This window comes from Nocardia colli, assembly GCF_008704205.1.
GTDB lineage: Bacteria > Actinomycetota > Actinomycetes > Mycobacteriales > Mycobacteriaceae > Nocardia > Nocardia colli.
The window spans coordinates 345,471-460,813 of record NZ_VXLC01000015.1; the positions used below are offsets into that span (position 1 = coordinate 345,471).

General features: G+C 67.4%; 97 protein-coding genes, 1 pseudogene and 1 riboswitch (2 of these 99 cut by a window edge). Of the genes and pseudogenes, 61 read left to right on the forward strand and 37 right to left on the reverse strand.

The annotated features are described in order from the left end of the window. From F3087_RS28600 to F3087_RS28645, 10 genes are all read left to right on the forward strand, one after another. On the forward strand, positions 1-3,948 hold the 3' portion of the coding sequence (locus F3087_RS28600) for a type I polyketide synthase (RefSeq protein WP_223885414.1). It extends 1,401 nt beyond the left edge of the window; only the last 3,948 of its 5,349 coding nucleotides appear in the window; its start codon lies beyond the left edge, outside the window; its stop codon occupies positions 3,946-3,948. 303 nt (positions 3,949-4,251) lie between these two features. After that, positions 4,252-5,040 carry a 2OG-Fe dioxygenase family protein gene (locus tag F3087_RS28605; protein ID WP_150405153.1) on the forward strand — a complete coding sequence of 263 codons (789 nt, stop codon included), beginning with the start codon at positions 4,252-4,254 and terminating at the stop codon, positions 5,038-5,040. An 11-nt stretch (positions 5,041-5,051) separates the two neighbouring features. Beyond that, a complete protein-coding gene (locus F3087_RS28610) occupies positions 5,052-5,705 on the forward strand; it encodes a hypothetical protein (RefSeq protein WP_150405154.1) in 654 nt (217 codons plus the stop codon). Next, the gene (locus tag F3087_RS28615; protein WP_150405155.1) at positions 5,702-6,760 is read left to right on the forward strand and encodes a BtrH N-terminal domain-containing protein; all 1,059 of its coding nucleotides are present in this window, start codon (positions 5,702-5,704) and stop codon (positions 6,758-6,760) included. The genes F3087_RS28610 and F3087_RS28615 overlap by 4 nt, the downstream gene beginning before the upstream one ends. Beyond that, a complete protein-coding gene (lysX, locus tag F3087_RS46100) occupies positions 6,736-7,608 on the forward strand; it encodes a lysine biosynthesis protein LysX (protein ID WP_191094180.1) in 873 nt (290 codons plus the stop codon). The genes F3087_RS28615 and lysX overlap by 25 nt, the downstream gene beginning before the upstream one ends. Then, on the forward strand, positions 7,605-8,339 hold the full coding sequence (locus F3087_RS28625; protein WP_150405157.1) for a sulfotransferase-like domain-containing protein: 735 nt from the start codon (positions 7,605-7,607) through the stop codon (positions 8,337-8,339). Before lysX ends, F3087_RS28625 begins: the two co-directional genes overlap by 4 nt. Beyond that, complete coding sequence (locus F3087_RS28630) at positions 8,336-9,595, forward strand: cytochrome P450 (RefSeq protein WP_150405158.1); 1,260 nt, start codon at positions 8,336-8,338, stop codon at positions 9,593-9,595. The genes F3087_RS28625 and F3087_RS28630 overlap by 4 nt, the downstream gene beginning before the upstream one ends. After that, positions 9,592-10,368 (forward strand): thioesterase II family protein, encoded by a 777-nt coding sequence (locus tag F3087_RS28635; RefSeq protein ID WP_150405159.1) that lies wholly within the window; start codon positions 9,592-9,594, stop codon positions 10,366-10,368. Before F3087_RS28630 ends, F3087_RS28635 begins: the two co-directional genes overlap by 4 nt. Before the next feature lies 1 nt (position 10,369). Continuing rightward, positions 10,370-11,515 (forward strand): acyl-CoA dehydrogenase family protein, encoded by a 1,146-nt coding sequence (locus F3087_RS28640; protein WP_150405160.1) that lies wholly within the window; start codon positions 10,370-10,372, stop codon positions 11,513-11,515. A 5-nt stretch (positions 11,516-11,520) separates the two neighbouring features. Further along, positions 11,521-12,507 (forward strand): acyl-CoA dehydrogenase family protein, encoded by a 987-nt coding sequence (locus tag F3087_RS28645; RefSeq protein ID WP_150405161.1) that lies wholly within the window; start codon positions 11,521-11,523, stop codon positions 12,505-12,507. A 353-nt stretch (positions 12,508-12,860) separates the two neighbouring features. On the opposite strand, the gene F3087_RS28650 is transcribed toward F3087_RS28645, so the two are convergent. After that, positions 12,861-13,361, reverse strand: a complete 501-nt coding sequence (locus F3087_RS28650) for a hypothetical protein (protein WP_150405162.1) — start codon at positions 13,359-13,361, stop codon at positions 12,861-12,863. A 1,190-nt stretch (positions 13,362-14,551) separates the two neighbouring features. Between F3087_RS28650 and polA the strand changes: the two genes are divergently transcribed. Beyond that, positions 14,552-17,254 carry a DNA polymerase I gene (gene polA, locus F3087_RS28655; protein ID WP_150405163.1) on the forward strand — a complete coding sequence of 901 codons (2,703 nt, stop codon included), beginning with the start codon at positions 14,552-14,554 and terminating at the stop codon, positions 17,252-17,254. A 41-nt stretch (positions 17,255-17,295) separates the two neighbouring features. Beyond that, positions 17,296-18,891, forward strand: a complete 1,596-nt coding sequence (locus F3087_RS28660) for an ATP-dependent DNA ligase (protein ID WP_150405164.1) — start codon at positions 17,296-17,298, stop codon at positions 18,889-18,891. A gap of 85 nt (positions 18,892-18,976) precedes the next feature. Here the strand turns inward: F3087_RS28660 and F3087_RS28665 are convergent, their stop codons facing one another. Further along, positions 18,977-20,227 carry an MFS transporter gene (locus F3087_RS28665; RefSeq protein WP_223885415.1) on the reverse strand — a complete coding sequence of 417 codons (1,251 nt, stop codon included), beginning with the start codon at positions 20,225-20,227 and terminating at the stop codon, positions 18,977-18,979. A gap of 415 nt (positions 20,228-20,642) precedes the next feature. Continuing rightward, on the reverse strand, positions 20,643-21,035 hold the full coding sequence (locus F3087_RS28670) for a RidA family protein (RefSeq protein WP_150405165.1): 393 nt from the start codon (positions 21,033-21,035) through the stop codon (positions 20,643-20,645). Positions 21,036-21,174: 139 nt separating this feature from the next. On the opposite strand from F3087_RS28670, the gene F3087_RS28675 reads away from it, so the two are divergent. The 4 genes from F3087_RS28675 (at position 21,175) to efeB (ending at position 25,422) form a co-directional block, all read left to right on the forward strand. Beyond that, positions 21,175-21,990 carry a hypothetical protein gene (locus F3087_RS28675; protein ID WP_150405166.1) on the forward strand — a complete coding sequence of 272 codons (816 nt, stop codon included), beginning with the start codon at positions 21,175-21,177 and terminating at the stop codon, positions 21,988-21,990. A 117-nt stretch (positions 21,991-22,107) separates the two neighbouring features. Next, positions 22,108-23,010, forward strand: coding sequence for an iron uptake transporter permease EfeU (gene efeU, locus F3087_RS28680; RefSeq protein WP_150405167.1), 903 nt, complete (start codon positions 22,108-22,110; stop codon positions 23,008-23,010). Positions 23,011-23,042: 32 nt separating this feature from the next. After that, positions 23,043-24,164, forward strand: a complete 1,122-nt coding sequence (gene efeO, locus F3087_RS28685) for an iron uptake system protein EfeO (RefSeq protein WP_150405168.1) — start codon at positions 23,043-23,045, stop codon at positions 24,162-24,164. Further along, positions 24,145-25,422 carry an iron uptake transporter deferrochelatase/peroxidase subunit gene (gene efeB, locus F3087_RS28690; protein WP_150405169.1) on the forward strand — a complete coding sequence of 426 codons (1,278 nt, stop codon included), beginning with the start codon at positions 24,145-24,147 and terminating at the stop codon, positions 25,420-25,422. The genes efeO and efeB overlap by 20 nt, the downstream gene beginning before the upstream one ends. 120 nt (positions 25,423-25,542) lie before the next feature. Here the strand turns inward: efeB and F3087_RS28695 are convergent, their stop codons facing one another. Beyond that, on the reverse strand, positions 25,543-25,890 hold the full coding sequence (locus tag F3087_RS28695) for a hypothetical protein (protein ID WP_150405170.1): 348 nt from the start codon (positions 25,888-25,890) through the stop codon (positions 25,543-25,545). A gap of 249 nt (positions 25,891-26,139) precedes the next feature. Between F3087_RS28695 and F3087_RS28700 the strand changes: the two genes are divergently transcribed. Next, the gene (locus F3087_RS28700; RefSeq protein WP_150405171.1) at positions 26,140-26,946 is read left to right on the forward strand and encodes an SDR family NAD(P)-dependent oxidoreductase; all 807 of its coding nucleotides are present in this window, start codon (positions 26,140-26,142) and stop codon (positions 26,944-26,946) included. Positions 26,947-26,993: 47 nt separating this feature from the next. Next, positions 26,994-27,689 (forward strand): DUF2306 domain-containing protein, encoded by a 696-nt coding sequence (locus F3087_RS28705; protein ID WP_223885416.1) that lies wholly within the window; start codon positions 26,994-26,996, stop codon positions 27,687-27,689. 11 nt (positions 27,690-27,700) lie between these two features. Here the strand turns inward: F3087_RS28705 and F3087_RS28710 are convergent, their stop codons facing one another. Beyond that, on the reverse strand, positions 27,701-27,949 hold the full coding sequence (locus F3087_RS28710; protein WP_150405173.1) for a hypothetical protein: 249 nt from the start codon (positions 27,947-27,949) through the stop codon (positions 27,701-27,703). A 108-nt stretch (positions 27,950-28,057) separates the two neighbouring features. Then, a complete protein-coding gene (locus F3087_RS28715) occupies positions 28,058-29,272 on the reverse strand; it encodes a cytochrome P450 family protein (RefSeq protein WP_150405174.1) in 1,215 nt (404 codons plus the stop codon). A 202-nt stretch (positions 29,273-29,474) separates the two neighbouring features. Between F3087_RS28715 and F3087_RS47505 the strand changes: the two genes are divergently transcribed. Both F3087_RS47505 and F3087_RS28720 read left to right on the forward strand, forming a co-directional pair. Then, positions 29,475-29,552, forward strand: coding sequence for a tryptorubin family RiPP precursor (locus F3087_RS47505; RefSeq protein WP_375917211.1), 78 nt, complete (start codon positions 29,475-29,477; stop codon positions 29,550-29,552). A gap of 80 nt (positions 29,553-29,632) precedes the next feature. Continuing rightward, a complete protein-coding gene (locus F3087_RS28720) occupies positions 29,633-30,694 on the forward strand; it encodes a cytochrome P450 (RefSeq protein ID WP_150405175.1) in 1,062 nt (353 codons plus the stop codon). Between the two features lie 11 nt (positions 30,695-30,705). Here the strand turns inward: F3087_RS28720 and F3087_RS28725 are convergent, their stop codons facing one another. From F3087_RS28725 to F3087_RS28740, 4 genes are all read right to left on the reverse strand, one after another. Further along, positions 30,706-31,398: an aquaporin gene (locus F3087_RS28725; RefSeq protein ID WP_150405176.1), complete on the reverse strand. Its 693-nt coding sequence runs from the start codon at positions 31,396-31,398 to the stop codon at positions 30,706-30,708. Positions 31,399-31,429: 31 nt separating this feature from the next. Then, the gene (locus tag F3087_RS28730; protein ID WP_150405177.1) at positions 31,430-31,666 is read right to left on the reverse strand and encodes a hypothetical protein; all 237 of its coding nucleotides are present in this window, start codon (positions 31,664-31,666) and stop codon (positions 31,430-31,432) included. A gap of 143 nt (positions 31,667-31,809) precedes the next feature. After that, positions 31,810-32,397 carry a hypothetical protein gene (locus F3087_RS28735; protein WP_150405178.1) on the reverse strand — a complete coding sequence of 196 codons (588 nt, stop codon included), beginning with the start codon at positions 32,395-32,397 and terminating at the stop codon, positions 31,810-31,812. Between the two features lie 107 nt (positions 32,398-32,504). After that, positions 32,505-33,260 carry an ABC transporter permease gene (locus F3087_RS28740; protein WP_150405179.1) on the reverse strand — a complete coding sequence of 252 codons (756 nt, stop codon included), beginning with the start codon at positions 33,258-33,260 and terminating at the stop codon, positions 32,505-32,507. Positions 33,261-33,410: 150 nt separating this feature from the next. Here F3087_RS28740 and F3087_RS28745 point away from each other — a divergent pair, with 150 nt between their 5' ends. Next, positions 33,411-33,932, forward strand: coding sequence for a nuclear transport factor 2 family protein (locus F3087_RS28745; RefSeq protein WP_150405180.1), 522 nt, complete (start codon positions 33,411-33,413; stop codon positions 33,930-33,932). A 27-nt stretch (positions 33,933-33,959) separates the two neighbouring features. Here F3087_RS28745 and F3087_RS28750 read toward each other — a convergent pair whose 3' ends face one another. The 5 genes from F3087_RS28750 to F3087_RS28770 are packed head-to-tail and all read right to left on the reverse strand — an operon-like array spanning position 33,960 to position 39,092. After that, on the reverse strand, positions 33,960-34,850 hold the full coding sequence (locus F3087_RS28750) for an STM4011 family radical SAM protein (protein ID WP_150405181.1): 891 nt from the start codon (positions 34,848-34,850) through the stop codon (positions 33,960-33,962). Between the two features lie 2 nt (positions 34,851-34,852). After that, entirely contained in the window at positions 34,853-36,193 is a 1,341-nt protein-coding gene (locus F3087_RS28755; RefSeq protein WP_150405182.1) for an STM4012 family radical SAM protein, read from the reverse strand. After that, positions 36,190-36,996, reverse strand: a complete 807-nt coding sequence (locus tag F3087_RS28760) for an STM4013/SEN3800 family hydrolase (protein ID WP_150405183.1) — start codon at positions 36,994-36,996, stop codon at positions 36,190-36,192. The genes F3087_RS28755 and F3087_RS28760 overlap by 4 nt, the downstream gene beginning before the upstream one ends. Position 36,997: 1 nt before the next feature. Next, on the reverse strand, positions 36,998-38,122 hold the full coding sequence (locus tag F3087_RS28765) for an STM4014 family protein (protein WP_223885417.1): 1,125 nt from the start codon (positions 38,120-38,122) through the stop codon (positions 36,998-37,000). Next, complete coding sequence (locus tag F3087_RS28770; protein WP_150405185.1) at positions 38,115-39,092, reverse strand: STM4015 family protein; 978 nt, start codon at positions 39,090-39,092, stop codon at positions 38,115-38,117. Before F3087_RS28770 ends, F3087_RS28765 begins: the two co-directional genes overlap by 8 nt. Positions 39,093-39,244: 152 nt before the next feature. Between F3087_RS28770 and F3087_RS28775 the strand changes: the two genes are divergently transcribed. Together F3087_RS28775 and F3087_RS28780 are read left to right on the forward strand one after the other, a co-directional pair. Then, positions 39,245-39,571 (forward strand): hypothetical protein, encoded by a 327-nt coding sequence (locus F3087_RS28775; protein ID WP_150405186.1) that lies wholly within the window; start codon positions 39,245-39,247, stop codon positions 39,569-39,571. Between the two features lie 47 nt (positions 39,572-39,618). After that, positions 39,619-40,629, forward strand: a complete 1,011-nt coding sequence (locus tag F3087_RS28780; protein ID WP_150405187.1) for a DUF6745 domain-containing protein — start codon at positions 39,619-39,621, stop codon at positions 40,627-40,629. 12 nt (positions 40,630-40,641) lie between these two features. On the opposite strand, the gene F3087_RS28785 is transcribed toward F3087_RS28780, so the two are convergent. Continuing rightward, positions 40,642-41,418 carry an IclR family transcriptional regulator gene (locus F3087_RS28785; RefSeq protein ID WP_150405188.1) on the reverse strand — a complete coding sequence of 259 codons (777 nt, stop codon included), beginning with the start codon at positions 41,416-41,418 and terminating at the stop codon, positions 40,642-40,644. Positions 41,419-41,598: 180 nt separating this feature from the next. Between F3087_RS28785 and F3087_RS28790 the strand changes: the two genes are divergently transcribed. From F3087_RS28790 to F3087_RS28835, 10 genes are all read left to right on the forward strand, one after another. Continuing rightward, positions 41,599-42,126 carry a hypothetical protein gene (locus tag F3087_RS28790; RefSeq protein ID WP_150405189.1) on the forward strand — a complete coding sequence of 176 codons (528 nt, stop codon included), beginning with the start codon at positions 41,599-41,601 and terminating at the stop codon, positions 42,124-42,126. A gap of 212 nt (positions 42,127-42,338) precedes the next feature. Next, positions 42,339-43,544, forward strand: coding sequence for a glycoside hydrolase family 76 protein (locus F3087_RS28795; protein ID WP_150405190.1), 1,206 nt, complete (start codon positions 42,339-42,341; stop codon positions 43,542-43,544). A 325-nt stretch (positions 43,545-43,869) separates the two neighbouring features. Next, positions 43,870-46,995, forward strand: coding sequence for a type I polyketide synthase (locus F3087_RS28800; protein ID WP_150405191.1), 3,126 nt, complete (start codon positions 43,870-43,872; stop codon positions 46,993-46,995). Positions 46,996-47,018: 23 nt separating this feature from the next. Beyond that, positions 47,019-47,990, forward strand: a complete 972-nt coding sequence (locus tag F3087_RS28805) for an AfsA-related hotdog domain-containing protein (RefSeq protein WP_150405192.1) — start codon at positions 47,019-47,021, stop codon at positions 47,988-47,990. A 129-nt stretch (positions 47,991-48,119) separates the two neighbouring features. Then, positions 48,120-54,596: a type I polyketide synthase gene (locus F3087_RS28810; protein WP_150405193.1), complete on the forward strand. Its 6,477-nt coding sequence runs from the start codon at positions 48,120-48,122 to the stop codon at positions 54,594-54,596. Between the two features lie 99 nt (positions 54,597-54,695). Continuing rightward, complete coding sequence (locus tag F3087_RS28815) at positions 54,696-56,699, forward strand: AMP-binding protein (RefSeq protein ID WP_191094182.1); 2,004 nt, start codon at positions 54,696-54,698, stop codon at positions 56,697-56,699. Continuing rightward, positions 56,696-63,115 (forward strand): type I polyketide synthase, encoded by a 6,420-nt coding sequence (locus F3087_RS28820; RefSeq protein WP_150405195.1) that lies wholly within the window; start codon positions 56,696-56,698, stop codon positions 63,113-63,115. Before F3087_RS28815 ends, F3087_RS28820 begins: the two co-directional genes overlap by 4 nt. 62 nt (positions 63,116-63,177) lie before the next feature. Beyond that, positions 63,178-64,065 carry an alpha/beta hydrolase family protein gene (locus tag F3087_RS28825; protein WP_150405196.1) on the forward strand — a complete coding sequence of 296 codons (888 nt, stop codon included), beginning with the start codon at positions 63,178-63,180 and terminating at the stop codon, positions 64,063-64,065. Then, positions 64,065-65,372, forward strand: a complete 1,308-nt coding sequence (locus F3087_RS28830; RefSeq protein WP_150405197.1) for an NAD(P)/FAD-dependent oxidoreductase — start codon at positions 64,065-64,067, stop codon at positions 65,370-65,372. Before F3087_RS28825 ends, F3087_RS28830 begins: the two co-directional genes overlap by 1 nt. Positions 65,373-65,457: 85 nt before the next feature. Next, positions 65,458-66,042, forward strand: a complete 585-nt coding sequence (locus F3087_RS28835) for a GNAT family N-acetyltransferase (protein WP_223885438.1) — start codon at positions 65,458-65,460, stop codon at positions 66,040-66,042. Here the strand turns inward: F3087_RS28835 and F3087_RS28840 are convergent, their stop codons facing one another. Both F3087_RS28840 and F3087_RS28845 read right to left on the reverse strand, forming a co-directional pair. After that, positions 66,043-66,891, reverse strand: coding sequence for an MBL fold metallo-hydrolase (locus F3087_RS28840; RefSeq protein ID WP_150405199.1), 849 nt, complete (start codon positions 66,889-66,891; stop codon positions 66,043-66,045). 6 nt (positions 66,892-66,897) lie between these two features. Beyond that, positions 66,898-67,461 carry an ester cyclase gene (locus F3087_RS28845; RefSeq protein WP_150405200.1) on the reverse strand — a complete coding sequence of 188 codons (564 nt, stop codon included), beginning with the start codon at positions 67,459-67,461 and terminating at the stop codon, positions 66,898-66,900. 110 nt (positions 67,462-67,571) lie between these two features. Here F3087_RS28845 and F3087_RS28850 point away from each other — a divergent pair, with 110 nt between their 5' ends. The 4 genes from F3087_RS28850 (at position 67,572) to F3087_RS28865 (ending at position 70,408) form a co-directional block, all read left to right on the forward strand. Then, positions 67,572-68,249, forward strand: coding sequence for a TetR/AcrR family transcriptional regulator (locus tag F3087_RS28850; protein ID WP_150405201.1), 678 nt, complete (start codon positions 67,572-67,574; stop codon positions 68,247-68,249). 132 nt (positions 68,250-68,381) lie between these two features. Further along, a complete protein-coding gene (locus F3087_RS28855) occupies positions 68,382-68,603 on the forward strand; it encodes a hypothetical protein (RefSeq protein WP_150405202.1) in 222 nt (73 codons plus the stop codon). 68 nt (positions 68,604-68,671) lie between these two features. Further along, a complete protein-coding gene (locus tag F3087_RS28860) occupies positions 68,672-69,292 on the forward strand; it encodes an HhH-GDP family DNA glycosylase (protein ID WP_191094183.1) in 621 nt (206 codons plus the stop codon). A gap of 144 nt (positions 69,293-69,436) precedes the next feature. Then, complete coding sequence (locus F3087_RS28865) at positions 69,437-70,408, forward strand: LLM class flavin-dependent oxidoreductase (protein WP_150405204.1); 972 nt, start codon at positions 69,437-69,439, stop codon at positions 70,406-70,408. Here F3087_RS28865 and F3087_RS28870 read toward each other — a convergent pair. From F3087_RS28870 to F3087_RS28885, 4 genes are read right to left on the reverse strand one after another with little or no spacing between them, the layout of a single operon-like run. Continuing rightward, positions 70,368-71,756 (reverse strand): ABC transporter ATP-binding protein, encoded by a 1,389-nt coding sequence (locus F3087_RS28870; protein ID WP_150405205.1) that lies wholly within the window; start codon positions 71,754-71,756, stop codon positions 70,368-70,370. The genes F3087_RS28865 and F3087_RS28870 overlap by 41 nt on opposite strands. Further along, on the reverse strand, positions 71,753-72,574 hold the full coding sequence (locus tag F3087_RS28875) for an ABC transporter permease (RefSeq protein WP_150405206.1): 822 nt from the start codon (positions 72,572-72,574) through the stop codon (positions 71,753-71,755). Before F3087_RS28875 ends, F3087_RS28870 begins: the two co-directional genes overlap by 4 nt. Beyond that, positions 72,571-73,512, reverse strand: a complete 942-nt coding sequence (locus F3087_RS28880; protein ID WP_150405207.1) for an ABC transporter permease — start codon at positions 73,510-73,512, stop codon at positions 72,571-72,573. The genes F3087_RS28875 and F3087_RS28880 overlap by 4 nt, the downstream gene beginning before the upstream one ends. A gap of 9 nt (positions 73,513-73,521) precedes the next feature. Beyond that, a complete protein-coding gene (locus F3087_RS28885; protein WP_191094184.1) occupies positions 73,522-75,162 on the reverse strand; it encodes an ABC transporter substrate-binding protein in 1,641 nt (546 codons plus the stop codon). A gap of 36 nt (positions 75,163-75,198) precedes the next feature. After that, positions 75,199-75,326: riboswitch (cobalamin riboswitch) on the reverse strand. Between the two features lie 240 nt (positions 75,327-75,566). Here F3087_RS28885 and F3087_RS28890 point away from each other — a divergent pair. The 3 genes from F3087_RS28890 to F3087_RS28900 are packed head-to-tail and all read left to right on the forward strand — an operon-like array spanning position 75,567 to position 79,906. Beyond that, positions 75,567-76,286, forward strand: a complete 720-nt coding sequence (locus F3087_RS28890) for a GNAT family N-acetyltransferase (protein ID WP_150405209.1) — start codon at positions 75,567-75,569, stop codon at positions 76,284-76,286. A gap of 33 nt (positions 76,287-76,319) precedes the next feature. After that, positions 76,320-78,104 carry an ABC transporter ATP-binding protein gene (locus F3087_RS28895; RefSeq protein ID WP_150405210.1) on the forward strand — a complete coding sequence of 595 codons (1,785 nt, stop codon included), beginning with the start codon at positions 76,320-76,322 and terminating at the stop codon, positions 78,102-78,104. Further along, positions 78,101-79,906, forward strand: a complete 1,806-nt coding sequence (locus F3087_RS28900) for an ABC transporter ATP-binding protein (RefSeq protein ID WP_150405211.1) — start codon at positions 78,101-78,103, stop codon at positions 79,904-79,906. Before F3087_RS28895 ends, F3087_RS28900 begins: the two co-directional genes overlap by 4 nt. A 14-nt stretch (positions 79,907-79,920) precedes the next feature. On the opposite strand, the gene F3087_RS28905 is transcribed toward F3087_RS28900, so the two are convergent. Beyond that, complete coding sequence (locus F3087_RS28905; protein WP_150405212.1) at positions 79,921-80,409, reverse strand: winged helix-turn-helix transcriptional regulator; 489 nt, start codon at positions 80,407-80,409, stop codon at positions 79,921-79,923. A 125-nt stretch (positions 80,410-80,534) separates the two neighbouring features. Between F3087_RS28905 and F3087_RS28910 the strand changes: the two genes are divergently transcribed. Continuing rightward, complete coding sequence (locus tag F3087_RS28910; protein WP_150405213.1) at positions 80,535-81,242, forward strand: SDR family oxidoreductase; 708 nt, start codon at positions 80,535-80,537, stop codon at positions 81,240-81,242. Between the two features lie 55 nt (positions 81,243-81,297). Here the strand turns inward: F3087_RS28910 and F3087_RS28915 are convergent. Beyond that, positions 81,298-81,528 (reverse strand): annotated as a pseudogene (locus tag F3087_RS28915) (thiamine pyrophosphate-binding protein); the annotation flags it as partial. A 180-nt stretch (positions 81,529-81,708) separates the two neighbouring features. On the opposite strand from F3087_RS28915, the gene F3087_RS28920 reads away from it, so the two are divergent. From F3087_RS28920 to F3087_RS28935, 4 genes are all read left to right on the forward strand, one after another. Beyond that, positions 81,709-82,491, forward strand: a complete 783-nt coding sequence (locus tag F3087_RS28920) for an HpcH/HpaI aldolase family protein (protein WP_150405214.1) — start codon at positions 81,709-81,711, stop codon at positions 82,489-82,491. Between the two features lie 433 nt (positions 82,492-82,924). Then, on the forward strand, positions 82,925-83,719 hold the full coding sequence (locus F3087_RS28925) for a class I SAM-dependent methyltransferase (protein WP_150405215.1): 795 nt from the start codon (positions 82,925-82,927) through the stop codon (positions 83,717-83,719). Beyond that, positions 83,716-84,414: a tRNA-dependent cyclodipeptide synthase gene (locus tag F3087_RS28930; protein ID WP_150405216.1), complete on the forward strand. Its 699-nt coding sequence runs from the start codon at positions 83,716-83,718 to the stop codon at positions 84,412-84,414. The genes F3087_RS28925 and F3087_RS28930 overlap by 4 nt, the downstream gene beginning before the upstream one ends. Continuing rightward, complete coding sequence (locus F3087_RS28935; protein ID WP_150405217.1) at positions 84,411-85,649, forward strand: cytochrome P450; 1,239 nt, start codon at positions 84,411-84,413, stop codon at positions 85,647-85,649. The genes F3087_RS28930 and F3087_RS28935 overlap by 4 nt, the downstream gene beginning before the upstream one ends. A 20-nt stretch (positions 85,650-85,669) precedes the next feature. Here F3087_RS28935 and F3087_RS28940 read toward each other — a convergent pair whose 3' ends face one another. The 4 genes from F3087_RS28940 to F3087_RS28955 all read right to left on the reverse strand — a co-directional run bounded on the left by F3087_RS28940 (position 85,670) and on the right by F3087_RS28955 (position 90,575). Further along, complete coding sequence (locus F3087_RS28940) at positions 85,670-87,763, reverse strand: xanthine dehydrogenase family protein molybdopterin-binding subunit (RefSeq protein WP_150405218.1); 2,094 nt, start codon at positions 87,761-87,763, stop codon at positions 85,670-85,672. Continuing rightward, complete coding sequence (locus F3087_RS28945; RefSeq protein ID WP_150405219.1) at positions 87,760-88,770, reverse strand: FAD binding domain-containing protein; 1,011 nt, start codon at positions 88,768-88,770, stop codon at positions 87,760-87,762. The genes F3087_RS28940 and F3087_RS28945 overlap by 4 nt, the downstream gene beginning before the upstream one ends. Then, positions 88,767-89,285, reverse strand: coding sequence for a 2Fe-2S iron-sulfur cluster-binding protein (locus F3087_RS28950; protein ID WP_150405220.1), 519 nt, complete (start codon positions 89,283-89,285; stop codon positions 88,767-88,769). Before F3087_RS28950 ends, F3087_RS28945 begins: the two co-directional genes overlap by 4 nt. Positions 89,286-89,393: 108 nt before the next feature. Then, positions 89,394-90,575, reverse strand: a complete 1,182-nt coding sequence (locus F3087_RS28955; RefSeq protein ID WP_150405221.1) for an AI-2E family transporter — start codon at positions 90,573-90,575, stop codon at positions 89,394-89,396. 222 nt (positions 90,576-90,797) lie between these two features. Here F3087_RS28955 and F3087_RS28960 point away from each other — a divergent pair, with 222 nt between their 5' ends. Together F3087_RS28960 and F3087_RS28965 are read left to right on the forward strand one after the other, a co-directional pair. After that, entirely contained in the window at positions 90,798-91,331 is a 534-nt protein-coding gene (locus F3087_RS28960; RefSeq protein WP_150405222.1) for a GNAT family N-acetyltransferase, read from the forward strand. An 87-nt stretch (positions 91,332-91,418) separates the two neighbouring features. Beyond that, positions 91,419-92,645, forward strand: a complete 1,227-nt coding sequence (locus tag F3087_RS28965) for an NAD(P)/FAD-dependent oxidoreductase (RefSeq protein ID WP_150405223.1) — start codon at positions 91,419-91,421, stop codon at positions 92,643-92,645. 144 nt (positions 92,646-92,789) lie between these two features. On the opposite strand, the gene F3087_RS28970 is transcribed toward F3087_RS28965, so the two are convergent. Next, positions 92,790-93,692: an aldo/keto reductase gene (locus tag F3087_RS28970; protein ID WP_150405224.1), complete on the reverse strand. Its 903-nt coding sequence runs from the start codon at positions 93,690-93,692 to the stop codon at positions 92,790-92,792. 124 nt (positions 93,693-93,816) lie between these two features. Next, the gene (locus F3087_RS28975; protein WP_191094185.1) at positions 93,817-95,013 is read right to left on the reverse strand and encodes an FAD-dependent oxidoreductase; all 1,197 of its coding nucleotides are present in this window, start codon (positions 95,011-95,013) and stop codon (positions 93,817-93,819) included. A gap of 133 nt (positions 95,014-95,146) precedes the next feature. Here F3087_RS28975 and F3087_RS28980 point away from each other — a divergent pair, with 133 nt between their 5' ends. Continuing rightward, positions 95,147-96,052 carry a LysR family transcriptional regulator gene (locus F3087_RS28980; RefSeq protein WP_150405226.1) on the forward strand — a complete coding sequence of 302 codons (906 nt, stop codon included), beginning with the start codon at positions 95,147-95,149 and terminating at the stop codon, positions 96,050-96,052. Between the two features lie 83 nt (positions 96,053-96,135). Continuing rightward, positions 96,136-97,158 carry a methyltransferase gene (locus F3087_RS28985; RefSeq protein WP_150405227.1) on the forward strand — a complete coding sequence of 341 codons (1,023 nt, stop codon included), beginning with the start codon at positions 96,136-96,138 and terminating at the stop codon, positions 97,156-97,158. A 4-nt stretch (positions 97,159-97,162) separates the two neighbouring features. On the opposite strand, the gene F3087_RS28990 is transcribed toward F3087_RS28985, so the two are convergent. Beyond that, positions 97,163-97,672 (reverse strand): TetR/AcrR family transcriptional regulator C-terminal domain-containing protein, encoded by a 510-nt coding sequence (locus F3087_RS28990; RefSeq protein WP_150405228.1) that lies wholly within the window; start codon positions 97,670-97,672, stop codon positions 97,163-97,165. Between F3087_RS28990 and F3087_RS28995 the strand changes: the two genes are divergently transcribed. Beyond that, a complete protein-coding gene (locus F3087_RS28995) occupies positions 97,671-98,084 on the forward strand; it encodes a hypothetical protein (RefSeq protein ID WP_150405229.1) in 414 nt (137 codons plus the stop codon). The two genes, F3087_RS28990 and F3087_RS28995, sit on opposite strands and share 2 nt — an antisense overlap. A gap of 19 nt (positions 98,085-98,103) precedes the next feature. Here the strand turns inward: F3087_RS28995 and F3087_RS29000 are convergent, their stop codons facing one another. Continuing rightward, complete coding sequence (locus F3087_RS29000) at positions 98,104-99,498, reverse strand: HAMP domain-containing sensor histidine kinase (protein WP_150405230.1); 1,395 nt, start codon at positions 99,496-99,498, stop codon at positions 98,104-98,106. A 126-nt stretch (positions 99,499-99,624) separates the two neighbouring features. Next, a complete protein-coding gene (locus tag F3087_RS29005; protein WP_150405231.1) occupies positions 99,625-100,482 on the reverse strand; it encodes a phosphatase PAP2 family protein in 858 nt (285 codons plus the stop codon). A 107-nt stretch (positions 100,483-100,589) separates the two neighbouring features. Here F3087_RS29005 and F3087_RS29010 point away from each other — a divergent pair, with 107 nt between their 5' ends. Continuing rightward, positions 100,590-101,264 carry a response regulator transcription factor gene (locus tag F3087_RS29010; protein WP_150405339.1) on the forward strand — a complete coding sequence of 225 codons (675 nt, stop codon included), beginning with the start codon at positions 100,590-100,592 and terminating at the stop codon, positions 101,262-101,264. Positions 101,265-101,295: 31 nt separating this feature from the next. Here F3087_RS29010 and F3087_RS29015 read toward each other — a convergent pair whose 3' ends face one another. After that, positions 101,296-102,210 carry an NmrA/HSCARG family protein gene (locus F3087_RS29015; protein WP_150405232.1) on the reverse strand — a complete coding sequence of 305 codons (915 nt, stop codon included), beginning with the start codon at positions 102,208-102,210 and terminating at the stop codon, positions 101,296-101,298. A gap of 104 nt (positions 102,211-102,314) precedes the next feature. Between F3087_RS29015 and F3087_RS29020 the strand changes: the two genes are divergently transcribed. Then, positions 102,315-102,887 (forward strand): TetR/AcrR family transcriptional regulator, encoded by a 573-nt coding sequence (locus tag F3087_RS29020; protein WP_150405233.1) that lies wholly within the window; start codon positions 102,315-102,317, stop codon positions 102,885-102,887. Positions 102,888-103,014: 127 nt separating this feature from the next. On the opposite strand, the gene F3087_RS29025 is transcribed toward F3087_RS29020, so the two are convergent. Beyond that, positions 103,015-103,587, reverse strand: a complete 573-nt coding sequence (locus tag F3087_RS29025; protein ID WP_191094186.1) for an alpha/beta hydrolase — start codon at positions 103,585-103,587, stop codon at positions 103,015-103,017. A 159-nt stretch (positions 103,588-103,746) separates the two neighbouring features. On the opposite strand from F3087_RS29025, the gene F3087_RS29030 reads away from it, so the two are divergent. Together F3087_RS29030 and F3087_RS29035 are read left to right on the forward strand one after the other, a co-directional pair. Continuing rightward, positions 103,747-104,790 (forward strand): fused (3R)-hydroxyacyl-ACP dehydratase subunits HadA/HadB, encoded by a 1,044-nt coding sequence (locus F3087_RS29030; protein WP_150405235.1) that lies wholly within the window; start codon positions 103,747-103,749, stop codon positions 104,788-104,790. A gap of 245 nt (positions 104,791-105,035) precedes the next feature. After that, entirely contained in the window at positions 105,036-106,625 is a 1,590-nt protein-coding gene (locus tag F3087_RS29035) for a threonine/serine exporter family protein (RefSeq protein ID WP_150405236.1), read from the forward strand. Between the two features lie 10 nt (positions 106,626-106,635). On the opposite strand, the gene F3087_RS29040 is transcribed toward F3087_RS29035, so the two are convergent. Continuing rightward, positions 106,636-107,073, reverse strand: coding sequence for a response regulator (locus F3087_RS29040; RefSeq protein WP_150405237.1), 438 nt, complete (start codon positions 107,071-107,073; stop codon positions 106,636-106,638). Continuing rightward, positions 107,073-108,674 carry a sensor histidine kinase gene (locus F3087_RS29045; protein ID WP_223885418.1) on the reverse strand — a complete coding sequence of 534 codons (1,602 nt, stop codon included), beginning with the start codon at positions 108,672-108,674 and terminating at the stop codon, positions 107,073-107,075. The genes F3087_RS29040 and F3087_RS29045 overlap by 1 nt, the downstream gene beginning before the upstream one ends. Positions 108,675-109,063: 389 nt before the next feature. Between F3087_RS29045 and F3087_RS29050 the strand changes: the two genes are divergently transcribed. The 7 genes from F3087_RS29050 to F3087_RS29080 all read left to right on the forward strand — a co-directional run. After that, entirely contained in the window at positions 109,064-109,885 is an 822-nt protein-coding gene (locus F3087_RS29050; protein WP_223885419.1) for an endo alpha-1,4 polygalactosaminidase, read from the forward strand. Next, complete coding sequence (locus F3087_RS29055; protein ID WP_223885420.1) at positions 109,882-111,180, forward strand: extracellular solute-binding protein; 1,299 nt, start codon at positions 109,882-109,884, stop codon at positions 111,178-111,180. Before F3087_RS29050 ends, F3087_RS29055 begins: the two co-directional genes overlap by 4 nt. Positions 111,181-111,383: 203 nt before the next feature. Beyond that, positions 111,384-112,112, forward strand: a complete 729-nt coding sequence (locus F3087_RS29060; RefSeq protein ID WP_223885440.1) for a carbohydrate ABC transporter permease — start codon at positions 111,384-111,386, stop codon at positions 112,110-112,112. Further along, entirely contained in the window at positions 112,109-112,978 is an 870-nt protein-coding gene (locus tag F3087_RS29065; RefSeq protein WP_150405240.1) for a carbohydrate ABC transporter permease, read from the forward strand. Before F3087_RS29060 ends, F3087_RS29065 begins: the two co-directional genes overlap by 4 nt. Further along, on the forward strand, positions 112,975-113,913 hold the full coding sequence (locus F3087_RS29070; protein ID WP_150405241.1) for a carbohydrate kinase family protein: 939 nt from the start codon (positions 112,975-112,977) through the stop codon (positions 113,911-113,913). Before F3087_RS29065 ends, F3087_RS29070 begins: the two co-directional genes overlap by 4 nt. Continuing rightward, entirely contained in the window at positions 113,906-115,210 is a 1,305-nt protein-coding gene (gene melA, locus F3087_RS29075) for an alpha-glucosidase/alpha-galactosidase (RefSeq protein ID WP_150405242.1), read from the forward strand. Before F3087_RS29070 ends, melA begins: the two co-directional genes overlap by 8 nt. A gap of 21 nt (positions 115,211-115,231) precedes the next feature. Further along, positions 115,232-115,343, forward strand: the start of a protein-coding gene (locus F3087_RS29080; RefSeq protein ID WP_150405243.1) for an endo alpha-1,4 polygalactosaminidase. The gene runs 758 nt beyond the window's last position; only the first 112 of its 870 coding nucleotides appear in the window; its start codon is at positions 115,232-115,234; its stop codon lies beyond the right edge, outside the window.

The window sequence follows — 115,343 nt, forward strand, 5'->3', positions numbered from 1 at the left end:
GTGATGGCCGAATGGGTGCGCGCGAACCCCGACGTGGATCTGGATTCGTTGGCGCACACGCTGTCCGACCGCCGCTCGCATCTGGCTCGTCGCGCCGCGGTGGTGGCCGCCGGCGCCGAGGAACTCATCGCCGGCCTGGATTCGCTGGCCGATGCCGAGGGCACGCCGACCATGTCCACTTGGGCGGCAAACACTTTCGGCGACAGCGGGGCCGCCGGACCGGTATGGATATTCTCCGGGCACGGCTCGCAATGGTCCGGGATGGGGCAGGAGCTGCTCGACACCGAGTCGGCGTTCGCCCGCGTCATCGACGAACTCGCGCCCATCTTCAAGGAAGAACTGGGCTGGACCCCGCGCGAGGCCATCGAAGCGGGCGGTCCGTGGACGGTAACCCGCACGCAGGCAATGACCTTCGCGATGCAGGTCGCCCTGGCCGAGTTGTGGTCGGAGCTCGGCCTGCGTCCGGGCGCGGTGATCGGGCACTCGGTCGGTGAGATCGCGGCCGCCACGGTGGCCGGGAGTCTGGATCGCACGGAGGCGGCACGATTCGCCTGCCGCCGGGCCCGCGCTCTGGAGCAGATCGCCGGACGCGGGGCAATGGCAATGGTGCCCATGGCTTTCGGCGACGTCGAACAGCGGGTCACCGGTCGCGACGGCGTGGTCGCCGCGATCGCCGCCAGCCCGCTGTCCACGGTGGTCTCCGGCGACATCGACGCGGTCGACGCGCTGGTCGCCGAATTGGCGGCCGAGGGCATCCAGGCCCGCCGAGTGAATACCGATGTCGCCTTCCACAGTCCACACGTGCGCGAGGTGCTGGACCAGGTCGGCGCGGCCGCCGACGAACTGCACGCCGACGCCGCGCGGGTGTCGCTGTACAGCACCGCGCTGGCCGACCCGCGTTCCGACGCGCTCCGCGAGGGCAAGTACTGGGTCACCAACCTGTCCGATCCGGTGCGCTTCCACCAGGCGGTCCGCGCCGCGCTGGACGACGGCGCGCGGGTGTTCGTCGAGGTCTCCTCGCATCCGGTGGTGGCGCACTCGATCACCGAAACCGCTTTGGACGCCGGTGTTTCCGAGGTTCAGGTGGCGATCACGCTGCGCAAGGACCAGCCGGAGCAACGCACCGTGCTGGCCAACCTGGCCCGGCTGCACAGCGTCGGCTGCCCGGTGAATTGGTCGTACACCGGCGATCTGGTGGACGTTCCCGGCGTGCGCTGGCAGCACCGGCCGTTCTGGATCTTCCCGGACACCCCGCCGGAGCGCGGTGCGGGCCGCGGCCACGATCCGGACACGCACACGCTGGTCGGCGGGCACACCACCGTCGCGAGCGCACCGGTGCAGCGGGTCTGGCAGACCGAGCTGGACATGTCCAACCGGCCATACGTGCAGTCGCACAAGGTGGTCGGCGTGGAGACGGTGCCCGCGTCGGTCGTGCTGAACTCGTTCATCGGCGCTGCCACCGCCGAGGGCGAACCGGCTTGCGGGTTGCGCGACATCGTGTTCCGCACACCGCTGGCCGCGCATCCGCCGCGGGTCGTGCAGGTGGTTCTGGAACAGGACAAGGTCCGCCTGGCCAGCCGGATCAAACGCGACGAGGACAGCATCGGTCACGACGACGAATGGCTGACCCACACCACCGCGACGGTGGTCCGCGCACCGGTGGTCGGCGAGACCCGGCTGGAAGACCCGGACGCGATCCGGGCCCGCTGCCCGGTCTCCTGGACCTGGTCCAAGGTGGACGGGATCTTCCGGGCGATGGGCGTGGACGGCTACACCTTCCCGTGGGTGGTCGAGGAATTGGTCCGCGGCGACGAGGAACAACTCGCCACCGTGACCGTCGACCACACGCCGAAGCTGCATCCGTCCAGCTGGACCGCGGTGATCGACGCGGCGCTCACCGCGAGCGGCGTGCTGGTGATGGCCGAGGACTCGTCCGTGCTGCGCACCTCGTCGCACCTCGAGTCGCTCGCCTTCCGCGGCGACCCGCCGGGCCGCATCTACGTGCACACCACCCGCGATCCGCGTACGCCGGACACCATCAACATGGTGGTCGCCGACGAGAGCGGCGAGGTGGTATGTGAGGCAAAGGGATTGCGCTACGTCAAGGTGCAGGACATCGGCTCCGGCGCCGTCGGCCCGCGTCAACTCGTGCACGAAATGGCCTGGGAGCCGGTGGAAGTACGCGCCGACGCCCGAATTCCGCAGCAGGCACTGCTGATCGGAAGATCGACCGGTTGGCCGGCGCTGACCGAGGCGCTCGCCGTGCGCGGCGTGACAGCTCGGGCGGTGGCAGATCCGGCCGCGATCGATGAGGGCCTGCTCGCCGCGGGCGACGTCGTTATCGTTGCGCCGCAAGCGCTTCTGCCGGGGGAGACGCCCGAACTGGCGGCTCGCCGATGCGCGGAGACGCTCGTAGATGCGGTGCAGCGGGTGGCCGCGATCTCGGACGCACAGCGCTGGCCGACCGTCTGGGTCCTCACCGAGGGTGTGCGCGACGGCGGTGCCGAGGCCGCGCTGTCGCACGCGCCGCTGTGGGGCGCAGGCCGGATCGTCGCGGGCGAGCGTCCGGATGTGTGGGGTGGCGTCATCGACATCGCCGAGGACACCGCACCCGAGTCGGTGGCCGCATTGATCGGCGCACTGCCGCCCACCGAGGACGTGCTGTCGGTAACCCCCGAGGGCGTGTTCGCGGCCAGGCTGCGCAAGATCGAACGGCCGGCCGAGCACGAGGCGATGGACTGCCGGCCGAACGGGACCTACCTGATCACCGGTGGTCTCGGGGCACTCGGCCTGGAGGCCGCACGGCATCTGGTCGAACGGGGCGCTCGCCGGCTGGTGCTGATCGGCCGCCGCGGGCTGCCGCCGCGGTCGGAATGGGACTCGGTGTCGGACCCGGCGGTCGCCGCGCAGGTCGCGGAGGTCGTCGCCCTCGAGGCGGCCGGAGCCACGGTAAGGGTTCTGCGCCTTGACATCTCGGATGCCGGGGCGACGGCCGCTGCCCTAGATCCCGGCACCTTGGACATGCCGCCGGTGCGCGGCATCGTGCACTGCGCCGGTGTGGTGTCCGACGCGCTGGTGGAGAAGACCCGTCCGACGAACCTGGACACCACCATGGGCCCGAAGGTCGACGGCGCGATGGTCCTGCATCGCCTGTTCCCCGCGGGCACGCTGGACTTCTTCACCATGTTCTCCTCCTGCGGGCAACTGGCCCGGCTCACCGGCCAGGTCAGTTACGCGGCCGCCAACTCGTTCCTGGACGGGTTGGCCGCGCTGCGGCGCGCGCAGGGCGAGTTCGGCGCGAACAGCATCGCGTGGGCCCAGTGGATCGGCCGTGGCATGGGCGAAACCACCGGCAAGACAACGATTCTGGAGGCCGAGTCGCGCGGGCTCGGCGGCATCACGGTGACCGAGGCGCTGCGCAGCTGGAGCTACGCGGACCGGTTCGGCCTGCCGTATGTCGCGGTCATGCGGGTGATGCCCGATCACACCCTGCCGATCTTCGCCCACCTCTCGGCCACCGAGACGGGCGCGGAAAGCACCGGCGGCGGCGCGGTGGACTGGACCACCGTGCCCGCCGACGAACTGGCAGGGCTGGTGCTGGCGGAGACACACGAGCAGGTCGCCGCCGAGCTCAATCTCGCGCCGGACGACATCGCGATCGACCGGCCGTTGCTCGAGCTCGGCGTCGACTCGGTGCTCACGGTCGCCCTGCGGGTGCGGCTGCACCGGTGCTTCGGGGTGGACCTGCCGCCGACGATCCTCTGGAGCAACCCGACCGTCCGTGCGCTGGCCGAGCTGCTGGCCACCGAGGTCGGGGGAGCGCCGGAGGACGAGGAGACGGTCGTCGAGGGCGAACCCACGCCCGCGGCGGACGCCAACGGTATCTCGGTGCCGGCCGAGGTGCTGGAGGTACCGGTACAGGCCCCGGTGACCGAACCGGTCGGCTGAGGCTGATCGCGGCGGCGGCAACCTCGCCGCCGCGATCCGACCGGGCCTGGGACGGTGCGATACGCCCGCCCCGGGCCCGGCCATGGCCGCTGTACAGACTCTGCAAATACCGCAGTGTCTACATTCAAATAGAGAAACACTTCAATTCGTCAAAGTCCCTGTTAGGGAGCCAAACTGCCGCAGCAGGCAGGGCGTAACTCGACAAGGCATCGATAGTTTGTAGTATCTTGCTTAGAAAGACTGTGGGGTCGACCGGCCTTAGTGCACGTTGAATCCACGTTGAATCGCCGAGGGGAACCACTGATGGACGACTCCGACCGGGCATTCGAGCATGCGGTCGTTGCCGACGGAACGGCGCTCGGCAGTCCGCGCACGGACGATTTCACCCGGCACGGCTGGGCGCACGGCCGCCTGCGCGTGCGCACCGAGGGACCCGGCTGGAAACAGTTCGCATCCGCCTGGGACGACCTGGTCCCGGACGCCTATCTCGACTCCGCCCGGTGTCGCCGCAATCGCCGATACGGCCGGGTGCTCGCGCATCGCGACGGCACCCTGGAGCCGTTGCACGGCTCGCAGTTCTTCCAGAGCAAGGCGGTCAATCCCGTGTTCGGCGGGCAGCTGCGGGTGTTCGAGCCGCTGTCCGAGGCGGCGTTCGCCAGCCTCGAGTTCGCCGAGATCCTGCGCGAGTCGGTGGTTTTCGTCAACCGGGTGGCCGGGACGCACGACTGGGAGCTCGGCATCCACTTCATCCGGGTGATCGCCGAACCGCACCAGGGCGCGGACCCCGCGCCGGAGGGCAGGCACTCCGATGGCCACGCGTACGTGTCGATCCATCTGATCGGCAGGCACCAATGCGTCGGCGGCGAGAACCAGGTGTTCCGGCGCGGACTGCCGGACTCGGAGTACGCGGTGACCATGACCGAACCGCTGGAAGTACTGATGCTGTCCGACACGACGATGGAGCACGGGGTCAGCGAGATCCGGGCCATGGATCCGAGTCTGTCGGGCTGGCGCGACACCTTGATCGTCGATTTCAACATCGTGCTCGACCCCGCGGAAGTGCCGGGACGCACGCACAGCTCGATGCACTGACCGGAGGTTCCATGAGCCAGCTGTCCACGACCGACACCACGGTCGACCGCCTCGTGCGCCGACTACCCGCCGGTCCCGCGCGACCGGAATTCTGCCTGATCGACCTCGACGATCTGCTCAACAACCGGGCCACCACCGGCACCGCCGACCTCGACCAGGGGCGGCTCAATGCCTGGGGGAATTCCTTTCCCGCCGAGGAACTTCCGCAGCCGGGTACGCAGATCGACGTGGCCGGCATCCCGTTCGTCTGGGCGAACGCGCACGCCCACGGCGACAACGTGCGTTGCGAGGGCCAGCTGATCGATCTGCCACCGGGACAGTACGACTGGATCTACCTGCTCGCCGCGTCCGAACGGCGCAGCGAGGACACGCTCTGGGCGTACTACGACGACGGCCACGCCGACCCGCTGCCCGTGGGCATCTCCGATTTCCTCGACGGCACACCGGCATTCGGCGAGCTGTCCGCGTTCCGCACCACGCGCATGCACTACCCGCACCACGTTCAGCACGGGCTGCCCACCACCGTGTGGCTGACCCGGGTCGGCCTGCCCCGGCGCGGCAACGCGCACGCGATACGGTTCCCGCGGCTGGTCGCCATGCATATCTTCGCGCTCACGCTGCTCACCGGTAGCGATGGGCAGTCCATGAACGGCACGGCGAAATGACCGGCCCGGCAGAGGAAATCGAGCTCTGGACGCGTGACCTGGGCAGCTGTCTGCACGCCACGTTCGCGACCGTGCTGTTGCACGACGGTCATGATCCGGTCACCGTGCTCGGTGCGCCCTGGGAGTTCCGCCGCCGTCCCGGCGCCTGGACATTCGAGGAGTACTACTTTCTCGCCGAGCCCGATTCCCTGGCCAAACGGCTCGCGCTGTTCCACCCGTTCGAATCGTCGTGGCACCGTAGCGAAGACGACACTCTCGACGAATTGCGCGCGGCCCTCGCCGCCGGTGTACTGCCCATCGCCGCGGTGGACAACTACTGGCTGCCGTTCCGCCCGGCCTTTCACGACGTGCACGCCGCACACCTGCTGGTCGTCTACGACATCACCGACACCGAGGTATTCGTCTCCGACGCACAGCCACCCGCGTTCCAGGGGCCGATCCCGATCGCCGACTTCCTGGCGAGCTGGGGCTCGCTCAACCCGCCCGACGACTCCGACGTGTTCTTCAGCGCCAGTCCCAGCGACCGGCGGTGGCTGCGCGCCGTGATGCAGGGCCCGGTTCCGGAACCCGATCTCGACTGGCTCGCAAATGTGCTCCGGGCCAACGTAACCCGGTATCGGCAGGATGCCACCGGCGAGATCCAGTCCGGACTCCCGGGCTTGCGTCGCTACCTGGACGAGCTGTGCGCACTCACGCCGGGCTCCGAAGCCGCTGCCGAGGCGCTGAGCGAGCTGTACGTGATCAGCTGGAACATCCAGGCCCAGTCCGGCCTGCACGCGGAATTCCTGCGCCGCCAAGCGATCCGGTGGCGGATCCACGAACTGGCCGAGGCCGCGGCCGGCGTCGACGCGGTCGCGCACGGCTGGACCGGCGTGCGGATGACCGGCGCGCACTCCCGGGTCTGGGATCGCCACCGCTTCGACGAACTGCGCAGGCACAGCACCGAACTCGTCCGCCGGCTGGCGCGAGCGCTCGATCAGCTCGAGCTCGCGGCGGACGTGGTGTCGGTCCGGAATCGAGAGGGGCACCCGTGGACACCACCGACCTGCCGATAGCCGTTGTCGCGTCGCGTATTCGCCGGGAGGAGAAACTCATCCTCGAATCGATGCGGCGGCGCGGTCTGCGCTACGAACACGTCGATCCGCGCAAGCTGACCGTGCTGCTGGCCGACGGCAGGCCGCCGTATCGGGCGGCGCTGATGCGCGAGGTGGGCCACGGCCGTGCGGCATCGGTCGCCTCGACGCTCACCATGCTCGGCGTGCCCACGTTCAACCGCCCGGCCACCCTGGAAGTCTGCGGGGACAAGCTCCGCACCGCGCTCGCGTTTCATGCTGTGGGACTGCCGATTCCGCAAGCGGCCGTCGCCTGGGGCACCGAATCCGCCTTGGCCGCAATGCCGAAGCTCGGTTATCCCGTGGTCGCCAAGCCGGTCACCGGATCGTGGGGGCACCTCACCGCGCGGATCCACGACGACGAGCACGGCCGGGCGATCCTGGAACACCGTGCGGCCCTGCCGAATCCGCAGCAGCACGTGTTCTTCCTGCAAGAGCATATCGACAAACCCGGCCGCGACATCAAGTCCTACGTGGCCGGTGATCGAGTGGTCTGCGCCATCTACAAGAACGCGGTCGACGATTGGCGGACCAACACCGCCATCGGCGGCATCGCGACACCCTGCCCGATCACCCCGGAACTGACCGAGCTGGCGGTAGCGGCCGCGCACGCGGTCGGTGGCGGCTTCCTCGGCGTCGATCTGCTGATCGACCGGGACGAGCGGCTGTACGCGAACGAGGTGAACCACACGCCGGAATTCCACGGCGCCATCGACGCGACCGGCGTCGACGTCGCGGGCTTCATCGTCGAGTGGTTGCTCGCCGAGATCGAGGCGGTGGAGGCGCGATGAGCGGCCCGATCCTCGCGCTGTGGAGCGCACCCCGCTCCCGCTCGACCGTGTTCTTCCGGATGCTGCTGGAACGCGACGACCTGCATCTGCTGCACGAACCGTTCTGCAACATCGCCAATGACGGCAACACCGAGGTCGGCGATGTCGTGGTGCGGTCCACCGCCGATCTGATCGACGCCATGCTCGACCTGTCCGGGCAGCGGAAGGTGTTCTTCAAGGACACCACCGACTGCCGATACGACCTCATCTTCGACCGGCAGGATTTCCTGAAGAGCGTGCGGCATACCTTCCTGCTGCGCGATCCGGCGGAGATCATTCCGTCCTACGCGGCGTTGCGACCGCAGATGGAGCTGCACGAAGTCGGCGTCGAGTATCTGCATCGAATCTACGAGGCGGCCGTCGCCGCCGGTGACGATCCGGTGGTCCTGGACTCCGAGGACTTCGTCGACCGGCCGGAGCAGACCGCGCGCGCCTACTGCGCCGCGGTCGGCCTGCCCTTCCACGCCGACATGCTGAACTGGCAGCCGGGGGAGCGACCGGAGTGGCGGCAGTCCGCGCGCTGGCACAGCGGCGTCAGCGCCAGCTCGACGGTGCAACGCAAGCAGACGCACTACGACCGGACCATCGACACCGATCCCGTGCTGCGCCGCTACTACGAGCATCATCTGCCGTTCTACGAATACCTGTGGGAGCGGCGAGTTCGCGTCGAATCTGAGAGGCCCGGCCGATGATCATCTCCACGCCGCCGTTCTGCCCGGTGCAGTTCCAGGATCCGGATCTGCTCGATTCCGCCTTCCACGCCGCTACCGACATGCACGCGGTGTGGGCGCACCTGCGTGACCACCAACCGGTCTACCGCGCCGAGCCCGGCCGCGGCCGGGAACCGTTCTGGGTGGTGACCCGGCACGAGGACGTCAGCCGGGTGTTGCGCAGCCATGCCGAGTTCTCCTCCCGGCGCGGCACCATCCTCTGTGTGCTCGACCTCAACACCCCGGACGTCGCCACCGACGACATGCTGGCGGACACCGATCCGCCGCGGCACGGCGAGCTGCGGGTGCCGCTGAACAAGGCGTTCAGCCCGAGTGTCGTTGCCGGACAGGAGAAGCTGCTCCGCGACCTGGCCCGGGAGACGATCCTCGCCGGGCTGGACGCGGACGTCCACGACATGGCCAAGCCGGCCATGATGTTCCCGATGGCCGTCACCGGCACGCTCATGGGACTGCACCCCGATTCGTGGGAGCGGCTGGCCGAGCTGGTCATGATGACGATCGCCTACGACGATCCGGCCTATTCGACCGGCACCGCGCAGTCCACGGTGCGCCAGGCGCGGCACGAGCTGTTCGAGTTCTTCCGCGACGAGTTCGCCCGCCGCAGCCGCGACGACGACGATCCCGACGTCATCGGCACGCTGCGGGCGATGAACCTGACCGAGGGCCCGCTCTCGGAGCGGCAGGCGGTGCTGAACTGCTTCGTGCTGCTGATCGGCGCGAATGTCACGACACCGCACGCGCTCGGCACCCTGTTCACGCTGATGGCCGAGCATCCGGCGAAGTTCCAAGCGGTGCGGGAGAATCCGAAGCTGCGCGCGACCTGCCTGCAGGAGCTGCTGCGCTGGTCGTCGCCGGTCACCGCGCTGATGCGTTATGCCACAAAGGATGTGGAGATGCACGGGCAGACGATCAAGGCCGGCGAACCGGTCAGCGCCTGGCTCGGCTCGGCGAACCGGGATGAGCGAGTCTTCCGTGATCCCTACACCTTTGATCCCGGCCGCCGGCCGAACCGGCACGTCGCGTTCGGTGTCGGACCGCACTATTGCATCGGCGCGGGCCTGGCCAAGGTGGGCCTGGAGATCTTCATCGACGAGCTGCTCGACCTGGTCGAAACGGTCGAAATCGCCGGTGAGGTACAGCATGTCGCCTCGCACTTCGTGCCCGGCTACAAGAGCATGCCGGTGCGCCTGACCCCGCGGAAAGTGACCGCACAGTGAACGGCCGCAGCGCCGCCCGGCTGTGGTTCGACAACCGATTCCGTTCCGCCAGTGCGAGTCACAGCCTGTACTGCTTCCCGTTCGCGGGCGGCTCCTCGGCCTACTACGCCGACTGGGTGCCCGGGTTCACCGGGTCGGTCGAGCTGGTGCCGGTGCTGCTGCCCGGTCGCGGCGTGCGGATGAGCGAGCCGCCGGCCACCGACCTGGGCCTGCTCGCCGACGAGATCGCCGAGGTGATCGCGGCCGAGCCCACCGAGGTGCTGTTGTTCGGGCACAGCATGGGCGCCATCCTCGCGTTCGAGGTGAGCAGGCGGCTCAGCGGTCGCGTGCGTCCGGTGCGGCATCTGTTCGTCACCGGCCGTCCCGCGCCGACCATCGTGCGCCCGCTGAGTCCGGTCAGCGACCTGCCGCGGCCCGAATTCATCCAGATGCTGCGCGAATACGGCGCCGCGGAGCCCGCGATCTTCGAACACCAGGACCTGCTGGATGTGCTGATGCCCATGATGCGGGCGGATTTCGGCATGATCGAGCGCTACCGGTGCCGGCCGGGATCGCCGCTGGCTTGCCCGATCTCCGCCTGGTGCGGGGACAGCGACCCCGAGGTGCCGCCGGCCACGATGCGGCCCTGGGCGGATCAAACCGCCGGGGAATTCCGGCTTTCCGTGCTGGCGGGCGGGCATTTCTTCCTCAACGAGAACCACGCCGAGGTGATCCGGGCCGTGCACGCGGCGAGCCGGCAACCGCGCCCCCAGCTACCGACGAGGAGCTCCTGAGATGGATTTCGATGTGCCACCGGAGACCGTCGAGTTCGCCGCCGAGGTCGACGAGGTCCTGCACGCGCCGCAGACCGCGCGATTGCTGGCGGAGATCTTCGAACGGCGGGACGGGATGGACGGCGATCCTCGCGAGCTGTATCGGCATCTCGGTCGTGCGGGCATTCTCGCGCCCGCGTGGCCGGTCGAGTACGGCGGCCGCGCAGCGGATTTCACCGCGACCGTGGCGTTGCTGGAAAAGCTGGTCGCCCACCGGATTCCGCAGAACCTGTACTGCATCTCGGTGCTGAACGTCGGATCGCTGATCCTCGCCGCGGGCAGCGAGCAGCAGCGCAAGACACTGTTGCCCGCGATGGCGAGCACGGACCTGACCGCGTGCATCCTGTTCACCGAACCCGACCACGGCTCCGACCTGGCCGGCATCGCCACCACCGCGGTGCGCGACGACACCGGCTGGATCATCAACGGGCGCAAGACCTACAACCTCAAAAGCGCCTACGCCGACTTCGCGCTCTGCGCGGTGCGCACGGACCTGCAAGGCAGTCCGTATGAGGCGATCAGCCTGTTCCTGGTGCCGCTGGACGCGCCGGGCGTGGTGGTTCGTCCGCTGCCCAGCCTGGCCAACGAGCAGTTCCATGACATCTGGTTCACCGATGTGCATGTGGACGAGGACGCGCTGTTCGGCGCGGTCGGCGCGGGGTGGTCGCTGATCACCCAGATGTTCGCCGCGGAACGCACCGGGCTGGATTACTATGCGCGCGGCAAACATTGGCTGGACGTGGTCACCGAGCGGCTCGCCGAAGACGGCGCGCAGACCGGTCTCGTCGGCGCCGATCTGGCCCGGCACCGGACGCGGATCGAGGCCAGCGGGCTGCTGAGTTGCCAAGTGATGCAGAACCTTCAGGACGGCAATGCCGACATCGCGGAGTCGTCGTTCGCGAAGTGGCACTGTAGCGAGACCGCCCAGCGCATCGCGTGGTGGGCGTTCGACACCCTCGGCCTCGATCTGCTCGAGCCGGGCAACCCGGTGCTGGAGGCGGCCTTCCGCGAGGCGCCCGGCATGACCATCTCCGGCGGTGCGTCCGAGGTCATGCTCGACATCGTCAGCAGCGCACGCGTATTCGACCACGGCCGCACAGGGGGCTGACCGCTATGGACCTGCGACTCGATCCGCTGCAAGAGCGACTGCGCGACGCGGTGGACACCGTACTGACCCGCACCGGCGAACCGTCGGCCCAGCTGGCGACGATCGGCGTGCCGACCCTCAACGCGCCGGAGCGGTTCGGTGGGCTGGCGCTGGGGCTCACCGCCGACATCGTGGTGAACGAACGCCTAGGGTTCGGGCTGGAACCGCTCGGCTGTTACCGCGCGACCGCGTTCGCGCTGGACCTGCTCGACAGCGATGACATACGGACGGAACACCTTTCGGAGATCGTCGCCGACCTGCACAAGGGGCTGCGGCATGCCGCAGTGATCGGCGCGAACGGCCCGGCGCGGGTGCGGGTGACGCCGGACGGGAAGCTGTGGGGCGAGTCGGAACCCTTGCCGCGCAGCACCATCGGGCTGTGCGTGGTGCGCGCCGGCGACGGTTCGTGGCACCTCGTGCTGCCGGAAACCGATACCTGCACTGTCGAATCCATCGAGCACTTCGGGCTGCCTGCCTCGCGGGTGCGGTTCGACGGCGCCGCCGCCGAGCGCTTGCCGATATCGGCGGCGCGGTGGGAGCGGGCCCTGGGTGCGGCGCGAATCCGTCAGGCGGCGCTGCTGCTCGGCATCGCCTACCGGATCGTCGATGTGGCGCGGACCCACGTCAACGGCCGCATCCAGTCCGGAAAGCCACTCGCGCAACGGCAAACGGTGGCGCATCGGCTGTCGGCGCTGCTGGGCGAGGCGGACGGCTGGCGGCTGGTGCTGCACAAGGCCGCCTGGGAGTTCGATCGCGGGGAACGGCGCGATACGGCGGCAGTACTGGCGGTCGCGGCCGAGCATGCGCGCCTGGCCAGCCGTACCGCGTTGCAGCTGCACGGGGTCCGCGGCATGCTGGCGCACTCGACCGCGGCCAATGTGTACCGGATAGCCGCGGTGGAGTCTGTTCGCCTCGGCACGCCGGCCGCGCTCTGGCTCGAAGCCGCTCGCTGACCGGCAGACCCGTGGCACCCGTTCAGCGCACATCTGCGCGCACGAATCCGGTTGGGGTAGAGCACCTCCGCCGGACCTCGGCGCGACCCGGTGGCGGGGCCGTGGGCCGTGCCTACCGGCCGTCTCGCGAAGCGGGGAGGTGGCCACGAGTCTGTGTGGTCTGTGTGGTGTTCAGCGACGCACACCCATCGCTGAGCAGAGACGACAACCGACCAAAAAGGCCACGTAAAGGCGTGCGCGTGACATCAAGTTCCACTTGACAGCACGCGCACGACACTAAATACTATGTGTGGTTAGTCGCGGTAGGTAGTGAGAGGAGTCATTGTAAAGCACAGACTCTTGTCACCGGGACACTAGCTGGCGACCGGGGGTTCCAACACTCCTGAACGTCGCAGCCGGTCGACCCAAGACTGTGCGGTATACCGAGGGACATCGAAATGTTTGGCTAGTTTGCCGACACTCCCGGTCTCCAGAAACACTGCCTGGACTTCATCCACGGCCGGCATCTTGCGATATGGACGGTTGTTGGCGTCGTTGCTGCTGGTGCTGCCATTTCCACTGCTACGCCGTGGTTGAACCGGCTTGTCGTTTCGTGGTGCGGCCGGCTGCGCGTCGGTGAGCAGCGCGGACGCCGCCACCGTGCTCAACAGCGCCTTCGCCAACTGCTCGAAGTTGATGTCGCGCACGGCATGTGGCAGGGTCGCGCCCTGTTCGGAGGCGTGCACAGTCAGTTCGACGATGTGTGGTTCGGACTCATCGTTCGATCTGATGACTGCGCTGATTCGGGGGTCGGGCGCGTGATCCTTGTCGCGCGTCATCACGGTGATCATGTAGTCTCGCGATTCGCTGCTCATCTGCACACCCCAGTCGGAGTCCAAAGGTCGCTCAGCTTCCTGTGTATCGGTCGGAAATCTTCAGCTACTTCCGAGCGGTCATCCGGGTCGATCGGACCCACGAGTGACACGGACGACATTTTCTATATGTGCTCACACGTTACACCGGGTGTGGGATACTTACGACACCCTGCGTTGATTCTGTTATCTTAAACACTGCTGATCGTAATGTACATATACGCGGGTGCCTACTCGGGCGAATGAATGATGTGTCTCCAAGTAGACGAGTCCGCCCTGCCGCAGTGTCGTCGCTTTGACGACACGACTCTGCATTGTCGCTGGTCGCAGGCTTACGCTGGCTGCTCCGATGTTAATCGATGACAGCGGCGCCGGACAGCATCGCAGTGGATGTGGCCTGCGCACGAGTGCGGTTTTCTCCCAGCATATTCGGAGTCTCACGAGGTAGACGGCGGTCCCGCGGACCAGGGCGGTGCCTCGGACATCTCGGTCCCCGGACGTGCGGCAGCCACTGGGGACCTGGTTGTGCACCCGGATCACCGGCCGCGCCCGAGTCTTGTTCCGCTGCACAGAAACGGCTGTGGCGGCGAGGTTGCCGATACTTGTAGACGACGCGTCGGATACGTTGTAAAGTCGGCGATTCCACCGACACAGATCTCTTCTGGAGGCACAAAGCCGTCACCAGGATCAGCGGCGAGAGATTCCCGCAGTCGAACTATGCCGCGACGTCAGGCAAGATCGTGGCCTGCGCAGAGGCCATTGGCTGACCATTGCCCGTGCCGCCCGGATGACGCCTTTGCGACACCGGAAATGGAAAACGGGAACCGTTCACTTAGTGCGTTCGGTGGCTCCGCCGTGGCCGAGACCAGCCGCGGCGCTGCATGATTGCCCGAAATAAGGTCTTTACGCTGCCGCAACGATCGGTGGCCGCCGGGATTCGCCGACGTTTACCGTGCGGTCTATTCGGCGAGTTGCCGCGCCATACCCGGGATTTGCTCAGCGCGAGCCACCATCGGTTCTTTCGAGTTTGTTTCGAACACCCTTCGTGTGGACGTAACGAAGACCGTTGGACGACATGTCATTCGGCTATCAACCAGCCGGCACCGGACGGGCAAATCATCAGGCTGGCAACCGCCAGCGACGTCCCGGCAAAGACACTCACCCGGTACCGCTTGTTACCTAGACTCGGACAGGTGACCCCAGGCATCGCCGACCAGCGTCCGAGCACCGATTCCACCCCGAGTGCCGACTCCGCCGCGCAGCCGACGCTGTTGCTATTGGACGGACACTCCCTCGCCTTCCGTGCGTTCTTCGCCCTGCCCGCCGCGAACTTCAAGACTGTCACCGGACAGACGACGAACGCGGTATACGGATTCACCGCCATGCTCATCAACCTGCTGCGCGACGAACAGCCCACCCATGTCGCCGCGGCCTTCGACGTCAAAGGCAAGACCTTCCGCACCGAGGCGTACCCGGAGTACAAGGCCAACCGGATGCGCACGCCGGAGGAGTTCCGCGGCCAGTTCGAGATCATCTGGGAGATGCTGGCCGCCCTCGGGATCCCGGTGCTGACCATCGAAGGCTACGAAGCCGACGACGTCCTCGCCACGCTGGCCACGCAGGCCGGTGGACAGGGGTTCCACGTTCTGATCGTCACCGGTGATCGGGATGCCATCCAGCTGGTCAACGACAACGTCACGGTGCTGTTGACGCGCAAGGGCGTCTCGGAGCTGACCAGGTTCACCCCCGCGGCGGTGCAGGAGAAATACGGACTCACGCCGATCCAGTACCCGGACTTCGCGGCGCTGCGCGGCGACCCGAGCGACAACCTGCCCGGCATCGCGGGCGTGGGGGAGAAGACCGCCGCCAAATGGGTGCGCGAATACGGCGATCTGGCCACGCTGGTCGAGCGGGTCGACGAGGTGCCGGGCAAGGTCGGGGACGCGTTGCGCGCCCACCTGTCCAGCGTGGTGCTCAACCGCAGGCTCACCGAGATGGTCCGCGACGTCGAACTGCCTTACACCCCTGAGCAACTGGCCAGGCAGCCGTGGGACCGCGAGCAGATCCACCGGCTCTTCGACCGGCTCGAGTTCCGGGTGCTGCGCGATCGGCTGTTCGAGACCCTCGCGCCGGCCGAGCCGGAGGCCGAGTCCGGCTTCGAGATCAGCGGTGGCGCGGTGGCGCCGGGCACGGTCGCGGACTGGCTGGCCGAGCATGCGAAAGCGGGTGCACGCTACGGCGTTTCGGTGATCGAGGCGGCGGCCGACGATCTGACCGGGATCGCCGTCTCGACCGATGCGGGCGCGGGCGGCTACTTCGACGTCGTCGGGCTGACCCCGGAAGACGAACAGGCGCTGGGCGATTGGCTCGCGGATACGGCGACGTCGAAGGCGATGCACGAGGCCAAGCCCGCGATCCGGGCGCTGCGCCGGCGCGGCTGGCGGCTCGGCGGACTCACCAGCGACACCGCCCTCGCGGCCTACCTGGTCAAGCCCGGCCAGCGCGTGTTCGACCTCGGCGACCTGTCGCTGCGTTACCTATCCCGGGAGCTACGCGCGGACACGGCCGCCGAACAGGGGGACGCCGCGCTCGCGCAGGCCGCGATCCTGCGGGCCTGCGCCATCTGCGATCTCGCCGAGGTCTTCGACGCCGAACTCGCGGGCATCGAATCCACCCGGCTGCTCACCGAGATGGAATTGCCGCTGCTGGAGGTGCTTTCGGGACTGGAGGACGCTGGCATCGCGGTCGACGTCGACGAGCTGACGCAGTTGCAGTCCGAGTTCGCTGCCCGGGTCGCCGATGCCGCCGATGCCGCCTACGAGGTGATCGGCAAGCAGATCAACCTCGGCTCGCCGAAACAGTTACAGGTGGTGCTGTTCGACGAGCTGGGCATGCCGAAGACCAAGCGTACCAAGACCGGGTACACCACCGATGCCGACGCGCTCGAGTCGCTGTTCGAGAAGACCCAGCATCCGTTCCTGGAACACCTGCTCGCGCACCGGGATGCGACGCGGTTGAAGGTGACCGTCGACGGGCTGCTGAAATCGGTCGGCGACGACGGGCGCATCCACACGACGTTCAACCAGACCATCGCCGCTACCGGCCGGCTGTCCTCGACCGAACCCAATCTGCAGAACATCCCGATCCGGACCGACACCGGCCGGCGCATTCGCGACACATTCGTGGTCGGCGCGGGCTACGAGTCGCTGATGACCGCGGACTACAGCCAGATCGAGATGCGCATCATGGCGCACCTGTCGAAGGACGCGGGTCTGATCGAGGCGTTCAACTCCGGCGAGGACCTGCACACCTTCGTCGCCTCCAAGGCCTTCGACCTGCCGATCGCTGAGGTCACGCCGGAGCTGCGCCGCCGGGTCAAGGCCATGTCCTACGGGTTGTCGTACGGCCTCGGGCCCAATAGCCTGGCCCAGCAACTGAAGATCACACCGGCCGAGGCCAAGGCGCAGATGGACGTCTACTTCGAGCGCTTCGGCAACATTCGCGACTACCTGCGGCACGCGGTGGACGAGGCGCGCAAGGTCGGCTACACCTCGACGCTGTTCGGTCGCCGCCGCTATCTGCCCGACCTGGACTCCACCAACCGGCAGCGCCGCGAGTCCGCCGAACGGATGGCGCTCAACGCGCCGATCCAGGGCACCGCCGCCGACATCATCAAGGTCGCGATGATCAACGTGCACAAGGCGATCCAGGACGCGGGGCTGCGTTCGCGCATGCTGTTGCAGATCCACGACGAACTCGTCTTCGAGGTCGCCGCGGACGAACGCGACGCGCTGGAAGCCATTGCCCGCGAACACATGTCGAACGCGATCGAGCTGTCGGTGCCGCTGGAGGTCTCGGTGGGCGCCGGGCGCAGCTGGGACGCCGCCGCGCACTGAATTCCCGGCGATTCGCGGCCGCGCAGGATACCGTCGAACCCGTGCTGCTGTCGCAAGTCGTCGAGGCCTCCGGCGCCGTGCGGGCGACCTCCTCCCGCAAGAGCAAGATCGCCACGTTCGCCGCGCTGCTGGCGCAGGCCGAGCCGGACGAACGCGCGCCGGTGGTGGCGTGGGCGTCCGGCGAGTTGTTGCAGGGCCGGATCGGTACCGGGTGGCGCACGCTGCTGGCGCTCGAGGTCGAGCCGGCCACCGAACCGAGCCTGACCGTCGCGGCGGTGGACGAGACGTTCACCGAGTTGGCCGGCACGAGCGGTTCCGGGTCTACGGCTCGGCGGCGGGAGCTGCTGGTGACGCTGTTGTCCGCGGCGACCGATGCGGAGCGCGAATTCCTGCTGCGGTTGCTGACCGGTGAGCTGCGGCAAGGAGCGCTGACCGCGGTTGTCGCGGAGGCGGTCGCGGTGGCCGCCGAGGTGCCGGTCGAGTTGGTTCGCCGGGCACACATGCTGTCGGGGCAGTTGCCGGTGACCGCGGTGGCCGCCATGACGGGCGGCGCGGCGGCGTTGTCGGAGTTCCGGCTGGAGGTGGGGCGGCCGATTCAGCCGATGCTGGCCTCGCCCGGCGGCACGCTGGACGACACCTTCGCCGAGTTCGACGGCGACGTCAGCGTGGAGCAGAAGCTCGATGGTGCGCGTATTCAAGTGCACCGCAAGGGAACTCAGGTATGGATCTTCACCCGTACACTGCGCGACATCACCGCCAAGGTGCCGGAGCTGGTGGAGTTGGTCAGGGGATTGGACTGCGACAGTGTGGTGCTCGACGGGGAGACCCTGGCGCTCACGGACACCGGACGGCCGCGGCCCTTTCAGGAGACGATGAGCCGGTTCGCGCTGACGCCGGACGCCGAATCGACGGTCAGCGAGGCGACCGCGCTCGGTCAGGCGGTGCCCGAGGCCACCTCGACTCGCGATCTGCTGTTGCGTCCCTACTTCTTCGACTGCCTGCACCTCGACGGTGTCGATCTGCTCGACGCGCCGCTGTCCGAGCGCCGCGGGGCGATGGCGAAAGTGGTTGGTGAGCACAGTATTCCGGCGTTGGACCGGCCGGATGCGGAGGCGGTGGCGGAGTACTTCGATGCCGCGTTGACCGCCGGGCACGAAGGCGTCGTGATCAAGCTGCTGTCCGCGCCGTATGCGGCCGGACGCCGGGGTCGCGCCTGGCAGAAGATCAAACCGACGCACACCCTCGATCTGATCGTGCTCGGCGCGGAGTGGGGTTACGGCCGGCGCACTGGGTATCTGTCGAATCTGCACCTCGGTGCGCGGGATCCGGACGGTGGCGAGCCGGTGATGGTCGGCAAGACGTTCAAGGGGCTCACGGATGAGTTGTTGCGTTGGCAGACAGCCGAATTCCCGCTGCACGAACGCTCGCGCGACGACCATGTCGTGTACCTGAAGCCGAGCCTGGTGGTCGAGATCGCGCTGGACGGCGTGCAGGTGAGCCCGCGCTATCCGGGTGGTGTGGCGCTGCGTTTCGCGCGGGTCGTGCGGTATCGCCCGGACAAGGAACCGGCCGACTCCGACACCATCGACGCGGTGCGTGCCCTGCTGCCCGCCGGGTCCGCCTCCGCGACACAGTGATCCGAGTCGGCCGCACGGCAAACGCGTGACGCGCCATGCGTCACGCGCTCGCCCTCCATGACGATCTTTCCTCTGCGCGGCGGGATTACACCTTGGCGCGGTACTCCTCCGGCACCTCGTTGCGGATGAGGTGCACGCCGCCGATGTAGATCACCACCACCGCGAGCAAGGCCAGCGCGGCGGACAGGAAGAAGACGTTCTGCGTTCCGATCCACACCGCTACGGCGCCGCCGAGGATCGGGCCGACCGCGTTGGCGCCCCAGACGAACGGCAGCGATACGCCGGCCACCCGGCCCATCGCTTCCGGCGGCGTCGCCATCTGAATCATCGTCATGCCGCCGACGTTCGCGACCGGCGTGGTCGCCGCCGAGAGGCCCTGCGAGATCGCGATGATGACGAACGCGAACGTCTTGTTGCCCAGCGTGGCCAGCGGCAGCAGCAGGAACGCGACGGCGAGCAGGGAGTGGGTGAGGACCACGGTCCGGCCCATGCCCAGCTTGGCGTTGATCTTCCTGGACAGCAGCGCGCCGGCGATCACCGCGACGCTGCCGATGCCGAGCGCGAGACCCAGTTGCGAGGCGGACAGCCCGAGGTTCTTGTAGGCGTAGACGATGATCATGGTCAGCGTCAGCGACACCGCCATGTTGCCGAACGTCGCCATCAGCGCCAGCGAGCGCAACAACCGGTTGCCGAATGTGATCACCGCGCCGGCCTTCAGTTCCCGCAGCGTGGCGGCCAGGCCGCGATCGGCCGGCTTCGGCGCGGGTTCCTTGTGCTTGATCAGCCCGAGGGTGATCGCCGCGACGAGGTAGGACGCCGCGTCGATGCCGATCGCCTTCGCGGCGCCGACCAGCCCGACCAGCCCACCACCGATCGACCGACCGGCGACCTGGGCGATCGAGCGGCTCATCTGGGTCGCGGCGTTGCCCTCCGCCAGATCCTCACGCGCCAGGATTTGCAGCATGTAGGCCTGGTAGGCGAGTTGGAAGACCACATCGAAGATGCCCTTGAGCAGCGCGACGATGTACACCTGGGTGATCGTGAGGTGCCCGAGCACCGCGGCCAGCGGTAGCGAGCCCAGGATGATCACCCGGGCGACGTTCGCGATCATCATCAGCGGCAGCCTGCGCCACCGGTCGGTGAAAACGCCCATGATCGGCGCGAGCAGCACGAACGGGATCCATTGCAGGGCCACCAGCGAGCCGACGCTGAGTGTGCCCGCCCCGAACGCGAGTACCGCCAGCGAAGGCAACGCGATTGTGCTGACTTCGCTGCCTAGCAGGCTGATCGATTCGCCGCCCCAGAGTAGGCCGAAGTTACGGTTGCGAATCAACACCGACCGGCGTCGTGTCCCCGTGTCTTGTGATTCTTTGCCAGTTGTCGAAGCTGCACTCATAGGTGTCGTCTTCCAGAAAGAGGGTTAGTGTAGTCGTCACTCCTGGCACACCGTAGCAGTACGCGAAAGTTGTTGCCTCACTTCACATAATTTGGTCATTTAATGTTTGCCCAGCGGCGCTCTGCAGGCGGCGGTGTCACCCCACGTCTGCGGGGCTTGCAGAGTCCTGATCAGGCATGCAGTGCGCAAAAGGCGATGTCGACTTGGGGATGCTTACCGTTCGTCGCCGACGCATGACACTTCACCTATTTGCGCGGTCGGACGCGACGCACCGAGGTTGACGTCAGTAGGGCTTGACGTGTCCTGCCTGTCTCGCCGAAGCCGGCCCGCGGCGCGGCCTCGGCGAGGACGCAGGCTATTCGGGGATGAGCGCGATCGCGTCGATCTCGATGAGCGCGCCGGGGCGGCCGTGCTCGGCGGTGGAGATCACCGTGATAGCGGTGCGGTGATTCCCCCAGATCGATTGCGACGCTTCGTATCCCGCCCGCGCATCGTGCCCGTTGACCAGGTAGATATTCAGTTTGACGACATGTTCCGGCCCGGTGCCCGCTGCCGTGAGTACCGATAGCACGTTGCGCATCGCCTGTTCGGTCTGCGCCTCGATGCCGTCGAGCAGCTTTCCGCTGCTGTCGGTACCCAGTTGGCCGCCGACATAGAGCGTCTGACCGGCCGGCGCGACCACACCCTGCGTGAACGCCGGGCTGTAGGGCAGCTCTTCGGGGTCGAGGTGTGTCGTCTTCAAGGTCATGGATGATCCTCCCTGCGATGCTGAATTTCCCACCCGATAGCAGTCTGGCAGCAGGGTCCGACAAGTGCCGGGTCTTCGGGCGGCGAACTCGAGTAGTCGTACGGTGTCGCCGCTGTCGGCCGGTCGCGATGCTGGACCGATGAAGAAATATTGGGGATTGTTCTGGGCCGCTGCGGTTCTGGTGATCGTGGTTGCCGCACTGGCGATTTGGGCAGATCTGGCGGCGTCGACGGTGATCGGGGCGGGACTGGGGTTCGTCGCGTTCTTCTGGTTCGGCGCAGTGTTGACCGTGCCGTGGAATCTGTACTTCGCCGCGCGGCAGGCCGGGCACCGGCTCGACGCGGCCCGCCGGCGGGAGATCGCGGTGCCTGCGGAGCGGGCGCGCGAAGTCGGCACGTTGGCCAAGCGGCTGTTGCTGGTGGCTGTTGCGTCGCATGTGGTCTCGGCGGTGGTCGCCGCGGTGGTCGCACTGGTCACCGGGTACGAGATCGGCTACTACGTTGCCGGGTTCTTCCTCGTGGGCGTGCTGATTCGGCCGGCGGCAGCGTATTTCGCCTACCTGCGCGCGCGGATCGCGGCCATCTCCCGCGAGGTGGGCTTCCCGCCCGACGACGTGCGCACCCTGCGCGAACAGGTGCGGTTCCTGACCGAGCGGCTCGACGCCGGCGAGTCGAGCGCCGCCGCCCGCGCCGAGTCCGACGCGCGGCAGCTGGACGAACTGCGCGACGAGGTGCGTCGACTGGATCAGCGGGCTCGGGAGGACCAGCGGAGCATCCGCGACGGGGTGGCGCGCGATCACGCCGAACTGGTCCAGCGGGTCGGCGCGGTCGATCAGCGGGTCACCATCATGGCCGCCCGCTTCGACGCCGCGCTCGACGGAATCACCGATCAACAGGAGATCCTCGCGGGCCTGCGTGCTTTCGCGCGATTGATGCGTGCAGAGCCTGCGGCTTGATCGTTGCCCGCGGTAGTCCTTTCCGGTCCGGGTTTCTAAACTGGCTATCTGCGTGTAAGACTAGGTTTGCCTTGCCGAACTGTGGTTAGGCTCGGTTTGGTTCGACTGGGAGTGGATTTGAGAGAGCAGGCGTTCGCTTCCGACGCACCTTCGGTCGCCGCACAATTGTTCGGCAGCGGTTTGATCGGACTGCGCGAGGGACTCGAAACCGGCATCGTGGTCATGATTTTGGTCGCGTTCCTGGTGAAATCACAACGTCGCGAGGCGTTGAAATGGGTCGCGCTCGGAGTCGGCGCTGCCATTGTGATGGTCGCCGCGATCTTCGTCGGCATTCGCTACGGCACCTCGACGGTGACCGGCCTGGCCGCGGAACTGATCGCCGGCCTCGCCTCGCTGGCCGCGGTGGTGATCGTGACCTGGATGGTGCTGTGGATGCGGACCGCGTCCCGGACCATCTCGGGGGAGTTGAAGGCCGGGATGTCACGGGCCCTGGACGTCGGTCCGGTGGCGATCGTGGCGCTGGCGTTTCTCGCGGTCGGGCGCGAGGGCGTGGAGACCGCACTGCTCATGGTCGGTTACGCCGAGAACACCACTGGCAGCTCGTGGCCGCTGATCGGGTTGCTGCTGGGCATCGTGGTCGCCGCGGTGCTGACCGTGCTGATGTATCTGGGCGCCGTGCAGATCAATTTCGCCACCTTCTTCAAATACACGGGTGCGCTGCTGGTCGTGGTCGCCGCCGGGATTCTCGCCTACGGGATCCGGGCGCTGCAGACCGTGGACTGGCTGCCGGGATTGGCCCAGAACGCCTTCGACATTTCCTCGTGGTTTTCCATGTCGAGCTGGTACGGCACCGTCGCGCAGGGCATCTTCAACTTCCGCGCCGACCCGACCGTGCTGCAAGTCGTCGCGTGGGTTCTCTACGTGGTCGTGGTGCTGTTCCTCTTCCTGCGCCCGGTCTCCGCCGCCAGCCTCAACCGGGGAAATCCCCGGACCCCGACAGACACCGCGGCCACGCCGTGACGACGAAAGGTCCACTCTCCGTGCGTTTCCCCATGATTCCCGTAGCGGTCGCGGTGACGGTGCCCGCACTGCTCGTTTCGTGCACCAGTAAGACCGACAACGCATCGGCAAGCGATATCGCGGTCACCGCGAACGACACCAGCTGCGCGGTGGCCAAGGACACGGCCGAAACCGGACAGGTCACCTTCCGGATCGCCAACAACGGCACCAAGGTCACCGAGTTCTACGTGTACGGCGCCGGCGAGCGCGTTATCGGCGAAATCGAGAACATCGGTCCCGGTCTCACCCGCCAATTGATCGTTTCCGTGCCCGATCCCGGCAAATATCAGACGGCGTGCAAGCCCGGCATGGTCGGCGACGGAATTCGGCACGATTTCACCGTCACCGGGCAGGCGCAGAAACGGGATGAATCGGGCAAACTGGCCGAGGCGGCCGACGGTTACAAGCGCTACATCCTGAGCCAGGTGAGTGCGCTGCAGGAAACCACGAAGTCGTTTGTGGCAGCGGTGAAGGCCGGGGATATCGAGTCCGCCAAGAAGCAGTACCCGATCACCCGCACCTACTACGAACGCATCGAGCCGGTCGCCGAGAGCTTCCCGAACGATCTCGATCCGCGCATCGATCTGCGCGAGGCCGATGTCGCCGCTGGCGACAAGTGGACCGGATTCCACCGGCTGGAGAAGGATCTGTGGGCCCAGGGCCTGCAACCCGACACCAACCAGATCGCCGACCAGCTCCTCGCCGACATGGGTGAACTGGCGGCCGGCGTGAGCGCGGCCGGCTACACCGTCGATCCGGTGCAGGTCGCGGGCGGTGCGCAGGGCCTGCTCGATGAGATCGCGCGGACCAAGATCACCGGCGAGGAGGACACCTTCTCGCACACCGATCTGTGGGACTTCCAGGCCAACGTCGACGGTTCCCAGGCGGCGATCGCCAGCCTGCGGCCGATCCTCGACGAGCGCAACCCCGACCTCGGCACCCAGATCGACCGGCGCTTCGCCGAACTCGACAGCGAACTGGCCAAGTATCGGCAGGGCGACGGACACGTCAGTTACGAGACGGTCAACAGCGATCAGCGCGCGGCGCTCGCGCGGCAGATCGACGCGTTGTCCGCCGTGGTGAGTCAGGTGCAGGGTGTCGTCGCGGGATCGTGACCCCGGGCGGGGCGGAATCTCCCGGCGCGGACTGATCGGGTCCGCGGGGATCGGCGTCGCCGCGGCCGGTGCGGGTGTGCTGGCCGGGCGGATGTCGAGTCCGGCCGCCGCGGCCACCGCCTCGGGCATCGTGCCGTTCCGTGGCGCCTACCAGGCGGGCATCGTCACGCCGACCCAGGATCGGCTGCATTTCGCGGTATTCGACGTGCATACTCGTTCGCGCGACGAACTCATCGGTCTGCTCAAGACCTGGACGTTGATGGCGGAGCGGATGACCTCGGGGCGCGAGGCCGAGCCCGACGGTGCCGTCGGGGCGGGCGCGTACAAGCCGCCGACCGACACCGGTGAGGCGCTCGACCTGTCGTCGTCTCGGCTCACCCTGACGATCGGTTTCGGTCCGTCGCTGTTCGTCGGCGCGGACGGTGCCGACCGTTTCGGTATCGCGTCGCGGAAACCGAACGCGCTCGTCGATCTGCCGAAGTTCACCAAGGACGCGCTCGAACCCGCGCGCAGCGGTGGCGACATCGCCATCCAGGCCTGCGCCGACGACCCGCAGGTCGCCGTGCATGCCATCCGCAACCTCGCCCGGGCCGGCTTCGGCGCGGTCTCGGTGCGCTGGTCGCAGCTCGGCTTCGGTCGCACCTCCTCGACCTCGACCAGTCAGACGACCGCCCGGAACCTGCTCGGTTTCAAGGACGGCACCCGCAACATCAAGGCCGAAGACCACGACACGGTCAACAAGTTCGTCTGGGTCGACCGCGCCGACGACCAGGCCTGGATGGCCGGTGGCTCCTACCTCGTCACCCGCCGCATCCGCATGCTGATCGAGCCGTGGGACCGCACCACCCTGCACGAGCAGGAACGAGTCATCGGACGTACCAAGGGATCTGGCGCACCGCTGGGTGCCCGCGACGAGTTCGACGAACTCGACCTCCAGTCCGCCGGCCCCTCCGGCCCCCTCGTCGACACCGACGCCCACGTCCGCCTGGCCTCCGCCGAAGAACTCGGCGGCATCCAAATCCTGCGCCGCGGCTACAACTTCACCGACGGCTCCGACGGTTTCGGCCACCTCGACGCCGGCCTCTTCTTCATCGCCTACTGCCGCAACCCCCAAACCCAATTCGTCCCCATGCAAAACAACCTGGCCCGCAACGACGCCCTCAACGAATACATCAAGCACGTAGGCTCCGCAGTCTTCGCCGTCCCCCCAGGCCTGGGCCCCAACGACTACTGGGGCTCAACCCTTTTCACCGCCTGATCTCTGCGGCAGCGCCAGATGCGCTGCCCCACAACACCTTCGGCGTACCGATGGTTCGCGTGCGGATACCAGCATGATCGGGCCCCTGGGCCGGTGATGAACCGGCCCAGCGGTATTCGATCAGCTGTTCCGGCGACGCAGCGCTTCTAGATCCCGACGGCGAACGCAAACCCAGTCGTCCGGGTGCTCCCGATTCGGCGGTGCGTCCGGGGATTCGATCGTTTCCGCGCGCAGTATGACGTCACTACCGCGGGGATTGTCCCAGCGATCTTGACCGTGCATCGACTCCACGACCAGACGGTGATGTTTCGATGCGAACTTGATCACCGGGTCTTTGCGGTGTTCGTAGATCAGTACGTACATGCCATTCGGCAGCAGCACGCGCTGCTTCGGGTAATCCGGATTGGTTCCCATTGCTGAACCCTGCTTCCCGTGGTGTTCTCCCGCCGCCCGGTGCTGGGCGGACATGCGGCAGGTTCGGACCTGCACGGACAGGCTAGGGCCTGTCCGCTCCGAGATCCGCGTGTTCGTTCTCGTCGGCACGGCTCGCACGGCTGGCACGGTGAGGGAGGGCGCGACTGGTGCCCTCTGCCTCCTCGACTTCGATTCCGTCACCTTGCGGTCCAAAACTTACAGGTGTTACCTCTTGCGCTCGGTGAGCTTACGGTCGTAGCCTTACGGTGTTAGTTCAGCGGATCGGACGAGTGAGGTAGGCGGATGGGCAAGGTTTGGTTTATTACCGGGGTGTCGCGGGGGTTTGGGCGAGAGTGGGCTTCGGCGGCGTTGGGGCGGGGGGATCGGGTTGCGGGGACGGCTCGGGATTTGGGGGCGGTGGCGGATCTGGTGGGGGAGTTTCCGGAGACGTTTTTGCCGGTGCGGCTGGATGTGACGGATCGGGCCGGGGACTTCGCGGCGGTCGAGCGGGCGGCGGGGCATTTCGGGCGGCTCGATGTGGTGGTGAACAATGCGGGGTTCGCGCAGTTCGGCATGGTCGAGGAGCTCGGCGAGCGGGAGATCCGGGCTGAGTTGGAGACCAATTTCTTTGGAGCGCTGTGGATTACGCAGGCGGCGCTGCCGATTCTGCGGGCGCAGGGGAGCGGGCACATCATTCAGGTGTCGAGTCTCTGGGGGATCGCGGCGTCGCCGAGTGTGGGTGCGTACAACGCGTCGAAGTGGGCGTTGGAGGGGTTGTCCGAGGCGTTGGCCGCCGAGGTCGCCGATTTCGGCATTCATGTCACGGTGCTCGAACCGGGCACCTATGACACCGGGTTCACGTTGAGCCGATTCGCTACCGAGAACCCAGCGTACGACCAGGTGCGCACCACCGCCGCCGACTCGGGGCAGAGCTTCGGCAAACCCAGCGCGACCCGTTCCGCTCTGTTGACTCTGGTCGACTCGGACAAGCCGCCGTTGCGTCTGCTGCTGGGCGATACGGCCCTGCGGATCGTCACGGAGGAGTACGAATCCCGGCTCGCGCTGTGGCGTGAATGGGAATCGGTTTCCGCAGCGGCACAAGGCAATTGACCTCGGCAATCCCAGCTAAGTATCGGAGTCCGCTTATGTCCGTCGCCATGTCATCGACCGTTCGCCGGCGTTGGTGGTGGTTCCTGTGGGGCCTGCTGGTCGTGTTCGCGATCGGTATCGCGGCCTTCTTCGTGACCCCGTACCTGATGGGCAGTTCGACCGTGCCCATCGACCGGAGCATCGTGGGGTACTACCTGAGCCTGGTGGTGCACGCGGTGCCCGCCGGCCTGGCGTTGATCATCGGGCCGTGGCAGTTCGTGCCACAGCTGCGGGCGCGCTTTCCGAAGTGGCACCGGATGGCCGGCCGGGTGTACCTGATCTCGGTCGTGGCGGCCGCTGCCGCAGCGTCGTATGCCGCCGCGGTGACGCCGAGTGGTTTCGCGTTGCAGGTCGCGTTCTACATGCTGGTGGTGGCATGGTTGTATACGGCCACGCAGGGCTATCGAACGATTCGGCGCGGTCAGGTGCAGCTGCACCGGATCTGGATGATCCGCAACTACGCGTTGACCTTTGCCGCCGTCACGCTGCGGTTGTATCTGCTGGCCGGCACACAACTGGCGAAAGTCATTCCGTCACTGGAGTATCGGGATATCTATACCGCGAGCGCGTGGGCGTCCCTACTGGGCAACGTGTTGGTCGCGGAGTACTTCATCATCCACGCCACCCTGGACCCTCTGGTCCGCCGGAAGCGGGCCAGCACCGCGGTCGCCGGCGCGCCGCAGTCACTGAGCCGAGCCCGCTGATCGCCGGACAGCTACTGCCCGTCCACAGCGAGCGTTCCGAACCGACTGACGTTCGCGTGATTGTGCCCGTCCGCGCTGGTGATCACGACCTCGGTCGGATTGGTCAGGGCGATGCAACAGAAATTATCCCCGTCTCGCTGAACGGTTACCGACAGCAGACGCCGATGCTTGCTCTGCTGCCACTCCTCCATTGCGTCGTACAGCCCTCGCATAGAAGGATTTTCGAAGTAGACGAGATTGTGCTTGTTGATATCCGACATGAGCCCGGTCTCCATTCGTGCCGACGGGAGCTTTGCGACACCACTCCGGTATCCATCGTAGGCCGTCGCAAAAAGCTCTCTACCGCAAGATGTTTCGTTCGGCAGTGCTCAGATCCCCAGCCGCACCGGAAGTCCGGTGAGGGTGGGGAAGCCGAATTTGTGGTGCCAATCCAGGTCGGCATAGGGGCGGGCGAGTCGCAGGTGGGGGAAGCGCTGGAGGAGGGCGGAGAAGGCGACCGTTGCCTCCATGCGTGCGAGGGGTGCGCCGACGCAGAAGTGGGCGCCGTGGCCGAAACTCAGGTGTTGAGCGGCGTCGCGGCCGATGTCGAGGCGATCCGGGTCGGTGAACTGCGACGGGTCGTGGTTGGCGGCGGCGACGGCGATGTGCACGAATTCGCCTGCGGGGATTTCTGTATCGCCGATCTGCACCGGTTCGGCGGTGTAGCGGATGGTGGAGAAATGGATCGGGCCGTCGAAGCGCAAGAATTCTTCCACGGCCGCCGGTAGCGCTGAAGGGTTGGCGCGCAAGGTTTGGGACAGTGCATCGTCGCGCAATAGTGCGAGCGTTCCGGTGGTCAAGAGATCGACCGTTGTTCCGTGTCCGGAGACCAGCAACATGACCGCCATGTCCATAAGTTCCACTTCGGTGAGAGAATCACCGTCGTCCTGGGCGTGGATCAGCCGGGACAGCAGATCGACACCTGGCCGCGCCCGCTTTCGTGCCACCAATCCGCGTAGATAGGAACGCAATTCACGGAATGCCGCGGCGCGCTCGTCGCCGACCACTTGGAACAGGTTCTGCGCCCACTGTTGAAATCCCGGCACCTCGTCGCGTGGCACGCCGAGCATCTCGCAAATCATTCGGACCGGCAGCGGGAAAACGAAAGCCGTGAGCAGGTCGACCTCGTCGTTTTCGGCCATCTCGTCGAGTAGTGAGCGGGTGGTTTGCTCGATGTGCGGGCGCAGGTCGGCGATGGCTCTGCGGGTGAACGCCTGGTTGACCAGCTTGCGCAGCCGGACGTGTTCGGGCGAGTCGCTGTTGGTCATGTTGCGGTCGAGGTTGGCGAGTGGTGCGTTCGCCGGGGCGTCCGGATGTTGTTGGCGGAACAGCTTTTCGATGCCGTCGGCGCTCTTGCGCAACCGTGGATCCCGGAGCGCGGAGCGCGCCTCGGCGTAGCCGACGACCAGCCAGCTGACCACCCCGGAGGGCGCGTGTATGCGCAGCACCGGCCCCTGTCCGCGCCACCGGTGGTAGTGCCCGTGCGGGTCGGCGTGGAAATCGTTGTCCAGCGTTTCGATTCGGGTCGAGGCCGCGATATTCATAGTGCGCCTTCACTATTCGCTGCGCGTGCAAAATAGACCGACTCAACGGTACGTAGGATGCGTAATTTGTGCGTCACCGGTGCATCATTTGACGATAACTTATCCGAAAAATACCTGCCGCCCAACACGTTTCGCATACGCTCTTCGGGTGCCTGCGATCCAGGCACACTCACCGAACACACTCACAACCGGAGGTGGAGTCATGACTCTCGTACGTATGGTCAAACGGATTAAGCAAGAGAAGAGTCTGAAGAAGTACGCCTGGTACGGCTGGATCTGACTCTTCCAGTACGTTGTCGCACTCGCGTCCGCTGGTTACACTACCGGGCGCGAGTCCCGCCTGCCATCCGGGAGTTCGTCATGTCCACACGGCACATTGCCGGAAATTCGCGGACCATTGTCTTCGCCCCGCGGATCGCCGAACTTTTCGAAAAGTATTGTGGTGAAGACCTCTTTCGCCTGGAGCCGGACACCATCGGAATTGCCGGCGCCGAGCTGATGGACGCGGTGCTGGGCGCCCGGCCCGCACAGCCCGACGAGCGACCGACCTTCAAACCCGTGCATCGGCGGCTGGTCGACCGGGCCGATGCCTCCGCGTTCATGCAGGCCGTCGGCGCCGACGTGCGCACGGCGTTGAAGGCTCCGCTCGATGCCGATGGCCCGCTCGTCGGCGTGTGGCCGCAGCGCGCCCACGACTACGTGCGCGATCTCGTCTTCGGCGGGGAAGACATCCGCTTCCGCGTGCTGGTCGACCGCAGGCTCGAACTGACCCCGAAGCTGACCTGGTCGGTGGTCACCTCGGGAGCCGCGCTGATCGGCCGAACGGGCGCGGAGCGTCCGCTGTCCAAGCTGGCGACACAAGTCTTCCAGGCCAACAGTTTTCGCGATCGCCGGTACGCCATGTATCTGTATCGCAGAGTCGCGGCACCGGTCTGTTTCACGGTGGCCGCCCTGGTCACCAGCGCGCTGTGGCTGGCGTCGCCGCTGGATCCCCAAACCTCGAACCGCAATATCCTGCTCGAGACCCTGCGTTTGCTCCCGCCATCCTGGAATCTCTTGCGTCTCAAAGGTTCCGAGTTCCCGGCCGTCGACGCACGCATCGGCACGGGCGACGACCTCCTCTTGCTGCCCCTGCTCAGTCAGCGTGACCCGCGACTCTGGGCGGCCCCGAACGAATTCCGCCCCGAGCGCTGGGATCGCCTCGACCCCGAGACCCACCCCGGCTACCTCCCGTTCGGCCACGCCTCGGAACGATGCTGGGGCCGCCACATGGTCATGCCCTTAGCCGAACGCATCCTCGACCTCGCCCGCCGCGACGGTCTTCGCGTCGACCCGAACCAGACCGTCGGAAAGGTCGAACTCGACGGCCTGCTGGAACTGGCGTCGGTCCGAGTGCGCTCGGGATCGACTGCGGCACAGTAGAAGACGGTCCGCTACACGTCCGCGCGATTCAGCAGCCGGAACGCCAGGCCTGCCGCGGCGCCGCCCAGCAGTTCGACAATCAGATAGAGCAGCGTCCACGGGCCGAAGAGGCCCAGTACCTGCCCGCCGAAGAGCACGGCCGGATTGAATACCGCGCCGGAGACGCCGCCCACCGCGATGGCGCCGGCCGCGACGGTGAATCCGATGGCCAATCCGTAGAACGAGTTGTTCGGATGGTCGGCGCTGGTGGCCACGTTGAGCACCACGTAGGCGAGGGCGAAGGTGAACAGGAGTTCGGCGACGAGAGCATCGGCCAGCAGGTGACCTGTCGGGTTCACGGCCGATCCGCGTGCCCCGCCGACGAGGAGGCGTACGACCACCGCCGCCACCAGCCCGGCCACCACCTGGGCCGACCAGTAACCGGCGGCCGCTGCGGCGCCGATTCGGCCGCGGATCAGCGCTGCCAGCGTCACCGCGGGGTTGTAATGCCCGCCGGAGATGTGGCCGCCGGCATAGACCATGACCATGAGCGCCGCTCCGATCGCCAGCGGCGCAAGCGAACTTCCGCTGTGCACCGCCGATCCGACGGTGAAGACGAGAAAGAATGTGCCGATCGCTTCGACCGCCAGCTTGCGGGCGATGTCCCGGCCAGGGGTGTCGAGGATGGTGTGTGCGGCTGTCGCGGTTGGGGCTGAGGTAGCCATTGTCCGATCTCCACTTTCCACTTGCGATGTGCTATTTCTCGGCCGGCGTTCGCAGTTCGTACTCCCGCAGCAGCGCGGCTGCGCCGTCATGTCGGCGCAGCTGGCCATCGGGATCCAGGCAGACCTCGCCGCAGAAGTGCGAGGCTCTGCGGGTGAGGTCCGGCAACGAATGTCCGCATACCCAGAAGGCCGCTGCCGCAGCGTCGTACGCCACGGGAAATCGGCAGATGCCGACGTCGGCAACGGGGGTCGCGGATCGCTCGTTCATTCCTGACTCCTCGCGTCTTCCAGCCGCGCAGGCAATCCGTGAGCGTCGTCGCAGAAGCCTGCTGTCAGGTGAAACGTATTGCCCGCCTGGATGGTTCAGTAGAGGAGTCAGACCCCTTTACTGATGATGGACGCGGGGTATGCCTATTGCGTTGGCGGCGACCAGGTTTCGAGGTCGGTGAAATCGGGTGGCGGCTCGGTGGTGCGTTGCTCGGTCAATGCGGCGGCGTCCCGGCGGACTGCTCGACGGGCCCACCAGCCGAAGAAGCGGCTGTCGGCGCGCATTGCTCGTACGCAGATCGCCAATTCTGGTTTGATCTCGTATCGGATGGGGAGTGTGATCGCCATCTGTGCGTCGGCGGACACGAGTGGCTGGTGCCATGCCCATTTCCGGTAGACGCGGCCGAAGATCCGGGATCGCTCCCAGAGTGCGCGGTAAGCGGCTGCGGTGGTGGGGGATTCGAGCTCGAGCCAGCCGAGGTGAAAGCCGACGGCGCTCATGATCTCGCCGTGCTGGGTGTCGAGTTTCGTGCGGGTCGCCGCGGTCGAGTCGGTTCGCCGGGCGACCCGGTACGGGATCTCCTGGTACTGGCGGATCGTGCGCAGCGCTTCGGCGTAAGTTTTGATCCGCTGCTCGCGCCGAGCCGCGAGCTGATTGATCACATACCCGGCGAGTGCCGCGGAGGCGGCGATGATGGCGGTGATTATCCCGACGATCGCTGCGGCGTTCATGCTTCCCCCGGTCGGAGCCGAAGATATGGTTCACCCGATTGTCGCGCGGGCGTGACCCGCTCAGCTTCGAATTGATCGGATAGTGACACAGGGTCGTCGAGCCCGGCTCATCGATGCCTGCTGACCTGCCGGTGCACGCGCCCGGTGGCGACCAGTTCGATCGTCACGGCGACCGCGCATGATTGAGCCAGCAGCAAGCCCAGTAGCACGAGGACCTGTACGGCGGCTGCGTGGGCGGCGGAACCGCTGGCGACGAGTACGCCGACGAATGCTCCTGGGAGCGTTACCAATCCGACGGTTCGGGTTTGGTCGACGCCGGGCAGTAGGGCGTCGGTCGCGGTTGTCCGGATGATCTCCATCCGGGCGTCGCGTTCGAGGAAGCCCAGGCTCAGTGCGGCCTCCACCTCGCCGAAGCGTTCGGTCAGTGTGTCCAAGGCGCGGCGGGCGGCCAGCGAGGTCGCGGTCATCGTGCCGCCGAGGATGATCCCGCCGATCGGAACGATAGCGACACCTTGCAGTGGAACGACCCCGCTGACGAGCATCGGCAGCAGTGTCGCCACCGACCCGGCACCGATCGAAACCGTAAGCCACGCCGCCGATCGCCCCGCCTGCGCTCGCTGCGCGGCAGTGAACACCGCCGCGCCGAACATCAGCACCAGCACCAGTATCGACGACCACAGCGCCGCCAACGCCGCTGCCAAGATCAACGCGACCGCCGCCAGCTGAATCACCGCACGGGCGGCCGCCAGCGGCGCAACGCGCACCGGCCCCAGCTGCGCAACCCAATACACCGCCGCGGCCGCGCCGACCAGAACCACGCACAGCACCGCCAGCCCGACCCCTGGCGTCGCCATCGAATTCATCCCGCGGACCTCCGTCGACTCGTGCGTGCTGACGGCACCATCATTGGCGAGCGGTCACGGCGGTGTTCGACCGACCGGGTCGGTGACCTGCAACACCGACCGATACGGTGACGGATTCGCGGAGAGGGAAGCGTCCCTAGCGTTCTCGTCATGAGCAACAACACCGCATCCTCCGCCCCCGTGGACACCGATCAAACACCTCTCACCGCCTTGGACAGATTCGAGATCTTCGAGCAGTTGGTGCTGCACCAGCGCTACATCGACAACGATCCGAGCCGCGAATCGGCCGACAAGTATGTGGGTCTGTACTGGCCGGAGGCGACCTTCACGGTGCACGATCTGCGGTCGCAGACGTTCACCGGGCCGGAAGGACTGAAGAGCCTGTACGACTTCGCGCACAGTGTGTTTCCGCTGGAGAAGTGGTTCCACGACGTCGGCTGGTTCGAGATCGAGGGTGCGGGCGACACCGCGCTCGTGTCGTGGCGCTGGCGCGTGAACTGGAAGGAAAGCAACGAGGGTGTGGTCTCGACCGGCACCTACCAGGACCGGTTCGAGCGGCGGGGCGGTGTGTGGAAGGTGATCGATCGCGTATCGAACATTGATCCGAACTGGCCTGCGGCACTGTTCCAGCCGTACGTCGACCGGCAGGCGGAGTTGTTCAAGGCCTCCTGATCAGCCGATTGCCAGGGCCGCCGCCGGTCAGGCTGACCGATCACCCCGTCGGGACAGAGTGACGAGGGGTAATGACTCGGCAGCGGGGATGCGTTCGAGGACGCCGCCGGCGAAAACGTCGTACAGCGGAAGAGTTTCGAGGTGGACATAGCCGATGTGACAGTCGCACACGGTGAGTGGGCAGGCGCGCGGGGCCAGTGCGCTGCGGAACGAATTGTCGTAGAGATTGCCCAGCGGGTCTCGGACGAAATGGCAGCGGCGGACGGTCCCGTCACCGTCTACCGAGATGACCGAAGAGCCGGTTCGGCAAGCTTGGCCGGCGGAGTCGTGCGGGTGGCGGCTGAAGGGGAACAGCGGGTCGAGGGAGGTCCAGTCTTCGGCTTGGGCGTCGGTGTAGGTGTGCCCTTCGGCGGCGTTCACCCAGAGGTAGATGTGGTCGGGGAGGTCGGCGCGTAGCTGCTGTGCGTGTTCGAGATGCTCTGGGAGGCCGACTATTCCGACGCTGAAGCGGATGCCGGCGGTGGCCAGCTTGGTGGTCTTGTCGAGGAAGCGTTGGTAGGGAGTTTGCCCGGGGTGATAGGTGCACCAGAGGGCGAGGGTGTCGGGGTCGGCGTCGGATAGCCAGTCGGTGCGACAGCTGAGGTTGGTCTGGATGGCGACGCGGTCGATGTGCGGTGCGTGGGACAGTTCGACCATTGCTCGCCGATACCAGGAACGCACCAATCCCTCGCCCCATGGGGTGAACAGGACGGAGAGCCGGTCGTCGGTCTGCTGGAGCGCCCAGGTGGTGAAGCGTTCGAGGGCGGCGCGATCCGCGCGCAGTTGCGCGGTGCTGTCCCGGCGTTTGGCGAACGGGCAGTAGGGGCAGTCGTAGTCGCAGGAGGCGAGCGGTCCGCGGTAGAGGATGGTCAGGTCCACGATTACCGCAGCTCGTAGGCGGCCATCGCGGCTTGCACCGCGGGGGAGAAGAATTCGGGGCCGATCGCGTCGGAGTAGGCGAGACCCGTGCCGGTGAGGCGCAGTCGACCGGGTTCGGTGTCGGAGAGCCAGCCGCGTTCGCCGAGCGTATGTAGCTGAGTGGGGAAGTCCTGCCAGGGATCGTTGCCGAACTGCGCCAGGTAGTCCGCGATGGCGAAGCCGTCCGCCTGTAACAGCGACTGGAGCAGATATCTGCGTTTCGCCTCGTCCCGATCCATCACCCTGCCGTGCACCGCGCTACTGAAATCGGTAGTGGCGGTGTAGGTATCGATGATGGTTCGCACCTCACGCATCGAGACCGCGTAGTCGAACGAGTAGTGCAGTCCGGAGGTGTAAGAGCGGGCGCCGCAACCGAGTCCGATCATGCCGTCGGTCTGGCACGCGTAATCGTCCGGTCCCTGCGGTGGAGCGTCGCTACGCCGGAACATGCGCATGGAGACCTGCTCGTAGCCGTGCGCGAGCAGATGATCACGGCCCTCGGTGTATCTGCGCAACCGCTGTTCGTCCCAATCGAGGTCCGCGACAGCGGGATCGGCGTGCCGGCCTAGTCCGGTCAGCGGTCGCACATAGAGGGGGTAGAGGTAGATCTCCTCCGGCCGCCAGGCCAGCGCCGCGTCGAGGGACACTCGCCAGCTCGACTCGGTCTGACCGTCGATGCCGTAGATCAGGTCGATATTGAGGACAGGGATGTCGGTGTCGCGAATATACCCGAGCGCCGCCTCGACATCCGCGCGCCGCTGCGGTCGCACAGCTGCGCGGGCTTCTTCGTCGATGAAGCTCTGCACGCCGATGCTCAGCCGGGTGGTCCCGCGCTCGGCGAGTACGGCGAGTCGATCGGCGGTGGCGGTACTCGGCGAAGTCTCGACCGACAGCGGAATCGACCGCAGATCAGCGCCCATCACCACCTCGGCGATATCGCACAGCCGCGACAACTCGGCGGCCTCGAGATAAGTCGGCGTGCCGCCACCGAACGCGGCATTCGCGAAATGCACCGGGTCTTCGTCGCCGAGGGCCGCCCGCATGGCCTGCCCTTGCCGCGTGAGCGCGTCGAGGTAGCGACCGGTCAGACCGTCCGGTGCGCCGACGCGAGTGAACAGATTGCAGAAGCCACACCGCACTTCACAGAACGGGATGTGCAGATACAGCGAAAGCGCTTGCCGCGGTTGACCTGCCCACAGATCGGCGAGCGCGGGCCGCGGCGTCAGCGGCCGATAGGCGGTCTTGTGCGGATACGCGTACACGTAGTTCTGATACGGCCGGGGTAGCGCGATGGTGTCGATCATGCGGAGCACTCCAAGAAGAAATGGCCGTAGGGGACGGTCCATACGGACTCGTGGCCCAGCCGATGGCCGGTGTAACCGTCGTCGCCGTAGGCGGTGCCGTGGTCGGAACACACGATCGCGAAACACTGCCGCCGGGAACGCATCGCGTCGAACAGCCGGCCTACATGGGCGTCGATGTATTGCAGAGCGGCTGCGTGCGTCTCGCGGCAGTCGCCGGTTTCGCGGGTGGTTCCCGGCAGATGGAACCAGTTGGGTTGATGGAGCGCGGAAGCGTTGAGGAACAAGAAGAGTCGCTGCTCGGCGGGCAGGCCGGCGGCCACTTGCTCGGCGCAGGCCACCTGGGCTTCGAACGAGGTAGGCGAAGCGACGGAAAAGTCCGGCTCCCAATGACTTTCGGCGAACAATCCGGGCAGCACGCTGCCGAGCGCGCCCCGTTTGTTGAAGAACCCGACACCGCCGATGCAGACCGTGTGATAGCCGTGCGCTGCGAGCGCGGTCACGAGATCGGGCGAGTCGAAGACGTAGGTGCCGTCCGCGGTGGTCTCGCTGCCGGCGAAGCGCGCGGCGAACAGTCGTGGGTGCGGACCCGGCGTCGCGGGCGTCGGCAGGAATCCGGCGAAGATCGCCTGATGTGAGGCGTAGGTGAAACTGCCTGGAGCGTGCCGCTTTTCCCAGTTGCCGTCGGGAAGATAGGCGGACAGGTTGGGCAGTTTGCCCGCTGCCGCGAGCTCGACCGCGACGTCGTAGCGGAGCGTGTCGAGGGTGAGGAGCAAAAGATCGTCGCGGCCGACAACCTCGTTCATATCAGGCCGGTGCATACGTCACCTCGGGTGTATCTGGTTGCGGAGCAACGAAATAGGGCGCGGCGCGAAGCTGCGCGGTGTACGTGTCGACGCCCGCGGCGGGACCTTCCGGCAACCCGGTGAGTCGCGGCAGCAGGTCGCCGAACGCGTTGACCTCGCCGACCGTGAACCGGCGCCAGCCGATCGAAGGCAGCAGATCGACTCCGACACAGAGCGTTCCGGGAAAGCATTCGGCCGCACGTTCGCAGATCGCCAACGCCTCGTTCCAGCGCTCACCCGCCGCCATGCGAACGGTGGCGAGATCGCCACGGGTACCGCCCAGATGCAGGTTGGTCATCGGCGCCCGGCTCGTCCGCGCCACCGCATGGGTGGCCCGCCCCGCGACGACGAGCACCCGCAAATCGGCGGTCCGCCCGGCCAACGACGCCTTCGGTACCCACTGTTCGATGTGCAATCCGTCGGGTGCGAGCCGGTCGACGATCGCGGCGATCTCCGACTCGCTGGTATAGCGACGAACCTTGAGCGAGTTGTGCAGCGCGCCGCCGGCCGCGACCTCCACCGACGTCGTCGCCCGCCACCGCGCCGTGCTGGTCGACTCGATCGCGAGCACCCCCGACGCGGAGGATCCGTGCGCGAGCTTCACGAAGACACGGCGAAGACCGTTGTCGCGCATCCGGTCTCGCACATCGGACCAGCCGCGCACAGGTGCCGCGGCACCGGATGTCGGCGAGGCGGGCACCGGAACGCCGGCGGCATCGAGGCGGGCATGACACAGCCGTTTGTCGAACAGCACAGCGAGTTCCGAAGGATCGTCGAGCCGGCGACCGCCGCGCAGCGATCCGGCCGCATCGAGGAACCGCGCGTACCACCGCGCCGAACCTTCCACGCGGGTCGGATCTTGCACGCCGCGCAGCAGCTCCTCCACCGCGGGGTTCTCCCCGGGCGAATCCAGTCGGACGATCTCGTCCTCGGCGAAGTCGTGACCGCCGTCGCGCAGCACGGCACGCCATTCGACCACCCGCGGCGCGGCCACACCGACCGCCCGCGCGGCGTCGAGGAACAACCCGACCCGGCGATTCTCCCGGTTGCCGACGACTACCCAGCGCGTCGACGGCGGCTCATTCACTGACCGCGACGAAGCGCCAGACGGTGCCCTCGTCCTCATCTTCGTCTTCGTCGGCGTCGTCGGGGTCGAGATTCAGTCGCACGCCGGCCGGTTCGAGCGTTTGGGTCAGCCGCTCGCCCATCGCCGTGGACAGATAGTTGTGGTGCAGGTCGAGGAAGGACAGATGGCTGAGCGGTTGTCCGCTGAGCAGGGCGGCCGCGCCGTCGTCGGTGAGCACGCCCATGGAAACGTCGAGGACCTCGAGGCGAGCCACCACCGGCGCCGATGCCAGCGCGACGCAGATGTCGTCCTGGATCTCGCTGTTGCGCAACGCCAGATGCGTCAGCTTCGGCAGCCGGGTCCCGGCCAGGATCGGCGCGAGGTCGGCGACATCGGCGTCACCACCGTATTCCGAGGTGCCGAGCCACAGGTCGAGATGGGTCAGTGCGGGCAGGTCGCTCGCGGCGATCCCGCGCACGACCTCGGCCCCCAGGCCACCGGTCTCCACGATCAACTTGTGCAGGCGCTCGTGCCGGATAGCCGGAAACTCCAGTTCCTGGCCGCCGCGCACGCGGAATTCGGTCAACTCGGGGAAGGCCTCCAGCAGCACCGTCACCTGCCCCTGATTGATCCAGGAGATCTCGCATTCCTCGCCGACGATATCGCCGACGAACAACGCACGCAGGTTCGGCAACCGATCCTTGGCGGCGAGCAACGCCTCGAATACCTCCTCCGGGCCCCTGTCGTACGCGTCGGTCCAGCAGCCGACGATGAACGCCCGGACCTCGGTGAGGTCGACGGCGTCGGCGAATTCGGCGAACGCCGCCGCCCACGACTCCGAAGGGTCATAGGAGGAAATGCCGATGCGCCAGGCCACCGAGCCGGCCGCGGGCAGCGTGTCCGCCGACCGCGCCGGGCCGCCGGAATCGGCAGTCGGGAAGTCGAACGCGGGCAAACCCCCGAGCTCGTGCAAGTGGTCCCCAACGGTCATGTGTCCCCGCCCCTTTCGGCCGGTTTCGAGAATGATCAGCTGCTTTCTACCAAGCCCCTCCGACAACTCGGGAACCGGGCGGTCTTTGTCGGTGCCTGCCGCTACGGTCCTCGGCATGGCACCGATTCCGGGCCGCGGTGGGAGGAGAAATCATGTATCGGCAAGGCGACGTCCTGATCGTTCCGTTGGCGGAGACCGCCGTGCCCGAAACGGCCGTGCACGCCGCCTCGGAGCCGCGTGACGCCCGAGGGCGATTGGTCCTCGCGCTCGGTGAGGTCACCGGCCACGCCCACGCGATCCCGAGTCCCGGCAGGTTGATTCGCGAGGCGAGCGCGTTCGGGCCGATGCTGCTGCACCTACCCGAGGGCGGGCGCGTCGTGCACGAGGAACACGCCGCCATCACGCTGCCGCAGGGCTGGTATCGGGTGGTGCGCCAGCGCGAGTACGTGCCGGGCTCGGTGCGGATCGTGGCCGACTGAACAACCCGGTGTCAGGAATCTCGAACGAGCACAGGAAGAGCGAAGACGTGACGGAACATGATGTGTGGCGGTCGATTTCGGCGCAGACCGGTGCCGGCGACCGGGCGGCGGCGGAAGCCGGCGTACGTGCGGCCTACCGGCTGGCGGGATTGCGTGAGCCCGCGCGAATCGTGTGGGCCGGTTCGCCGTTGGCCGCGGTGCGGATGTTGTCGGACGGGGAGTTGGGGGAGCGTGGCGCCAGTGTCCGGGAGGCGCTGCGCAGCGGGCCGTGGGCAGCCGAACGTGCCCGCGTACACGCGGAATTGGGCTCGAAGGCCTTCAACGACCATTGGCAGCGCACCGGCGCGGACCTGTGGGAGCTGACCCGGACCGTCGTCGACCGAATCCGCGAGGGTGTCATCGAGGCCGCGGCGAGCACGCCCAAGGAACGCACCGGCGTCCGCCTGCTGCTGCTGGACGCCGTACTCGGCCAGCACGATGCCGCCTGGCTGTGCGCATTCGACACCACCGCCGAGTCGCCGCTCGGCGGATTGGCCACGGTCGCACGGGAAGCCGGCTGGTGGTGGCCGTACGAGAACGTCGCCCTGATCAGCGAACGCCCCACCGAACTGCACCGCGACGAGGCCGGTCGCCTCGACCGCGGCGACGGTCCCGCGCTGGCCTACACCGACGGATTCGAACTGCACGCCTGGCGCGGCATGTCCGTCAGTGCCGAATTCCTGGACAGCCTGCGGGCATTGACGCCCGAGCAGATCCGCGCGGAGGAGAACGCCGAACTGCGCCGGATCATGCTCGAGTACTACGGCTACGACCGCTATCTCGACGAATCCGGCGCGCGCCCGATGCATCGCGACGAGACCGGGGTGCTGTGGCGGATCGCGCTCGACGGCGACGAGGACGTGGTGATGGTCGAGGTGGTCAACTCGACGCCGGAACCCGACGGCACCCACCGCACCTACTGGCTTCGCGTGCCGCCGGCGACGACCACCGCCCGCGAAGGCGTGGCCTGGACTTTCGGGCTCGGCGCGGACGTCTACGAACCGGTGAAGCAGACCTGACCCACCGCTCGGTCACGCGCTGCGGGAGTTCAGCATCTCGGCCAGGTCGCGCTCGAGGGATTCGGCGAGTGCGACGGTGGCGCGGCGGATCGCGGGGGTCGTGGTCGCACTGCCGCGACCGGCCAGGCCCAACGCGCCGATGAGCGTGCCCGCGGTGTCGTGCAGCGCGACCGCCGTGCAGCCCCAGCCCAGGCGCGACTGTTCCTGTTCGACAGCGATTCCGGTCTCCCTGGCATCGGTGAGGAGGGCGCGGAGGCGACCAGGGTGCGCGGGGGAGTACGGCGTGAGCGGCGGGCAGCCGGTCGTCAGGATGCGTTCGGCTTGTTCGGCGTGATGGGCGAATTGCAGCCTGCCGGTTGCGGTCAGCACGACACTGCGACCGAGCGAGGCCAGCGACGGCCACGCTGTCTCCTTCATCGAATGACGATGTGCCGCGCCGAAAACGGACCCGACATTGACCAGCTCACCGTTGTGCAACCCGCAGTAGAAGGCGATCTCGCCGGGCGCTCGGGCATAGAGGTCTTGCAGGTACGGCTGCGCCGTGTGCGCGGTGAGCTGATGCCAGGTGGAACGCAAACCCTGATGGATCAACCGGTCGCCGGCCCAATAACCCTGCGGCGTCCGGATCAGCATGCCGCGCTGGACGAGTGCGTTGGCGATCCGGCGGACGGTCGGCTTGGGAATGCCGGTGTTCTTGGTCAGCGATGCGAGGGTGATCGGCGCCGGCGCGCTGGCCACCTCGTCCAGGATGGTGACGGTGCGACCGACGACTGTGCGGTCATCCTCCATGGGAACCCCCCGTTCCGGTGTCGGCGGACACCGGCTCCCGAGGGTGTCCGCTTGCTATATCGCAGAGTTCACCTCGATCGTGTCACTCACCGACACGGTGATGGTGCGATCGCCGGTACTCGCATCGCATCCTGATGCCGTGCCGCAGACCAATCGAGCGGCAGGCAGAGAGGGTGGACCGTGTCGTTCTTCATCGAGCGTGGAAAACACCGAGCCGGGTTGCGCGTCGCCGGTGCGCTGGCCGCGGCCGTCGCGGCGAGCATGTTCGTGCCGACCAGCGCGGCGGCCGCGCCGACCGACGTGACCGCGACGGTCACCACGCTGGGCTGGCGCATCACCGCCACCGTAACCAACAACTCCCGGTACAACGTGGACTGTCTATTCACCGGATACCACGATCCGGGCGGCCCGGGCACCGCGGACCCGCTCTTCGCCATCACCCTCCAACCGCAGGCTTGGACGACGGCCTCGAACAGCGTTTCCGGCGACGTCGGCGTGGTCCCGCCGGGCGGCTACCACACCTGGTGGAAATGCGAAAAGCCTTACGTCGCACCACCGCCGGGCGTGTTCTACCTCCCGCCGGCGCCATGGGGGACCGCACCGATGGTGACCAGGCCGACGGCCGAACCCAGCCCGATCACCTTGCCGAACTGTCCGCCGCCCGGCCCCGTCACCCCCTGCGTGCCGCGGTTCCATCCACCTCGCTGATCGCGGCACTCGAAAAGTGCATGCTCTAACGTAGATATGCGCATCTATCGATGCGACCCGCCATTCGACGATCCACCCGCCACGCTTACCTCCCGACCAGAACCGGCAAGGACGGGAAACCGCCGCCGCGCCCGAACAGTGGTTGCGGGATAGGATCCACCTGCACGGTTTCTGTCTCTGATGATCATGCTCAGTAAAGGGAGTCCGAGCGGATGGATCGCCGGGACAAGGGGATAAGCCGGCGCAATGTGCTGGTGGCAGCGGGAGCCTCGGTCGTACTGACCGCGCTGGCGGAGCCCGCGCAGGCCCTGACGATCACGCGGAAAGTGTCTCCCGGCCCGGACGATCCGGGACAGCGGGCGGCCCTGGCGGAACAGGCGATCGTGCAGCGGCACGTGCGCACGCTCTGGGGCCGGCCGCAGATGCGGCTGGGCACGCTGTACTGGCCGGGGACCTGGCTGGATCAGTCGTTCGTGAAATGGTGCTACTGGTGGCAGGCGCACCTGCTCGACTGCGCGGTGGACGCCGCGCACCGGGCCCGCACTCCCGAACGGATCGAGCGAGTCGTCGCCCTCGCCCGCGGTATCCGGGTCCGCAACCTCACCGGCTGGACCAACCGGTACTACGACGACATGTCTTGGCTGGTGCTGGCATTGGAGCGGGCCGACCGGCTGCTCGGTGTCCGGTTCAGTGAGGCGGTCGACGACTTGGGGGCCGACTTGGTCGGCGGCTGGAACCCGGAGATCGGCGCGGTGCCCTGGCGGATCGACGACGAGTACTACAGCACCTCCGCGATCGGCCCGGCCGGCATCGCCATGGCCCGGTTGGGCAATCTGTCCCGGGCCAGGGAACTCGCCGATTTCCTGGAGACCCGGTTGCGGGACAACGACACCGGCTTGATCTTCGACGGCATCCACGAGCCCGGCGGCCGGGTGGATCGCACCGCCCTCACTTACTGCCAGGGCGTGGCCATCGGTCTCCAGACCGAGTTGGCAATACGCACCGGCGAATCGGCGCATCGCCGGCGCGCGGCTGCCCTCGTCGCCGCGGTCGGGGACCGCATGACGGACAGGGGAGTGATCGCCGCGGCCTCGGGGGACGACTCCGGATTGTTCATGGGCATCCTGGCCCGGTATCTCGCGGAAGCCGCGCTGGCCCTTGGCGATACCACCGCCGCGAACATCGTGCACGCGTCCGCACGGGCCGCGTGGCAGCATCGCGCGGAGGTCGACGGGCTACCGCTGTTCGGCATGGACTGGCGGCGCCCGGTCACGGTGCCCGCGCCGCCGGGAACCTTTCCTCAGCTCATGTACTCCTCCGCCGCGTCGTCGGGGAACCTGAGCCGCGATCTGTCGGTACAGCTGAGCGGATGGATGCTGCTCGAAGCGGATTACCAGCTGGTCGCTGCCGGTCGCTGAGCCCTCGGTTCGAAATCGCCGAGCATATCGGGCCTTTCGGATACCGGCCGGTTGCCTTTTTTGCCCGAATACCCCCGGATGGGGGGTATTGCCGCGCCCGCCAATTATGGACGAATTATCTATACATTACGCAAAGGTGGAGTTCTATAATTTGCATGTAAGTTGTTCCGGTTGACAACTTTTCGCACCGCGGTAATGCTGTCAGCGGAGGTCGAAGATGAACTTTACGCCCTTGATCGACGCTTCGAATAATCACGTACAAATCGATTCCGTCGACCGGTGGCGGCCGTTGATCTCGGCCCTGGTGGGGAATCGAGGATGACCGATGGCCGATGAGGCTGAACTACGCAGGTATCTGAAGAAGGCCGCCCGCGAGCTGTATGAGACGCAGCAGCGGCTGCGCGAGCTGGAAGCGAAATCCAGTGAGCCGGTTGCGATTATCGGCATGTCGTGCCGGTTTGCGGGCGGGGTGCGGTCACCGGAAGACCTGTGGGACTGCGTGATAGCGGGCCGCGACCTGGTCGCCGAGTTTCCGGCCGATCGGGGCTGGGACCTGGATTCGATATTCGCGGCGGACCCGGACACGTTCGCCGAATCCGCCGCCGGTCGCGGCGCTTTCCTCGAGCGCCCGGGGGAATTCGATGCCGGGTTCTTCGGTATCAGTCCGCGCGAGGCGCTGGCGATAGACCCGCAGCAACGGCAGGTGCTGGAAGTTGCCTGGGAGACAGTCGAACGGGCCAGAATCGATCCGGCCGAGTTGCGGGGCAGCGACACCGGGGTATTCGTCGGCATGACGGGCCAGGGCTATGGATTCGGTGCGCCGACCGGGATGGGTGACGCGGAATCCTATTTGGTGACCGGAAATATCTCGGCGATGGCGTCCGGGCGGCTCGCCTATTTCCTCGGCCTGCACGGGCCCGCGGTCACGCTGGACACCACGTGCTCGTCGTCGTTGGTGGCGCTGCACCAGGCCGTCCAGTCGCTGCGGTCGGGGCAGACCTCGATGGCCCTGGTCGGCGGCGTCACGGTGATGGCGACGCACCTGACCTTCGCGATGTTCGCCCGGCAGCGCGCGCTCGCCGCGGACGGCCGGTGCAAGGCCTTCGCGGCCGGGGCCGACGGCACCGCCTGGGGTGAGGGCATCGGCATGGTTCTGGTCGAACGGCTCTCGGACGCAGAGCGTCTGGGCCACCCGGTGCTGGCGGTGGTGCGCGGCGCGGCGGTGAACTCCGACGGCGCGTCGAACGGGCTGACGGCGCCCAACGGGCTGGCCCAGCAGCGGGTGATCGCGGCGGCGCTGGCCGACGCCCGGCTGCGGCCGGACCAGATCGACCTGGTGGAGGGGCACGGCACCGGCACGGTGCTCGGCGACCCGATCGAGGTGCAGGCGCTGCATGCCACCTACGGCAAGCAGCGTCCCGCCGATCGGCCGCTCTGGCTCGGATCGGTGAAATCGAATGTGGCGCACACCCAATCCGCCGCCGGAGTGGCCGGTCTGATCAAGGCGGTCGAGGCGATCCGGCACGGTGTGGTGCCGCCGACCTTGCACGTCGACGAGCCGACTCGGCACGCGGACTGGTCGCCGGGCACGATCCGGCTGGCCACCCGAGCCTGTCCGTGGCCAGAACACGAGGGGCCACGCCGGGCGGGGGTGTCGTCGTTCGGCATGAGCGGCACCAACGCCCACGTCATCCTCGAGCAGCATGTGCGGCCCGAGCCGGAACCCGACGCCGGCACAGCGGAGCCGGCCGCGCCTGTCGCCTGGGTGTTGTCCGGGAAGAGCGCGGGCGCGCTGGCCGGCCAGGCGACCCGGCTGCACGCCGCGCTGACGGCCGATCCGGACCTGAGCCCTACCGCTGTCGGCTATTCGCTGGCCACCACCCGAACTGTCTTCGACCATCGTGCGGTGGTGGTCGGCCGCACCCGCATCGAACTCGTCGATCCGTTGACCGACCTGTCGGCTTCGAGCTCCGTCATCCGCACGCACACGCGTGGCGCGGGCAAGACCGCGATGATGCTGCCCGGCCAGGGTAGTCAGTGGATCGGTATGGGTAGCCAGCTGTATCGCGAGTTCCCGGTCTACGCCGCGGCTTTCGACGACGTGTGCGCGAGTTTCGCGCCGCTGCTGGACCGTCCGTTGCGGCAGGTCGTGTTCGTACCTGGCGAGGAGCATCTGCTCGATCGCACCGACTACACCCAGCCCGCGTTGTTCGCCGTCGAGGTCGCCCTCTTCCGGCTGCTCGAATCCTGGGGACTGCGACCGGATTTCGTCATCGGGCACTCGATCGGTGAGCTGGCCGCCGCTCACGTGGCAGGTGTCTTCGCGCTGCCGGACGCCGCGACGGTGGTCGCGGCGCGCGGCCGGCTGATGCAGCAGCTGCCGCCGGGTGTCATGGTGTCGCTGCGCGCCCGCCACGACGAGGTGCTGGAGTCGCTGGCGGGGCTGGAATCCGACGTCGCGGTCGCGGCGTGCAACGGGCCGAACGCCACGGTGATCTCCGGTGACGAAGCCGCGGTGCTGACCGTCGCGCGCCAGTGGCGCGACCGTGGCCGCCGGGTCAAGCGGCTGCGCGCCGACCGGGCCTTCCATTCCCCGCACCTCGACGGCGTGCTGGCCGAATTCGGGCAGGTCGTCGCGAGTGTGCCGCGGGGCGCCGCGTCGATTCCGGTGATCTCCAACGTGACCGGTGCGCCGGTGTCGGCCGACGACCTGAGGTCGGTCGACTATTGGCTGCGGCAGGCGCGTGAACCGGTCCGCTTCGTCGACGGGCTGCGGCAGCTGCTCACGGCGGGCGTCACCACCTTGATCGAGGTGGGTCCGGGCACCGTGTTGTCGGACATGAGCTACGAGTGCATCGATGATGCCCGGTGCGTCGCGATTCCGGCGCTGCGGTCGGCGACCGGCGAGGCCGACGGACTCGTGAAAGCGGTTGCGGGCGTGTGGGTTCGCGGCATACCGGTGAACTGGGGCGCGATGTTCGCGGACACCAGGACCGTGGACCTGCCCACCTACGCCTTTCAGCGTCGGAACTATTGGATCGACACCACTTTGGCACGCGAATCGGCAGCTGCGACAGCGGCTTTCGGTACAGCGCCGATACCGGACAGCAGCGATCCGTCCACTGTCTCGATGTCGCCTGTGCAAGAGCGGCTTTCGGCCCTGCCGGCCGGGGAATGGCCGGACGTCCTGCTCGACGTGGTCACCGCGCAGTTGCGCGAGATCGTGGTGGACCTGCTCGACGCCGAAATCGACCTCGACGCGTCCGTCCTCGACCTGGGCCTGACCTCGCTGTCTGTCTTGGAGTTCCGCAGCCGACTGAATGTGGCTGCCGGAATCACGGTCTCGGTCGAGGACCTGCTCCGTAATCCGACCCCCCGCGCCGTTGCCGCATTGCTGGCCGCCGCCGTCCGACTGCCGGATCGGCCCGAATCAACCGTGCTCGCGGTGTGAACGCGCACCGAGAAGGAACGCCGATGACGAAGAATCTGCTGGAAACCGGGCCGCCGCGGCGCGACGGCCTCACCTTCGATCAAACCGTGCCGCGCACGCTCGCCCATCGCCGCGCCCTCGGCGAGGTGTACGTCGCGGACACCGTGCAGGCCGGGCCTGCGGAGTTCCTGGCCGCGATCCAGCTGCCGCGCGCGCACTCGCTGTGGTTCGACCGGACGGTGGACTACCACGATCCGCTGTCCACCATCGAAGCGATCCGGCAGGCGATGCTCGTGGTCGGCCAGCGCTACGGGCAGGTGCCGGCCGATAACCCACTCAGCCTGCAGCGCATGGCATTCAGCGTGGAGGACCTGAGCGCATTCCGGGACGACCGGCGCTCGCCGCTCGAGGGCATCGTCCGGATCCACTCGGACCAGGGCCGCCCGGGCGACTACTTCGTCGACACCGCGTTCGAGGCGACCTTGACCATCGACTCCGCGCTGGCGTTGACCGTGCGCGGCAGCGGGATCGTGTTCACCCGCGACGCCTACGACGGCATGCGCCTGGTCCAGCGGGCCGAACGCGCCACGGGGGTGACCGGCGCCGGACCCGTCGTCACCCTGGTCGAACCGGTGCGGGTGGGGCGCCGCGATCACCGCAATGTGGTGTTGGCGACGGTGTCGCACGACGACGGGGTGGTGCTGGTCGTCGATCAGAGCCACCCCTCGTTCTTCGATCACCCGTATGACCACGTCCCCGGGCCGCTGCTGCTGGAGGCGTTCCGCCAGGCGGCGATACTGGCGAGCGGCAGTCCGGATACCCCGGTGGTCACCGCGGCCGAGATCGAGTTCGCCGGATTCGCGGAGTTGGACGCGATCGTCGAATGCACCACCGAGACCGACGCCGAATCCGCCCTGGGCGGAACCGAAGTCGTCGTCGGCTTCCACCAATTCGGCAAGCAGGTCGCGCACGGCCGGATCGAGTTGTCGCCCTATCCGGCCGGCAGTTACCGATAATCCCCCATCGATCTCCCCGGCCGAACACGCGCAGAACCGTTCGGCCGCAATTCAACTCGTGAAATCGGGACGTCCGTCGCACCAGCTCGCGTCAGGACCGGACTCGTGCATGCAGGAAGGCGAACAACGATGGCAACCGAATCCGATCTCCGCAAGTACCTCAAGCGGGCCGCGATCGATCTACAGGACACGCGACAGCGACTCCAGGACGTGGAATCCCGGGTGCACGAACCGATTGCCATCGTGGGCATGGGGTGCCGGTTCCCCGGCGACATCCAGAATCCGGGCGACCTGTTCCAGGCGACGCTCGAAGGCCGGGATCTGATCTCCGAGTTCCCGGCCGATCGCGGCTGGGATATCGAGTCGGCGTATCACCCGGACCGGGACCATCGAGGCACGTTCTATGTCCGCCGCGGCGGATTCCTCACCCGTCCCGGCGATTTCGATCCCGGCTTCTTCGGCATCTCGCCGCGCGAGGCGCTGGCGATGGATCCGCAGCAGCGCCAGCTGCTCGAAGTCGCCTGGGAGGCAATCGAGAACTCGAGCATCGATCCGACCACACTGGCCGGCACCGAGACCGGCGTGTTCGCGGGAGTCATCACGCCGACCTTCCGGCCGGACCCCGACGATATGGGCTCGTTCCACGGGATGATGTTGACCGGCAACACCGGCAGCATCGCCACCGGTCGCATCGCCTACACGCTGGGTTTGGAAGGTCCTGCGGTGACGGTGGATACGGCGTGCGCGTCGTCACTGGTCGCGGTGCATCAGGCGGTGCGGTCGCTGCGCGGCGGCGAGATCTCGATGGCGCTGGCGGGCGGCTCGACCATGATCTCCGGTATCGCCGATTGCGTGGAGTTCTGTGCGATGGGTGCGCTCGCGTCGGACGGGCGGTGTAAATCGTTCGCGGACAACGCCGATGGGTTCAGCGTCGCCGAGGGGGTCGGCGTCCTGGTGCTCGAGCGGCTCTCCGACGCGCGCCGCAACGGCCGTCGCGTGCTGGCGGTGATCCGTGGTTCCGCGGTGAATCAGGACGGCGCGAGTAATGGCCTGACCGCGCCGAACGGCCCGGCGCAGCAGCGGGTGATCAAGCTGGCGCTCTCGGACGCCCAGTTGGCCGCGCGGGAGGTCGACGTGATGGAGGCCCACGGCACCGGTACCGCGCTGGGCGACCCCATCGAGGCGACCGCTCTACTGGCCACCTACGGCCGCGAACGGGTGCACGAGCCCTTACTGCTGGGGTCGGTGAAGTCGAACATCGGGCACAGCATGGCGGCGGCCGGGGTGGCCGGTGTGATCAAGATGGTCGAGGCATTGCGGCGCGGCATCGTTCCGCCCACCCTGCACGCGGATACTCCGAGCACGCAGATCGATTGGGACAGTGGGCAGGTGGCGTTGGTCACCGAGCCGCGGGACTGGCCGGCGAACGGGCATCCGCGCCGTGCCGCGGTGTCGTCGTTCGGTATCAGTGGGACGAACGCGCATCTGATCCTGGAGCAGGCGCCGGTGGAGGCGACCGTGCCGGTGCCGGAACGAGTTGTGCCGCCGTTGATCCCGTGGGTGGTCTCGGCGAAGAGCCGGGACGCCCTGATCGGGCAGGCGCGGCGCCTGGCGCAGCAGGTTGAGCGAGAACCGGAGCTCGATCCCACCGATATCGGTCTGTCGCTGGTGAATTCGCGGACTCGTTATCCGCATCGTGCGGTGGTGCTCGGGCACAGTCGCGACGAGCTGGTGGCCGGGCTGGCGAATCTGGTGGCAGGTCAGGATGTTCCCGGTGTGGTGGTGGGCGCCGGTGCGGTCAAGGGCAAGACCGTCTTCGTGTTCTCGGGGCAGGGATCGCAGCGGCCGGAGATGGGACGCGAGCTCTACGACGCCTTCCCGGTGTATCGGGCGAAGTTCGACGAGATCTGTGCGCTGTTCGAGCCGTGGCTGGAGCGGTCGCTGCGCGCGGTGGTCTTCGCCGCCGCCGACAGTGACGATGCGGCGCTGCTCGATCGGACCGATTTCACGCAGGCCGGGCTGTTCGCCGTCGAGCTGGCGCTGTTCGAGCTGCTGCGCTCCTGGGGCGTGAAACCCGATGTAGTGCTGGGGCATTCGATCGGTGAGCTCGCCGCGGCCTGTGCGGCCGGTGTGTGGTCGTTGCCCGACGCGGTGCGGCTGGTGGCCGCGCGGGGCACGTTGATGGCGGCGCTACCCCCGGGTGGTGCGATGATCTCGCTCGCCGCCGGCGAGGAGGTCGTCGCGCCGTTGCTGTCCGGACGGGACGGCCAGGTGGGTATCGCGGCGGTGAATTCTCCTGATTCCGTGGTGATTTCCGGGGTCGAGGCGGTTGTCGAGGAGGTCGCCGCGGGGTTGGTGGCCGACGGGGTCAAGGCCACGCGGCTGCGCGTGAGTCATGCGTTCCACTCGCCGTTGATGGCGCCGATGCTCGCTGAATTCGATGCTGTTTGCGCCGAACTGACTTATGACGAGGCGACGTTGCCGTTGGTGTCGAATGTGACCGGCCGTTTCGCGACGCCCGCTGAATTGCGCGATCCCGAGTACTGGGTTCGACACGTCAGTGCCCCGGTTCGTTTCGCCGATGGTGTCGCGAGCGCTGCTGAATACGCCAGGGCCGGTGCGACTTTGCTCGAAATCGGACCGTCCGCTGGGTTGACCGGCTTGGTCACCGAAAGTCTGGCCGAGGACGACGAGGCGGACTTCGTCGCCGTCCCGGTCTTGCGTGCCCAGCGTCCGGAGCCTGTCGCGCTGCTGAGCGCGGTCGCCGTGGCGCACGGCCGCGGCACGTCCGTCGATTGGGCCGAGTTGTTCGCCGGAACTGGTGCGCAGATCATCGAATTGCCCACGTACGCCTTCGATCACAAGAACTACTGGGTCACCAGCGGAACCGGTTCGAGCGATCCGCGGCAGCTCGGTTTAGGGGCGGTGGAGCATCCGTTGCTGGGTGCGATGGTCGGTGTGGCCGACGGTGGCGGGGCATTGCTGTCGGGGCGGCTGTCGTTGTCGTCGCACGCATGGCTGGCCGATCACACGGTCGGCGGGCAGGTTCTGTTGCCGGGGGCGGTGTTTGTCGAGTTGGCCTTGTTCGCGGCGAGGGTCGTGGAGGCGTCGCGGGTCGCTGAGCTGGTGTTGTCCTCGCCGCTGGTGCTGGCTGAGCGGGACGCGGTTCAGATACAGGTCCGGGTGACCGAGGGCGAGCTGCTGGGGGAGTGGCGGATCGGGGTCTACGCTCGGGCCGAGGGTTCGGGAGACGCGGAGTGGACGAATCACGCGTCGGGGGTGCTGGACTCGGCCGCGGTGCCGTCCGACGTCGGCGCGGACATGCGCGTGTGGCCGCCGGTCGGCGCGGTGCCGATCGAGGCGGGGGATGTGTATGCGTCGTTCGCCGCGGGCGGGTACGAGTACGGACCGGCGTTCCAGGGGGTGAAGTCGGTGTGGCGGCACGGGGCGGAATTGTTCGGCGAGGTGGTGCTGCCGGAGAGCGCGGCCGGCGACGCCGGACGGTTCGGGTTGCATCCGGCGCTGTTGGATGCGGCACTGCAGGTGTCGCTGGTGGGGGACTTGGCGCTGGGTGGCGTGGGGCCGCTGCGGTTGCCGTTCGTGTGGGAGGGGGTGTCGTTGGCGGCGGTGGGCGCGTCGGTCGTGCGGGTGCGGTTGGCGTACACGGGCGATCGGATGGAGGTGGTGCTGGTCGATCCGGCCGGCGGTCTCGTCGCGCATGTCGAATCGCTGGCCCTGCGCGATGTTTCGGCCGATGCGCTGGTCGGCTCCGCCGCGTCGAGCACCGACGCGCTGTTCGAATTGCACTGGGACGCCGCACCGCAGGCCGAGATCGCGGCCGGCGGTGAATGGAGTGCGCTCGCGGATCCGGCGGCGAGCGACGGTCGACCGTGGGAGTTGGAGCGCTGGAGCGATTCCGGCCGCGATGCCATCGTGCTCACCTGTCCCCCCGGCGACCCGGCCGCCGATCCGCAGGCGGGCGTGATCGGTGTGCTGGAACGCGTGCAGTCACTGTTGGCCGAACCTGACTTCGCGGCAGCAACTCTGGTGGTCGTCACTCACGGTGGTGTCGCGGTCGACGGTGGCGCAGACATCGATCCGGGCCAGGCCGCGATCTGGGGTCTGCTGCGAAGCGCGCAGAGCGAGCACGAGGATCGAATCATCTTGCTGGACCTGGATTCTCGCGCCGAGCCGGCGATCGAAGAACGACGGTCGGCGGTAGCGGCGGTACTGGCGGCGGGCGAAGCGCAGGCGGCGGTGCGCCGCGGTGCGATCTTCGTGCCGTTGCTGGCGCGGGCGGGCGCGGATACGACGACGGGGGCTTACCTCGCCGATACGGGGTCCGCGTGGCAGTTGGGTGTATTGGATAAGGGCACGCTCAACGGCGACAATATGGTGCTCGCGCCTGCCGACGACACGACGGAATTGGCCCCGGGGCAGGTGCGCGTCGCGGTACGCGCGGCCGGAATGAACTTCCGCGATGTGCTGATCACGCTGGGCATGTATCCCATCGAAGGCGCGCCGGTCGGCGGCGAAGGCGCCGGCGTCGTGTCGGCTGTCGGTCCCGGCGTCACGCGATTCGAACCCGGCGATCGGGTGATGGGTTTGTTCGCCGGTGTCGGATCGAGCGTCGTCGCCGATCAGTCGGGGGTCGTGCCGATCCCGCCGGGCTGGAGTTTCGAGCAGGCCGCGGCGGTGCCGATCGTATTCGCGACGGCGTATCACGCGCTGGTCGATCTGGCGGGGCTGCAATCCGGCGAGCGCGTGCTGATTCATGCGGGGACCGGTGGTGTCGGCCTGGCGGCGATTCAATTGGCGCGGCATTTGGGGGCCGAATTGTTCGTGACGGCCTCGGAGCCGAAATGGCCGGTATTGCGTGAGCTCGGCTTCGGCGAAGAGCGGATCGGGAATTCGCGGACCCTGGACTTCGAGCAGAAGTTCTTGGCCCAGACCGGGGACCAAGGCGTGGACGTGGTGCTGGATTCACTGGCCGGTGAGTTCGTGGACGCGTCCCTGCGATTGCTACCGCGCGGTGGCCGATTCCTGGAGATGGGCCTGACCGACCTGCGTGATCCGGCACAGATCGCGGCGGCCTATCCAGGCGTGCGTTATGCGGCGTTCCAGCTGATGGAGCTGCCCGCGCAGCACTTGCAGAAGATCCTGAGCGAACTGTTCGACCTGTTCGAAGCCGGAGTGCTGCAACCACTTCCGGTGACGCAATGGGACGTACGGCGCGCGCCGGAGGCGTTCCGGTATCTGTCGCAGGCGCGGCACATCGGCAAGAACGTGCTGACGGTGCCGCGGCAACCGGACCGCACCGGCACCGTATTGATCACCGGCGGCACCGGCGGATTGGGCGCGGTGGTGGCGCGGCACCTGGTCGCTCGCCATGGGGTCGAACATCTGGTGCTCGCCTCACGGCGTGGTCCAGCCGCTGAGGGCGCGACAGAGTTGGTCGCTGAACTGCGCGAAGCCGGTGCGAGCGCGGAAGTGGTTGCGTGCGATGTATCCGACGGTGATGCAGTGCGCGCGTTGGTATCCGGTATCGATCCGCGTCATCCGTTGACCGGAATCGTGCATGCGGCAGGCGTGCTCGACGACGGTCTGTTCACCGACCTGAATCCCGAGCGAGTAGGAAAAGTGTTCGCGCCCAAGGCGAATGCCGCCTGGAACCTGCATGCGGCGGCGAAAGACCTTCCGCTGTCGATGTTCGTGCTGTTCTCCTCGATCGCCGGGACGGTCGGTTCACCGGGACAGTCGAATTACGCTGCGGCGAACGCGTTCTTGGATGCGCTCGCGCTCTACCGGCAGCGGCGCGGTCTGGCGGCAACCTCCATCGCCTGGGGACTGTGGGAGCAGGCGACCGGGATGACCGCGTCGTTGACCGACATCGATCGCGGGCGATTGCGCGCCGGTGGATACCTGCCGATCGCCACCGACGACGGCATGGCAATGCTGGATGCGGCGCTGAGCACCGGACAGCGATCGGTCGTCGCGTCGCGGATCGATATCTCTGCCTTGCAGAAGGCGGAAACGGTGCCGCCGATGCTGCGCGGTGTGGTGCGGCGGATGCGCAAGGCCGCGGATGCGGGGCAGGCCTCGGGCCTGGTCGCCAGCCTGGTCGGATTGGGCGCGGCCGAACAGAGCCGGATTCTGTTGGATCTGGTGCGCTCGCACGCCGCCGCGGTGCTGGGCCATGCCTCCGCGGAGGCGGTCGGTGCCGATGACGTGTTCAAGGACCTGGGTTTCGATTCGCTGGGCGCGGTGGAGTTCCGGAACCGATTGAAGAACGCGACCGGGTTGAAGTTGCCGACGACGGTGGTGTTCGACTACCCGACCGCAGCGGCGCTGGCCGGGTATATCGCCGCCGAGATCGTTCCGGTCGAGAACGTCGTGGACCGGATCGTTGCCCAGGTGGATGCGCTGTCGGGGGTGTGCGACGGGATCGAGCTGGATCGGTCGGATGTCGCCGCCGTCACCGAGCGGCTGACCGAGATCATCCGAAGTTTGCAGGGCAGTGGTGGTTCGGGTCTCGACCTGGACGCGGCCGACGACGACGAGATCTTCGACTTCATCGACCAGGCGCGTCCCACCGGCTACGTGTGACGCACCGCAGGGACGGCTCGGCGCTGACGCCGTCCCGATTTCGGCAAGACACTATCGATATCGAGGGATCTCATGCTACGAACCGATCTCATCCGTCCAGTGCCGGACATACTGCGGGACAACGCGATCCGATTCGGCGACAAGGCCGCCTTCACCGATCTCCGGCGGTCGGTCGGCTACGCGGAGCTGGAGCAGCGCACCCGTCGGCTCGCGGGCAATCTCGGCTGCCGGCGCGGCGACCGGGTCGTGCTGATGCTCGGCAACAGCGTCGAGATGGCCGAGGGATATCTGGGTGTCGCGCGAGCGGCGGCGATAGGTGTGCCGGTGAACCCCTACTGCTCCGATGCCGAGCTCGACCACATCCTGCTCGACAGCGGAGCGAATGTGCTGATGGCGCAGGCGAGTTCGGTAGCCAGGCGGCGTGAGTTGCTGGCCCGGCATCCCGATCTGCGCCTTGTGGTCGCGGGTGACCCGGGCGGAACCGAGCGTGCCTTCGAAGAGTTGGCAACTACGGAACCGGCTATTGCCGCACGGGACGACCTCGGTGTCGACGACGTCGGCTGGATCCTCTACACCTCCGGAACCACCGGGCAGCCCAAGGGCGTGGTCACCACGCTGACCAAGGCGCTGTGGGGCACGGTCGCCGGTTACGTACCCGGTTTCGGGATGAGCGCCGACGATCGGCTGCTGTGGCCGATGCCGTTGTCGCACTGCCTCGGTCATCATCTCGGCGTGCTCGGCGTGGCCGCCGTCGGCGCCGGCACGCTGCTGATCGACGGTTTCGCCGCCGGGCCGCTGCTGGCCGCGCTCGGCGGCATGCGGCCGACCGTGCTGGTCGGCGTGCCCACGCTGTTCCAGCAGCTGGTCCGGGTGGACGCCGAGGCGATCCCCACGCATACGTTGCGGGCGTGCTGGTTCGGCGGCGCACCGGGCTCCGGCGAGCTCGGCCGGGCGGTCGAAGCGACGCTGGGTGTGCCGCTGCTGAATACCTATGGTGCGAGCGAGGCGACCGGGGCGATCACCGTCAATCCGCCGTCCGACCGCAACACCCCGGCCTCGGCCGGACCGCCGATCCTGGGGGTGAACACCCGGATCGTGGATCCCGGAACGGGTTTCGATGTGCCGGCCGGTGCCGAGGGCGAACTGTGGGTGGCCGGTCCCGGTGTGATGGTCGGCTACTACAACCGGCCCGATCTGACCGCCGAGGTGCTGCGCGGGGAGTGGTTGCGCACCGGTGATCTCGCGCGCCGCGACGCACTGGGATTCCTCGACATCACCGGCCGGATCAAGGAACTCATCATCCGGGGCGGCGAGAACATCCACCCGGTCGAGATCGAGAACGTGGTCAAACGTGTTGCGGGCGTGCAGGATGCGGCGGTCTGTGGAAAGCCGCACGACACGCTCGGTGAGGTGCCGATCGCCCTCGTGGTGCCCGATCCCGGCGGGTTCGAGGTCGCGGCGTTGTTCGCCGAATGCCGAAAGAGCCTCGAGCACAGCAAGGTTCCGTTCGAGGTGTACGAGATCGACGCGGTGCCACGGACCATGTCGGGGAAGATCCTCCGGCGTGAGCTGCCGGTGCTGGCGAGCCGGCTGCTGGGCAGCATCGAGGCCGAGTCCGCGGGCCAGGCCGGTGAGTGGGCGCAGCCCGATGCCGCCATCCGCGCCGAGCTGGCCGCCCGGCTCGCGACCCTGTCACCCGCCGACGGTGTTGCCCTGCTGTGTGACCGGATCTTCGAATCGGTGGCGTCGATCATCGGTGACACCCATCGAGAGGTCGACGGCACCTTCACCGACTGGGGGATCACCTCGGTGGGTGCGGTGGGATTGCGCAACCACCTCGTCACCGGCACGGGGTTGGATATAACGGCCACAGCCGTATTCGACTACCCCACACCGGAAATACTCGCTGGGCATCTGCGTTCCTGGCTACTCGGCGAGTATCAGCCCGCGCCGCTGCCGACCGCCCAGCCCGCCGAGGACTTCGCCCGGCGCATCGCGGAGATCGAGTCCATGGATCCGGCCGAGCTGGTCCGGCTGGCTTCGGTCGGCGCGCAGGCGGTTCCCGAGGCGGGCGACGACGGCGAGAGTGACGGCGAACAGTGACGACAACCGAGAAGCTGGTCGAGGCGCTGCGCAGTTCGCTGCTGGAGCAGGAACGACTACGGCAGGTAAACGCCGAAACCACGGCCGCACTGACGGAACCGATCGCCATCATCGCGATGGGCTGCCGCTATCCGGCCGATGTCCGCACGCCCGAACAGCTTTGGGACCTGGTGGCGGCGGGCGTGGACGCGACGTCGGAGTTTCCGGTCGACCGGGGCTGGGATCTGGCGACCCTGTTCGACAGCGAACCAGGGCAACCGGGAAAGAGTTACGTACGCCGGGGTGGATTCCTGCATGACGCGGCCGAATTCGACGCCGCGTTCTTCGGAATCTCGCCGCGCGAGGCGGCGATCTTGGATCCGCAGCAGCGGTTGCTGCTCGAGGTGTCGTGGGAGACCGTCGAGCGCGCGGGCATCGACCCGATGTCGTTGCGGGGCAGCGATACCGGTGTCTTCGCCGGGGTGATGTATCACGAGTACGGCACGGACGTGGTGGGCTCGGCGGGATCGATCGTCTCGGGCCGGCTCGCCTATACCCTCGGCCTGGAGGGGCCAGCGATCACGGTGGACACCGCGTGCTCGTCCTCGCTGGTGGCGGTGCATCTGGCCGCGCATTCGCTGCGGATGCGGGAATGCGGGCTGGCGGTCGCCGGCGGGGTGGCGGTGATGACCGCGCCGACGTCGTTCGTGGAGTTCTCCAAGCAGCGCGGGCTGGCCCCGGACGGGCGCTGCAAGGCGTTCGCCGCCGCGGCGGACGGGGTGGGGTGGTCCGAGGGTGTCGGCGTGCTGCTGCTGGAACGGCTCTCCGACGCCCGGCGCAATGGGCATACCGTGCTCGCGCTGGTGCGCGGCTCGGCGGTCAATCAGGACGGGGCGAGCAACGGGCTGACCGCGCCCAACGGGCCGGCGCAGCAGCGGGTCATCCGGCAGGCGTTGGCGAATGCGCGGGTGGGAGCCGATGAGGTCGACGTCGTCGAGGCGCACGGGACCGGGACGACACTGGGTGACCCGATCGAGGCGTCGGCGCTGCTGGCGACCTACGGATCGGCGCGGGCGGCCGGGGAACCGCTGTGGCTGGGGTCGGTGAAATCGAATATCGGCCATACCCAGGCGGCCGCAGGGGTGGCGGGCGTGATCAAAATGGTGGAGGCGATGCGTCGGGGGACGATACCGCCGACCCTGCACGTCGATGCGCCGAGTCCGCATGTGAACTGGTCAACCGGTGGAGTGGAACTGGCAACGCGGACGCGTGCGTGGCCGCACCACGATCGTCCGTGCCGGGCCGCGGTGTCGTCGTTCGGTATCAGCGGGACGAACGCGCACGTGATCTTGGAGCAGGCACCGGTCACCGAGTCCGTGGGAGTGCTTGAACGGGTTGCGCCGCCGGTCATTCCGTGGGTTCTCTCGGCCAAGTCGGTTGAATCCCTCGCGGGGCAGGCGCAACGGTTGCAGGAGCTGGTGCAAGCGGAGCCGAGCCCGGATCCGGTCGATATCGGGTTCTCGCTGGTGACCTCGCGATCGTCGTTCGCGCAGCGTGCCGTGGTGCTCGGGGATACCCGGGAATCGCTGGCCGCCGGGATCGCCGAGATCGCCGCCTGGGAAGCCCCGAATATCGTGCGGGGTCGCGCGGATGTGCGCGGCAAGGCGGTCTTTCTCTTTCCGGGGCAGGGGTCGCAGTGGGCCGGGATGGCGGCCGAGCTGCTCGAAACGTCGCCGGTCTTTGCCGAGCAGATCGGCCGGTGCTCCGCGGCATTGGCGGAATTCACCGACTGGTCGCTGCTGGATCTGTTGCGCAGCAACGGTATCGAGGACAGTCCGGATGTGGTGCAGCCGGCGCTGTTCGCGGTCATGGTCGCGCTGGCCCAGCTGTGGCGCTCGATGGGGGTCGAGCCGGATGCCGTGATCGGGCATTCGCAGGGGGAGATTGCCGCCGCGTATGTCGCCGGGGTGCTGTCGCTGCGGGAGGCGACGCGGATCGTGGTGATCCGCAGCCGCGCGGTGTGCGCGATCGCCGGTCGCGGCGGGATGGTTTCGGTGCTTCGTCCGTTCGCCGAGGTCGAAGCGGCGGTGGCAGCCCGTTGGGCGGGGAAGCTCTCCATCGCGGTGGTCAACGGGCCGACCTCGACGGTGGTGTCCGGGAGTAATGCCGCGCTGGACGAACTGCTGGCGCACTGCGCGGCGACGGGGATCGGTGCGCGGCGGGTGGCGGTCGACTATGCGGCGCATTCCGTGCAGATCGAGCCGTTGCGGGCGGAGATCCTGCGTGAGCTGGGTGCGGTGGCCTCGCGCTCCGGTGACATCGCCGTCATCTCCTCCGTTACCGGTGAGGTGCTCGACGGTGCGGCGATGGATGCCGAGTACTGGTACCGGAATCTCTCCGACACAGTGCATTTCGCGAGCGCCGTGCACACTGCCTACGAACTGCGGGGGCGCGGCTTCGTGGAGTGCAGTCCGCATCCGGTGCTAGGTGTCGATGTGCAGGAGTTTCTCGACGATACCGAGGATGCGGAGCGCAGCGTGGTGGTCGAATCGCTGCGGCGCGGCGACGGTGGGCTCGGACGATTCCTGACTTCCGTTGCGGCGGCGCATGTTCGGGGTATTCCGGTTGATTGGGCGCGGGTCTTCGCCGGTTCCGGAGCGGTGCGGGTCGACTTGCCGACGTATGCGTTCGAGCGCAAGCGCTACTGGCTGGAGACGACATCGGCGGTCGCCGTTTCCGGGCTCGGATTGGGGGCGGTGGAGCATCCGCTGCTGGGTGTGATGGTGGGGGTGGCCGATGGCGGTGGTGTTCTGCTGTCCGGTCGGTGGTCGTTGTCGTCGCACGCGTGGCTGGCCGACCATTCGGTGGACGGGCGGATTCTGGTGCCGGGGGCGGTGTTCGTGGAGTTGGCGTTGTTCGCCGCGGATGTGGTGGGCGCTTCGCGGGTGGGGGAGCTGGTGCTGTCTTCGCCGTTGGTGCTCGAGGAACAGGGTGGGGTTCAGATCCAGGTTCGGGTGACCGAGGGTGAGTCGTTGGGGGAGTGGCGGATCGGAGTGTTCTCCCGGGCCGAGGGGCTGGTGGAGGAATGGACTTGTCATGCGACGGGGGTTCTGGATTCGGTTGCTGTGCAATCGGATCAGGGCGCCGATCTGCGGGTGTGGCCGCCGGCGGGCGCGGTGCCGGTCGAGGTGGGAGACGTGTATGCGGCGTTGGCCGGTGCCGGATATGAGTACGGGCCGGTTTTCCGCGGGGTGAAGTCGGTGTGGCGGCGTGGGGGTGAGCTGTTCGGCGAAGTCGTGTTGCCGGAGGGTGGTGCCGGGGACGCGGGGCGGTTCGGGTTGCATCCGGCGTTGTTGGATGCGGCCCTGCATGTTTCGTTGGTGGGGGAGTTGGCATCCGGCGGTGTCGAGGTGCGGTTGCCGTTCGTGTGGGAGGGGGTGTCGTTGGCGGCGGTGGGTGCGTCGGTCGCGCGGGTGCGCGTGCTGCGCTCCGGTGACCGGATGGAGGTTGTATTGGTCGATCCAGCTGGGGAACTCGTCGCGCACGTCGAGTCGCTGGCCTTGCGCCCGCTCGCCGACGATGGCGTCGTCAGCCGGTCGCGCGGTCTCGCCGACCTGTACGGCATGACCTGGATTCCGCTGACCGGCAGCGTGATTCCAGAATCCGGCGACCCCTGGGACGCCATCGACACCGGCGTCGGCTGGCTGCTCGAGCGGTCTGTCGGTAATCCCGGGATCCTTGCCTTGACCTGTCCAGCGGGTGGCGGGCCCGATCGGCGAGGTCATGTGGTTCGAGCGGGAATCGTAGATCGGACGCACCGGCTGGTGCGTGAAGCCTTCGAGCTTGTCGGGAAGATGCTCTCGGACAGGCAATTCAGTTCTGCGACCGTGGTCGTCGTCACGCGCGATGCGGTGGCGATCGACGGCGGCGCGGATATCGATCCGGCGAGCGCTGCCGTCTGGGGTCTATTGCGTAGCGCGCAGAACGAGAATCCCGGTCACATAGCGCTGCTCGATCTCGATGCGGTGTCCGACTATCGCGCGGCTGCTCTCGCATTGGCCGAGTCCGGCGAGCAGCAGGCCGTTGTACGCCGGGGAATTCTCCAAGTTCCGCGGCTGTCCCGCGTCGGCGCGGATACCGTCGGCAACGGGGACCTGGCGACATCCGGAGAATCGTGGAAGCTGACCATGTTGGGTACCGGCGCTCTGCACGGTGACAACCTGGTGCTCGAATCGGCCGATCCGGATATCGAATTGGCCGCCGACGAGGTGCGGGTGACGGTGCGCGCGGTCGGGATGAACTTCCGGGACGTGATCATCGCCTTGAATATGTATCCGCGGGCGGGCGTCGCGGTCGGTGGCGAAGGCGCCGGAGTTGTCTCGGCTGTGGGTGCGGGGGTGACGCGGTTTGCGCCCGGCGATCGAGTGATGGGTCTGATCCCTGGGGCGGCGTCGTCCGTGATCGCTGATCAGTCGGCGTTGGTCGGGATTCCGTCGGGCTGGAGTTTCGAGCAGGCCGCTGCGGTGCCGGTGGTGTTCGCGACGGCGTATTACGCGCTGGTCGATCTGGCGGGGTTGCAATCGGGCGAGCGGCTGTTGGTTCATACGGCGACCGGTGGGGTGGGTTTGGCGGCTATTCAGTTGGCGCGGCATTTGGGCGCTGAGTTGTTTGTGACGGCGTCGGAGCCGAAATGGCCGGTCTTGCGTGAACTCGGCTTCGAGGAAGCGCGGATCGGGAATTCGCGGACGCTGGATTTCGAGGCGAAGTTCCTGGCTCAGACCGAGGGCGAGGGTGTCGATGTGGTGCTGGACTCGCTGGCCGGTGAGTTCGTCGACGCATCGCTTCGACTGTTGCCGCGGGGTGGTCATTTCCTGGAGATGGGCGCGAACAACCTCCGTGATCCGGAGGAGACCGCGGCCGCGTATCCGGGAGTGCGGTATCAGGCCTTCGATTTGGCCGATCTGTCCGCGCAACATTTGCAGAGGATCCTGAGTGAGCTGTTCGCGCTGTTCGAAGCGGGTGTGCTGCAACCACTTCCGGTGACGCAGTGGGATGTGCGGCGGACGCCCGAAGTGCTTCGGTTCCTGTCGCAGGCGCGGCATATCGGCAAGAACGTGCTGACGATTCCGCGGTCGCTGGACCGTGCCGGGACCGTGCTGATCACCGGTGGCGCCGGTGGTTTGGGCGCGGTGGTGGCACGGCATCTGGTTGCTCGTCATGGTGTCGGGCAGCTGGTGCTTGCCTCGCGCCGTGGCCCTTCTGCCGAAGGTGCCGCGGAGTTGGTGGCAGAACTGCGCGAAGCCGGGGCCTCGGTCGAGGTGGTGGCCTGTGACGTGACCGACGGGGATGCGGTGCGCGCGTTGGTGTCCGGTATCGATCCAGGCCATCCGCTGACCGGAGTCGTGCATGCGGCGGGGGCACTCGACGACGGCTTGTTCACCGACCTCACCGCCGATCGAATCGGGAAAGTGCTGGCGCCGAAGGTGGATGCGGCGTGGCATCTGCACGAAGCGGTGAAAGACCTTCCGCTGTCGATGTTTGTGCTGTTCTCCTCGGTCGCGGGGGTGCTCGGCTCGCTCGGGCAATCGAATTACGCTGCGGCGAACGCGTTCTTGGACGCGTTGGCGGTGGATCGACGTCGGCAGGGGATGGCGGCGACGTCGATCGCGTGGGGACTGTGGGCGCAGGCGACCGAGATGACGGCGTCGTTGACGAATGCGGATCGGGGGCGGTTGGCAGCGGGCGGGTTTGTGCCGATCGCGACCGGCGACGGTATGGCGATGCTGGATGCCGCGGTGGGGTCCGGTCAGGGGTGTGTCGTGGCTTCGCGGATCGATATGGCCGTGTTGCAGAAGGTGGACACGGTGTCGCCGATGTTGCGCGGCATGGTGCGGCGGGTTCGCAAAGCGGCGGACACGGGGAGGGGGCAGGCCTCGGGATTGGTAGCGAGTTTGACCGGTCTGAGTCCCGCTGAGCAGGGCCGGATCGTGCTGGATGTGGTGCGCTCGCATGCGGCGGCCGTATTGGGCCATGCCTCGGTCGAGGCGGTGGGTGCCGATGATGTGTTCAAGGACTTGGGTTTCGACTCGCTGGGGGCGGTGGAGTTCCGGAACCGGTTGAAGCACGCCACCGGTGTGAAGCTGCCGACGACGGTGGTGTTCGACTATCCGTCGCCGGCGTCGCTGGCGGGGTTCATCGCCGCCGAGATCGTTCCCGCCGAGGATGTCGTGGGGCGGATCGTGGCTCAGGTCGATGCGTTGTCGGGGGCCTGCGACGGCGCGGAGTTGGATCGGTCCGACGTCGCCGCCGTCACCGAGCGGCTCACCGAGATCATTCGAAGTTTGCAGGGCCGCAATGGTTCTGGCATCGACCTGGAGGCGGCCGAGGACGACGAGATCTTCGACTTCATCGACAGCGCGCCGACGGCGCACAAGTGACCGCATCTCAACGGGCCGGCGCGCCGAGCGTTCCGGTCCGACGAACGGAAAGGTACCGAAGCGTGATTTCGACCCGGACGCTGCGACCCACGTCCGATACGACGTTGTCGATGTTGATCTCGGCGCCGGCGAAACCCGTTGCCGTGGTGGTGGTTTTGCCCGCGATGGGTGTCGCCGCGAACTACTACAAGGACTTCACCGCGCAACTATCCGGGCACGATATCGCGGCGATCGTCGTGGATCTGCGCGGTCAGGGCGACAGCGTGCCCAAGAGCAGCCGCAGCGCGAACTGGGTGCACGCCGATCTGGTCGACGTGGATCTGCCCGCCGCGCTCGAACTGGGCGGACAGGAGTTCGCGGGGCTGCCGATCTTCCTCGTCGGGCACAGTTTTGGTGGGCATCTGGCGCTGCAACGTGCGGCGCGGGCACCGGAAGGTCTCACCGGTGTCGTGCTGATCGCCAGTGGTTCGGTGTGGTATCGGACCTACGACGGCCTGATCCGTACGCGAAACCTGGTGTTCGGGCAGTGGTTCGGGCTCATCGCCCGGACGCTGGGCTATTTCCCCGGTGACCGTTTGGGCTTCGGCGGCCGGCAAGCGGCGGGTGTGATGACCACCTGGGCGCGCCAGGTCCGCAGCGGCATCATGACCGACGACGGGATCGCCACGGGCAATGGTGTTTTCGGCTTCGCGCTACCCCTGCTGACGGTGCGCATCGAGCGCGACGATCTGGCGACCGAGGCCGGTGTGCGCAGCTTGGCCGAGGCCGCACCGGATGCGCCACACACGGACTGGATCTACACCTCGGCCGAGGCGGGTGGCCGGCTGGACCACTTCCGCTGGACCAAGCACAGCGGTCCGCTGGCCGCACGGCTGCGGTCGTGGATGAACACCATCGTTCCCGGCATCGAATCCGCTCCGGGGACAACGCTATCGGAAAGGAACTCTTGATGAGCGCCGAAATCGGACCGCGGACGGCGCTTGTCGTCGGCGGCGGCTGGTCGGGTATCGCCGCCGCCTGGTACCTGCACCGCAGTGGAGCGGCCGTCACCCTGCTCGACGAACAGGCAACGCTCGGTGGCAGGTCCAGCACGGTGCACCTCGGTGATCGCCGGATCACCCTGGGCGGCAAGAACATCGGCAGTAAGTACGAGGAGTTCAGGACCTTCGTCGCGGAGATGAAGGGTGGGGAGTTCGAACACTTCGGGATCAATTCCTCGCGCGTGGTGAACGGGCGCGTGGTCACCCTCGACGGCAAATCGCCGGTCGCGGGGATGCTCGAGGTCGCGCGGCGGGCCGGTCCGTTCGACATCTACCGGTTCCTGCGGTTGGTCGGCTACGTGCGCGGCGACGACGCCAACCGGTTCGTGCGTGGCCCGCAGTTCGTCCAGCTCAGCAAACGGCGGGGTGATCCGGCCCTGGACGGCTACTTCGGCCGCAACCTGCTGGACGCGCTCATCCGGCCGATGACGGTGCGGATGAACGGCGCCGAACCCGACGAGATCCATCTCGCGGACTTCGGCGCCAATCTCGGCATGCTGCTGGACCGGTTCGATCAGCTCACCGACGGGATGGAACCGACGTACCGCCGGTTCAGCTCGACGGTCACCGTCGAAAACGGAACCAAGGCAATCGGATTGCTGACCGAAGACGGTCGGGTCACCGGAGTGGACGCGATCGACGCGGCCGGACAGCCGCAGTCCTACGCGGCCGACCTCGTGGTGATCGCGATCCCGGCACCTGCGGCCGCGGAATTGCTTCGCGCCGAATTATCCGCTGTCGCTGACGAACTGGCGTGCATCCGATACAACCCGGCGACTGTGGTGGTCACCGCATATGACCGCCCGGTGTTCGGCCCGGTCGCCCGATCGCTGGTCTTCGAGCCCGACAGCGCCGTCAGCAATGCCGGCGCGTACGGCGTCGACGACCGGCACATCGTCCGCTACACGTTCAGCGGCCGCGCCGCCCGCCCATATCTGACCGAGGACTTCGACAAGCTGCGTATGCGAGCGGAAGCCCAACTGTCGCCGCACTTCCCGGCGTTCGACGAGTCGAAAGCGGTCGCACAGGTGGGCAGGCATTGGGAGCACGCGTTCTGCGCCTACAGCCACCGGCATGCCGACCGAGTCGCCCGCATCGACGCCGCGGCGGGTGCGGCCGGGTTGGTTCTTGTCGGTGACTATCGCCGGGGTACCTCGATCGAGGCATGTTTCCGGGGTGCCAAGGAACAGGTGGAGGCCGTCACCGGGACTAGGTGACTCCCGGAAAAGAGTTGGACTGCGGGGCTGGTTCTGGTCAGGATGCGGGGGAGGTCCGTATCCGGCGGGAGGAATGTTGGCAGAGGTGTTTCTGGAGACCGAGCGGCTCGTGCTGCGCAGATTCACCGAAGCCGACGTCGACAACCTGGTCTGGTTGGACAGCGATCCAGCGGTGATGCGCTATTTGACCGGTGAACCCACACCCCGCGCGGAGATCGAGCGTGAGGTGCTGCCGAGGATTCTTCGCGGCTATGGCCAAGGGCCGGTGGGCCGATGGGCCGCCATCGACCGGGCTACCGGAAAGTTCGTGGGCTGGTTCGGTCTTCAGCCTGCGGAGGACGGCAGCGCCCGGGACGTGGAACTCGGGTATCGATTGGCGGCGTCGACTTGGGGCCGGGGATACGCGACCGAAGGCGCAAAGGCGCTGATCGCCAAGGGATTCACCGAGCTCGGTGTCGAGCGAGTGTGGGCTCAGACCATGGCGGTCAATCTCGCCTCCCGCCGGGTGATGGTGAAAGCCGGCCTGCGTTATGTCCGAACCTTCCGCCTTCAGTTCGACGACCCGCTACCCGGAACCGAGCGGGGTGAAGTCGAATATGAACTGCGACAGGCGGATTGGCGTGATCAGCGACAGCGCGATGGAGGTGGATCCGGCCTAATTGCCGGATGATCACGCTGTGGGGTCGTTGAACGGCCCGCCGGCCACTCCTTCGGCGTCGTCGGTCGCGTTGGATTGCCGGGCGCGGTGCAGGAGGGCGGGATCGTGGGCGTTGACGAGCAGCAGGTCGGAGGTCGGGGCGGCCCAGAGTTCGGCGAGGCGTCCGTGATTGGCGCGGACGGCTGTCATGTTGTGGGCGACCAGGCGTTCCATTGCGGTGAGTGCCCGGGGTACGTGGGTGGTGCCGTCGAGCTGCCCGTGGTGGTAGAAGGCGTCGCCGGCGTGCAGGATCCATCGGTTGCCCGCGTCGACGGCGTAGGCGGCGTGACCGCGGCTGTGTCCGGGTAGGGCGATCATGACCAGGCCGGGGGCGATATCGGTGAGTTCCTTTGCGGCGGTGAAGCCGCGCCAGGGTTCGCCGTCGCCGGGTGTGTGCAGAACGAAGGCCGGGTCGTGGTCGCGCTGTGTCGGCAGGTAGCGGCCCTTCTCGACGAAACCACTCGGATGGATCGCGGCTTCGGCCTCGTCGGCGGTGAGATGGACTCTGGCCCAGGGGAAGTCGGCGAGTCCGCCGCTGTGGTCGGCGTCGAAGTGGGTGAGCACGATGTCGCGGACGTCGCGCGGGTCGAAGCCGAGGCGTTCGATCTGCCGGATAGCGGTTTCGTTCTCGTCGAACAGGGGGCGGACGAAGAAGCGGCTCGGCCCGAACCGTGGTCCCGGGGCGGCGACGTCGCGCAAGCCTAATCCGCTGTCTACCAACGCAAGTCCGGTGTCGGTTTCCAGCAGCAGGACGTGGCAGACCAGCCCCTCGGGGGTGCCCAGCGGGCGCATGGTGCCGCAGTTGAGGTGATGAATCTTCATCCGGGGTCACTCATCGAGGTTCGGCGGAGTGGTGGTGAGCAGGCGCGGATCCGGTGCGGTGCCGGTGGTGGCGACGGCTCCGGCGAGGGCCCGGGCGAGGGTGAGCAGGTCGCGGGGGTTGCGCTTGTCCAGCCCGCCGAGCAGCTGCTTCAGCACGGTGAGCTGGTCGAAGTAGATGCGTTCGACCGCCAGGTTCTCCTGCTCGTCGAACACGAAGTAGGCCGTCATCCTGGTCCGGTGCGCCGAGCCGGTCGGCGGGATCTTTCCCAGTGGACCCGAATGCGTTCCGAGGAGCCAGAACTCGACGATCACCGCGTCGTGGCTGTGGCGCAGCGCGATGATCTCGTGGTCCTGGTCGGGGAAGGCGCGGCGGGTGTCGTGATAGTAGCCGCGGACCTCGTCGTTGCCGTCGTGCACGACCATCGGGGCGATCAGCTCGTAATGCGGGTGCGGGAACGTGGACAGCGTCGCGTCCCAGTCCTGGCGGACCTCGTCGTGGAAGTGGTCGAGGACGAGCTTCTCTCGTGCGCGCAGGACGTCTTCGGGCGGCAGGGTGAATCGTGTGGACATCGGTGTCTCCTGGAAACGCGTGGACTCAATATCCACAGCGTGGGTTTTACGTGCCGCCACCATATACCCACGATGTGGATTTAATCAACGGTTTGCGGCAGGATGACCCCATGACCAGCAACGTCCCCGCCGCGCGCCGCGGACGACCCCCGAAAGGCGCCGGCCAGCTGACCCGGGCGGGGATCGTCGACGCAACCCTCGCGGTCATCGACGGCGAGGGTGTCGGCGCGGTGGGCATGCGTGCCGTTGCTCGGGTGCTCGGAGTCGATCCGAAGAGCCTGTACAACCACGTCGACGGCAAGGACGGCCTACTCGACGCCGTCGCCGAGCACCTCTTGGGCTCCATCGAATTACCTACGCGCAGTGGCGATCTCCGCGCCGACCTACGAGCCATCGCGGACGCCTTCCGCCAACGCGCCCTGCTACACCCGGCCGCCGCCGCACTGGTGCTCACCCGCCAACTGGGATCGGTCGAGGGCCTGGCGCCGACACAAGCCGTACTGGAAGTACTCCGCGCCGCAGGCTGCAACCCAGAACAAGCCGTCCACCTACTGCGCACCCTCCTCGCAACCCTCGTCGGCACCCTCCTCCGCGAAGTCAACGCTACCCCCACTTACGGAACCACCGATCTCTCCGGAATCGCCGCCCGCCGAACAACATTGGAACAATCCGCCTTACCCGCCGTCATCGAGGCCGCCCCCTACCTCGCGCGCTTCGACAGCCAGGCGGAATTCGACTACGCGATGGACCTGGCACTCGACGCGCTCGTCGCACGGATCGAGCGCTGACGAGACCGGGGCCTGTCGGCCCTACGAGATCGGCACCAAGTCGGTCGAATAGACGACACCCGAACTGCGCCGGGAAGGGTTGTATCGGTGGCACCGTGTGCTGTTCAGCCACGCGACCCGAGGAGGCTTCCGATGTCGAGTTTCCAAGCCCAAACCGCTGCCGGCGAACTCAGCGATGTTGTGCCGGTGCTCGAGCGACAGGGAATCGCAATGGGGGCGCTCAGGCAGGGCATGCGCGCAGGCTTCCGCTCGCGGCCGATGGCGATCGGTGACGATCCCGCATCGGCGGTTGCTGTTGAGCTCGGGACGTTCCCGATATGCCTGCGGGGCAAAGAGTTCCCGGACATTCGGTGACAAGGGGCAGGGTTGTGAACTCCATGAATTCAGTGCCACAGCGAGCTGTTCACCGGGACGATGTCGATATGGTGCTACGGCATTTTGCGGCGCTCGGCCTCGAGTGTCGCGAGGTTGAGCGTCGATGGGACCACATCGGCGGATTGATCGTCGACGCAGCGCTCCAACCTCGGACGAAGTACCAGAAGATTGTGCTTCCGCGGGTTCGGCGAGTGATCGCCGATTGGCCTGATGCTGATGCGTTGGAGGGCTTCATCCGCCGCTTGGACGCGCATGATCTCGCGGACTTCCTGTCCTGGAAGCGGACGTCACGGAAGCTCACCGTGATACGCGACCTCACCGCGACGTTGTCCGCGCTCGAGCTCCACACAGTGAGCGAACTCGGCGCTGCCTACGACGGGGCGGATCGTGAACGAGACACGCGCTGCGCTTTGCGGCAGATAAGGTTCGTCGGCCCGAAAACTGTTGACTACATAGCGATCCTGGCTGGGTCGTCCAATCATGTCGCGGTGGACACGCACATCATCGGATTCGTCCGCGATGCAGGTGTGCGCGCCGGTGACTACCAGGCTGTCGGTGGACTGATAAGGCAGGTTGCTGACGAACTGGGTTGCAGTGTGGGCGCACTCGACGCTGCGATCTGGAATCACATGAGCAAGCGGGGTATTCCCGGTAAGCTTCGCCGATGAGCTGGATGTGCCATCCTGCTGGCTAGAGCGGCGCATCGACGTCGGCAATGCCTTCTTCGCGGCGATGGCGGCCCTGGCAGTCCTGTGACGCAGCCACCCGCCCACTACGGTAGAGCCCGGTTACGACGACGGGATGGGTGGGTAATGCGGTTCGGGTTCATCTCGCATGTGGTCGGTGACGGCGACTCGGCGGGGGAGTTGCGGCGGGCCGTCGAGCTGGCGGTGTGCGCGGAGGAGTGCGGGTTCGACTCGTTCTGGGTGGCACAGCATCACTTCGGGGCGCAGCGGGCGCATTGCCCGTCGCCGCTGGTGTTGCTGGCGGCGATCGCGCAGCGGACGAGCCGGATCCGGCTGGGGACGGCGGTGGTGATCGGGTCCCTGGAGGATCCGATCCGACTGGCCGAGGACGCGGCGACCGTGGACGCGCTCAGCGGTGGGCGGCTCGAGCTCGGGCTCGGTGCGGGGGCGGACGCGCCGACTGCCGAACGGTTCGGCCGGGCACATGAGCAGCGGCACGAGCGGTTCCTCGACCACCTGCATCGGCTGCGCGAATTGCTCGGTCCGGCCAGCGATCTGGTGCCTGCGGCGCCCGGACTGCGGGAGCGGCTCTGGATCGGCACCGCGTCCGAATCGGGGTTCGACCTCGCCGCCGAACTAGACCTCGGCGTGCTCACCGGCCGGACCTCGTCCGCACAGGGACCGCGGGACGAGATCGCGGCCGAGCGAGTGGCGAAATACCGTGCGGCGCAACATGCTGCCGGTCGCACGCCACGCGTCGGGGTGTCCCGATCGGTGCTGTGCGCCGACACCGCCGCGGCCGCGTTCGAGCACATGCGACCGGGCATCGAACGCTGGGTCGCGACCGCGATCGACGCGGGCCGGTTCCCGCCCGGCTTCACCGCACGCGACTACGTCGACACCGGCCACGGCTATCTCGGCACCGGCGCCGAGGTCGAGGACGCGATCCGGCGCGACCTCGTGGTGCCCGGCGCGACTGAATTCCTGTGCAACGTACAACCTTCCGGACCTGCACCGGCAGCCATCAGCACGAGTCTGCGGCTGTTCGCCGACACGGTCATCGCGCGCTGGGCAGATCCGGTATCGGATCGATCCTGACCACCGTGTCGGCGAGGTCACCCAGCAGGCGTTCGGAGTGCGAGACAACGACGATGGCCATGCCGTCGTCGGCGAGTTCGCGCAGTATCTCGACGATCCGCGCGGACGAGGCCTCGTCGAGCGAGGCGGTCGGCTCGTCCGCCAGCAGCAGTCGGACGTCGCCCACCAGCGCCCGGGCGAGCGCCACGCGCTGGGCCTGACCGCCGGACAGCTCGCGCGGGTATCGCCCGGGATCGATATCGCCCAAACCCACTCGCGCCAAGGCGGTTCGGGCGACGGCCAGCGCGTCGGCCCGCCGCAGGCGGCTGCGCAGGCGCGGCTGCAACGGCTCGGTGATGCTGCGGTAGATCGGCCGACGCGGATCGAGACTGCCGACGGCGTTCTGGAACACGACGCCGACTTTTCCCGGTGGGGGCTTTCCGTCTTGGCCGTCCCAGACCAGGCGTCCGTCGGTGGGCTTTTCGACTCCGGCGAGCATCCGCAGCAGCGTGCTCTTTCCCGCCCCGGACGGTCCGGCGAGGCCGACGATCTCACCGCATCGAACGTCCAGATCGGTTGCCGCCAAACCTCCGCCGGACGGATACCGCTTTGCTACACCGTGCGCGCGCAGGATCGGCGCGGCGTCGGGCACCGGCTTACGCACCGGAACATGTTGCACGACAACCGGACTCGCCACACTCGATTCGACAACAGTGCCGTCCTCGACCAGATACACCCGGTCGGCGTACTTCTCGACCAGCCGCCGGTCGTGGCTGACGATCAGCAGCGCCGAATCGCCGGCGGTCAACGCGGCCATGACCCGGTGCGCATTGGCGTCGTCCAGCGCCGAGGTCGGTTCATCGGCCAGCACCAGCGCCGGGTCGAGCGCCCGCGCGGTGGTCACCGAACCGCGCTGCAACATGCCGCCGGACCACATGAACGGACGCTGGCGGATCCGAGTTTCCGGATCGGGCAGGTCGACGGCCGCCAGATCGGCGACGATCCGCCCGTCGGGCACCGGCCGCCGCACGTTGCGCCACGCCTGCGCGATGTTGGTGCGCACCGACATCAGCGGGTCCATCGCGGCGAACGGATCCTGGCTGACATAGCCGAGCACCGTCCCGCGCAACGCGCGAAAGTCGTTCCCAGACAGAGCGACACCGTCGACTAGCACCGTGCCGTCGACCCGCGCCGTGTGCCCGAGCATGCCGAGCAGCGCGCGGATGATGGTGGTCTTCCCGCTACCGCTCGGCCCGACCACCGCCACCGTCTCACCGCGCCGCACCGTGAGCGAGACGTCGCGCAGCACGGGAGCAGACCCGGCATAGGCGACGGTCAGCCCGCGGATCTCCGCGATCGGCGCGCTCATCGATGCCACTCCTTGTCGCTGCGGTCCCGCAATCCCTCGGCGAGCAGGTTCGCCGCGGCAGCCATCGCCAGAATCGCCACCGACGGCGCGATCAGCAACCACGGTGCGGCAGTGAGGAATCGGCGCGCGTCACCCATGATCGCGCCCAGTTCCGCCTCGGGCATCTGCACGCCGAGACCGAGAAACGACAACCCGGCCAGCGCGACCACGATGCCACCGAGCCGCAGCGTGGCCACGATCAGGAACGGCCCGAGCACCGCGGGCAGCAGGTGCCGCACCCCGATCGCGGGCCTGCTCACCCCGGCCACCCGCGCGGCGACCACATAGGGCCTCGTGCGCGCGGCCAAGGTCAGTGCGCGTGCGACCCTGGCGTCGGCCGCCCAGCTCGCGATCACCAGTGCCAGAAGAAGATTCACGTACCCGGGGCCGAGCAGACCGACCACCGCCAGCGCCAGCACCAGTCCTGGGATGGCCAGCACGACATCGATCACCCGGGAAACGGCCCGATCGAGCCGGCCACCGTAGAGCCCGGCACCCAGCCCGACGAGCAGACTGATCGTCGCCGAACCCGCCAGAACGAGGAACGCCGACAGCAGCGACAACCGCAATCCGTGCATCACCCGGGAGAACTGATCCCGGCCGTATTGGTCTGTGCCGAACCAGTATTCGGCATTCGGCGCGATCAGCTTGTCCGCGTAGTGCGGCTCGTTCGGCGGATACTGCGCCACCAACGGCCCGACCACCACCAGCAAGAGCAGCACACCGAGCAGCAGCGCTCCGGCGCGCACCGATCCGGGGAAACGAAGCCGGGAGATCATGCGTCCACCGCGATTCTGCGATCGATCACCGCGGACAACAGATCGGCGACGAGACTGGTGACCACGTAACTCGCCGTCGCGAACACGGTGAACGCCTGAATCACCGGGAGGTCCCGGGTTTTCACGGACTCCACCACATACGAACCGAGCCCCGGCCAGGTGAATACCGTCTCGACGACCGTCGCACCGCCGATCAGCACCGCGGTACCCACGGCGAGCGCATGCAGCGACGGCACCGCGCTGTTGGGCAGCCCGTGCCGCCACAGGATCCGCCACCGAGTAGCGCCACGCGCGCGCAGCACCTCGGCGGTCGGCGAATCCAGGAACGCAAGCAGATTCGCCCGCAACAGCCGCGACCAGGTATCGGATAACCCGACCGCCAGGCAGATGGCGGGCAGCCACACCTGCCGCCAGGTGCCGTCCAGTGCGGCCTTACCGAAACCCAGCCCGACGACGAACACCTGAATCAGCAACAGCGCCACCACGAATCCCGGCACCGCCGCGAATACCAAGGCCAGCCAACGGGTCCCGTGATCGGGCCAGCGCCGCGGATACCGGGCAGCGATCACCCCGAGCGCGACCGAGAACCCCAGCGCGAGCACCAGCGCCGCCGACGCCAAGGTCAGCGTCGCCGGTAACCGGTCGGCGAACTCACCGGACACCGGCCGCCCCGACGCGAACGACAACCCGAAATCACCGCGCAACACACCCCATATCCAGTGCGCGTACTGCGCGAGCACCGGCTGGTCCAGATGCAGGGTCTGCTCGAGCGCGCGGATCTGTTCGGGCGGCGGCTCCGGAACCCCTTGCGCGACCAGGATCATCCGGGCCGGATCACCCGGCGCCAACGGCATCAGGGCCCAGATCAGCACGCTGGCGCCCAGCAGCGTGAGCAGTGCCTCGACGACCCGGCGCCGGGCCAGGACGAGTACTCGCATCGGCCCGGGTTATCGGCCGGTCTGGCTGGTGAGGTGCCTGCGCACGCTCGACACCCGGTAATCGGCCCACTTCGGGCCGGTCACGACGGTGAAGTACTTGAACGTCCCCGCCACCACATACGCCTGATCCCGCACCAGGATCTGCTGCGCCCGCGCGAGCAAGGCGTCGCGGCGCGCGGTGTCGAACTCGCCGCGCAGCTGCGCGCCGATCGCGTCGATCTCCGGGTTCGCCACGCCCTGCGCGTTCGACGAACCGTCGGTGGTCCAGCGCACCAGGTACGGCTGGATCGGGTCGGCGGTGCCGGACAGCGAACCGCTCAGCGCCACCGACGATTCCCACGCGTTCGGATCCTTCTTCACCGCGGCGGAATCCTCGGCGTTGTCGATGCGCAGGTCGAAACCGGCGCGCGCGACCTGGTCCTGCATCGCGATCGCGACGTCGTTGGTCTCCGGGCCCTGGGCTTGAGTCACGAACCGCACCACCAGTTTCCGGCCGTCCTTGGCCCGGATGCCGTCGCTGCCCGGGGTCCAGCCCGCCGCGTCGAGCAGTCGCTTCGCCTGGTCCAGGTCGTGCACCTGATTGTCCGCCGCGAACGGCATCGTCGGCGGGTACAGGCCGGTGGCGGCGGCGAACTGGCCGTTGCCGACATCGGCGGCGATGCCGCGATAATCGATCGCCGCGGTGAACGCCTTGCGCACGGCGGTATCGGTGAAAATGCCTGCCTTCAGGTTCATCTCGACCAGCAGCGACTGCAACGCCAGCGCCGAGGACAGCACGTGCATGTCCTTCTCACCCTGCAAGACCAGCTTGGCCGAGGTGGACGGGTAGAAGGCCATATCGGCCTCGCCGCTGCGCACACCCGCGATCCGGGCCTGCTCGTCGGGCACCACCCGCACGGTCACGCCTTTGAGCGGCGGCGTTCCCTCCCAATGGTTCTGGTACGGCGCGAGCACGAGATTGTCCGGCGTCCAGGCGGTGATCGCGTACGGACCGGAGTACGCGCCCGCGCCGACGATCTTCGCCGAGTCGCCGCCGGCCGCGTCCATCGCGGCGACGTCGTAGATCTGCAACGAGTTGTCGCGCGCCGCGAGCGCGGCGGGAACCATCGCGTTCGGGGTCGGCGTGGTGAGCACGACGCGTTCGCCGTCGGCGGTCACCTTCGTCGCCGGGTCGAGATACACCCTGGCCGCCGCGGAACGGGCGATCTGCCTGGTCAGCGCCGCGGCCACCGCGCCGGCGTCGACCGGCTTTCCGTTCTGGAAGGTGACGCCCTTGCGTAAGGTCGCGATCCAGCGGGTGTCCCCGTCACGGGTGACCGACTCGGCCAGCCACGGCGCGACCTCGCCGGTCTCGGTGATCTGCAGCAGATTCTCCGCGACACCCCAGTCGAACAGCCAGTTCGTGCCGGTGCCGATCGGGTCGAGGCCGGCGATCTTGTAGGAGTTGTAGATCGTCAACGAGCCGTCGCCGGACGCTCGCAATGCGCGCGCCGATGCGGCGCCGTCGTCGCTCGACGCGCAACCGGTGAACACCATGGCGACGGTGAGCAGTCCCGCCAGCACCACGGCGAACCGGGAGCGGCGATGTCGCCCGGGGGCATGGTCGGGTAGCCGCACGGCGCTGGGCCGGCGGCGAGTGTGCACGCGCATTCTCATCCTCGTGAAACTCGATCCTGAAAAGGGCGCAGGTATCCTGGCTCCCGGATCAACGCTCGCCTTCGGCCTTCCAACCCAGGAAGGTCGTGGCCGTGAGATGAAGGTTTGCTACTCGGTCACAGTTGCGGGACAGCCCCGGATTCGCACCGGTGTTCCCTGCGGAAAAGAACCTAGCAGTACGTGACGGTACGTCCTGCCACGCGCCGGGTCCGAAGTTCGCACTCTGCGCCCAAATCACTCGAGTAGAGCTGTATTCGTGGGCAGCGCATGCGGCGGGATTCTGCGCTAGCCCTGGAGACAGGTGGTTCGCGTCTGAATCTTGGTGAGTGCAACGGTGTCTGGCGGTTGTGCGCCTCGCTAACGTTCTCTGGTTGAACGTTGTTGTGGAGGAGTGTGCGGTGACCGCTGAGTCGACTGTCGACGTCATTACGCCGGTGCATCCGCTCGACGATCCGGTGCGGTCGTCGCTGCGGGGCGAGCATCACCGGTTCTCGAGCTGGGTGGGGCGGATCGGCCGTTACGACCCGGAGGTGGCCAGGTTCGTCGGCCATCCGCCCGTGCTCGACGAGCAGGACTGGAGCGATCTCGCCACGGTCCTCGGGCCCGGCGGCAGCACCGGACTGCGCGGCACGGGGCATGTGCTGCCGGATGGCTGGACGGTGCTTCAGGAAGTCGGATCGGTGCAGATGGACGGCACCGGGCTCCGGGTCGCCACCGATCCGGAATTCGAGGTGCTCACCGTCGCCGATGTGCCCGAGATGCTGGAGTTGATCGCGCGGACCGAGCCGGGTCCGTTCGCGCCGCGGACCATCGAGATGGGGACATATCTGGGGCTGCGGAAAGACGGCAGGTTGGTGGCGATGGCGGGGGAGCGCATGCACCCGCCGGGCTGGACGGAGATCAGCGCGGTCTGCACCGACGCCGAATTCCGTGGGCGCGGGATCGCTTCGCGGCTGATCCGGGCGGTCGGTGCGGGCATCCGCGCTCGTGGGGAGACGCCGTTTCTGCACGCGGTCGCGCACAACGTCACGGCGATCAGTCTGTACGAGACGCTCGGATTCACGCTGCGCAAGCGTTCGCGGTTGACGATCGTCCAGGCACCGGTGGTCCGGGGTTGAGCAGGAGGCGAAGTGTCGGCGGTGGGTAGTGCTGTGCCGTTGACAGCCGATCGGCGAGACGCGCAGACGTTGCGCAACGGGCTGGCGATCATGGTGCGTGGTTGTCGCGACCATCCGGTTGCGGCGTCGATCGCCCTGGTCAGCAGCGCGATCAACGGGGCCTGTATGGTGCTCGGGGCGAAGGCGGTGGGCTGGAGTACCGAACACGTCGTGGTCGCGGGGTTCGCGCAGGGCCGATTCCTGGTCGGTGCGGCCGCGGCCGCCGCGGTCTTCGTGCTCGGGGTGTCGCTGCTGCGCATCGCGACGATCATCGTCCGGCTGGTCGCCAGCGGGGTGATCCAGTTCGGCAGCCAGGCGCGCATGCGGAAATCCCTTGTCGCGCAATACTTGCGGCTCTCGATCCCGTGGCATCGGCGGCGCGCCGCCGGCCAACTGGTCTCGCATGCGATCTCCGACGTCGACACGACGTGGGCGCCGATGCAGCACTTCCCGTTCGCGGTCGGGATGACGGTGATGTTGCTGCTTGTCATGGCCGACATCGCCATCATCGACCCGTGGCTGGCGATCGTCGCCGGTGTGCTGATCCCGGTGGTGCTCGGCACGAACCTGATCTACCAGCGGGTGCTCGCGCCGCGGGCCCGGGTCGCGCAGCAGGAGCGGGCCGTGGTGAGCGCCTTGGCGCAGGAGGCGATCGCGGGCGGACAGGTGATTCGCACGCTCGGCATCGTGGCGCACGAGGTGGATCGGTTCGCCGCGGCGGCGCGGGCCGCGCAGCTGGCCAATCGCCGGATGGGCCGGGTCGGTGCGGTTTTCGACCCGGCGATCGAGTTGATGCCGCCGTTCGCGGCGCTGGTCATCCTCACCATCGGCGCGGTGCGGATCGGGTCCGGGGAGCTGGGCGTCGGCCCGTTGGTCGAGGTGATCTATCTGTTGATCACCACCGCGATGCCGCTCAATGTGCTGGGCCGGTTCCTCGGCGGGGTGCCGCTGGCGGTCGCCGGACACTCCAGGGTTCGTGCGGTGCTGGCCGCCGATCAGGCACCGGCGCAAGGGATTTCCCGGATGGCCGCGGGGGAGTCCGCGGTGGCGGTGCGGGTGTGTGCGGCGTCGTTCGGGTATGGCGCGGCGGCGGTGGTGCGCGATATCGGGCTCAGCGCGGAACCCGGGGCGATCGTCGCGGTGGTCGGCCGGACCGGAGCGGGGAAGAGCACGTTGCTCGGGTTGCTCGCGGATCTGCTTCGGGCCGAACAGGGCTCGGTTCGGTTGGACGGTGTCGACGTCGGACAGGCCGCGGCGGGCGAGGTGTCGCGCCGGGCCGCGCTGGTCACGCAGACGGCCTTTCTCTTCGGAGATACGGTGCGCGACAACGTGACCCTGGGCGTCGCGGGCAGCGATGCCGCGGTGTGGCGGGCGTTGCGGGTGGCCGGCGCGGCGGAGTTCGTCGAGCGGTTACCGGACGGGCTCGACAGCGAACTGGACGAAGAAGGCCAGTTGTCGGGCGGGCAGCGGCAGCGAATCGCCCTGGCCCGGGCCGTCTTCCGCCGACCGGGGCTGTTGCTGCTGGACGACGCGACGTCCGCGCTGGACCCGGTGGTGGAGCGCGCGGTCGTGGACGGGCTGCGGGCCGAGTACGCGGCCGACGAGCGACGCACCACGGTCGTCCTGGTCGGGCATCGAGCGGCCACCATTACCCTCGCCGACACTGTCGTCCTGCTCGACCGCGGCCGCGTGGCCGCCACCGGAACGCACGCGGATCTGCTCGCCACGGCGCCGGACTATCGCGACCTGCTGGACGCTTACGGAAGTGATACGGAATGAGCAGCGCGACAACGCGATACAGCACCGCCGGGTTGCTCCGGCGAGTGCGGTCCGAGGCCGGCCTCGGCTACCGCACGCTCACGGCGACGGTGGTGCTCGCCGCGGTGGCCGCTTCCGGCCGAATCGTCATCCCGGTGACGATCCAGCACGCCCTCGACCACGCGCTGCTGGTGCAGATCGACACGCGGACAAGGACGTCGGTGATCGGCGTCGCGGTCGCCGTCGGGTTGGTGGCGGTGCTCTCGGCGATGATCAGCTCCTCGCTGCTGAACCGCTATCTGGTGCACACCGTCGAGAGCGCGGTATTCGACCTCCGGGTGCGGACATTCGAGCGGATCCTGCGGACGACTCCGGCGAGCGCGCCCGCGCAGACACAGGGATCGCTGGTCGCGCGGGTGACCAACGACCTCGACGTGGTCACCCTGTTCGCGCAGTCCGGCGGAATCACCCTGGTGCAGAACGTCGTTCAGATGCTGATCGCGCTGGTCGTGATGCTGGCGTACTCCTGGCCGCTCGCGCTGATCGTGCTGGCCATCGGCATCGGGGTGCCGGTGCTCGGCCGGGCGCTGCAACGGGTGGTGGCCCGGCGCTTCGACGCGGTGCGGGTCGCCGTGGCCGCCGTGTACTCCGGCTTGCTAGAAGTGCTGGTCGGTATCGACACCGTCCGTGGTTACGGCATCGAGGCGCGGATGCGAGACCGGGTGCGGCGGCGCATCGATGCCATGCGGGCCGCGCAGGAGCGGACGCTGTGGCCGATGGGCTTCAACGTGTCGATCGGCGAGGCGGCCAGCGGATTGATCACCACCGCGGTGCTGGTGCTCGGGCTTGCGCTCGGAACCGGTTCGCTGGGTTGGCATCTCGGGCTGAGCGCGGGCGATCTGGTCGCGTTCCTGTTCCTGGTGACGTTCTTCGTTCGGCCGTTGCAGTTCGCGGTCAGCAGCCTGGCCGACGCGCGCAACTCCGAGGCCGGTCTGCGCCGGGTGATCGAAATTCTCGATCTGCCGGACGGGGCGGTGGCGAAGTCGGCGAGTCCGGTGCTGCCGCCCGGTCCGCCGACGGTTCGGCTGGAGGGCGTGAGATTCGCGTATGTGCCGGGGCGGCCGGTGCTTCGAGCGGTCGACCTGGTGCTCGCGCCCGGCAGTCAGGTCAGCGTGGTCGGTGAAACCGGCTCGGGGAAAACGACGTTCGCGAAACTCGTGACCCGGCAACTGGTTCCGAGTTCGGGGCGGCTCACGCTGTGGGGTGTCGACATCGTCGAGCTGCCCGATGCCGCGCTCGCCCGCCGGGTCGCCGTCGTGCCGCAGGAGGCATTCCTGTTCGACCGCACCGTATTCGAGAACATCGCGCTCGGGCGGACCGGGGCCGGGCGGGACGACGTGCTGGAGGTGCTCGACGCACTGGATCTGCTCGACTGGGTCGAAGGACTGCCCGAGGGGTTGGACACCGTCGTCGGGCAACGGGGCGAATCGTTGTCGGCCGGCGAGCGGCAGTTGGTCGCGCTGGCGCGGACCGCGCTGGTGAACCCGGATCTGCTCGTCCTGGACGAGGCGACCAGCGGCGTCGACTCGGGAACCGACGTGCGGGTGCAGCACGCGCTGAACCGTTTGGCCGCGGGGCGCACCACCATCACCATCGCGCATCGGATGCACAGCGCGCGGACCGCGGATCGGATCCTCGTCTTCCACGATGGTGTCGTCGTGGAAGACGGGCCGCACGCGCAGTTGCTTGCGCTCGATGGTCGTTATGCCCGATTACATCGGGTGTGGTCGCAGGATTCGGCGGATCGAGTCCGGGTTCCGTGAGCTGCCCCGCGTTATCAGGCGGAGGCGGTCGCCAGTGGGACGGGAGACGGCGAAAGCCAAGGCATCAACCAGGCGATGTCGCCGTCTTCGATGTCGGTCTCGCAGGTGTCGCAGTACTGCCGATCCTGGCTGATCTGGCCGCATGGTGTGTGCACGGTCTGGGCCATGGTCGCCGGTTGCTCGGGATTGACGAACTCGCACGCCCACACCGACAGGGCTTCGAAGACCGGGCGTAAGGCGACGCCGGCCGGGGTGATGACGTAGTGCTGGCGGGTTCGATTGCCGTCGAGGTAGGGCTCTTTCGTCAGCAATCCGGCGTCGATGAGGCGGCCGAGGCGGGTGGACAGGATGTTGTCGGCGATCCCCAGGTTGCCGCGGAACTGGTCGAAGCGAGTCTGGCCGAGGACCGCGTTGCGCATGATCAGCAGGGACCAGCGGTCGCCGAGGACCTCGGCCGCGCGGCCGATCGGGCAGGGGCCGGACGACATGTCTTTGCTGGGCATCTCGCGCCTCCTCGGTTATGGCTTGCTACTTGCAAGTGACAAGTAGCAATGTTAGCGTTTCGGAGCTGGCTTGCAAAGTGCAAGCCGTGTCACCTGGTCGAATCAGCTGAAAAGGAAGCGTGGACATGACGCACAACTTCGACGGTTCCATCGTTCTCGTCACCGGCGCCAACGGTGGACTCGGGCAAGAATTCGTCGCTCAGGTGCTGGCGCGCGGGGCGAGCAAGGTTTACGCCAGTGCGCGGAAACCGCGGGAGTGGAACGATTCTCGCGTCGCGCCACTGGTTCTCGACGTCACCGATCACGCCTCGGTCGCGGCCGCCGCCGAGATCGCGTCGGACGTCACGGTCGTCATCAACAACGCGGGTGCCAGCCGGCCAGGGGCGCTGTCCGAGGCCGCGATCGGTGATGTACGCGGACTGTTCGACACCAACTTCTTCGGTGCCCTCGACGTCGCCACCACGTTTGCGCCGGCACTGCGTCGCAACGGGGGCGGGGTTCTGGTGAACGTCCTGTCCGTACTCAGCTGGATCGGCATCGGCAACGCCTACAGCGCCACCAAGGCCGCCCTGTGGTCGGCAACCAACTCCCTGCGCCTCGAACTCGCGCCGCACGGCACGCAGGTCGTCGGACTCCACCTCGGCTACACCGACACCCCCATGACCGCCCGCCTCGACATACCGAAGAACGACCCGGCCGACATCGTCCGCATCGCCCTCGACGGCGTGGACGCGGGCGACCTCGAAATCCTCGCCGACGACATCAGCGCCCAGGTCAAGCACAACCTCGCCGCCCCGATCGAAACCATGTACCCCCAATTGGTTTCGAGCTGACCTACGAATTCCGCTGCCGGTGCGGGTGACGGCCGCGTTCTGCGGTAGCAGTCCACCAGCGCGTTCGCGAGCCCGGGCCCGAGCGCGGCGGCGGGCGGCCCGCCATGCGTCCGTATCCGTCCGCGGCCCCGGTCGCGACGCCCTCGAACAGGCACAGGATCCCGCGCATCTGCGGTCAGCGGTCGAGCGCCGCGACGAAATGCGTCCCCGACGTGCCCGGGTTGGCAAAACATACTTCGACGTCGCTGTCGACCATCGTCTTGATGATCGCCTCCGCGCCATTCATGACGTCCTTTTCCACAGCGCTCAAAGGTATTGCGCGCCGGTGGCTTCGGCCTCCGGCGACGGGCCGCATTCCGGCAGCCACTCGGCTGGAATACCGTCGGCAAAGCGCCACCCTCGCACACTCACACCAGGAAGACTGAGGAGCCGTGGCACCCTGGCCCACCGACGGAAGGACGGCACCATGACGAGCGGATCGACCACTGGCGCAAGCGGATTCGCGGATCGGCTGCGATCCCGGCAGCGGACCGTCGGCTACTGGGTGGTCTGCGACAACCCGGTGGCGACCGAGCGGATCGCCATGGCCGGATACGACTATGTGTGCCTCGACGCTCAGCACGGTTTGATCGAATACCGCGGTTTGCTGGCCGGGATCACCGCCATCGACGCGGCGAACTCCGGGACGGCCGCGCTCGTCCGAGTGCAGGCCAACGACCGGTTCTGGATCAGTCAAGCACTCGATGCCGGTGCTCGCGGCGTCATCGTGCCCATGATCGATAGCGCGGCCGAGGCCGAATCCGCGGTCGCCGCTTGTCGTTTCCCACCGGTCGGCTATCGCAGCAATGGGGCGCTGCGCGCGAGCCTGCGCATCGGGCCGTCCCCGGCCGAGGCCAATGCCGAGGTTGCCTGCATCGTCATGATCGAAACCGTCAGTGGACTCGGCAATGCCACCGAGATCGCCGCGGTCCCAGGAGTTGACGCGATTTACATCGGCCCCTCGGATCTGCGCCTCGCGCTGGGCGGCGCCACTCCCACCGACCCGGCCCTCGACGCCGAGTTCGCCGCCGCGCTGCGCACCGTGCAGGAAGCGGCGAAAGCGGCGGGAAAGCCGGTCGGCATCCACTGCCCGGATGGCGCCACCGCCCGCCGCCGCCTGGCCGACGGCTTCGATTTCGTCAGCGTCGCCAGCGATTTGGTCCATCTGGAACAGGCTGTCCGGAATCATCTCGCGGATGTGCGCGGCTGAGCTCCGCGGAGAGATACTGCGACAGTCTCTCTCTCGTTCCCGAATGTGTACGGCCGGTCGAATGTGGTGCTGCGAGAATGGAATAGCGCTATTTCGTTATTCTGCGATCAGCAGTGATACCGCTCGAAGTGGGGAATGTTCGCCGGTCGGCGAGGTACGATATTGCCTGGGTCTCGAGAAAAGTGGACCCCCTTCCGAGCGATCATAAAACGGACATTCGGCCGTCGTTCGGCGCTTCTTACCGTGCGACTCCGCCGGCGGTACCGCGAGCAGTTTCACCGAGTTACGCGTTCCTCGTTCGATCAAAGAGTCTTTGTGACGACGCCGGTGGCGTGCGGGTTGATCGATCATTTTTCGGCAGCGTTGCCGAAAGGTCGATCGCCGTATTCTCTGTGTCATCGGCGCAGGTTGTACGACGAGAGGCAACCAGGCTATGACCAGTCAATTCGACAGCGCCGCACACGCTTACGAAGCATCCGCCACTGTCATTCCGATCCGGGAATATATCGAAGAAAACTCGATTCGTGCGCTGTGCGGTGACATGCACGGCAAGCTGGCGTTGGATTTGGGTTGCGGGACCGGGCTTTACACTCGCCGACTGGCTCGGTGGGGAGCCAAGCAGGTGATCGGGGCCGACATCTCCGAGGGGATGCTGGCGCAGGCGCGAGCCCTCGAAGACGCCGACCCGCTCGGCATCACCTACCTGCATCGCGATCTGACCGAATCCTGCCGATGCGACGAGGAATACGCGCATCTGAGTGGTCAGATCGATCTCACGCTGGCGGTGTACGTGCTGTGTTACGCCACGACGGTCGAAGACCTGGAAGCCATGTGCCGCATCGCCAAACAGGACCTGAAGCCGGGCGGGGTGTTCCTCGCTCCGACCATGAATCCCGAATATGCCGACGAGAGTGAGCATCCCGGGTACTACAGCGACTACTACGCGGCGTACGGGTTCAGCATGTCCGCCGTCACCTCGCCGGTCGAAGAAGGGTCCACGGTCACGCTGTCGATGTGGTTTCCCGAGGGATCCGGCGTGCGGCCGGTCGCCCTGGACGCGGTGTGGTGGTCTAAGGAAACTTACGAAAAGGCTTTGCGCGCAGCAGGATTCACGAGCATCAGCTGGCATCGGATGGAGGTGTCGGCGGCGGGTTTGCGCGCGCACCCGGCACCGTTCTGGGATCGATACCTCGCACGCCCGCACGCGCTGGTGGTGGAAGCGCGATGACCGCGACGGACCTCGCGCGGGTCGTGCTGTCCACGCCGACGGCCCGCACCCGGACGGTGTTCGACGCGGGTGAGGCGGTCATGCTGGGGGCCTCGCCGTTCAATTCCTTCTACCGTCCGGCCACGGTCGAAACGCTGGTGGACTGGGCCGCACCGCGATTCGAGCACGTCTATGTGCTGTTACCCGGCGCCGAGGCGGCGCAGCGGTTCATCGTCGCCGGGATGGCGCCGCGCCAAGCGGTCCGCAAGACGATCGTCGCGGTGCATCAACGGCGGCGGGCGGCGCGGGCGGCGCTGCTCCGCGCCGGGTGCGCCGACCCGGACCGGTACGTGCTGGTGTGGTCGCGGCTGGCCGGCAACGCCCGCTATCGGACGCTGCGCGAACAAGTCGAGCACGCCTACGGCACCGTGCCGCTGGTGCGGGACCTGATCAGATCGATGGTCACGACGGTGCTGAGCCACACGGCGGGCGCGCCGTTGTCGCCGGCCGCGATCGATCGGAACGTCGCCTACGTGTTCGCCGAGGCGCCGTTGCTGGTGGACGCGCCCGGCGTGCTGGGCCACCAGCATGTCCTGTTCGCCTATCACCGGCCGGTGCCCCTGCACGATCTGTTCACCACCGGCCTCGTCCCCGGCCTGCGACCGGTCCCCGGCCAGGCCGTCGCCCAACTGTCCATCGAGGGAGCAGGCGCATGACGATGCTCGAACGACCCGACGAACCCCTGCCCGACGTACTGACGATGCCCTTGCCGGACGGACCGCACGGCCTGGAGCCGTCGATCTTCCACCGGCTCCGCCGGGAGCGCCCGGTGGCGAAAGTCGTTCTGCCCTCCGGTGATCAGGTCTGGCTGCTCACCCGCTTCGGCGATATCACCGCGATCGGCTCGGATCGGCGCTTCTCCCGCGACCTCACCATGAGCGGTTCGGTACGGCTGGTGGGCGACGATTTCAACAGCGTGCGGGGCGGCATCTTCAATCTCGATCCGCCCGACCACACTCGGGTGCGGCGCACCATTCAGAAGTTCTTCTCGCCTACTGCCGCAACCGAATTGCAGCCGGTCATCGCCGCTCACGCCAACCGATTGATCGATGCCATGACGGCCGGTCCCAACCCGACCGATCTCATGCGCCAGTACGCGTTTCCGCTCGCGTTGCATATGGCGTGCGAGGTGATGGCGGTCCCGGTCGAACAACGCCGCAAGATAATTCCGGATATCCACGTGCAGATGGACCTGACCCAGGAATCGGCGATCATCGGCGCGTCCACCCAGCGAATGCTCGAATTCGCCGACGAGGTACTCGATTCCAAACGCGCTCAGGGCGCGGCTCCCGACGACCCGATCAGCACCCTGATCCACGCCCACGACGCCGGAGACATCACCACCGAGGAACTCCGCGGCACGGTGATGTACCTGTTCCTCACCTCCGCCGAACCGGTCACCGGCCCCACCGCGGTCGCCGTCTACACACTGCTGCGCCACCCCGACATCCTGCGATCCCCGCTGCGGGACGAGGCGCCCGACCGGTTCTGGGATCAGGTGGTCCGCGAAGTCCTTCGGCTGCACCATAATTCGGCCACCTCGTTGCCCCGGGTGGCGACCGAGGACGTCGAGATCGCCGGGGTGACCATCGCCAAGGGCGACGCGGTGATCACCCCGTGGATCGCCGCGTCCTGCGACCCGAGCCAGTTCAAGGCGCCGGACAAGTTCCGGCCCACCCGCAGCCGCGGCGAACACTCCGAAGTCACCTTCGGCACCGGACCGCATTTCTGCCTGGGCGCCAACATCGCCCGCATGCACCTGAAGACCGCCCTGCACACCCTCTGGTCCAGACTGCCGGAACTCACGCTGGCCGTGCGACACGAAGACATCGCTTGGGAGCCACCGGAATTCCTGTTCACGCGGCCGGTGGAGCTGCCTGTGTCCTGGTAGGAGGCCGCCGCCGCGTGGTCCTACTGGAGCAGCCGGTCCGCGGTGATCGGCAGGTCGCGGATGCGGGTGCCGGTGGCGTGGTAGACGGCGTTCGCGACGGCGGCCGCGGCACCGACGATGCCGATTTCGCCCGCGCCGCGCGAACCCATGGGGTTGGTGTGCTCGTCGACCTCGTCGAGCCAGATCGCCTCGATATCGCCGATGTCGGCGTGGGCACTGAAGTGGTAGCCGGCCAGGTCCTGGGTCACGATGTGGCCGAAGCGCGGGTCGCGCACGCTGTCCTCGTGCAGGGCCATGGACAGTCCCCACGTCATGCCGCCGATGAGCTGGGAACGCAGCATGCGCGGGTTGATGGCGCGGCCGACGGAGAAGACGCCCAGCATTCTGGGCACTCGGATCTCGCCGGTATCCCGATTCACGTGTGCTTCGACGAAATGCGCCCCGAAGGACTGCATCGTGAAATCGTCGGTGTCCGGGTTCTCGTCGGCGTCGACGGTGATCTCTGCGCCTGCGGCGGGGGCGTTCCCGTGTTTGCCGCGGAAGGCCCGTGCGGCGGTGACGATCGCGGTGCCCCACGACGTGGTGCCCGAGGAACCACCCGCGACGGATGCCGACGGCAGGTCGGTATCGCCGATCTCCAGGCGGACGGATTCGAACGGGCACCGCAGAGCGTCGGCGGCGATCTGGGTGAGGGTGGTCCAGGCGCCGGTGCCGATATCCGCAGCGCCGATCTGCACGAGGTATCGGTCGTCGGCTCCGAACTCGATGCGCGCCGAATTCCCCGGCGATTCCGTGGCCGGATAGGTGGCCGCGGCGACGCCGGTGCCGATCAGCCAATCGCCGTTCTGGCGGGCACCCGGCGCGGGATCTCTTGCCGCCCAGCCGAACTCGTCGGCACCGCGGCGCAGGCAGTCGATCAGGTGCCGGCCGGACCACGGTTTGCCCGACTCCGGATCGGTCTCGGGTTCGTTGCGGATCCGAAGTTCGATCGGATCGACAGCGCAGGCGACGGCGAGTTCGTCCATGGCTACCTCGCCGGCGAACATGCCGGGTGCTTCGCCTGGTGCACGCATCCAGAACGGCACGGCGACGTCGAGGCGCGCGAGCCGGTGGGTGGTCCGGCGGTTGGGGACCCGGTACATCTTTCGCGACGACACCGCGGTCTGCTCGGCGAATTCCTTGATCCTGGAGGTCTGTTCGATGACGTCGTGGGTGAGCGCGGTCAGTGTTCCGTCGGCATCCGCGCCGAGGCGGATGCGCTGGATGGTCGGGGTTCGATAGCCGACCAGGGCGAACATCTGCTGCCGGGTGAGTGCCAGCTTCACCGGCCGGCCATCGCTGCGCCGCGCCGCGAGCAGGGCGAGGACGTTGTGCGCGTGCGGCGCGCCCTTCGAGCCGAAGCCGCCGCCGACGTGTGGCGCGATCACCCGCAGCTGCTCGGGTTCGAGGCCGAACAGCGGTGCGAGGGTTGTGCGGACGGTGTGCACGCCCTGGGTGGAGTCGTAGAGGGTGACCGCGGGATCGTCGCCCTCGGGATGCCACAGGGCAATGCAGGCATGCGGTTCCATCGGATTGTTGTGTTCGATAGGGGTGGTGTAGGTCTGGTCGATGGTGACCGCGGCGGTGGCCAGCGCCGCGTCCGCGTCGCCGATGTCGGTGTCGGTGGGGAACTCTGAGCCGACCTGCTCCGGTGCGTAGAGCCCGTCGAGGTCACCGGGGAACTCCGTGTCGGCTTGGTGTAGCGCATAGGTGACTCGAACCAAAGCTGCTGCATGCCTGGCAATTTCAGGTGTCTCGGCGATCACCGCGCCGATCAGCTGGCCGCGGAAGTGAACCTTGTCGTCTTGTAGGATGGTCAGTTCGCCGTCGGCGGTATCGGCCAATTTCGGTGCGTCGAAGACGGTCAGTACGGCGACGATTCCGTCGAGCCGGGTGGCGGCGGTGGTGTCCATCACGGTGACCCGGCCGCGCGCGATGGTGGCTTGTACGGGATGCAGATAGGCCGGCCGGTCCACGCGGTGTTCGAAGGCGTACGCGGCGGTTCCGGTGACTTTCGCGGTGCCGTCGAGGCGGGTGGGGGAGGCGCCCATCTCGTTGGCTTCGATGAGTGTCATTCGCGCACCTGCTCGGTCGGGTCGGGTTCGGTGAGGGAACGCAGCGTCGCGACCAAGGTGCGGCGTGCGAGTTCGACCTTGAAGTCGTTGCCGGCCAACGGTTGTGCGTCGGCGAGCTCGGCTTCGGCTGCGGCGGTGAAGGTTTCTTCGGTGGCGGGGGAACCGATCAGCCGCGACTCGGCCGCACGGGCCCGCCAGGGTTTGTGCGCCAGGCCGCCGAATGCGACACGTGCGGAAGTGATTTCGCCCGCATCGAGGTATCCCAATTCGGCCGCCACCGATACCAGGGCGAACGCGTACGACGCACGGTCGCGCACCTTTCGATACGTCGAGCGAGCACCGTCGGGCGGCGCCGGCAACTCCACCGCGGTGATCAACTGTCCGTGCTCGAGTACAGTGTCGCGGTCGGGCCGGTCGCCGGGCAGGCGGTGGAAATCGACCAGGGGTATGCGTGTTTCGCCGTCCGCGCCGACCACGACCACCTGCGCGTCCAGTGCGGCCATCGCCACCGCCATGTCCGAAGGATGCACGGCCACACAGTGTTCCGAGGCGCCGAGGATCGCGTGGTATCGGACGTAGCCACCGATCGCGGAGCAGCCCGAACCCGGCTCGCGTTTGTTGCACGGCGTGGTGATGTCCTGGAAATAGACGCATCTGGTTCGTTGCAGCAGATTCCCGCCGGTCGTTGCCAGGTTCCGCAGCTGTCCCGACGCCCCCGACAGCAGCGCCCGCGTGAGCGCCGGGTACCGGGTGCGGACCAGGGGATGGGCGGCCACATCTGTGTTGCTTACTCCGGCCTCGATCCGTAGCCCGCCGCCGGGCAGTTCGGTGATCCGGTCGAGCGCCAGGTGCCCGATGTCGACCAGCAGTGTCGGACCGGCCACGCCGAGCTTCATGTGATCGACGAGGTTCGTACCGCCGGCGAGGTAGGCCGCATCGGGCCGAGCCGATACCGCCGTGACCGCGTCCTCGATGGTGTCTGCCCGGAAGTACTCGAACGGAATCATGCCGACGCCTGCCGGATCGCCGCGAGGATGTTGGGATAGGCGGCACACCGGCACAGGTTCCCGCTCATGCGTTCCCTGATCTCGGCGTCGGTCAGCACCGGCGTCGCGTCGAGATCCTCGGTGACGAAGCTGGGTTGCCCGGCCGCGACCTCGTCGAGCATGCCGACCGCCGAACACACCTGACCGGGCGTGCAGTAACCACACTGGAAGCCGTCCTGCTCCACGAACGCCCGCTGCATCTCGTGCAGCTCGGCACCCGTGCCGAGACCCGCCGCGGTGACGACGGTGGCACCGTCCCGCGCGACCGCGAACAGCAGGCAGGTGGTGGCGCGCCGCCCGTCCAGCAGAACGGTGCACGACCCGCATTGCCCGTGGTCACACCCCTTCTTCGGGGCGGTCACGCCCAGATTTTCGCGCAAGGCGTCCAGCAGCGTGGTGCGATTGTCGACCCGCAGCGTATGCCGCACGCCGTCGACCTCGAGGCTGATCTCGGTATGACTCCGGGCAGGTTCCATGATCGCCGGATAGCCCGGCAGGTCCGGCTCAACCAGGTGCGGCCCGAAGTGGTGCGGCCGCGAGCGTCGGATCCGCGGCGCCTCGGCTGAATCGGCGCGCGGCGTTGTTCAGCGCTGGTCCAGCGAGGGGAACGCGGTTTCGCGCATGATCAGTAGCAGCGCGGCAGCGACCGGGATGGCGAGCAGCGCGCCGACGATGCCGAGCAAAGCGCCGCCGAGCAGCACCGCGACCACGGTGACCAGGGCCGGCACCTGCACGGAACGGCCGATGATCCGTGGGACGAGGACGTAGTCCTCGATCAGTCGCAGCGCGATGAAGAAGGCGATCGTGGCGATGGTGACCGGCACCGACACGGTCAGCGCGACCAGCGCGACGATCACCCCGGCCACCGTGGATCCCACGACCGGAATGAGGTCGAGCAGCGCGACCAGGACCGCGAGCAGCAGGGGATAGGGGACGTCGAAGAACAGCAACCAGATGAAGGTGAGCACCGCGGTGATCAGCGAGATGATCAGGTTGCCCAGAATGTAGCCGCCGACTTTGACGAAGATCTCGTCGCCGATGAGAATGGCGCGCGGTCGGCGCGAACGGGGAAACAGCCGGTAGATCGACGCCCGGACCTGGGCGAAGTTCGCCATGAAGTACCCGGTGAGCACCGCGACGATGACGATGCCGCTGATGATGGAGAACGCCAGCCGGCCTGCGCCGAGCACGCCGTCGGTCAGCGTGGAGGAGTTGGAATCCAGGGTCTTTTGCAGCTTGTCCTGTAGGTGGAAGCGCTCGTCGAGGTTGTCGATGACCGGGTAGCGCTGACGCAAATGCTGGAGGTAATCCGGCGCGTTGTGCGCCAGGGCGCCGCCCTGATGGACCAGCGGCGGAATTGCGGCGGCAAGGAATGCGGCGAACAGGCCGAGTCCGACCAGGAACACCAAAGTGACTGCGGCCCACCGCGGGAACCACGGGCGAACCAGCCGGGACACCACCGGTTCCATGCCGATGGCCAGGAACAACGCGATGACGACCAGGACGAGCACCTGCGTCGCGGCGAGGACAGCCTGGATGGCGCCGTAGGCGACCGCCACGCCGAACGCGCCCATCAGGCCGATCATGAACGGTGAGGATCGGTCGAATCGGCGCCCTGGCCGGCCGAGCGGATGGTCCTCGGTGCTGGCCCTTGCCGCCGCCGCTTCCGCGGCGATGATCGGCTCCCCCTCGTCGGCCGAGTGCGGTTGCGCGACGTTCTCGTTATGGCCGTGACTCGCGGCTTGCACATTTTCCTTGTCGGCCATATCTTTTCACCTCGCTGATCACCACCGGCCACCGTGCCGGGTGCAGCGGCGCAGGTGGGCTGCGGCCGAACTACCCCAGGGCGGTAGGTTGAAACAGCGGTCTTCTCCTTGACTGTGCCGTAGCGGCATGGACTGGACTGTCCGGCGCGCGGATGCGGTGACCGTATTCTGCCCGGAGCATCCGCTGCGTTGTCCGTCCGCACCACTGATTAGGAACCGCTCATGGTCGCACAGTCGCCGAACCAGACAGATCTACCTCGCGACGCCCTGTCGAACGTGCTCCCCGACTCCACGCTGTCCCGCTTCGCCGCGGACGATCTCGCCGAACTCGTTGTCTTGCAACGATGCTGCTGGGTTCCGGAGGCGGTGCTCAACGAGATGCTCGATCTTCCGCCGCTGCTCGAGACCCACAACGAGGTCCTGGCGTGGGCGACCACATCGACGACCCTGGTCGTGCGGCAACGCGGACGTCTGGTCGCCGCGGTACGCGGCCAGGTCGAAGGCAGCGACTGGCACGTCGGTCGGCTCATGGTCGCGCCCGACCTGGCCGGCCGCGGCGCCGGTTCCCACCTGCTGCGCCTGATCGAAACTCTCGCTCCCGCGCACATCGAACAATTCGTCCTGTTCACCGGTGCGCGCAGCGAACGCAACATCCGCATGTATCAGAACGCGGGCTACCGGCTCCTCCCCACCCCGGACCCGCTCCCGCCCAACCACATCCACGGTGCCGTGCACATGGTGAAACCTCGCCTGTAGACGCCGGGCCGGTGCGCGTCTTGACCATGCCCTCGCGGCATGCCGGACAGTGTCGTTCGGGACAGGACATGCAGGAGTTGAGTTTTCATGTACGACGTCATCGTGGTCGGGGCGCGCTGTGCTGGTGCGCCGTTGGCCATGTTGCTCGGCCGCCGTGGGCATCGGGTGCTGGTGGTCGACCGGAATGGTTTTCCCAGCGACACGCTCTCCACGCACTACATCCAGCAGTTGGGGATTGCCCGGTTGCGGGATTGGGGTCTGCTGGACAAACTGACGGCCAGCGGCGTTCCGCCGCTGCGCCGTCTGAATTTATCGCCGACGCTGCGCGGATTCGCCGAGATCGAGGGTGTCACCGAGACCTACGCGCCGCGCCGGACCGTGCTGGACGCGCTGCTGGTCGATGCCGCGCGCACCGCCGGCGCCGAGGTGCTCGAGAGGTTCACCGTCACCGACCTGATCTGGGATGACGGACGGGTCGTCGGCGTCCGCGGCGCTTCCGGTGACACCGGCGAGCGGGAATTCCGTGCATCGGTCGTCGTCGGCGCGGACGGCCGCAATTCCACCGTGGCGCAACTGGTCGGCGCGCAGTACCACCGCGTGGTCCCGGCTTCGACTTTTACCTCCTACACCTATTACGAAGGGCTGGACTGGGAGCCGCAGATCCGGACGGGATCCGAGCCGCAGGCGTTCGGCAGTTGGCCGACCAACGACGGCAGGCACATGGTCTCGGTGGTGCGCCTGCTCGACCGGTACGCGGAATTTCGCGCGGATGTGGCAGGCAACTTCCACCAAGTGCTCGATCAGGTCCTGCCGGAGTACGGCGCGCGGCTGCACGGCGCGCAGCGTGCGGAACCGTTCCGCACGCTGCGCTATCCGGACAACTACTACCGTCGCTCCGCGGGCCCCGGCTGGGCACTGGTCGGCGACGCCGGTTACCACAAGGATCCGCTGACCGGGTGGGGCATCTCCGACGCGCTGATCTACACCGAATTGCTTGCCGAGAGAATGCATTCGGGGCTGTCCGGCGCGCAACCCATGGACGAGGCGCTGCGTGAGTACGAGCGACTTCGCGACGAACGCACCACCGACACCTTCGAACGGACTTGCACGCTCGCCCGGATGAAACATTCGGCCCTCCAATCCGCTGTGGTCAAAGCGGCCGGCGGCAGTGAACTGGGACGGATCCAGTACTTCACGCTGATCGGCGGCGGTATGACGAGCGCCGAATTCTTCGCTCGCGACAACTTGACGTTCCTCTACGACGCGGCAGGAACACCCGAGGTCGATCGTGTGTTCTCCGCCGCGTGCGGCTAGGCGGAATTCGTGCCCCGGCAACCGCGACGTGGCGGGTTCAGCGGGTGGGCGCATGCGCAAACTTGTTGTTGTTCCGGCAAATTCGGGAAGTCGATCCCGGAATATTCGACTGCGCAGCGGCTTTCGGCGAAACCGGCCGGTGCACTACGCGTAGACGTATGGTCCGGTGAGGTCGCCGTCCGAGGTGCCTGCGGCAGTGAGGGCAGCAATCTGTTCGTCGGTCAGGTGCAGTGCGGCTGCAGCGACGTTCTCCTCGAGGTGGGCGATCGAGGAGGTGCCGGGGATCGGGCAGACCATGTCGGAGCAGGCCAGCAGCCAAGCCAGGGCGACCTGGCTGGGTGAGGATCCGGTTTGTGCCGCGATCTCGGCGGCGACACCGCCGGGTTTGGCGAGGGCGCCGCTCATGACCGGCCACCAGGCCACGAACGGGATGCGTTCGCGGGTGCAGTAGTCGAGGACGGCGTCCCAGCCGCGGACGGTCAGGTTGTAGATGTTCTGCACGGCGGCGATGTCGATGATCGAGCGTGCGGTCTCGATCTGCTCGACGGTGACCTCGGAGAGCCCGAAGTGCGCGATCTTGCCCTCGTCCTGCAACTCTCGCATCGTGCCCACTTGATCGGCGAAGGGCACGTTGGGGTCCGCGCGGTGCAGGTAGAGCAGGTCGATCCGGTCTACGCCGAGCCGGCGCAGGCTCATCTCGCATTGATGCCGCAGGAGGGCGGGGTGGCCGATCGGCACCCATTCGAGCGGCCGCGGCTGCACCTGCCCGATCTTGGTGGCGATGAGCAGGTCGTCCGGGTAGGGGTGCAGGGCCTCGCGCAGGATGGTTTCGACGGTTCCGAGGCCGTAGCTGTCGGCGGTGTCGATGTGGTTGACGCCGAGTTCGATTGCGCGGCGGGCCAGTCGGATCGAGTGGTCGCGGTCCGCGGGTGGGCCCCAGATCATGGGGTCGCCCAGATGCATGGCGCCGAAGGCCATTCGGAACACCTTCTTGCCGCCGAGTTCGACTTCGCCCGCGGTACCGATCGTGGTCAGTGCGTCAGTCATGATGGAATCCTCAGGGATCGCGCCACGGATGCGCTGCCCCACTCTCGGCCACAGATCTTCAACATCAGGCCACCACTTGCTCCGTCACACCGCAGTGCCGGGTTCGAGTACGTCCGCGTCACCATCAGTAGGCCGGAACTTCGATCGAATCGGCGATGCGCGCCTTGTCGCCGGCGGCCTTGTGCGCCATTGCCTTTCGGATGACGGAGACGTTGGACAGGCGGATCTGTTGCCGTTGCAGCCAGAACTTGGCGGGGCTGATGTAGAGATTGCCGCCGGCCCGGGCGCGGGTCTGGCAGGCGGCGACGAAGGGGCGCATGCGCTGTTCGTATCGGGGGAAGGCGTTCGAGTAATCGCCCTGTGCCGCTTCGAGTTCGCCGGCCAGCACGTACGCGCCGACGATGGCCATCGAGGTGCCGAGCCCGGAGGCCGGTGACGCGCAATGACTCGCGTCGCCGACCAGGGCGACCCGGTCGCGGTGCCAGCGGTCCATGTACACCTGTCGCAGATCGTCGAAGTAGAAGTCCTGCGTGCCGGTGATCTCGTCGAGCAGCCGGGGCGTCTGCCAGCCGTCGCCGGTGAAATCCCGGCGGAGCAGCTGCCGCAGGTCGTCCTCGTCACTGTGTTCGATGTCGAGGCCGGGCGCGTTCTTGGTGAACATCACGCGCGTCGCCGAGCGGCCGGAGAAGTAGCACAGGCGGCGGTCCGGCCCGCCGGAGTAGAACGTCTCCCAGCGGTCGTAGCCGAGGAAGTTCGGAATCGTGCCGATGGCGATGTACCTGCCGAGGCGGTGGACCCGGTAGCTGCCCGGGTCGAACGCGAGCCGCCTTGTGGTGGAACGCAATCCGTCGGCACCGAGGACCAGATCGAACTCCCGGACGGTATCGCTGCCGAAGGTCACCGAGACGCCGGAGCCGGTGTCGGCCAGATCGACCAGACGGTCGCCGAAGATGTACTCGACGCCGGGACGGCTTTCGGCCAGCAGGATATTCACCAGATCGGAGCGCATCAGCTCGATATCGTCGCTGTCCATGGGACCGCCGGTCAGGGTGAACGCGGTGGTCCGCGCCAGCGCTTTGCCGGTCGCGTCGACGAGATCCATTCCCTGGATGCCGGTTTCGGCGGCGCGGACCCGTTCGAGCAAGCCCATCTGGGTCACCACGTGTAAGGCTTTGCCGTGCAGGTCGATTGCCTGGCCGCCGGTGCGTATCGTCTCGGCGCGCTCCACGACCGTCGGCGAAAACCCGCGCCGGGCAAGCCAATACGCCAGGGTGGTGCCGGCGACACCGGCGCCGACGATGAGTACTCGGGAATTGTGCATGCAGACCTCACTCGGTCGAAGGAATCGGAGTTGGTTTCGGCGCCACATCCCAGGCTAGGTAGCCGACATCTCGCCTTCAATATCTGTGGCACAGTAGGATCAGATGCATTCCATCTGCTGAGGAGATGATCGCGTGGAGCTGCGCCAGCTTCGTCATTTCGTGGCGCTCGCCGAACTGCGGAGCTTCACCGCCGCGGCCGAACGCGAACACATAGTGCAGTCCGGGCTGTCGAACTCGATCCGGGCGCTCGAGCGTGAGCTCGACGCCGAGCTCTATGCCCGCGGCACCCGGCCTGTGCGACTCACGCCGGCGGGCGCGGCTCTGGTGGAGCCGGCGCGCCGGACGCTGCTGGCCGCGCAGAGCGCGGGCGCGGCCGTGCAGGACATTCAGAGCGTGCTCACCGGCCGGCTACGCATCGGTGTCGTCGGCTCCGCTCTGCGCCTGGTACGCGTCGCCGACCAGGTGGCCGAATTCGCGGCACAGCACCCCGCCGTCGACATCCATCTGACGCAGGCGTCGGTGGTGGAGATGCTGCGCATGGTCGGTGCCGGCGAACTGGACTGCGCCTTCATCAGCGCGGTGCCCACCGCCACCCCGCGCGTGCGGGTCACGACGCTGGTGATCGAAGAGCTGGTTCTGCTGGTCCGCGACGACCATCGCCTCGCCGACGCCGGTGTTGCCCGGCTCGCCGATCTCACCGACGAGCGTTTCGTCGACGTCGGCGTCGACTGGTCGGTGCGCCTCATCGTCGAGGCCGCGCTCACCGCGGCCGGAGTCGTCCGACAGGCGCGCTGCGAGGTCAACACGTGGGAGCTTTTCCTCGAACTGGTCCTGGCCGGAGCCGGAATCGGTTTCGTCCCAGCAGGTTTGGCACAGCAGACGGCCGCGCGCACACCGCGGCTCCGAATCGTGACCATCGAGGAGCCGGAACTTCGACGGCACATCCAATTCGCCGCGCCGAACCCCGGCGACCGCACTCCGGCAACCCGGCACTTCGTGGGCCAGCTACGCCGAGATCACCCGGGCATTTCGGACTGACACGAAAATTATGCCGACGCGCTTAGAGTCGCCGCCAATGGCAGGGATGGTCTGTCGGCGTCGATCTGAAAGGTGTTGCGATCGTGGTCCACCATGACGAGCAATTGCCACCGACCGCGGTGATGGGGCAGATGTTGGATGGGTTCCTGCTGTCTCAGGCCTTGTTCGTGCTCGCCGAAGCGGGCGTCGCCACGATTCTGGATCAGGAGGGACCTCAGACGGTGGCGGTGCTGGCGGAACGGACCGGGTCCGACGCCGGCGCGCTCGCTCGGCTGATCCGCACTGTCACCCCGCACGGGGTATTCAGGACCGAAGGTGACAAGGTGGCTGTCACCCCGCTCGGGGCGACGTTGTCCGAGAAGCATCCGCAGTCGATGTATGGCATCGCGGTGGGTGGCATGCATCTGCATTATCGGGCGGTCGCCGAACTCGCGTATACGTTGCGGACCGGGGAGCCGGCGGCGCAAAAGTATTTCGGCAAGCCGTATTTCGACTATGTCGCGACCAACCCGGAGCTTGCGGAGCTGTTCGGGCGGGCGATGACGGTGTTCGCCAACACGCTGCGGGCCGGCCTGTTCGACGGTTACCGGCTGCCGGCCGGCGATTCGATCGCTGATCTCGGCGGTGGCGATGGCGCTGTGCTCGTGGACTTGCTCGGCCGGGATGGTCACCTCGATCGGCGCGGCGTCGTCTTCGACCTGCCGGGCGTCGTCGATGCCGCGCGCGCGACGCTGTCCGCCGCCGGTATGGCCGAGCGGGTCGAGGTGGTCGCCGGAAACTTCTTCGAAGGCGTACCTGGCGCGGACATCTACCTGCTGAGCTGGATTCTGCATGACTGGAATGACGACGATGCCGCGAAAATCCTGAAGACCGTAGCCGCTTCGGCCGCGGCGGGCGCGCGACTGCTCGTTGCCGAGTTGGTCGTCCCCGCCGGCGACGCTCCGCACCCGTCGAAGGACATGGACCTCGTGATGCTGAGCCTGCTCGGCGGCAAGGAACGCACCGCGGACGAGTACCGAATTCTGTTGAACGACGCCGGTTTCGACCTCGACCGAGTCGTTCCCACACCGAGTCCCCTCGTGATCCTGGAGGCGACCAAGCGGTGACGAATCACCGCGCGCTGTGGGACTCCTGCCGCAGTGCGACGAGTCCGTGGATGAGGATGTCGATGCTGTAGCGGAACGACCTCAGCGCATCGTCGCCTTGCTGCCGGCAGGCCTCGAATCCCGCTATCGTCGTGGGGAATTGCGTGCGGGCCTGCTCGGCTTGCGCGGCATCCCAGGTCGGCGCGGACTGCCGTTCGACCGCGGCGCCGAGCACCAGGCCGAGCAGCGTGTCGGCGGCACGCGAGGCGTCGGCCAGGTCGAAGCCGGCGGCGTGCAGCACGCGGACGGTTTGGTCGACGAACGCGCCGAGTGACTTGGCGCGCAGCATGTTCGCGCCGATCGCGATGCGCGCGCCGTCCGGATACGCCAGTACCGCCGACCACAGGCTTTCCGCGGCCCCGCCCTCGTTCTCGGCGGAGTCGTTGCGTGCGGCACGTCGTCCAGTACCCGAGCGGCGGTTGCAACACCGGCCCCGGCCGGCGGTGACCGCCAATCGGACGCGCGAGCGAATCATGCTCGCCTACTTCGCCGTAATCGCAATCCTCGCCGGCGCGCTGCTCGGATGGGCGAATGCCCAACCGCGCGCGGTGGTGTCGAGCGAGGAAGGCACCAGTGCGCCGGCCGCCTTGCCGCCGGGGCAGGCGAGCGCGCATTTCCCGCCGGCCGAGGTTGCCGCGTTCCGTGCGATCGTTCAGGACACCCTGGCCGACGTACAGGCAGGCCGGCAGTCCGAAGCGAAAGCCAGGATCAAAGACCTCGAAACCGGTTGGGACCGCGACCAATCCACGCTGCAACCGCTCGACGAGTCCGGCTGGCAGGTCCTCGACGGGCAAATCGACAACGCTCTCAAGGCCGTTCGCGCGGGCGAACCCGATACCGCCACGGAGACAACAACTCTCACCGCCGTGCTGATCGCACTCGGTTGAGCGGATCGTACCGCTGAGGTCAGGGTGCGGTCGCGGGAGCCGCCGAGCGTGGAGGTCGCTCATCGGGGCCGGGCAGATCGATGGTGACGAGTGTTCCGGTGGGGAGATTGGGCTCGATGCGGACCGTGCCGTGGTGGGCGGCGACGATTTCGGCGACGATGGCCAGGCCGAGCCCGGACCCGCCGGATCCGCGGCCGCGATCGTGCTGGGGCCGGTAGAAGCGGTCGAAGACGTGGGGGCGATCGGGTTCGGCGATGCCGGGTCCGTCGTCGCTGATCTCGATGCGCGGATGGCCGTGCTCGAGGTGCAAGCGGACGTCGATCGTGGTGGCGGCGTAGCGGGTCGCGTTGTCGAGCAGGTTGCGCACGGCGCGGCCGAGGTGGGCCGGGTCGCCGGTGATGCGTGCGGGTTCCACGGCGATGGTGATGGTCAGTGCGGTGGTGGTGCGGGTGCGCGCGACTTCGTTGCTGAGGATGTCGTCGAGGTCGACGTCGGTCTGTCGCCGGGTGAGTGCGTTTTCATCGGCGCGGGCGAGCAGCAGCAGGTCGTCGATGAGGTGACGCATGCGTTCGGCTTCGGGCAGGAGGGTGTCGTCGAGCATGGCGCTGTCGAGGACCGCGGGACGCGCGCGGCCGAGCTCGAGGGCGGCGGTGATGGTGGTCAAGGGGCTGCGCAGTTCGTGGGAGGCGTCGCTGATGAAACGGCGTTGGGCGTTGTGCCCGGATTCGATGCGGGCGAGCATGTCGTTCATAGTCACTGCGAGAGCAGCGATTTCATCACGCTGGGGCGGCACCGGCACGCGGCCGCTCAGGTCGGCGCTGGTGATGGCCGCGACCCGGGTGCGGATATTCTCCACCGACCGCAGCGATCGGCCGATCAGCGTGTAGGCGGCCAGCGCGGCGAGCGCGACGATGAACGGGGTGGCCACCGCGATCAGCAGCGCGACCAATTTGATCGTGCGTTCGGCTTCCTCCTCATCGATGGCGACGACCACGGTGTACGGGCCGCCACGTCCGTCGAGGGTTGCCGCACTCAACCGGCCTTCGTCGGCGCCGGAGGCGGTGGGCACGTCGTGGGCGATCCCTCCCGCGGGCGGTCGCACGTCGGTGATCGGCACGGGCGGACTCGCGGCGGAACTCTGCACGACCTGCCCGGCCTGGTCGATGATCTGCACGATCGAGACCCGATTGTCGACGGCCAGGGCGCTACGGTCGAGATCCGCGGGAGATTCGAGCGCGAGCTGACTGCTGATCTGGCGGATGCGCTCGGCGGCCGCGTCGTCGGAGGCGCTGATCAGCGATCGATACAGCACATAGGTCAGCGACAATGCCGCGATCGCGAGCGCCACGGTGACGACGACCGCGACGATGAGCGCCGAGCGGATCCGCAGACCCCACCGGGCCGGGTGCGCCATCGACCGGATCCATCGGGTCGCGGTGTCGAGGAATCGGTGCTCGCCCGGCCGGGCCCACCGAACGGATCGGGGTCCGCGCCGGGGCTGATTCATCGGAGGCAACCCTTCGTGGTGTGTGGGATACGGCTACGCTTTCTCGGCTCTATCGTCACAGGTCACGCGGTGTTGTGTGGCCGCACGCTCCGTGCCGCGGTCGCGTCGCAGCCACAATTGCAGGTACGGGTACGCGGTCGCGCTGATCAGCACGACCGAAAAACCGAGCAGGCCACCACCGATCACGTCGGTGAGCCAGTGCACGCCGAGGTAGAGGCGCGCGGTCGCCGCGACGACCACGACGGCCACCGCCAGCGCCGCGGCAGTGATCCGCTGCCGGAGCGATCGATGGGCGCCGAGGTAGACCAGCGCTATCGCACCGGCGAGAGCCGTTGCGCCGGTGACATGTCCGGAGGGAAACGCGAAATCGGTTTCGCTGACCAACTGCACGGCCGCGGGCGGGCGGGCCCGGCCCACCACGACCTTGCCGACCGTGCTCGCGGCCGAGGCGAACGCGACGGTGCCCAGCACTAACGCCATCGGGGCCAGCCGTCGCTGCCGCCAGGCCAGCAGGCTCGCGGCGACCAGCGCGATGACAGCCAGACCTGCCGGATCTCCGGCGGCGGTGATGACCTGCGCGAGCACGGTCGGGCCCGCGGAACGGTGCGCGGTGAACCAGGTCGATACCGCGGGGTCGGCGCCGGTCAGCCACCCCGACCGGGAGACCTGGGCCGCCAGCTCGATGAACAGCACGATCATCGCCATCGCGCGTATCGCCCGGTGCAGGGTTTGCTGGGCGAGACGCTCGGCCGGGCGCAACCGGTCGGCGAGCAGTGTTGCCGCGATCACCGCGAGCCCTACTCCGACGACCGACACCGCGACTTCCGCGGTCGCGGCCTCGGTGGATATCTCCTCGGCCGCACGATGGATCAGATCGATGATGGTGGACACCGGCTCAGCGTGTCGGCTCGGCGCTGTGGAAACGCTGAGAGCCGGCCGAGGCCGATGGCCGCGGTGGGTTGTAATGGGGCGACGGGGTTCAGGAGAGGATGGTGACGGTGCGCGTGCTCGTGGTCGACGACGAAGTCCGGCTGGCCGAGATGCTGCGTCGCGGGCTGTCCGCCGAGGGGTTCGTCGTCGAGCTCGCGCACGACGGAATCGACGGCTTGGAACTGGCCGCGACCGGCGATTTCGACGTGCTGGTCCTCGACATCATGCTGCCGGGCAAACACGGCTATCAGATCGTGCGGGAACTGCGCGAACGCCAGGTCTGGACGCCGGTGCTGATGCTCTCGGCGAAGGACGGCGAATACGACCAGGCCGACGCCTTCGACCTCGGCGCCGACGACTACCTGACCAAACCGTTCTCCTTCGTCATCCTGCTGGCCAGACTGCGCGCCCTGATCCGGCGCGGCGCACCCGAACGACCGGCGGTGCTCACCGCGGGCACCCTGTCGCTGGACCCGGCCCGGCGCCGCGTCACCCGCGCCGGCGAAGTGGTCTCGCTGACCCCGCGCGAATACGGCGTGCTCGAATACCTGATACGGCACAAGGGCGATGTCGTCACGAAATTCGACATCCTGCGTTCGGTGTGGGACAGCAACTACGAAGGCTCGGACAACGTGGTCGAGGTGTACGTCGGATACCTGCGCCGCAAGCTCGATGTCCCCTCCGCGGCGTCGAGCATCGAAACCATCCGCGGGGTCGGCTACCGCCTGCTCGACGTGAGCTGAGCAACTGGCACAACGCGCTTCGGTCTACCCGCTATCGCAGGTACTCCTGCGCCCAAGTGTCGAAACTGGTGAGGGAGATGCCGAGGTCCTTCGCGTACTGCGGGCGGGCCGGCTGGCCGACGACATTCAGGTACTCGTGCGTGCTACCCATTGCCGGCATACCGGCGGCGAGCGCCTGCTCCTCGGTCATATTCGGCGCGGAAAGTCGCGTGCCCAGGGCGCGGCTGAGGATGTCGGCGATCTCGGTCATCGATAGATAGTCACTCGCCAGTTCCAGGTCGACCCGGTCGAATCGCTCCGGCTCGGCGATGGCTGCCGTGGCGGCTTTGCCGATGTCGTCCACGGCGACCAGGGACAGCCGGGTTTCCGGTTTCACGACACTGACCAGTCCACCCTCGATGCCGCGCGGGAACAGGAATGCCATGCTGGGGAGGAAGTTCTCCATGAAGAAGCTCGGCTTGAGCAGTGTCCGATAGCGGAAGTCCGCCGCGCGCAATCGATCCTGAATCGCGCTTTTCGCGCCCAGCGGGGGTTCCATTGCGGCCCAACGGCCTTCGGTCCATCCCGGTGCGCCGGTGTGGTGGCCCGCGCCGCTGACGGACGTGTGCACGAACTGCGGTACGCCGGCGGCCTCGGCCCCTTCGATGAGATTGATCCCCTGGGTCACCTCGCCGTCGAAATCGAAGCCGGTTGCGTTCAGGCCGGGCATCTGCACGGAGAAGACGGCGCGAGCGCCCGCGGCGGCCTGGATGATCGAATCGCGGTCGTGCAGATCGCCGACGGCCAGTTCGGCGCCGAGTGCCTCGACAGCTTTGGCTCGGTCGGTGGCGGGGTCGCGCACCAGGGCGCGGACGGGAATGCCGGCCGCGAGCAGTGCGCGGGCGGTGGCGCCGCCTTGCCTGCCGGTGGCGCCGGTGACCAGGACGGGTGCGGAAACTGTGGACATGGTGCTCCTCGAGTCCTTTATCGAATAAACGGCGGGTCCCGCCACTTATCTGTTCGGGTACGATACGGCGGGGCCCGCCACTTAGCAACCCTGGAGAGGACGCCATGCCGGACCGTCAGCGCGCCGACGCCCAGCGCAACTACGCGCGCATCCTCGTCGTGGCCGAAGCGGAAGTTGCCGCTCGTGGCGCCGACGCTTCCCTGGAACAGATCGCCCGCACCGCAGGCGTCGGCTCGGCGACCGTGCGCCGGCATTTCCCCACGCGCCGTGCGCTATTGGAGGCGGTATCCCATGAACGGATCGAGACTCTTCGCCTGCGTGCCCACGACCTGACCGACCGCGAGGACAGTCGGGATGCGCTGCTGGAATGGCTGAGTGCGGTTGTCGGCTACTGTGTTTCGGCTCGAGGGCTCGCCGCCGCACTGGCCTATGACGGCGCCGGAGCCGACCTGGTGCAGGGAAACAGTTGCGCTGCGGCGTTGGAAGAGGCGGCGGGCCCGTTGCTGCGCCGCGCCGCGGGGGATGGCGCGGTGGCGGCGGGCGTCACCTTCGTCGATCTGCTCACGCTGATCATCGGCATCGTTCTGGCCACCGAGAACTATCCCGACCAGTCGGCTCGGGCGGACCGGCTGTTCCGGCTGGCGGTCGCGGGGCTGAGCCCGGGAGCGGACTGCTGATTCGCCACCAATCCGAACCGGAACACAGCGCGAATCACTGGTCGTTGCCCCTAGCTGAGGGTGACGTTTCGAAGTGGTGCAGGTGCCGCCGGGGAACGCTGTCTCCGGCGGCATCACCCGCGCCGGGTCAGACGTAGCGGCGGTCGTCGGTGTCGGCGATGAATTCCGCGGTGCGGCGATGCCAGTCGAACGGGCGGTGCAACATGAAGTGTCCGGCGTCCGGGACCGCGGTCCAGGTGGCGTCCAGGCCGCGGTGTTGCGCCCGGACTACTTGACGGCGTGCGGATTCCGGGTCGGTCCAGCGGTCGGCGGTTCCGTGCATGACCAGGACTCGGCAGCCGGCCGAGATGAAGTCGGTGTCGTGGTCCGGCCACCACGGGGCGAGCGCCACGATCCCGGCGATGTCGTGGATCGCCGCCAGATGCGCCGCGACGCGGGCTCCCATCGAGTGACCGACCAGGTAGGTCGGTCGTCCGTCGTCGTGCGCCGTCAGCTCGCGCAACACGCGGTCGGCATCGTTGAGCGCGTCCAGCTCCGGGGAGTTCCATCCGCGAAAGCGGTAGTGCACGTGGTGAATCGGACGCTCAGGGCCCAGCCGGCGACGCAGCGACATGGCCAGCGCGGCGGTACGAACCCGGGACAGGTGCCAGGGGCGTGAAGACTGCCTGCTGCTGACCTTCCCGCCGGTGAGTACGAGCACGCGGCCACGGGGCATGGGGTGGCGAACGGGGTACATACCTCTACTTCGTCTTGCCGGTCCATGCGGTTTGGCCGGAACCGGAGTGAACGACCAGTCCGGCACGCCACCTGACGCGACTACTACTGGACAAGGTCGAATACGAACGGAGAGGTCTCGGCAATGGAAATCGGCACCGCGCGGGCGTTGGACAGCGAACCGGTCGAACGGATCAAGGCGATCGTCGGGCGTCATTACCGGGTGGACGACTACTACGAGGTCGGCCGCGAGAAGATCAGGGAATACGCGCGCGCGGTGCAGGATCAGCACCTGGTGCACCGGGACGTGGCAGCCGCGCACGACTTCGGCTATCCGGATCTGGTCGCGCCGCCGGCCTTCATCTGCCTGCTCGGCGGGACCGTGCAGAAGATCCTGACCGACGTGCTGGACGGCTACAGCCTGACCACGGCCATCCAGACCGATCAGACGATCGCTTTCGCTCGCCCTGTCGTCGCCGGTGATCGGCTGACCAGCAACCTGTCACTGCAATCGTTCCGGCAGGCCTTCGGCGGCGATCTCATGGTCGTGCGCAACACGGTCACCGATCAGCACGGCGCGCAGGTGCTGGTCGCGGATACCGGCCTGGTCGCCCGCTCGGCGCCCACCGAACGCGACCGCGCGATCGCCGGCGCGTTGACCGCGTTGGTGCGCGGCGATGTCGTCTCCGCCGCCGGTCCGATGAGCACCTACACGCCGATCAGCGACACGCGCTGGCCCCGCCCGCAACCGCGGCCGAGCCGGTACGCGCTCCCGCTCGCCGCCGTAGCGGTCGGCACGGAGTTGCCGCCCCGGTCCGTCGAGGTCTCGCTCGGCGATCTGGTCAATTACGCAGGCGTGTCCGGCGATCCGAATCCGATTCACTGGCACGCGGACGCCGCCAGGATGGTCGGGCTCGAGCACGGGGTGATCGCGCACGGCATGCTCTCCATGGCCTTCGGCGCCGCCTTCGTCACCTCGTGGCTGGGTGATCCCGGCGCGGTCCGGCACTACAGCGTCCGGATGACCAGCCCGGTCCGGCTCCTGGACAACGCCAGGGCCCGCATCGAATTCGGTGGGCGGATCAAGTCGATCGACCCCGAGTCGCGAACCGCCGTGGTCGCACTGACCGCGTCGCAGGGCGGAGCCAAGATCTTCGGCCGGGCCACCGCGACGGTCCAACTCTGCTGACCGGACGGCGAAACAGACCAGTTAGTGTGGTCACAATCCGAGATTTCCGTACCGCCGATGGGCAGTCTGGCAGCAGCGTTGCCGCCGTTCCTTCCAGCACCGGATTGGAGATCATGCCCAGCACAATCGAGATGTCTCCGCTCTGCGTTCGCGCAGTCGGCACAGTGCAGATCAGCAGCTGCGGCGTGTCGACGGTGGCGTTGACGCGGTGGCGCGCGGGATACGCACAGGCTGTGTAGATCGCGATGCGACGAATCCGTATCGGACGCGCCGCCAAGCCGGCCGATCGACCCGAGACCGGCCGGCCAGAGCTCGGCGATGCCGGCAGGTCACGTGCGCCTGCGCCGAAGCGCCGACCTCGCGTATCGGCCACCGATACGGCCAACGGCCCTCGCCGTCCCGTTCGGCAGCGTCGCCGACGGGTCACGACGGCCGAGCAGCGGCGCGATATCGCCCTGCTGCTGCGCGGGAGCATCTACTCGGGTGTGACGCCGTCGCCGACCGCGGCCGGGGAAGAATATTCGCCCCGCCAGGTCATCGACTTCTGCCTGGATCTGGGCGAGGTGATGTTGTCGTCGGGAGCTGATGCGCGCAGCGTCGAGGTGGCTATCGTCGCCGTCTCGGCAACCTGGAATCTGGCGGCCGTCGAACTCGACTTTCCCGGCTCGTCGATCCACATGGTGTACGCCGTACCGGACGAACCGACCATCGCCGGATTGCGGGCCGTGCGGGACACCGGCGCCGACCTGCACCGGCTCAACAATGTGTACGGCGTGGTCGACGATATCGTCGGCCATCAGGCCGATATGACTCAGGCAAGCCGGCGGCTGGTCGAGGAGATCCGGTCGGATCCGCGCTGGCCGTATCGCGTTGTCGCGGGCGCCATGGGCGTTCTGGGCGTGGTCGTCGCGCTACAGGCCGGCGGGACCTACTGGTCGGCGGCCGGTGCGTTCGTGTTGATGTTCGTCCTGATGTATCTCGGTAAGGTGCTCGGGCGACGTTATCTTCCAACGTTTTTCGTCGCCGTCGCGCAGATGGCGCTGGCGACGGCGGTCGGCAGTGTGGCGATCGCGTACAGCCCGATCGAACCGGGCGAGGCCGCCAGTATGGTCGCCGCGTGTGTGGTGCTGCTGCTGCCGCACCCGTCGATCGTCGCTACCGCGCAGGACGCGATATCCGGATTCCGGAGCTTGGCGCTGGTGCGTGGTCTCGGCATCGGCCTGGTGGTGCTGGGGATGGTCACCGGTATTCAGGCGGGCCTGATGTCGGCTCGGTGGGTCGATCTGGAAGTCGATCCGTCGGCGATCCACCTGACCGGCCTGACGCCGTTCTGGGCGTTGTTCGCTTCGGCGATCGCGGCCGCGGCGAATGCCTTCGCACAGGGAGCGACGGCGCGGGTAGTGCCCATCGCCATGGCGGTAGCGGTATTCACCCAGCTGATTGTGCAGCTGTGTGCCCGGGCGCATATCGGCCTGCAACTGTCGTTGATGCTCGGCGCGGCGATACTCGGCGCCCTCAGTACGTGGACGGCCGCCCGCCTGCGCATTTCCCCGGCATCGATAGTTGTGCCCGCGTTCTGCGGCGCCCTGCTGCCGTCCCTGCTGGTGGCCCACTCATTACTGCAGTTCATCGGGCACGCGCCGGGATCGGGAGTGGCGTTCGCCTTTTCCGTGCTCACCACGTTGGCGATCGGCGCGGGCCTGGTTCTGGGCAACATCGTGGCCACGGGCGGGGCGCGTCGAATGGTCAGCACCCGAACCCGGATCCGCTCGGCGAGTATGGATACCGAGCCGCGACCGACTGCCCCGGAGACCGACGGGCAGCTGGATTCGTAGCGGGCAGTGGCTATTTGCGGCGTGGCAGGCGGGCGAGGTGGGCGAAGAATTCGTCGATCTGCTTGATGGCGGAGGTGTATTGGTCGAGGTCGGCGGGTTTGGTGACGTAGGCGTTGGCGAACAGGCGGTAGCTGCTCAGCACGTCGTCTTCGGCCGAGGAGGTGCTCAGGATGACCACCGGCATGTCGGACAGCTCGTCGTCGGCGCGGATCTTGGCCAGGATCTGCCTGCCGTTGTATTTGGGCAGGTTCAGGTCCAGCAGCACCAGGTCCGGGCGCGGCGCGTTCAGGTGATCGCCTTGGCGGAACAAGAAATCCAGGGCTTCCTGTCCGTCGCGCGCGACATGCAAGGTGCTGCCGATGTTGTGCTCTTCGAACGCTTCCCTGGTCATCAGTTCATCGCCCGGGTCGTCTTCGACGAGCAGGATATCGACGGGGCGGGCAGACATCACAGCGGAACTCCTTCGGCGGCCGGTTCGGCCGGGTTGACGGGGTCGCCCGCGGCGCGGGCGGGCAGGGTGAACCGGAACCGGGTTCCTTCGGTGTAAGCGGTGTCGACCCAGATCTTGCCGCCGTGATACTCGACAATCTTACGGCACACGGCGAGACCGATTCCGGTGCCGCCGTACTCTTCTCGACTGTGCAGGCGTTGAAAGATCACGAACACCTGCTCGGCGAACTCGGTCGCGATGCCGATGCCGTTGTCGGTCACCGAGAATTCCCACATTCCGGACGCGGCGTCGATCGCGCAATCCACCCGTACGAGCGGAACCCGTTCGGGGGCGCGGAATTTGATGGCGTTGGCGATCAGGTTCTGCCACAACATCGTCAGCAGCGTCGAATCGCCGGCGACCGTGGGCGATTGAGCGGGCAGCTCCACCCGGGCGCCGGTCTCCTCGATGACCGAGGACAGATTATCGACTGCGGTGTCCAGCGTTTCGCGCAGCTCGACCTGGGCGGTGGCCTCGATGACCCGCCCGACGCGGGAGAAGGTGAGCAGATCGTTGATCAGGACCTGCATGCGTTTGGCGCCGTCGACGGCGAAGTCGATGTATTGCTTGCCGCGTTCGTCGAGCTGGTCGCCGTAGCGTTTGTCCAGCAGCTGGCAGAAGGAGGCGACCTTGCGCAACGGTTCCTGAAGGTCGTGTGAGGCGACGTAGGCGAACTGCTCCAGTTCGGTATTGGAGCGACGCAGCTCCTCGGCCTGGCTGTCGAGCTCCGTCTTCTGTTGCGACAGAACAGCTTCCTGCGCGCGCGAGGACGTCAGCTCCGAGACCACCCGGCGGCGCATCCGCTCCACGGCATCGGCGACCGTGGCGACATCGGCCGGGCCGGCGATATCGATGTGATGTTCGAAATCTCCGTCGGCGACCCGCAGCGACGCCGACGCCAAGGCCGAAAGTGGCCGTGCGACAAGACGACGCGCCAGCGCGGTCAGCAGTGCCCCGGTCAGCAGCGCGACCGCGACCATCAGTGTGAGCACCCAATTGCGCAGGGAGCGAGCGTGTTCGAGTGCGCGGCGGTCCGCCGCGATCGCGGCGGACAGGTCGGCGTTCTGCGTGTCGAAACGGGCGCGTAGTTCATCGAAGAGCGCCTTGCCCTCCGTCGAAGTGGCCGCGAACGCCGTTGGCGGGGCCTCGATATTGCGCGCGTAGTTCGCCCGCCAGTCGTCCACAGCGCGCTGCACGTCGTCCAAATCCGCGAGCAATTCGGGGGATCCGGCGACCAGAGTGCGAATCCGGTCGGCGGCGCGGGCCTGGTCCTGGATCCCGGTGGTGTAGGGCTCGAGGAACTGCCGATCGCCGCTGAGGGCGTAACCGCGGATGCCGGTTTCCTGGTTGATCAGCGCGTTCTGCAACCGAGTTGCTTGCAGCAGGGCGGGCTGCGTGTGGTTGAGCACCCGGTCGGTCGCGTTGTTGGTGTTCGTGATCACCTGCGCTCCCGCCGCCGCACCGAGCACGACCACGATCCCCATCACCCCGAGCACCAGCTGAAACCACGTCTGCACGGTGAAGCGACCGACACCGCGCTCCCGGTCCGGTGCCGTCACTGTTGTCCGCGGGCTCCCCACCGAGAGGCCTCCGTTTCCAGACACTGGCGCACCGAGGCGCGCGTCATCGAACTCGGCAGCCGTTTGCTGGACCGCGAAGTATCGAGATCCTAACCGGTCCAGACCGATCCGATCTCATCATCACCGGGACATCGTCGAGCCGGAGCCGTCGAGATGAGCGAGACGACCGTTCGGCGAATCCGATTCGGCAACTTCTTGACGCACGCGGAAATCTTTGTTTGACTCCAGGGGCGTCGAGTTGTATTCGACGCCCGAGGTGCGCCCAGCCGGTAATCGGTGAACAACCTGAGCCCGGCCCCAGTCGCCAGGACGGATTCTGATTCCGTCCGAGGCGGGGTCGCTACCCGCAGTAGTAAATGGGACTCAAGATGAGCATCAATCGTGTTCGGGTGTCTTCCGCAACTGCCTTGGTTGTGGCCTGCGTATCGGTCAATCTCCTCGCTTCAGCAGGGCCGGCCTCCGCCGCACCACCCGTGGTACTTCCGACGCCGCACGCAGAATTCGATTACCAGATCGGCGCGCCGTACGACCCGCCTGCCGGCGTCGGCGTGATTTCGCGGGACTACACCAAGGAGCCGGTGCCCGGCGTCTACAACATCTGCTATGTGAACGCATTTCAGACGCAAAAGGGCGCTCAGGGGCAGTGGGAGCCGGATCTCTTGCTGCGCAACGGGAACGGTGAGGTAATCGAGGATGAGAAGTGGGGCGGCGAGGCGATCCTGGATTTGCGCGAGGACGGCAAGCGTAAGCGCATCGCCGCGAAGATCAACGGCTGGATCGACATCTGTGCCGCCAAGGGCTTCCAGGGTGTCGAACCCGATAACTACGACAGCTACGAGCGGTCGCAAGGTCTGTTCTCCGCGAACGAGGCGCAGTTGTTGATTCAGCTGCTGTCGGCGCACGCACACGACAAGGGTCTGGCGATCGCACAGAAGAACGCCTCCGACCTACTCGGCGCCGCCAGGAAGAACGGCCTCGACTTCGCCGTCGCCGAAGAATGTGGGCAGCAGGGTGAATGCGACCAATATGCGTCGGCCTTCAACGATCATGTGGTCGTCATCGAATATACTGCTAAAGGTCTGGCGAATGCGTGTGCGGGTTTCAAGGACCGGCTGAGTATTGTGCGGCGCGACATGTTGGTGACCGCGCCCAATAGCGGCGAATATGTCCGCGAAACCTGCCGCAAGTGAATTCGGTGACCACGCCGACCCGTCGCACGGCACTTCGCGGCGGCGCCGCGATCGCGCTGGGCCTGGTTTCGGCGGCATGTAGTGGCGGATCCAAAGGCGGTGTCGGGCCGGACGGCCGGGTGACGATCCAGCTCTGGCACGGGCAGAACGAACGAAACCGGGTGGTGGTCGAAGAACTGGTCGCCGATTTCGAACGGGCCTACCCGAACATCCGGATCGACCTGGGCGGCGGGGGCGTGGTCGCCGACGAAATGCTGCAGAAAGTGCTGGCGGCCTTGGCTTCCGGATCCTTCCCGGACATCGCGTACATCTTCGGTTCGGACCTGGCCAGCATCGCCCGCAGCCCGAACGTCGTCGACCTCACCGACGCACTGCCCGGATGGAACGACCTCTGGCAGCCGGTGCAGACCGCGGTGACCCTCAACGGCCGGGTGCGTGCCGCGCCCGCATTGACGGACTCCCTCGCGGTGGTCTGCAACCAGGCCGTGTTCGCCAATGCTGGTGTCGCGCTACCGGTTACGGGGTGGTCGTGGAAGGACTTCACCGCTACCGCACGCAAGCTGACCGACGCCGACCGGGGGACCTTCGGGACCGGCTGGCCCGGCGTGGGCGACGAGGACACCACGTGGCGGCTCTGGCCGCTGGTGTGGGATCTGGGCGGCGAGGTGATCGCGGCCGACGGCAAGACCGTCGGGTTCGCCGACGTCGGCGAGCGCGCGCTCCAGGTGGTTGCTGATCTCGCCCGGGACAAGAGCGTCTATATCGACGCCAAACCGGGTACCGACCAGATGTATCAGGTGTTCAAGTCCGGGCTGATGGGCATGGTGATCACCGGGCAGTGGCAGCTGGCCGAGATCATCGACGCGAGGGTGGACTACACCGTGGTGCCGATGCCCAGCTTCACCGGTGCGCCGATGACGATTTCGGGTCCGGACACCTGGACCCTGTTCGACAACGGCCCGGCCCGGGTGCACGCGGCACGGACATTCGTCAACTGGCTCAACGATCCTCGGCAGGACGTGCGCTGGGATATCGGGGCAGGCAGCCTGCCGCTCAGCCGCCCGGCGCAGGCGCTGCCCGAATGGCAGCGTCAGGTCGAAGACATCGACGGCCTCGACGTGTTCACCCGGGCCTTGGTGTATTCGCGAGCCCGTCCGGTGCATCCGGCCTATCCGCAGGTCTCGCAGGCGTTGGGCCAGGCGATCGTGTCCGTGCTGTACGGCCGGCGTAGCCCGGCGGAGGCGATGCGGCGTTGCCGCCGCGAGGCCGATGCCGCTTTGCATATTCCCCGTTGAGGAGTCCCGTGTCTCCCGTTCCTGTTGCCCTCACACCGCCGCCGCGGCGGATGCGCCGACGCCGGCGCGAGTCGACCACCGCGTGGCTGTTCATCTCGCCGTCTGTTCTGGTCATCCTCGGCCTGAGCTTGATTCCGGTGATCTGGTCGCTGCTGTTGTCGTTCCAAGCCAACGACTTGGTCACCCCCAGTCGCTGGGTGGGGATGGACAACTACAGCGCGCTGTTCCAGGATCCGAATTTCGTTCAGGCCGTGCGGAATACGCTGATCTATACGGTGTTGTTCGTGCCGCTCAGCATCGCCCTCGGGCTGGCGCTGGCACTGGCGCTCAATCGACGCCTGCGGTTCGTAAGCCTGTATCGGACACTGTTTTTCGTGCCGTTCGTCGTGTCCGCGACCGCACAGGGCGTGTTGTTCTCCTTCATGCTCGACCCGCAGGTCGGTGTGGTGAATTCGTTGCTGCACCGAGTGGGGTTGTCTCCGCAGGGATTTCTCACCGACCCCGCGCAGGCGCTGTTCGTCCTGATCGCGATCACCCTGTGGAGCGGGTCGGGGTTTTGCGTCGTGGTGTATCTGGCTGCGCTGCAGGATGTGCCGCAGACCTTGCTCGAGGCCGCGCGGCTCGATGGCGCCGGTCGCTGGAACCTGCTGCGGCACATCGTTTTTCCCACGGTGATGCCGGTGACGATGTTCCTTCTGGTGTGGCAGACGATCACCGCGCTGCAGGTGTTCGACCTGGTGTACGTCTCGACCAAAGGCGGCCCGCTCGGCTCGACCACCTTGATCGTCTTCTTCATCTGGCAGCAGGCTTTTCGTAACTTCACCGCGGGCTACGGCGCCGCGGCGGCCTATGTTCTCGCGGTTGCCCTGTTCGGGCTGGGCCTGGCGCGCCGGCTCATGGCGCGTCGCCGCTCTCCGGAAGGGAACTCGTGATCACCCACGCGCACAATCGTTTTCGACTGCCGTCCAGCGCCGCTCGTCGGTTCCGGCTGCCGTTCAGTGCGTGGCACTTGCTGCTGGCTCCGTTGGCGTTGCTGTTCGCGGTGCCGCTGATCTGGTTGACGCTCAGCTCGGTGATGACCGACGCGGAGATCAACAGGTTCCCGCCGACGCTGTGGCCCTCGGGTATTCATCTCGACGGCTACCGGTTCGTGTTGTCGAACGCCAAGTTCCCCACCTGGTTCGTCAACTCGCTGATCGTCTCGGGTACCGCGGTGGTCTCGAATCTCGTCTTCGGCACGCTGGGCGGATACGCGTTCGCTCGGATGCGGTTCCGCGGGTCGCGAACGATGCTGGTGATGATGCTGGCGACGCTGGTCGTGCCGTTCCAGCTCACGATGATTCCGACCTTCATCGTGATGAAATGGCTGGGCCTCATCGACACCCTCGGCGCGCTGATCGTGCCGGCCCTGGTCACGCCGTTCGCGGTGTTCTTGATGCGGCAGTTCTTCCTCTCGCTGCCGCGCGAGCTGGAAGAGGCGGCGTGGATCGATGGCTGTTCGACGTTGCGCGTGCTGTGGCAGATCGTGCTGCCGCTCTCGCGCCCGGCGCTGAGCACCGTTGCCGTGCTGACCTTCCTGACCACATGGAACGACCTGACCTGGCCGTTGATCGCGCTCAATCACGACAGCACCTACACCCTGCAACTGGGCATGACGACCTTCCACGGACAGCATCAGACGCACTGGTCCGCGGTGATGGCGGGCAACGTGATCACCGTGGCGCCCGTGCTGCTGGCGTTCCTCGGCGCGCAGAAGGCGTTCATCCAGTCCGTGGCCGGTAGTGGGCTGAAAGGATGACCATGATCGACCTGCTGGTCATCGGGGATGCCAACCCCGACGTGATCATCGGACCGGTGGCCGGACCGCTGGAATTCGGTCAGCGCGAACAGCTTGCGTCCTCCGGAGTGCTCACTCTGGGCGGCTCCGGGGCGATCATGGCCTGCGGCGCCGCTCGTCTCGGACTGACCGTCGCGTTCGTCGGCCGCGTCGGGGCCGACGAGAGCGGGCGATTCGTGCGGGATTCCCTCGAGGCGCACGGGGTGGACACCTCGGCCCTGATCACCGACCGGGAGCTGGCCACCCCGCTCACGGTGGTGATCACCCGGGACGACGACCGGTCGATCGTCACGGCGCCCGGGACGCTGTCGGCGACCACCACGGCCGACGTGCCGCGCGCGCTGCTGCGGAGCTGCCGGCACGTGCACGCCGCGTCGTACTTCCTGATGCCGGCACTGGCTGCCCGGCTGCCTGCGCTGTTCGCCGAAGTCCGATCGCTGGGGTGCACCACGTCCCTCGACACCAACGACGATCCGGCCGGGCGGTGGCAGGTGCCGGGAATGTACTCCGAGGTCGATTTTCTGTTGCCCAATGCCGCCGAGGCCATGCATTTGGCCGGCGCGGACACCGTCGAGGCCGCGGCCATCGCGCTCGCCGGGCACGGCCCGACCGTGGTGGTGAAGAACGGCGCCGCCGGAGCGCTGTCCTACGACGGCCGGAATCTGTTGAGCACCAAAGGAATACCTGTAAGAGCAGTGGACAGTGTCGGCGCCGGTGACAGCTTCGACGCAGGCTTCGTCGCCGCGACTCTCGCCGGCAGCACGGCGCAGCAAGCGCTCGAGCTCGCGGCGATCTGCGGGGCCCTGTCCACGCGCGGCATCGGCGGCACGACCGCCCAACCGACCTGGAGCGAAGCGATGGCGACGCTCCACGGAATGGAAAGAATCCATGACTAAAATTGCCTTCGTCGGCGCGGGCAGCGTCGAGTTCACTCAGGGATTACTAGCGGATCTGCTGGCATTTCCCGAGCTACAGCAAGCGCATGTCGCGTTGCACGACATCGACCGGGAACGGCTCGAAACTGCCGAGGCGGCCGCGAGATTCATCGCCGAGGCCCGCGGCGCCGCCCCGAAGATCACCGCGCATACCGACCGGCGTACCGCGCTGGAAGGCGCCGATTTCGTCATCAACACCGTGCAGATCGGCATGGGCGCGGCCACCGAGATCGACTTCGACATCCCGGCCCGCCACGGCTTACGCCAGACGATCGGCGACACCCTCGGCATCGGCGGCATCTTCCGTGGCCTGCGTACGTTTCCATTCCTGAAGGCGCTCGGCGCGGACATCGCGGAGGTGTGCCCGGAAGCATGGTTGCTGAACTACACCAACCCGATGGTGATGAACGTGCAGTACCTGCGCGAGGCCACCGGCCTGACTCGCGTTGTGGGAGTGTGCCATTCGGTGTACTGGACCGTGCGGGGACTCGCGGAATTGGTCGATGTGCCGTTCGAGGAGGTGTCCTACCGCGCGGCCGGGATGAACCATCAAGCTTGGGTACTGGAATTCACCCACGCAGGCGAGAACCTGTACGACCGACTCGATGCCTTGATCGAGAAGGAGCCGGAACTGCGTCGCCGTGTGCGCGTCGACATGTACCGACGGCTGGGTTACTACCCGACCGAGACCAGCGAGCACTCGTCCGAATACGTTCCCTGGTATCTGCACCATGGCAGTGAAGTCGAGCGGCTGCGGATACCTGTCGGTGAATACCTCGGCACTGTCGCCGACAACGTCGCGGTATACGACACCACACGGCGTTTGCTGGCCGAAGGGAAACCGCTGGAGGTGCAGAGCACGATGGAATACGCCCCGCAGATCATCCACAGCATCGTCAGCGGCACACCTCGAACTGTGTACGGCAATGTCCCGAACCACGGCCTGATCACCAACCTGCCCTCAGACTGCATCGTCGAAGTTCCCTGTCTTGTCGACGGGTCAGGCGTGCACCCCCAACCGATGGGCGCACTTCCGCCGCAATTGGCGGCTTTGAACCGGGCCTACCTGAACGTGACGGGACTGGTCGTGTCCGCCGCGGTCGATAACGATCCCCGCCACATCCGGCACGCGGCGATGGTGGATCCCGCTACCGCGGCGACGTTGACGGTGGATCAGATCTGGGCGCTGTGCGATGAGATGGTCCAGGCGCACTCCGGTTTGCTACAGCCCTCGTTGCGCGGTGCCGTGGTGCCCTGAGTCCTGGTTAGCGTATTGACCATGATCATCCGTGGATTCCGCCGTCGGTGCGCTGCGGCGCTCGCCGCTTCGGCCGCCGTCGCCTCGCTGCTCACCACCGCTTGTTCGGGCGGCGGATCCGAGGATGCGCCAT

Coding starts and splice junctions, on each gene's coding strand:
- F3087_RS28605 (WP_150405153.1), top strand. CDS start 4,252: ATGGACGACTCCGACCGGGCATTCGAGCATGCGGTCGTTGCCGACGGA.
- F3087_RS28695 (WP_150405170.1), bottom strand. CDS start 25,890: ATGTCCGCCCAGCACCGGGCGGCGGGAGAACACCACGGGAAGCAGGGT.
- F3087_RS28870 (WP_150405205.1), bottom strand. CDS start 71,756: ATGAGCGCGCCGATCGCGGAGATCCGCGGGCTGACCGTCGCCTATGCC.
- F3087_RS28860 (WP_191094183.1), top strand. CDS start 68,672: ATGGTGCTACGGCATTTTGCGGCGCTCGGCCTCGAGTGTCGCGAGGTT.
- F3087_RS29035 (WP_150405236.1), top strand. CDS start 105,036: ATGCGACGAATCCGTATCGGACGCGCCGCCAAGCCGGCCGATCGACCC.
- F3087_RS28715 (WP_150405174.1), bottom strand. CDS start 29,272: ATGAATATCGCGGCCTCGACCCGAATCGAAACGCTGGACAACGATTTC.
- F3087_RS29040 (WP_150405237.1), bottom strand. CDS start 107,073: ATGTCTGCCCGCCCCGTCGATATCCTGCTCGTCGAAGACGACCCGGGC.
- F3087_RS28775 (WP_150405186.1), top strand. CDS start 39,245: ATGTATCGGCAAGGCGACGTCCTGATCGTTCCGTTGGCGGAGACCGCC.
- F3087_RS28720 (WP_150405175.1), top strand. CDS start 29,633: ATGTCCACACGGCACATTGCCGGAAATTCGCGGACCATTGTCTTCGCC.
- melA (WP_150405242.1), top strand. CDS start 113,906: ATGACTAAAATTGCCTTCGTCGGCGCGGGCAGCGTCGAGTTCACTCAG.
- F3087_RS28990 (WP_150405228.1), bottom strand. CDS start 97,672: ATGATTCGCTCGCGCGTCCGATTGGCGGTCACCGCCGGCCGGGGCCGG.
- F3087_RS28755 (WP_150405182.1), bottom strand. CDS start 36,193: ATGATCGACACCATCGCGCTACCCCGGCCGTATCAGAACTACGTGTAC.
- F3087_RS28625 (WP_150405157.1), top strand. CDS start 7,605: ATGAGCGGCCCGATCCTCGCGCTGTGGAGCGCACCCCGCTCCCGCTCG.
- F3087_RS28770 (WP_150405185.1), bottom strand. CDS start 39,092: ATGACCGTTGGGGACCACTTGCACGAGCTCGGGGGTTTGCCCGCGTTC.
- F3087_RS28675 (WP_150405166.1), top strand. CDS start 21,175: ATGAAGAAATATTGGGGATTGTTCTGGGCCGCTGCGGTTCTGGTGATC.
- F3087_RS28730 (WP_150405177.1), bottom strand. CDS start 31,666: ATGAACGAGCGATCCGCGACCCCCGTTGCCGACGTCGGCATCTGCCGA.
- F3087_RS28945 (WP_150405219.1), bottom strand. CDS start 88,770: ATGATTCCGTTCGAGTACTTCCGGGCAGACACCATCGAGGACGCGGTC.
- F3087_RS28615 (WP_150405155.1), top strand. CDS start 5,702: ATGACCGGCCCGGCAGAGGAAATCGAGCTCTGGACGCGTGACCTGGGC.
- F3087_RS29020 (WP_150405233.1), top strand. CDS start 102,315: ATGCCGGACCGTCAGCGCGCCGACGCCCAGCGCAACTACGCGCGCATC.
- F3087_RS28865 (WP_150405204.1), top strand. CDS start 69,437: ATGCGGTTCGGGTTCATCTCGCATGTGGTCGGTGACGGCGACTCGGCG.
- F3087_RS28610 (WP_150405154.1), top strand. CDS start 5,052: ATGAGCCAGCTGTCCACGACCGACACCACGGTCGACCGCCTCGTGCGC.
- F3087_RS28950 (WP_150405220.1), bottom strand. CDS start 89,285: ATGGAACCTGCCCGGAGTCATACCGAGATCAGCCTCGAGGTCGACGGC.
- F3087_RS28630 (WP_150405158.1), top strand. CDS start 8,336: ATGATCATCTCCACGCCGCCGTTCTGCCCGGTGCAGTTCCAGGATCCG.
- F3087_RS28725 (WP_150405176.1), bottom strand. CDS start 31,398: ATGGCTACCTCAGCCCCAACCGCGACAGCCGCACACACCATCCTCGAC.
- F3087_RS28740 (WP_150405179.1), bottom strand. CDS start 33,260: ATGAATTCGATGGCGACGCCAGGGGTCGGGCTGGCGGTGCTGTGCGTG.
- F3087_RS28955 (WP_150405221.1), bottom strand. CDS start 90,575: ATGGCCGACAAGGAAAATGTGCAAGCCGCGAGTCACGGCCATAACGAG.
- F3087_RS28845 (WP_150405200.1), bottom strand. CDS start 67,461: ATGTCCACACGATTCACCCTGCCGCCCGAAGACGTCCTGCGCGCACGA.
- F3087_RS28650 (WP_150405162.1), bottom strand. CDS start 13,361: ATGAGCAGCGAATCGCGAGACTACATGATCACCGTGATGACGCGCGAC.
- F3087_RS28920 (WP_150405214.1), top strand. CDS start 81,709: ATGACGAGCGGATCGACCACTGGCGCAAGCGGATTCGCGGATCGGCTG.
- F3087_RS28900 (WP_150405211.1), top strand. CDS start 78,101: ATGAGCAGCGCGACAACGCGATACAGCACCGCCGGGTTGCTCCGGCGA.
- F3087_RS47505 (WP_375917211.1), top strand. CDS start 29,475: ATGACTCTCGTACGTATGGTCAAACGGATTAAGCAAGAGAAGAGTCTG.
- F3087_RS29070 (WP_150405241.1), top strand. CDS start 112,975: ATGACCATGATCGACCTGCTGGTCATCGGGGATGCCAACCCCGACGTG.
- F3087_RS29030 (WP_150405235.1), top strand. CDS start 103,747: ATGGAAATCGGCACCGCGCGGGCGTTGGACAGCGAACCGGTCGAACGG.
- F3087_RS28795 (WP_150405190.1), top strand. CDS start 42,339: ATGGATCGCCGGGACAAGGGGATAAGCCGGCGCAATGTGCTGGTGGCA.
- F3087_RS28745 (WP_150405180.1), top strand. CDS start 33,411: ATGAGCAACAACACCGCATCCTCCGCCCCCGTGGACACCGATCAAACA.
- F3087_RS28760 (WP_150405183.1), bottom strand. CDS start 36,996: ATGAACGAGGTTGTCGGCCGCGACGATCTTTTGCTCCTCACCCTCGAC.
- F3087_RS28735 (WP_150405178.1), bottom strand. CDS start 32,397: ATGAACGCCGCAGCGATCGTCGGGATAATCACCGCCATCATCGCCGCC.
- F3087_RS29015 (WP_150405232.1), bottom strand. CDS start 102,210: ATGTCCACAGTTTCCGCACCCGTCCTGGTCACCGGCGCCACCGGCAGG.
- F3087_RS28925 (WP_150405215.1), top strand. CDS start 82,925: ATGACCAGTCAATTCGACAGCGCCGCACACGCTTACGAAGCATCCGCC.
- F3087_RS29060 (WP_223885440.1), top strand. CDS start 111,384: ATGGACAACTACAGCGCGCTGTTCCAGGATCCGAATTTCGTTCAGGCC.
- F3087_RS28705 (WP_223885416.1), top strand. CDS start 26,994: ATGTCATCGACCGTTCGCCGGCGTTGGTGGTGGTTCCTGTGGGGCCTG.
- F3087_RS29000 (WP_150405230.1), bottom strand. CDS start 99,498: ATGGCGCACCCGGCCCGGTGGGGTCTGCGGATCCGCTCGGCGCTCATC.
- F3087_RS28805 (WP_150405192.1), top strand. CDS start 47,019: ATGACGAAGAATCTGCTGGAAACCGGGCCGCCGCGGCGCGACGGCCTC.
- F3087_RS28710 (WP_150405173.1), bottom strand. CDS start 27,949: ATGTCGGATATCAACAAGCACAATCTCGTCTACTTCGAAAATCCTTCT.
- F3087_RS28840 (WP_150405199.1), bottom strand. CDS start 66,891: ATGAAGATTCATCACCTCAACTGCGGCACCATGCGCCCGCTGGGCACC.
- F3087_RS28640 (WP_150405160.1), top strand. CDS start 10,370: ATGGATTTCGATGTGCCACCGGAGACCGTCGAGTTCGCCGCCGAGGTC.
- F3087_RS28830 (WP_150405197.1), top strand. CDS start 64,065: ATGAGCGCCGAAATCGGACCGCGGACGGCGCTTGTCGTCGGCGGCGGC.
- F3087_RS28970 (WP_150405224.1), bottom strand. CDS start 93,692: ATGACTGACGCACTGACCACGATCGGTACCGCGGGCGAAGTCGAACTC.
- F3087_RS28810 (WP_150405193.1), top strand. CDS start 48,120: ATGGCAACCGAATCCGATCTCCGCAAGTACCTCAAGCGGGCCGCGATC.
- F3087_RS28960 (WP_150405222.1), top strand. CDS start 90,798: ATGGTCGCACAGTCGCCGAACCAGACAGATCTACCTCGCGACGCCCTG.
- efeO (WP_150405168.1), top strand. CDS start 23,043: ATGATTCCCGTAGCGGTCGCGGTGACGGTGCCCGCACTGCTCGTTTCG.
- F3087_RS28850 (WP_150405201.1), top strand. CDS start 67,572: ATGACCAGCAACGTCCCCGCCGCGCGCCGCGGACGACCCCCGAAAGGC.
- F3087_RS28800 (WP_150405191.1), top strand. CDS start 43,870: ATGGCCGATGAGGCTGAACTACGCAGGTATCTGAAGAAGGCCGCCCGC.
- F3087_RS28905 (WP_150405212.1), bottom strand. CDS start 80,409: ATGCCCAGCAAAGACATGTCGTCCGGCCCCTGCCCGATCGGCCGCGCG.
- F3087_RS28965 (WP_150405223.1), top strand. CDS start 91,419: ATGTACGACGTCATCGTGGTCGGGGCGCGCTGTGCTGGTGCGCCGTTG.
- F3087_RS28700 (WP_150405171.1), top strand. CDS start 26,140: ATGGGCAAGGTTTGGTTTATTACCGGGGTGTCGCGGGGGTTTGGGCGA.
- F3087_RS28940 (WP_150405218.1), bottom strand. CDS start 87,763: ATGACACTCATCGAAGCCAACGAGATGGGCGCCTCCCCCACCCGCCTC.
- F3087_RS28855 (WP_150405202.1), top strand. CDS start 68,382: ATGTCGAGTTTCCAAGCCCAAACCGCTGCCGGCGAACTCAGCGATGTT.
- F3087_RS29050 (WP_223885419.1), top strand. CDS start 109,064: ATGAGCATCAATCGTGTTCGGGTGTCTTCCGCAACTGCCTTGGTTGTG.
- F3087_RS28875 (WP_150405206.1), bottom strand. CDS start 72,574: ATGATCTCCCGGCTTCGTTTCCCCGGATCGGTGCGCGCCGGAGCGCTG.
- F3087_RS28645 (WP_150405161.1), top strand. CDS start 11,521: ATGGACCTGCGACTCGATCCGCTGCAAGAGCGACTGCGCGACGCGGTG.
- F3087_RS28930 (WP_150405216.1), top strand. CDS start 83,716: ATGACCGCGACGGACCTCGCGCGGGTCGTGCTGTCCACGCCGACGGCC.
- F3087_RS28975 (WP_191094185.1), bottom strand. CDS start 95,013: ATGCACAATTCCCGAGTACTCATCGTCGGCGCCGGTGTCGCCGGCACC.
- F3087_RS28785 (WP_150405188.1), bottom strand. CDS start 41,418: ATGGAGGATGACCGCACAGTCGTCGGTCGCACCGTCACCATCCTGGAC.
- F3087_RS28935 (WP_150405217.1), top strand. CDS start 84,411: ATGACGATGCTCGAACGACCCGACGAACCCCTGCCCGACGTACTGACG.
- F3087_RS28995 (WP_150405229.1), top strand. CDS start 97,671: ATGCTCGCCTACTTCGCCGTAATCGCAATCCTCGCCGGCGCGCTGCTC.
- F3087_RS28885 (WP_191094184.1), bottom strand. CDS start 75,162: ATGCGCGTGCACACTCGCCGCCGGCCCAGCGCCGTGCGGCTACCCGAC.
- F3087_RS28880 (WP_150405207.1), bottom strand. CDS start 73,512: ATGCGAGTACTCGTCCTGGCCCGGCGCCGGGTCGTCGAGGCACTGCTC.
- F3087_RS28910 (WP_150405213.1), top strand. CDS start 80,535: ATGACGCACAACTTCGACGGTTCCATCGTTCTCGTCACCGGCGCCAAC.
- F3087_RS28670 (WP_150405165.1), bottom strand. CDS start 21,035: ATGACCTTGAAGACGACACACCTCGACCCCGAAGAGCTGCCCTACAGC.